Raw genomic sequence first — 115343 nt, 5'->3', positions numbered from 1 at the left:
CAGCAAGAAGATCGATCGTTCATCCGCTGCCAAACCAATCAAATCCCCCAAGTAATCGAGAAAGTGGTAGCCAATGCCAGGACGAAAGGCTTCACGGCCAAGGATATACAGGTGCTGGCTCCCATGTATAGAGGGCCTGCTGGGATTGATGCACTGAATAAAATGCTTCAGGAAGTGTTCAATAGCAATGCGAGTGAAAAGCGGCGGGAAATAAAATTCGGAGATGTGATATACAGAACGGGAGATAAGGTGCTTCAACTGGTGAACCAGCCAGAGGAGGGTGTCTTTAATGGCGATATGGGGGAAATCGTGTCCATATTGTTCGCAAAAGAAAATACCGATCATGTCGATAAAGTTATCATATCGTTCGAAGGCATCGAAGTGACTTACACGAAACAGGATTTGAACCAGATTACACATGCATATTGCTGCTCCATCCATAAGTCGCAGGGAAGCGAATTCCCGATCGTCATTCTACCTGTAGTGAAAAGTTATTACCGGATGCTCCGCCGTAATTTATTGTATACGGCGATTACCCGCAGTAAAAATTTCTTGATCCTATGTGGTGAAGAAGATGCCTTCCGTTTAGGGATCGAGCGTAATGATGAGATGCGCCGGAAAACGACTTTGCGTGAAAAGCTGCGGGAGATTTTGAGTGAAGAGGAAATGCCGGTGGAAAAGGGAGAGGTACATCAAGAGGCAAGTTATCTTGATATTCTTATGCATGCTGACCCGATGATCGGGATGGAGAATGTCACGCCATATGATTTTATGTAGGTTCTTTTTGATATATTTTGTTTAAAATTCATGGTTTTGGTGGAACTAATAAGGATATAACTTATAGTGAGCAGGGGGGATTTGATGAAAAAAGGTTGGATAATCGGGATAGTCGTTGCCGTTTTACTGGTCATTTATGGGGCATCTTCGTATAACGGACTTGTAAGTGCCAGTGAAGACGTCGATAATAAATGGTCACAGGTGGATAACCAATTAAAACGAAGAGCGGATTTGATTCCGAATCTTGTTGAAACGGTGAAGGGTTATGCCGCTCATGAAACGGAAGCCATTAAAGCGGTGAGTGATGCACGCTCGAAGCTGGCCGGTGCCAATTCGACCGAAGATGCGATTGAAGCCGATCAAGAATTGAGCGGGGCCTTGAGCCGTCTTTTGGTTGTTGTCGAGAACTATCCGGATTTAAAGGCCAATGAGAACTTTAAGGGTCTCATGGATAGTTTGGAAGGAACGGAAAATCGGCTGACGGTAGCACGAAAAGACTATAATGATGAAGTTACCAACTATAATAAGATGATTAAACGCTTTCCGAAGAATATGATGGCAGGAGCGTTCGGGTTCGATGCCAAACCATATTTTGAAGTGACCGATCAAGAAAAAGAAACGCCAAAGGTTGATTTCGGGAGCGATAAATAATGAAAAAACTCGCTGTGTTTGCGCTATTCTTCATTCTCACGTTCAGTTTAGCAAACGTGGCCACAGCACAACCTAACATTCCTGAACCAGTTGGGGATATATATGTTCAGGACTTCGCCGGAGTCCTGGATGATCAGGAAAAATCCGAACTCATCGAACTTGGGAAACGACTGGATGATGCCACAAAAGCGCAAATTTCCGTTTTGACGGTTGATTCGATGGAAGGATCCGAGATCGAGGAGTACTCGGTCGAAGCGTTAAGATCATTCAAACTTGGTGATGCCGAGCTGAATAATGGAGTCCTCATTGTGCTAGCCATGGAAGAACAGAAAATCCGTATTGAAGTGGGGTACGGTTTGGAAGGGGCCATTACCGATATAAAATCTGGACAGATTTTGGACAATGTGGCTATCCCTGCGCTGAAAGAGGGCAAATATGATGTTGCCCTGACGGAAACCTATAAGGCCGTATATAACGATGTCACGAAAGAATACAACCTGGGTGACGAGTTTTATCAAGATCTCTCCGTCCAGTCTGAGTCAGAAACCTTTCAGCCATCAGGTTTACAGATTTTCCTCATTATCATCGTTGTCATCATCGTATTCATCCTCGATGCCAAGTTCTTTAAAGGGTTTTTCCTTCAAACGCTAATCAATATCCTTTTGATATTCATCAGTCGCGGAGGTGGCGGCGGCCGTGGAGGCGGCGGCGGTCCACGGGGCGGCGGCGGAGGAAGTTCCGGTGGCGGAGGTGCCAGCAGGGGCTGGTGAAAGCAGGTGGATCTGACCGGGAAACCGGTCTTTTTTTATGCATGGCACCTGTATTGGACCAACAATGGAAAACCTTTCAGCACATCTATTTTCATTAGTAAAGAGATAATAAAAATGTTCGGAAAGGCGGGATGACCTTGCGGACGTTTTCTTTATTGAAAGGAATGCCGGTTTTTACAATCAAAGGAGAAAGAATCGGCACGGTCCACGATTTATCAATTTCTGAAATGGGACAGGTAACAGGCTTGGTCGTTCATCAGCAAGCATTGTTCAAAAGAGCTTTTCATTTGAAACTTGACGATATTTCTTCATTCGGTCCAGATGGGATCGTCATCAGCCAACAAGATTCGACCTTAAGGAAAGTGCCTGCGGATTCCATTTGCCTATCGAAGGACGAATTATTGGGACGCATGCTGTTTTCAGAAATGGGCGAAGAACTTGGTTTACTGCAGGATGTATATTTCAAGGAAAAAATGGGCACGATTATAGCGTATGAAACAACGGATGGGTTTTTCTCGGAGTCGACAGTGATAGAATCAAAACAGCCGCCTGCATTAGGGAAGGATACCATCATTGTTTCAGTTTATGAACAGTGAGGTGTCCATTTTGGAAATTAAATGTCCGAATTGCCGCAGTAAAGATGTTGGGAAGATTGGCGTAAATCAATATTATTGTTGGAATTGCTTTATTGAAATGACTCTGTCCGAAGGGCTCATCAATACACACCAGGTCGAGGAAGATGGAAGTTTAAGCTCATTGGACGATTTGTTTGAGGAGAATGACCGCCGCTTCAGTATGTAATTAACGGAAGAGGTGTTTGCAATGGCTAGACGTTCACGCAATACTCTAATGAATATGGGTTCGGACTTGATGAACTCGAAGATGATCAAACGGAACATGAAGAAAATACGCAAAAGATTAAAGTCATTATTATAGCAGGAATGGGTGTCCTGATAATGAGGGCACTCTTTTTTATGTATGAAAACCTTCCGCCTTTCGAAGAATAAATGAGCGGGAGGTGTTTATTGTGAGTATTCGTCTAAAGTGGTTTTATCGCCTGGGTTTTTTATTGCTCTTATTTTTCGTCATCTATATTTTTATGAAACTTAAGCCCATGTGGGGACCTGCTGTTACTGTATGTGTGACGGTACTGCTGCCTTTTTTGATCGGTGCGTTCATCAGTTACTTGCTGCACCCTGTAGTGGAATATTTAAATGAGAAAGGGATGCGTCGCTGGCTTTCGATAACGATCATCTATTTATTGTTTTTCGGGGGGATCGGTTTTGCTGTTTATAAAGGTATTCCAGTGATCGTCAGCCAGGTTCGCGAGCTGTCGGAAAGCGTGCCGGAACTGGTTGAACAGTACCGGGGCAGGATTGATAAGCTCAATCATCAAACGGCGGCCTGGCCGTTCGGGATTCATGAAAGGTTCGAAGAGGGTGTCACCCTTTTCGAAGGCTGGCTGAAGCGTATTCCTGAAAAGGCGATGGAGTATGCAATGAAGATGATTGATTTCATCGTCCTGATTGCGTTGATTCCATTCATTGCTTTTTATATTTTGAAAGATTTCACCGTTTTAAAAAAAATGGCATGGTATATGACCCCGAAAAAATGGCGCAAGCAGGGACGGGCATTCGTTCGTGATGTCGATGCGTCGCTTGGCGGCTATATCCGCGGACAAATCATCGTCTGTGTCGTGATCGGTTTGATTTCCTCGCTGCTCTTCTGGATAGTCGGAATGAAATATCCGCTTCTTTTGGGGGCGATAATCGGGATAACGAATGTCATTCCGTATTTCGGGCCGATTATTGGGGCCATTCCTGCTGTGGTCATCGCCGCGACAATGTCAGTTAAAATGGTGTTGATCATCGCGGTCATCGTGCTTGTACTTCAATTTCTTGAGGGAAATATCCTGTCACCGCTAATAGTCGGTAAAAGCCTCCATATGCATCCGCTGTTCATCATGCTTGCATTATTGACCGGAGGCGAAATAGGCGGTATCGCGGGCATGGTCCTTTCGATTCCCATCTTGGCTGTGTTGAAAGTTTTTGTACTTCATGCCCGCGTTCACTTTAGAAAGAAGCCGCCCCTTATTGACAAATAAAAGTCTTGTGAATATAATCCATAACATAAGATAATTCGTTGAAGGATGAAGTATGCTGAAGTCCATCTAAAGAGAGGGGTCCCCCAGGCTGAAAGGGACTGCCAGGTGAAGAGCAGCAGAAAGCTAGTCCTGAGAGCAGCTAATACCTGCCGTCATGCCGCGTTAAGGCTTTTATGAAGGTGATGGGCCTGGGATGAATTCCTGCGTCCATAATCAGGGTGGTACCGCGAGTCAACTCTCGTCCCTGTTTTTGGGATGGGGGTTTTTTGTGTGCTCAAAATTACATAATTTTTTAAAAGGAGGATATATATATGAAGTATTTAACTGGTGCTCAAATCCGCCAAATGTATTTAGATTTTTTTAGTGAAAAAGGCCATAACATCGAACCAAGTGCGTCACTGGTCCCTCATGAAGATCCATCATTGCTATGGATCAATTCCGGGGTGGCGACGTTAAAGAAATATTTTGATGGACGGGTGATTCCTGAAAATCCAAGGATTACGAATGCTCAAAAGGCGATCCGTACAAACGATATTGAAAACGTGGGGAAAACGGCACGTCATCATACGTTTTTCGAAATGCTCGGTAATTTCTCCATTGGTGAATATTTCAAAGAAGAAGCCATCACATGGGCATGGGAATTTTTGACCGATGAAAAATGGATTGGGTTCGACAAAGATAAATTGGCTGTGACGATCCATCCTGAAGATGATGAAGCGTTCGAACTTTGGAATAAGAAAATCGGTGTTCCTGCTGAAAGGATCATTCGCCTGGAAGAAAATTTCTGGGATATCGGCGAAGGTCCAAGCGGCCCGAATACGGAGATTTTCTATGACCGCGGACCAGCGTATGGCGATGATCCGAATGATCCGGAACTATATCCAGGCGGGGAAAATGAACGTCATCTGGAAGTATGGAATCTTGTGTTTTCTCAATTCAACCATAATCCGGACGGTTCTTACACACCGCTTCCAAAGAAAAATATCGATACAGGGATGGGCCTTGAACGTATGGCTTCCGTCGTTCAAGATGTGGCGACGAACTATGATACGGATTTATTCATGCCAATCATCCGCGCAGTCGAAGAGATATCCGATGTGAAATATGGTGTTGATTCAGAAAAAGATGTTGCATTCAAGGTCATTGCCGACCATATTCGTACGGTAGCCTTTGCAGTAGGTGACGGGGCTCTTCCATCAAACGAAGGCCGCGGTTATGTATTGCGCCGTTTACTCCGCAGAGCGGTTCGATATGCTAAGCAAATCAACATCAATCGACCATTCATGTTCGAGCTTGTGACGGTCGTCGGTGAAATCATGAAAGACTTCTATCCTGAAGTCCTTAAGAATAAGGAGTTCATTGCAAAAGTAATCAAAAATGAAGAGGAACGTTTCCATGAAACGCTAAATGATGGACTGTCCATCCTTTCTGAAGTCATTAAAAAGGAAAAGGAAAAAGGCAATACGACCATTCCAGGCAGCGATGCATTCCGTTTATATGACACATATGGTTTCCCGATTGAGTTAACGGAAGAATATGCAGAGGAAGAAGGCATGACGGTCGATCAAGCTGGATTTGAAAAAGAGATGGATGCACAGCGTGAACGTGCCCGTTCAGCGCGTCAAGATGTTGATTCCATGCAAATCCAAGGCGGGGTATTGGGCGATATTAAAGTTGAAAGTGAATTTGTCGGATATGATCAAGTTGCTGTCGAAGCCAAAGTTGCAGCCATCATACAAAATGGCGAGCTTGTAACGGAGGCACAAGAAGGTAAGGAAGTTCAAGTGATACTGGACAGGACTCCTTTCTACGCGGAAAGCGGCGGACAAATAGCCGATATAGGAACGATGGCCAGTGAATCGGTGAAGGTAGATGTCCTTGATGTCCAAAAAGCTCCTAATGGCCAGAATCTGCACCGTGTAACAGTTACTGCAGGCACGTTAACAGCAGATTCCAATATCGTTGCTTCGGTAAATCAAGAAAATCGCATCCACATCACGAAAAACCATACAGCGACGCATCTTCTGCATCAGGCGTTGAAAGATGTGCTTGGTACACATGTCAACCAGGCTGGTTCACTCGTACAGGCTGAGCGCCTTCGCTTCGATTTCTCTCATTTTGGCCAGATAACGGCGGAAGAGATTGAAAGAATCGAAACGATTGTAAATGAAAAGATTTGGCAAAGCTTACAAGTGAATACGGATTATAAGAACATCGAAGAAGCGAAGGCTATGGGCGCAATGGCCTTGTTCGGCGAAAAATACGGCAAGATTGTACGTGTCGTTCAAATAGGCGATTACAGTCTTGAGCTTTGCGGCGGTGTCCACGTCCCGAATACAGCGGTGATCGGCTTGTTCAAAATCGTTTCCGAAAGCGGCATCGGTGCAGGGACTCGCCGTATAGAAGCGGTAACGGGTGCCGGGGCGTACAAATTGATGACTGATCAAATCGGTGTCTTGAAAGACGCGGCTGCTAAATTGAAAACGAACCTGAAAGACGTACCTTCAAGAATTGAAACGGTACTGGCTGAAGTGAAGGATCTTCATCGCGAGAATGAAAGCCTTACTGCAAAATTAAGTAATATTGAAGCAAGCAGCCTTGTTTCTAACGTAAAAGACGTAAATGGGGTTCAAGTATTGGTGGCAAAGGTTCAAGCTACCGACATGAATAATCTGCGTGCCATGGCGGATGATTTGAAACAAAAGCTCGATTCTGTCATTATCGTATTAGGTTCGGCTCAAGGCGATAAAGTCAATTTGATTGCCGGGGTGACCAAGGATTACATCGACCGCGGTTTCCATGCTGGTAAATTGGTCAAAGAAGTTGCTTCCCGTTGCGGCGGTGGCGGTGGCGGACGTCCAGATATGGCCCAAGCAGGCGGAAAAGACCCTGAAAAATTGGATGCAGCACTTAATTTTGTTGAAGAATGGGTCTTATCGATTTCATAATCAATGGAAAGTGTTGTACAATGTAGGTAATAGTGGATTCTGGACGCTGAGGAGAGGTGCATGTTAATGAGTTCCTTTGATAAAACGATGAAATTTAATTTTCCCGAAGAACCATTCGAAAGAGATGTACAAGAAGTATTGTCTCAAGTTTATGTTGCACTTCAGGAAAAAGGTTATAACCCGATAAACCAGATTGTCGGTTATCTATTATCTGGTGACCCGGCCTACATCCCGCGCCATATGGATGCTCGAAACATTATTCGTAAGCTTGAACGCGATGAAATCATCGAAGAATTGGTTAAGTCGTATCTTAAGAACCATCGAGAGGAATACTAATGCGCACAATGGGACTTGATTTAGGTTCAAAAACCATCGGCGTTGCCCTGAGCGACGCGATGGGTTGGACTGCACAAGGATTGGAAACGATCAAAATTAACGAAGCTGGAAATGACTTCGGCTTTAAACGCCTCAATGAAATTATAAAAGAGCATGATGTTTCTAAAATTGTCCTCGGTTTACCTAAAAACATGAATGGGACTGTTGGACCGCGAGGCGAGATCAGCCAAGATTTCGCCAAACGATTAGAAAATAAATTCAAGCTGCCGGTGTTTCTCTGGGATGAACGGTTGACAACTATGGCGGCTGAACGTGTCCTTCTTGAGGCGGACGTGAGCCGAAGCAAACGCAAGAAAGTCATTGATAAAATGGCAGCTGTCATGATTCTGCAAGGATTCTTGGACAGACAAACAAATTCAATATGAGGTGAATACAAATGGAACACGGCGAAAACAACATTACAGTAGTAGATGAAAACGGAAACGAGCAGCTTTGCGAAATCCTTTTCACATTCGACTCAGATAAATTCAACAAATCTTATGTACTTTACTATCCAATGTCTGCAGAAGATGAAGAGGAAGAAATTGAAATCCACGCTTCATCATTCGTACCGAGCGAAGATAATAAAGATGGCGAACTTACACCGATCGAAACAGAAGAAGAGTGGGATCTTGTCGAAGAAATGTTAAATACATTCCTTGACCAAGAAGAAGCGGAAGAAGAATAAGATCAGAAAAAAAACGGCCCCTATTAGGTCGGTTTTTTTTTTGAAAAGAGGCTCAATCTGAAATTTTAAAACAAAGTTGATTGGAGCGGGTGAGCGAGACTCCTGCGGGGAAAGTGGGTGCCTGGAAAGGAAATCAACGTTCAAATTATACAAACCCATAAAAAAACTGTAGACATAATGGCCGGTTTTTCATTTATGTACCAGTAACCCCTTATCTTTTCTTTACGAATAAAAGCATAAAAGTAGCGAACGGGCCCAAAAATAATGATAGCAAGAACCAATTCAGTGCCGTTCTATTTTTACCTTGAGCAAGTCCGGCGTTTATGAGTGCCAATGTCCCCCAACCTACAAAATAAGAATGATCCAACTCCTCCACACCTTTCTTCATCTTAAATTAATAATACCATTCCTACATGAATATTCCTGTCATTGCCTGAAATGCCTAACACATGAAGGAAACAAATTTTTAAGTTGAGTAAATAATTAACTAGGGGAGACCCCGCAGGCGTAAGCCGAGGAGGCTCCCGGACCGCCCGCGGAAAGCGAGTGCCTGGAGTGGAAATCAACATACCCTCAAAAAAAATGTAGACAAAGATATCACTATTTTCCTATTAAATAATACCTGTATATTGACAAAACCAGTGCATTTTTGCCATAAATAGAGTATTGATGAATGTAGTTTTGCAAAAAACATGTAATTATTTGTTGATTTTAGTATAATGTTCGAAGCAAAGATTAATTAGAGAAAGCATCATCTAGAAACCATTCTGTAGTTGGTGTGAGTTTGCAGGGGGAATGAACATGGATGAAAAAGATAAAAATTTATCTAAAAAGGAACATATCCGAATGAAATTGTTAGAACAGCAAGGAGAAGCCAAGCTGGTTGGTAAAATCATCATGATTACGATAGCTTCGCTTATTTTACTAATTGGAATAGTTGGTCTTGTGGGCTTTTTATATATCAACTCAGCCATGAAACCAGTCGATCCGGATGATGACACCATCAAGAAAGTGAAAATCCCAATCGGTTCTTCCGTTAACGGAATTTCCACATTGCTTGAAGAGCAGGGAATAATCAAGGACGCACGCGTATTCAAATATTATATTAAATTCCGCAATGAATCCGGTTTTCAGGCAGGGGAGTATAAATTATCACCTTCCATGCCGATTGAAGATATCGTCACAAGCATCAAAACCGGAAAACTCATGAAGGAAGCTGCAATGAAGATAACGATTCCTGAAGGAAAGCAGCTTACTCAAATTGCCGATATCATCGCAGTGAAAACGGGGGAAGATCCGAAAAAGGTCTTTAAGAAATTGAATGATAAGAAGTTCGTTAACTCCATGCAAGAGAAGTTTCCGCAGCTCTTGACCTCGGAAATTGAAAATGAAAAGGTTTTATATCCGCTTGAAGGGTACCTTTTCCCAGCTACGTATGACTTTTACGAGGAAAAGCCGACCCTGGAATCGATCGTCATCGAGATGCTGAAGAAAACCGAAGAGACATTGCAGGCTTACGAGAGCCAAATGAACAAGAACGATTATTCCGTACACGAGATGCTGACCTTCGCTTCGCTTGTCGAAGAAGAAGCGACGGCACAGGTCGATCGCGGAAAAATAGCGTCCGTCTTTTACAATCGTATTGAAGAAGATATGCCGCTTCAAACGGATCCGACCGTTTTGTATGCGAAGGGTTCACATAAGAGCAGGGTGTATTACAAAGATCTTGAGGTGAAATCCCCTTATAATACGTATAAGAACAAGGGGCTGCCGCCAGGGCCGATTGCAAATGCCGGAACGACATCGATCGATGCGGTACTGAAACCTGAGAAAACGGATTACCTGTACTTTTTGGCAACACCTGAAGGGGAAGTCCTTTACTCCAAGACCTTGGATGACCACAATAACAAAAAGGCAGAGCATATTTCCAATAAATAAATAAAAAAATGCAATGAGACTGAGGGGGGAGAGATATTACTTTCCCCTTGTTTTTATGATAGAATAGTACAAGTGAATTTTTGATCCGATTCTTATCGGTGACGTAACTCGGCGAATGCCGGGTTTTATTTTGAAAGATAAGGAAATGTAGATCGTCAAGCATACTTGTTTCAGCTCCTTGTGAAGAAATTGTTCAATCAATTTTTTCATGTTACTGACCAAGCGCTTTTGTTTTCCTTATAAATGGAGGAAACGTTTTGAACGGAAAAATAGAACAATATCTTCATTCCTTAATTCCGGAGCGTACGGGTTTGCTTAAGGAGTTGGAAGATTTTGCGATGGAAAATAATGTGCCGATCATGGAGCCTGAAGGAATTGAGGTGCTGCTTCAGATTTTAAGGCTTCATCAGCCAAAGGTGATATTGGAAGTAGGTTCGGCAATTGGCTATTCGGCCATAAGGATGGCTGAGACCCTTCCGGAAGCTCGAATCGTCACACTTGAGCGGAATGAAGCCCGTATTGAGCAGGCAAGGGCTAACTTCAAGAAAGCGGGGCTGTCGGAAAGGATCACCCTCATTGAAGGGGATGCCCTTGAAGCGGGACCGAAAGTGATGGAACATGGCCCGTTTGATATCATCTTCGTTGATGCAGCTAAAGGGCAGTACAAGCGATTCTTTGAACTGTTTGAACCATTCCTTGCTGGTGCTGGCATTATCATTACTGACAATGTTTTATTCAAAGGCTTGGTTGCCGAAAACATTGAAGAAATGGAAATGACGAGAAGAAAGCGAGCTCTTATCAAAAAAATCAGGGACTTTAACATCTGGTTACATGACCATCCCAATTTCGATACCGTAATTTTGCCGATTGGTGATGGTGTGGCCATTAGTAAACATAGAGGTGACAAAAATGAAAAAGCCTGAATTACTCGTGACTCCGACAAGTGTCGATCATATAACAGAACTCATCGAGGCTGGCGCTGACGCCTTCGTGATTGGCGAACAACGTTATGCGCTAAGGCTGGCAGGGGAGTTCAATCGTGAAGATGTAGAGAAGGCAATTGAGCTTGCACATGCTGCGGGCAAGAAAGTGTACGTATCCATGAACGCCATTTTTCATAATGAAAAAGTGGACGAGCTTGAAGGGTATGTTACATTCCTTAAGCAGGCTGGTGCCGACCGGATCATTTTCGGTGATCCCGCAGTCTTGATGGCTGTCCGTGCCGTCGCACCTGATATGCCCCTGCACTGGAATACAGAGATGACGGTAACGAACTGGTACACATGTAATTACTGGGGAAAACGCGGTGCTGTCCGTGCCGTTGCTGCCCGTGAGATAAGTCTGGACGAGATAGTGGAAATGAAGGAAAATGCCGAAGTGGAGATTGAAGTGCAAGTGCATGGCATGACATGCATGTTCCAATCAAAGCGTACGCTCCTAGGTAATTACTTTGAATACCAAGGCAAGGCGTTGGAAGTGGAAAATCGGAAGGAACATAGAAATATGTTCTTGCATGATAAAGAACGTGAAAATAAATACCCGATTTATGAAGATGAAAATGGTACACATATCATGAGTCCGAATGATATGTGCATGATTGATGAACTTCAGGAATTGATTGAAGCGGAAATTGATTCACTGAAAATCGAAGGGTTATTACAAACACCGGAATATGTCATTGAAATGACAAAGTTATATCGGGAAGCGATTGACGTATGTGCTGAAGACCCTGACCGCTATGATGATATCAAATCGGAACTTTTTGAAAAAGTCAAAGCGGTTCAGCCGGATAACCGTGAGTTGGATACCGGGTTCTTCTTTAAAGAATCGGTTTATTAAAGAAAAGGGTAAGAGAAAGAGGAGGAATAGCCTTGAATGCTATTGCTGATAAAATTTCCAAGATCGTTGATGGAAAGAGAGTCATTGTAAAAAAACCGGAATTGCTGGCTCCGGCCGGCAACCTGGAAAAATTAAAAATTGCCGTCCATTACGGCGCGGATGCCGTGTTCATTGGCGGTCAGGAATATGGTCTTCGTTCGAATGCCGGCAACTTCACGTTTGAGGAAATGAAGGAAGGCGTCGAATTCGCTAGTAAGTATGGTGCCAAAGTATATGTAACCACGAATATCTTCGCACATAATGAAAATATCGATGGACTGGATGAATACCTGGAAGGTCTTCAGGAGGCTGGGGTTCATGGTATCATCGTCGCCGATCCATTAATCATCGAAACTTGTAAAAGGGTCGCTCCGAACGTCGAGATCCATTTAAGCACACAGCAATCGCTATCGAACTGGAAGGCTGTTCAGTATTGGAAAGAGGAAGGCTTGGAGCGTGTTGTTTTGGCACGTGAGACGAGTGCTGATGAAATCCGTGAAATGAAGGAGAAGGTCGATATCGAAATCGAGGCTTTCGTTCATGGGGCCATGTGCATTGCCTATTCTGGGCGCTGCACCCTTTCGAACCATATGACGGCGCGTGATTCGAACCGCGGCGGCTGCTGCCAGTCTTGCCGTTGGGATTATGATTTATATGAGTTGGGTCAAGACGGGGAAAAGGCTTTATTCGATAAAGAAGATGCTCCATTCGCAATGAGTCCAAAGGACTTGAAGCTGATTGAATCACTGCCGGGCATGATTGAAATTGGAATAGACAGCTTGAAAGTCGAAGGAAGAATGAAGTCCATTCACTATATCGCAACGGTTGTCAGCGTCTATCGTAAAGTGATTGATGCGTATTGTGCCGATCCGGACAATTTCAAGATTAAACAAGAATGGCTGGAAGAGCTTGATAAGTGTGCGAACCGTGAGACGGCATCATCGTTCATGGAAGGGGAAATTCCTGGGTATAAACAGCAAATGTTCGGGAATCATACCGTAAAGACTCGCTTCGACTTCGCAGGATTGGTGCTTGATTACGACGAAGAAACTAAAATCGTTACCATGCAGCAACGCAACTTCTTCAAGCCTGGGGATGAAGTGGAGTTTTTTGGACCGGAAATCGAAAACTTCACTCAAAAAATCGGTACGATCTGGGATGAGTCAGGTAAGGAGCTGGAGGCAGCCCGCCATCCGCTTCAAATTGTCCGCATTCAAGTAGATAATAGAGTTTATGTGAACAATATGATGCGGAAGGAGAATTGACATGACAAGAAAGAAACCAGTGGTCATCGGAGTTACCGGAGGGTCGGGATCAGGTAAAACAAGTGTTACCCGTTCCATTTTTGAATTCTTTCAAGGACATTCCATCTTGATGATCGAACAAGATTATTACTATAAAGATCAAAGTCATTTGCCTTTTGAAGAGCGCTTGAAAACGAACTATGATCATCCGCTTGCATTTGATAATGATTTGCTAATCGATCACATTAACGCATTGCTGCGCTATGAAACGATAGAAAAACCCGTTTATGATTATTCGATCCATACGCGTTCGGAAGAAGTCATCACAGTTGAGCCCCAGGATGTCATCATCCTTGAAGGGATTCTTGTACTGGAGGATGAGCGCCTCAGAGACCTGATGGATATGAAGCTATATGTTGATACGGATGCAGACCTGCGGATCCTTCGCCGGATGACCCGTGATATTAAAGAACGCGGCCGTTCCATAGATTCCGTCATCGAACAATACATCAGTGTCGTCCGTCCGATGCATAATCAGTTCATAGAACCGACGAAGCGTTATGCCGACATCATCATTCCAGAAGGCGGTCAGAACCATGTGGCGATTGACCTTATGGTGACAAAAATTCAAACAATCCTTGAACAAAAGTCTTTTTTGTAATAACATAGCATAAATAATGATAGGTGCCATTTTCCTCCGTTTATTAAAATAATCCCATTTATTTATTGGGAAAGACTGGACAAATGTTGGAAAACGCAATACTCTATTCTTGATACAGAACGAACCGGCTGCTCACCGCAGTCGGTTTATATACTAAGGAACGGATTGTTTCTTAGTATCGAAGCGCGACTTTTTAGTCGCGCAATTATATATTTTGACTCGATTTAGGGTTAAGCACTATATAGTACATAAACTTGTCACAGCGAATGCTTGCTGTAAAGAATTTGAAGGAGTGAAGGGTTTTGGCAATTGAAAAAGAATATCCAATGACTAATGAAGGTAAGTTAAAGCTTGAACAGGAACTGGAACAATTAAAAACGGTTAAACGTAAAGAAGTGGTGGAAAGAATCAAAATCGCCCGCAGTTTTGGGGACCTTTCCGAGAACTCAGAGTACGATTCCGCAAAAGAAGAGCAGGCTTTCGTTGAAGGACGTATTACAACAATCGAAAACATGATCCGTAATGCAAAAATCATTGAAGGCAATGATTCGGATACAGATACAGTTTCACTTGGAAAATCGGTAACATTCGTGGAACTTCCAAATGGTGACGAAGAAACATATTCCATCGTAGGAAGCGTTGAAGCTGACCCATTCGAAGGGAAAATCTCCAATGATTCCCCGATCGCGAAAAGCCTGATAGGGAAAAGGGTCGGCGACAAGGTATCAATCATGACTCCTGGCGGCGAAATGAGTGTCAAGATTGTTTCCATCGACTAAATAAAATGCAAAAGAGGGTGTCCTTGGGGGCATCCTCTTTTTTAGCGGAAAAGTGCCGCGTTAAATTTGTTCATAATTGTTTAAAAATTCGCACCTCGTCAACAATGGTTACCGAGGTGTATTTTATGAAAAAGAAACGAATGAGGTTGCTGGCTCTTTTTTTGACCACTTTTATGCTGATGCTCATAGGCAGGCTTGCCTACATCCAACTTGTATCGACAGAATCTTTTTCAAAACATGATGTGAACCTGTTAGAAGCAAGCGTGAATCAGCGTTCACAGATATTAAAGATTGATGATGGACGCGGAAAGTTTTATGACAGAAATGGAGAACCGCTTGCACATGAAGAAATCCCGACGCTCGTCCTATTTCCATTTTTAAAGAAAATGACATGGCCCATAGATGAAGTGGCCTCGATAATAGGGAAATCGGAAGCGGAGTTAAAACGTGCGATAGAAGAAGCGGATGAACCTTTCGTATTTGGCGGTGATGAACCGATAGAGTTGACGTCCAGCCAATCGAAGGCAATCAATGAATTGAAGATTCCCGGGGTCTTTGCCGTGAATGAGAAATTATATCATGATCAAACGCCTGCAGCGCAATTGATCGGGACGACTAACATATCAGATGCGGAAAAGAAAAAACGTTATCCGGACATGAATTTATCTCCTGAAACGAAAATAGGCAATACAGGACTGCAAAGGACCTTCGATGAGTTCTTGCTTTCCACTGGGGAATCGAAGCTCGTTTTTCACGTGGACGCCAGCGGAGGACCAATGTTCGGTGTCGATGTTAAATATGTGGAACCTGCAAATCCGCTTTACCCGGTGAAGGTCATGACGACGATCGATAAAGAAATTCAGGAGAAAGCGGAGAAGCTCGTCGATGAACGCGGAATAAAAAAAGGCGGCCTCGTACTGATCGATATCGAAAAAAGTGAAATCGTTGCCATGGTATCACGTCCGGCGCTTAATATAAAAGATCCGAATGGCGAAGGGGCCGTCAATATGATGCTGACTCAAAAAACGCCGGGATCCGTCTTTAAAACGGTCACGGCAGCAGCGGCCATCGATTATGAAGCCGCTAGTCCCACCCGGACATTTAATTGTAATTTGACGATAGACGGCAAAACGGATAAACAAAGGGAACTGGGCGTACTTAATTTTGAAAATAGCTTTGCCCAAAGCTGCAATAGGACGTTTGCCGAATTGTCACAGGAAATAGCAGAGAAGGATCCGGACTTTTTGGACAAATATGCAAAAATGTTAGGGCTGGTTGGTGAAACGGGCTGGCAAGGGGACGTATATCACACTGAAGTCACTCAGTTGCATCATGAACAAACAGGGAAGGTCTGGCATGATGACGATTTAAAAAAAGATCCCAAAATGATTGCCAAAACGGCAATTGGCCAGCAGGATGTCCAAACGACACCGCTCGCGATCGCGAATATGATGGCAACGATTGCCCGCGGCGGCAAGAAGGAACAGGTCAAAGCCGTTTCAAAGGTCGAATTTAACAATAGTACGACCGTTGTCGATTTTCCCAATCAAAGTATTGGCGGCGCGACACTTTCTCCATATACAACGATGAAGATGCAGCATCTTCTTAGGAAGGTCGTGACGGAAGAGAAAGGGACGGGCGCTTCCTTGAGAGATTTGCCTGTGGAGGTCGCCGGCAAGTCTGGAACAGCTCAGACCAATATCGAAAAAGGGGAGCTCAATAAATGGTTTGCAGGCTACTTCCCATATAAAGATCCCCAATATGCTCTTGTTACCGTAAGTTTTGAAACGAAGGAAAACAGTTCCAGCATGACGCCTCTTTTTTCAGATATTGTAAAAGTCCTGTACTCCAAGGACCAGGACAAGAGCGAGAATTGACGAAAAGTGTAGGAAACCCTTCCCTTCTATCTCTGGCTAAATCATGTTAAAATGAGGCAGTAAGAAATGGTAAGGGAGGAATGGACCTTGGGCTCACGTTTCAATCAGAGAGATCAAAAAAGAAAAGTAAATAAAATATATAATATTGCAATCACCATCGTTTCCATTTTAATCGTCATTGTCGCAGTCTCGATTTTCTTAAGTGATGATGGCACCGAATCAAAAAAAGCCACGACTGAACCAAAGCAAGTCGCCGAGACAGAAAAGGGGAAAGTAGTGGACAAACCTTCTGGCAAAGAGGAAGAAACGGATTCAGAGAAGGAAGACGCAGTAGGTGATAATGAAGCAACAGAAGAAGATGCCGAAAAAGAAGATAGTAAAGCAACAGAGGAAGATGCAGAAGAGAAGGCTGAAGATGATGCAGATCCAGAAAAAGCAGGAGATGCCGAACTTGTGGAAGTGGAAGGCAGCGGCGATGGCAATGTTGCGGCTACATATACAAGTGAGGGCTGGAAACCAGTAGGAACGGAGCAATCCGGGGAGCACACTACTAGCTTTGAAAAGGGCTCGGTCGATTGGAATGAAATGAGTAAGGCGATAGCAAGTGGAGCTGGAATCGATGAAGGCAACATGAAGCTATGGTGGCTGCAAAACGGCGGTTCGCCCACCACAGCAATCGGTACCGTTTCTGAAGGGGATAATCCTAAAACCTTCCGGGTTTATATTGAATGGGTGGACGGATCAGGTTGGAAACCTGTAAAAGTCGAAGAGCTGAAGACAAACGATAAAAGGTAATGGTCATAAATGTATAAACGAAAAACCCCCGAAAGGAATTCCGCTTTTCGGGGGTTTTTCATGGTAATCATTTTTTTGCTTTAAAGTGGACGACTGCACTATAAAAACGTCTGCCCTCTTCACTTACATGCATTTGGTGTGACACGGATTCCACCTGAAGCATGATCGCTTTATTGATTTCAATTTGTGATTGAATTTTTTCTTCAAGATTCTTAATGCTTTCTGCCTCGAAAAATTCTATTTTATCTTCGAATAAGTTTAAGTCGAGTTGAAAACTCATGACTGTTCCCCTCCAACATTCAGATACTGTTAGTTTAACACCATTTTGGCAGAATCTGAACCTAATGAATTTGCCTAAAAACAAGAACTGTTTCTCTGTTCATTTCATACTATACTTATAGGTTTTATTATCTTATTACAAAAGGTGATTAAAAATGGGCAGAGAATTTATAGATTTATTTGAAGAATGGTCGAAATCGTATGATGATACCGTTGGTGGACACGATATTGAGTATCAAGAGGTTTTTAAACATTATGATGGCATATTGGACAGCGTCACCGATCGGGCTTTTGGTCATGTGCTGGAGTTTGGAGTAGGTACCGGGAATTTGACGGAAAGGCTTTTGAAGAAAGGCCTAAAGGTATCGGGAATAGAACCTTCACCTGCGATGAGGGAAATAGCGGTAAGCAAGCTGAGCGGAGCAACGGAAATTGTAGATGGCGATTTTATTGATTTTCCGAAGCCGGAACAGGTTGATTCGATCGTGAGTACGTACGCGTTTCATCATTTAACCGATGAAGAAAAAGAAAAAGCGATAGTCAACTATGGAAAGTTACTGAATACTGGTGGTAAAATAGTGTTTGCGGATACGATGTATCAATCAAAGGAAGCGCATGAACGAGCGATTCAAGATGCAAAGCAGGCAGGCTTTCATAATTTGGCGAACGATTTGCAAACGGAATATTATACTACGATTCCTTTTTTGGAAAAAGTGCTTGAAGATAATGGATATAAAGTGAACTTCGAGCGTTGCAATCAATTTGTCTGGATTATGGAGGCGGAAAAATTATAGGAAGAGGTTTTTACTAATGAAGGTAGCCATAATCGGAGCAATGGAAGAAGAAGTTACGATTTTACGTGATAAATTGGAAGGTTTGGAGCAGGTGACCATTGCCGGTTCCGAGTTCAATACAGGCACACTGAATGGTGTCGAGGTCATTTTGCTTAAATCGGGTATCGGTAAAGTGAATGCGGCAATGTCCACTGCAATCCTGTTGGAAAAATTCAAACCGGATGCGGTCATCAATACTGGCTCTGCCGGCGGGTATCATCCAGAACTGAATGTAGGGGATGTGGTCATATCCACGGAAGTACGGCACCATGATGTCGATGTGACGATTTTTGGATATGAATACGGTCAAGTACCTCAGCTGCCTGCAGCTTTTACACCTGATGAAAAGCTTTTTGCAATCGCAGAAGAAGCAGCAAAGGAAATCGAGGATATACAAGTTGCTAAAGGGTTGATCGTGACGGGGGATTCTTTCATGAATGATCCTGACAGGGTTGAATTCGTCAGAGGGAAATTCTCTGGTTTATACGCGGTGGAAATGGAAGCAGCAGCCATTGCACAGGTAGCCTTCCAATTCAAAACACCTTTTGTCATCATTCGTTCCCTTTCGGATATCGCAGGTAAGGAGTCCAATATTTCCTTTGATAAATTCCTGGAAACTGCGGCTCTTCATTCAGCGTCACTGATTTTGAAAATGGTTGAAAAAATGAAATGAATGGTAAGTGATCAGCGGAAGCCTTTCTGCTGATCATTCTTTATTGCATAATCCTCATTAAATTGGTAGGATAACTATGAAAGGATGTCCGAATATGAAAGTCTTTAAAAACATTCATGAGTTGATAGGGGAAACGCCGATGATGGAAATCACCCATTTCCCGCTTCCGGATGAAGTCCGTATCTTTGCCAAACTGGAATACTTCAATCCGGGAGGCAGTGTGAAGGATCGGCTTGGCCAAGAACTGTTAGCCAAAGCGTTGCAGACAGGGAAGGTGAAAAAGGGCGGGACGATCATCGAACCGACTGCCGGAAATACCGGGATCGGCTTGGCGTTGGCTGCGATAAACAGTGGAGTGGACGTGATATTTTGCGTTCCGGAGAAATTCAGTACCGAGAAACAGGAATTGATGCGTGCCCTTGGAGCGAATGTGATCCAGACCCCGACAGAGGAAGGAATGACAGGAGCAATTGCCAAGGCTAAGGAGCTGCTGGCTGAAATTCCGGGATCATATTGTCCCCAGCAGTTCGCCAACCCATCCAATCCTGATGCATATTATAAAACGCTGGGACCTGAGATATGGGAACAGATGGAAGGCGATGTGGATGTGTTTGTTGCCGGTGCCGGGACGGGCGGGACATTCATGGGAACATCGCGATATTTAAAAGAAAAGAACGCTGCTGTCAAAACGGTCATTGTCGAACCAGAAGGATCGATTTTAAATGGCGGAAAAGCAGGACCTCATAAAACAGAGGGGATCGGGATGGAATTTTTACCTGCTTATATGGATGAAACGTATTTTGACCAAATCCATACGATAAGCGATCGTGACGCTTTCCATATGGTAAAGGAATTGGCGATTAAAGAAGGCCTTCTTGTCGGCAGTTCTTCCGGTGCGGCATTTGCAGCGGCCATGAAAGAAGCGGCCAAGGCTTCCCGGGGGGCGAATATCGTCGTCATATTTCCGGATTCAAGTGAACGATACTTAAGCAAAAAAATTTATCAGGGAGGAATGTAAAATGAGAAAGAAAACACAATTGATCCATGGCGGCATTTTTGGTGATGAACAAACAGGGGCGGTTTCGGTGCCGATTTATCAAGTGAGCACCTATAAACAGGATGGTCCGGGGAATCATCGGGGATATGAATATTCACGCACAGGCAACCCAACCCGCCATGCCCTCGAAGAATTGATCAAGGATCTCGAGGAAGGAAAAAGAGGTTTCGCATTCGGATCAGGAATGGCAGCGATGACTGCGGTAATGATGCTGTTCAGCCATGGTGATCATGTATTGATGACCGATGACGTTTATGGTGGGTCTTTCCGGGTCATCACAAAAGTGCTTAACCGCTTCGGGGTGGAAGCAACGTTCATCAATACGAGTGACATTCACTCGATCGAAAAAGAGATAAAGGACAATACGAAGGCACTGTTCATTGAAACTCCGACCAATCCATTATTGAAAATCACCGATTTGGAAGAGGTATCAAAAATAGCTAAAGAAAACGGCATCCTCACCATTGTGGATAATACCTTCAGTACGCCATACTGGCAAAATCCGCTTTCACTTGGAGCCGATATCGTGCTTCATAGCGCAACGAAGTACCTGGGGGGACACAGCGATGTTGTAGCGGGTCTTGTCGTGGTGAATGATGAAAAGCTTGGCGATGACCTTCATTTCATCCAAAACTCTACAGGAGGCGTGCTAGGGCCCCAGGATTCATGGCTGCTGATGCGAGGCATTAAAACGCTGGGAATCAGGATGGAAGAACATGAAAAAAATACATCTCAAATCGTTCGTTTCCTATCCGGGCATGAAGGCGTTTCGAAAATTTATTACCCAGGTCTTGAAAACCACCCAAATCACGATATTGCCAAAAAACAATCGCGTGGATTCGGCGGTATGGTTTCATTTGATGTCGGCAGTGCGGAAAAGGCCGAGTCCGTTTTGAATAAAGTGAGATTCTTTACACTTGCGGAAAGTCTGGGGGCAGTGGAGAGCTTAATTTCAATTCCGGCCTTGATGACACATGCTTCCATTCCGGCTGAGCGTCGTGCAGAACTTGGGATAACTGATGGGTTGATTCGTATTTCAGTAGGTCTGGAAGATGTTGAAGACTTATTGGAAGACCTGGAACAAGCGCTACAAGGATAATCGTGGATGGACCGTCTCATAAGCTGACTGCCATTATTTACACCCTGTCATTTGGAATAAATATGGTAGAATGAGATATCGGTATCTTATTAGCTTGAAAGAAGGTGGAATGGCATGAAAAACCGCAAAAAACAAACGGCGTCAATGCTGCGTTCGAAAATGGTCGATTTTAAACAGTTTGCGATCACTTTGTTATGTGTGGGTTCGTTCTTCTATATAGGAACCATCCTTCCCTCTGGCGACAAAGCGATGTTAGACACATATGTCTATATGGGAGCGACAATAATGTTCCTGGGCATATCCATAGTATTTTTCTCATTATCCAAAAAATACAAGAAGATCTTGGCCGAAATGGATGACCAGGATACTTTACAACAATAGAAGCAAACCTGATTCTTTAAAAGAATCAGGTTTTTTTATTTTTCTAGTGTTTTGCCCATCATGGGGCAGATTCATCACACTTCTTGCCTCCTTCAGGTAATAAAAGCTCTTGAAAGTGGGTAAAAAGATCGAAATTTTCAAATAAATAGGCAAAAGCCGTTTACAAATATCGAATTTGTGGATATACTTACCAAGTAATAAAAAATATTCCAAAGGAGGTCGAAGAAAATGACATTGTATCTACATGGAGTCGTCGCAATCAGCCGGTCCGTTTCAATTGACAATCACATAACATTCGACCTGTGCCAAGCGGAATATTTCTAAAGCAATTTGGCTTTATTAATCATTCAGACATAGCGGCCGCAGGGAGAAGTGTTTTATCCTGCGGTCTTTTTATATTCTCAAAAAAACCCGCAGGAGGACGTAACTTTCTGCGGCCTTTTTATGCCTTTTTGTTGGGCCGCTCCCTTAAAGGAGGTGATATTATGACACTGAATATGCTTTTTTTCACAATCACGATTAAAATGAAAAAAATGACTGCCGAGGAATGTTTGCAACAGGAGAGAATCCACAAGATTCGAGAAGAACATCTAGATAAAGCGATGAAGCATCGTCCTTTTTTCTAAAAACATATGAGGTAGGTATCCCGTTCATAAAAAAATTTTAAGAAAGGTGGAGGTTAAAATGTTGAATTTGTTTTACGTAAAAGGGGAGAAGCGTTGCTATTGGCTGGAGAAGGATACCGGCTAACGGATTTGCCGGTGCATTGCCAGCATTGTCATGGTTTGTACGTATATGGACAGCGGAAAATGCGATTGGAAACATGATAAATTGAAGGTTTGTTGACATGATGGTTTTGACGCTGATCAACTAGGAACTGCAACGTTAGAAAAGAATATGTAAAATGGGAAAACTCGGCACTCGGGCCGAGTTTTTTTCTTTTGCCTGAATCAGCAGCACGGACCTGATCCCCCATAACCAAATCCACATCCCGGCAACCACCAAAACCCGAAAATGAGCAATAATATCAGGAGGACAATAAACAGGCCATAACCAAAGCCGTAACCGGACCCTGCATAACAAGGCGCAGGAGCCGGATAACCATAGCTGCATCCGTATGGTCCATAGTTATATCCCATCGTAAAAACCCCCTTTCCCTAAAAAATTCCCTATCATTATATGAACATTTGCCTTCGTTCGTTTGTGAATTCATCCAGGCTGGTTTGAACATTTGACACTTTCTTGATTTCTTTTAGTGGGACAGACACGAACAAGCCCACTGTTGCATAGGTATGAATAGGGAAACCAAAGAAACGGGGGATGAAGCCAATGCCCGGAATACTTACAGTTGTCGGTTATATTATTAAAGAATTTTACTTATTTGTTTCCTATGTGAAAAACAACGCTTTTCCCCAGCCCTTGTCATCTCAGGATGAAAAGAGATATCTGAAGCTTATGAGTGAAGGGGACGGTGATGCCCGCAACATCCTGATCGAACATAATCTCAGGCTTGTTGCCCATATCGTCAAGAAATTCGAGAATACGGGCGAAGATACAGAGGATTTGATTTCGATCGGGACAATTGGTTTGATAAAGGCCATTGAGAGTTATTCGGATGGTAAGGGTACGAAGCTTGCCACATATGCGGCGCGATGCATTGAGAATGAGATTTTGATGCATTTACGAGCGACAAAGAAAACGAAGAAAGATATTTCCCTGCATGATCCGATCGGTCAGGATAAGGAAGGTAATGAAATCAGTTTAATCGATGTGCTGAAATCGGAATCGGAAGATGTCATCGATACGATTCAGCTCAATATGGAAATTGAAAAGGTGAAAAAGTATATTGATATTTTGGATGAACGCGAAAAGGAAGTCATTGTAGGCAGGTTTGGACTGGATTTGAAAAAGGAGAAAACCCAGAGGGAAATCGCTAAAGAGCTTGGCATTTCCCGCAGTTATGTATCAAGGATCGAAAAACGTGCTTTGATGAAGATGTTCCATGAATTTTACAGGGCAGAAAAAGAGAAGGAAAAGAAAGCTAAAGGATAGGAATGGTAATCAAAGAGAGTGCGGGGAAATTTCCCCGCACTCTTTTTTTAATATTTATTTCTGATCAAATCTGCAAATGCATGATAAATCTCGATTCCTTGAAAAAGGAACAGACGTGAAGCGGTTAAAGAAAAAACCCCTATCATAATTAGTCGAAACCACATATGAATCACTCCTCCATTTTATTTTTATAAAATGTCAGAGCGTGAGGCTACGTAATTCGCCTGAAAAAAAACCGGACTGAGATATCGTCGCCGAAGATTAGAGTGAAAATAAAGAAAGCCCATGATGGAAAATTCGAAAATGAGAATAACGATAAGTGAATGCCAGGAACTAAAGGAAGGCACGAAAGGCTGTTTCTTGTCGGCCTTATCCCAATGGTGAACATCGGTATGTTCTTCAATGGTTAGCTGCTGTGCATGATGGTGGAACTGTATGGGCAGTGTCCAAAGGAGCAGGATGATGGCAGACATGTGAATAAAGAATTTCATATGAATCATCCACCCCTTTCCCGAGAATATATTCATCATAACATGCTTTTAATCTGGGATATAGAAAAATGTTCCGACAAAATACTGAAAATTCCTTTTAATTAGAAAAATACTGAATTAACCTCTATAATGGGATTAGTGATAAAAAGGGGGCAATGCAGGATGGGATATTCTTTAACATGGGATTTGGATATCTTTTTTAAAGGAGGAAGCTCTTCTAAGGAGTTCCTGGTTTTTTTAGATGAAATCAACGAGGAGGTAAAAGAATTAGACCGACTTGTAAGCAATATCAATCCGGTAGGAAATGATGAAATCAGTTTAATCCAGGCATTTGATCTTTTTAAAAATACAAATATGAAATCTTCGCAGGCAGGTGCTTTCATTGGATGCCTGGAAGCTCAAAATGCGCAGGATAAAAAGGCTGGACAGCTGCGGGTTAAACAAATGAAGATAGTCGCTTCACTAAAAATGGTGTTAAGCAAGCTGGATGAAAAGTTGATACAGCTTGATGATGCATTTTTTAAAAAAATCCTCGAAAAAGAACCATTGAATGAAATAAAATTCGTATTGAATGAACGTCGGGAAAAGGCAAAGGAAAAGCTTTCCGTGAAAGAAGAATCATTAATCACCCAATTGGCCATGGACGGTTTCGAAGGTTGGAGCCAAATGTATGATACGATCGTCGGTTCAATGACCATCCCTTATAAGGGTGAAAAGCTTTCAGTGGGCCAAGCGGCGAATAAATTTTCTGATCCTGATGAAAGGGCCCGGAAAGAATTATTCACTGCGTGGGAACAGGCTTGGGAGGAAAAAAGTGACCTTTTTGCCCGGACTTTGAACCACTTGGCTGGCTTCCGTCTCAGTGTGAATGAAAAAAGGGGCTGGGATGATATTTTGAAAGAGCCTCTTGAAATAGGGAGGATGAAAAAAGAAACCCTCGAAAGCATGTGGAATGTAATTGCCGATCATAAGGAACCGCTTGTGAGGTTTTTAAAAAGGAAAGCGGAATTACTGGATATGGATAAATTAAGTTGGGCGGATCTGGATGCACCGCTCGCTGTTACAGCAGAGTCCAAAGTAATGGATTATCAAGAAGGTGCAGATTTCATCATACAGAAATTCTCTAAGTTCGGCTCTCAATTGGCGAACTTCACCCAAAAGGCTTTTGAAGACAGCTGGATTGAAGCTGAGGACAGGCCAGGTAAGAGACCAGGCGGTTTTTGCACCGGCTTTCCATTAAATAAGCAGTCAAGGATTTTCATGACGTATTCGGGCACCCCATCCAATGTATCGACATTGGCTCATGAATTGGGACATGCATTCCATTCTTATGCGATGAGGGATATCCATCCATTGAATCGGTCATATGCAATGAATGTGGCTGAAACCGCCTCCACTTTTGCTGAAATGGTCGTAGCGAATGCAGCCGTGAAGGAAGCGGCCAGTGAGGAAGAAAAGCTGGTGCTTTTAGAAGATAAAATTCAGCGTTCCGTGGCATTATTGATGAATATCCATGCCCGCTACTTATTCGAAACAAGGTTTTATGAAGATAGGAAGCAAGGATATGTCAGTGCCGAACGGTTGAGTGAACTGATGGTCGATGCACAAAAAGAAGCTTATGGCGATGCTTTGAGTGATTATAATCCAACGTTCTGGGCTTCAAAGCTCCATTTTTATATTACAGGAGTGCCATTTTATAATTTTCCGTACACATTCGGATACTTATTCTCATTAGGCATATACGCGAATGCCCTGAAAGAACCTGCAGGATTCGAAGAAAAATATATCGCCCTATTAAAGGATACCGGTTCCATGAAGGTCGAGGATTTGGCGGAGAAACATTTAGGAGTCGATTTAAAGACCCGGGATTTTTGGGAAGAAGCAGTCAATGCCTGTATGGAGGATGTAGAAGAATTCATGCGTTTGACCGACCCATTAGTCCGAAAAGCATAAGATGGGTTCAGGCTGGAATATGAACGAAAAAAGCGGATGTCCGGTTTAGGACATCCGCTTTCTTATTAAACTTTCTTCAGTTTAAATGGACTGACCATAAGTAATGATAATATAATCATGAGGGATAAGAAAAAGACCGGATGGAAATACGGGATGGCTAGATAACTTAAAGTAGCGATGCAGCCCGCAACCGTAATTGGCACTCCTGTAAAATATCCATTGCTTTCACTTATATTGAAGCGGGCGAGACGAAATGCGCCACAGCCAATATAGAAAACCGTGAAGAGTGTGCCAGGTGCTCCGAATTCTATCAATATTCCTTGGTATAATAATAGAGCCGGTGCAACGCCAAAGGATATGATGTCACACATGGAGTCAAGTTGCTTACCCAATTCCGATTCAATGTTGAATTTCCGTGCAACCATACCGTCAAAGCGATCTGCAAGGGCAGCCAGGAAGATTAAAAGCAGGCTTAAATTTAATTGGCCGTGCATCACGGCAATTATCGCAAATCCACCAAGGGATAAATTAATTAAAGTAAGTATATTTGCTGTTTGTGCTTTCACTTTTTTAATGGTTTGATCTAGGGCGTGTAATAAAAACATCTTTTCACTCCTTTCAAATGAAACAAATTAAAACAAAATATAGTAAACATAAGTATTTATTATATAATAATATTTTATTTAACACAATTTATGCAAGGAATTTTAGAATAATTTTACAATTTGGAGTGGTTTTATTTGTTTCAGTCTTTGTATCGCGTTCTTATTGAACTGACGAATGGTCAGTATTCATCAGGTTTATTAAAACACTTTAGCCAATCTCGTTGGAGCAGGCCCTTAATTTTATTTTATGTAAAAACATTCAACCTTAATCAAGAGGAATTTGGTAAGGAGTTAAAAGCATATACCAATTTGCACGAGCTATTTACAAGGCAGTTAAAGGCGGACGCGAGGCCAATTACGGCAGTTCCGTCTGCGGTAGCTTGTCCCGTGGACGGTGTTCTTGAGGATTCAGGGGAGATACGCGCTGATAAAAAGATCGTCGTTAAGGGAAAGGTATATTCAATGGAGGAAATGCTCGGGGATGAGCTTTTTTTGGAAAAGTACTTAGGCGGCAAATATCTCGTGTTATACTTAAGCCCGAGTCATTACCATAGGATCCATGCGCCAATCAAGGGTTCCGTAGTCAAACGTTGGACCCTTGGAAGGAAATCATATCCCGTTAATAAATGGGGGATGAAATATGGAAAAGAGCCTTTATCAAAAAATTATCGGACAATAACTGAACTTCAAAATGAAGCGGGAAATCTGGCAATGGTGAAAGTCGGGGCCATGTTCATAAATTCGATCGTCATTACTGATGAATCGGATGAATTGGAAAAAGGGCAGGAATTTTCTTATTTCAGCTTTGGGTCCACAGTCGTGCTTCTTTTTGAAAAAGGAAGTTTTGAACTTGAAGGGAACATATCCATTCCCGCAGATGTCCGTGTAGGTGAAACAATCGGATTCATGAGAGCCGTCTAACTTCAAATGAAAATAAGAGGCTGACATTTGATGTCAGCCTATGTATTTCATATTAAAATATGGATCGGATTTTATGTGTTAGGGATCTTCGATGAATTTCCGTTTCTATGAGGCGGATGAAATCGGTACTCAACTTTAAATTCTGTGCTTTAAAATAGGATTCAAGCAACAGGTCATCAGATAGTTTTTGCATCAGAACGCCACTTATGGGCTGCTCACCTCCAGTAGGGATTGCGAGGAATAATTTAGTGTTTACTTGCATATATTGATAAGTCTTCCTTGATGTACCCCTACTGTATCAGAAATAAACGTGGAGAACAATCGTTCTGTTATCCACAGATAAAAGTGGATAACCTGTGGTTAAGTTGTTTACAAGGTGAACGGAATGGTGCACATCAGTATGGAAAATGTTAGTAAAGTTATCCACAGGTTGAATAAATGAAATTTTTGTCGAAATCTTTTATGAATAATTGGTTCTTTGGTTCTGGTCTTCCTGTAAATTTCCCATTATTTAAGAAAAAATGCCTTTCCATATCAGAAAACATACATTATGATGTTTCTTTACCGTCAGCCATTCTTTCCTAATTTTTTTTGAAAGTGGGCTGAAAATTCGATATGATGGAAACGGTAAATTTTAATGAAAATATAGAGGTGCCAATATGCTTAAATTATTTTTGCCGAGTGAACATGTTAAAAGCATTTTTAATATAGATCCTCAAGAATTGAAAAAAAGAGGGATTAAGGGCGTCATTACCGATTTGGATAATACTCTCGTTGAATGGGACAGGCCAACTGCCACCCCCGATTTAATCAAATGGTTCGACAATATGCGGGAACATGGGATTTTAGTGACGATTGTGTCCAATAATAATGAAAATCGGGTTCGGGCTTTTTCCGATCCGCTTCACATTCCGTTCATCTTCCAGGCCAGAAAACCGATGGCAAGGGCTTTCCATAAAGCCCGTAAGACAATGGGGCTGAAATTAGAAGAAACGGTGGTAATCGGCGATCAGTTATTGACGGATGTATTGGGAGGGAACAGAGGCGGATTTCATACGATCTTAGTGGTCCCTGTCGCACAAACCGACGAATTCAGAACAAGGATCAATCGTTATTTTGAAAGAAAGATCATGGCGTTTTTTAAACGAAAAGGAATGATAGAATGGGAGGATCACAATTGAACAATCATCAAGAATTAGTGTGCATCGGCTGCGGTGTGAAGGTCCAGACTGAAGATCCGAAGGAGTTGGGCTTTGCCCCTAAATCGGCTCTGGAAAAAGAGAGCATCGTTTGTCAGCGCTGCTTTAAATTGAAACATTATAACGAAGTTCAGGATGTATCCTTAACAGACGATGACTTCTTGAAAATCTTGAATAAAGTAGGCGAAACCGACTCTTTAATCGTCAAAATCGTCGATATTTTTGATTTCAATGGAAGCTGGCTGCCTGGCCTTCATCGATTTGTAGGAAGAAATGATGTTCTTCTGATCGGAAATAAGGTCGATTTATTGCCTAAATCCGTAAAACCGAACAAGTTGATCAATTGGATGAGGCAATCGTCCAAGGAATTGGGTCTTAACCCGGTCGATGTCCTGCTTGTCAGTGCGGAAAAGGGAAAGCACATACTTGAAGCGGCGGATGCGATCGAGCGGTATCGCAGAGGAAAAGATGTCTATGTGGTGGGCTGTACGAATGTAGGAAAATCGACTTTCATCAACCGTCTTATAAAAGAAGTGAGCGGTGAAAGTGATATCATCACGACTTCCCACTTCCCTGGGACTACTTTGGATATGATCGAAATTCCTTTGGATGATGAACAGGCATTGATCGATACACCAGGAATCATTAATCATCATCAAATGGCTCACTATGTGGACAAACGGGACTTCAAGGTGATTATGCCGAAAAAGGAAATCAAGCCGAGAGTGTACCAACTGAATGAAGGGCAGACGCTATTTTTCGGAGGGCTCGCCAGGTTGGACTATGTTTCAGGCGGAAGGCGTTCATTGACTTGCTACCTTTCGAATGAATTGAATATTCACCGTACGAAACTGGAAAAAGCCGATGAATTGTATAAAAACCATGCCGGGGAATTGCTGACGCCTCCACGGCCAGAACAAATCGAGGAGTTTCCGAAGCTGATTCCACATGAATTCTCCTTGAAAGATGGTAAAATGGATATTGTGTTTTCTGGTCTTGGCTGGGTGACGGTCAATGAGCCAGGAGCGAAAATCGTCGCACATGTTCCAAAGGGCGTCAATGTGATCGTTCGCAAATCATTAATCTAAATATAGGGGTCGTCTAGACTATGAAAAAGATATATGGGGTAATGGGAGATCCAATTGCACATTCGATGTCACCGGACATTCATAATGATGCATTTGAAAAAGAAAATATAGAAGCGGTTTATCACCATTTTCATGTGACGAAAGAAGGTTTGAACGATGCCGTGAAAGGCATGAAAGCCCTTGGTATAGAAGGGTTTAACATCACGATTCCTCATAAGACTTCAATCATCCCTTTCCTGGATGAAGTGGATGAACTGGCCCTTGCAATCGGGGCTGTAAATACGGTTGTTAACAAAAATGGTCGGTTTATAGGGTATAATACAGACGGAAAAGGATTTTTCAAATCTTTATGCGATGAAATATCAGGTGACATCAAGGCTAAAAAAACGTTAGTGATCGGAGCGGGCGGTGCTGCGCGTGCGATTTATTTTACCCTCGTGAAAGAAGGGGTAAAGCAAGTTGATATTGCAAACCGGACAAAGGAAAGAGCGGCCCAGCTTGTTTCTGATTGCCCATATGATAAAGTATCGAAGGCACTCTCGATTATCGAAGCGGAAGAAAGCTTATCACAATATGATTTAATCATCCAAACGACTTCTTCTGGAATGAGTCCTGAATTGGATCATTCACCGTTAAAGGTCGACCAGCTTAAAACCGGTGCAATTGTCAGTGACATCATCTATAACCCTCTGCAAACCAAGCTGCTGCGTGAAGCTGGGGAAAAAGGGGCCGAAACGCAAAATGGTCTGGGGATGTTCATCAACCAGGCCGCGCTCGCATTTGAGATATGGACAGGCATTATGCCGGATACAGCAAGAATGACAGATATTGTCTTGAACAAACTAGGAGGTAACACATGTTAACAGGAAAACAGAAAAGATTTTTACGATCAAAGGCCCATCACCTCAATCCAATTTTTCAAGTTGGTAAAGGCGGAGTCAATGATAATCTCATCAAGCAAATTGGTGAGGCGCTTGAAGTACGTGAATTAATCAAGGTCAGCATCCTTCAAAACTGTGAAGAGGACCGCAATGATGTGGGGCTTACTTTATCAAAAGGTGCACGGGCGGAATTGGTTCAGATTATCGGCAACACAATTGTGCTGTATAAAGAATCAAAAGAAAACAAACAACTTAAATTACCTTAAGGAACCTATCTATGAAAAAAATTGGAATTCTTGGCGGTACATTCAATCCTCCGCATATCGGGCATTTAATTATAGCCAATGAAGTGCTGGATGCCCTTGAGCTAGATGAAATCAGGTTCATGCCAAATCACGTTCCCCCACATAAGGAAAAATCGGAGGAAGTAACCGATATGGACAGGCTGGCCATGTTGGAAAACGCGATAGCCGGAAACCCATCTTTTTATATTGAGGGTATTGAAATAGAAAGAAAAGGCACATCTTATACGTATGACACGATAAAATTGCTGAAAGAACTTGAGCCAACCAATGAGTTCTATTTCATAATTGGCGCAGATATGATTGAATACTTACCGAATTGGCACCGTATCGACGAGCTGGTGCATATGGTCAATTTCGTCGGGGTGAAGCGCCCTGGATACAATGAAAAGACCTTATACCCAATCACGATGGTGAAAGTCCCCCAGATGTTCATTTCGTCTTCCATGATACGAAGGAAGTTAAGAACGGGGAAAACCGTGAAATATTTAATAGCAGATCCAGTGGTGAAGTATATTAAAGGGAATGGTTTATATGAATCGTGAGAAAGCATTGGCGCTGGTCAAAGAACAAATCACCGAGCGCAGGTACATTCATACCTTGGGTGTGGTCGAGTCAGCGATTGAACTTGCTGAACGGTATGGTGCCGACGTCAAAAAAGCGGAACTGGCAGCCATTTTCCATGATTATGCAAAATTTCGTCCAAAAGAAGAAATGGAGCAAATTATAATCGCTGAAAAAATGGACCCGGCATTACTTGAATACAATATGGAGCTGTGGCACGCTCCTGTCGGGGCTTATTTGGTGAAAAAGGAAGCTGGCATTCAGGATGCCGAAATCTTGGATGCGATTGCCTATCACACGTCTGGCAGGGTTGGCATGAGCCTTTTGGATAAAGTCGTATACCTTGCTGACTATATCGAGCCGGGACGTTCTTTTCCCGGTGTCGACGAAGTCAGGCAGACAGCAAAGCAAAATTTGGACCATGCTGTCATCCAGGCTTTAAGGAATACAGTTGTTTTTTTAATGAAAAGAAATCAGGCAATTTACCCTGACACATTTAAGACATATAATGATTTGATCATGAATTTGAAGGAGAAGATGTAATGACTGAACGTGAACTTCTTGTAATTGCAGCAAAAGCGGCGGATGATAAAAGAGCGGAGGATATCGTGGCATTGAACATGCAAGGTATTTCCCTTGTAGCGGATTACTTTTTGATCTGTCACGGTAATTCCGAAAAACAAGTACAAGCAATAGCTCGTGAAATGAAGAGTAAAGCTGATGAATCAGGAATCGAGGTAAAGCGTCTTGAAGGTTTTGACGAGGCGAAATGGGTGCTTGTGGATCTTGGCGATGTAGTGGCACACATTTTCCATAAAGATGAAAGAAACTACTATAACCTCGAACGTTTATGGGGAGATGCACCTTTTGAAGATCTAGAGAGTGAACTGACTTCATGACTTACGAACGCTTTGCCTATGTATACGATGAATTGATGAAGGACGCACCTTATGAAAAATGGCTGATGATCCTTACGGCGAAGCTGGAACAGTATGGAGTTGGTGGAAGGAAAGTCCTGGATTTAGCGTGTGGAACCGGGGAAATGACCGTTGAATTGGCGCAGCACGGATTCGAAGTCACCGGCGTGGATTTATCTGATGAAATGCTTCTTGTCGCTAATGAAAAAGCGGTTAAGCTTGGATTATCGATTCCGCTTTTCCAGCAGAATATGGCAGAACTTGAAGGACTTGGCCAATTTGATTGTGTCACGATTTTTTGTGATTCGCTGAACTACCTTCGCGGTGAAGAGGATATAGTCAAGACGTTCAGCCGGGTTCATGAGCATTTGAAGGATGGCGGATTATTTCTATTTGATATCCATTCCATTTATAAAATGGAACAAATCTTTGGTGATAATACGTTTGCTGTTAATGGTGAAGAAGTATCCTATATATGGGATTGCTTTCCGGGTGAAGAACCTTACAGTGTGGAACATGATTTAAGTTTTTTCGTAAGGGACGATGAAAGCGGTCTTTATGACCGTTTTGATGAGTTGCATTATCAACGGACCTATCCTGTTGAACAATATAAAAACTGGTTGGAACAAGCAGGTTTCAAGGTTTCTGAAATTCTGGCGGATCTTGAAGAAGCACCGCTTGTAAAAGAAACCGAAAGAATCTTGTTTGTAGCCAGTAAATGATAAAGAGGTCAAGATCCCCCGTTCGTACATCAGTCTGTACGAGTGGAGGTCTGACCTCTTCTTTTTTTTGCTTTTAGCAGGAATCGAGATCTTGATTACGAATATTAATAAGGATGGCCGAACTGTTTTTCAACTTCGTGAAGATCCTCTGCAAACTTTTCATGTGTCGCTTGAAAAAGATGATGGAACATTTCCCCGGTTTCAGCTTCTAAAACCTTGATCCCCTCACCTGTTATTCCACCCTTTACACAAACCTTTTCCTGTAGGGTCGGCAATGTATAAACCCCTTTGCCGAGCAATTCCCCTAAGCCAACCAGCATATTCTCAGTCAAAGTCGTAGCCGTTTCTTTATCTATCTTCGTCGTTTGGCAAGCTGCGTCAATAAAAGCTTGAGCTAAATAGCTGAAAAAGGCAGGACCGCAGCTGACGATATCGGAAGCTACCCGGGTGATATCATTTTCAATGATGACCGGTGCCGATATAGCGGAGGCCAAATCAAATAAAGCTGACACTTTCTCCTTACTGCAGCTCTTGCTGAAACTCAGTAACGATACCCCTGAACCCACACGGTTCGTTATGCTCGGGATAAAACGGGCACAGGGGGCATTCACTGCCGATTCGAGCTGGGAGACTGACACCGGGCTTGTGATGGAAATAACCAGCTGATCCCTTTTTATATGGTGTTTGATGCCTTGTAATAGGCTGTTAATCTGCAATGGTTTTACACAGAGAAAAATAAAGTCCGCTTGTTCGACGATTTCGGCTGCGCTTTCCGCGACCTTGATACCCGAGTGTTTCTCCTTCAGCACCAATGCTTTGGAAAGCGTACGATTTGTAATGATTAGATCTGCCGGATTCAATATCTTTGCCTCCAGCCATGCCTCGATTAAAATGGTACCCATATTGCCGGTTCCGATAACACCGATTTTCTTCAATTCCGATCAACTCCTCTCACTTAAAGCGATTGATTCTCCTAAAAACACTATGTATTTTTAATCTGTCCTATGACAAAGTATCTTACGAAATCCAATAAGGAGGTAAAGAAATGGAAGGAATTTCAAAAAAGAAGATGGCGATGATGAGCGTTGCCGTGGCATTTCTGGCAGCAGGCATTTACTTTTTTTTGCAACAAGGGGAAAGTCCGGCTGATACGGAAGATATATTTCCCGTAACTACAAAAGAAGCTGAAATGGAACAAAGTGTAAATGAGTCGGCTGCGGAAGCTGAGATTATTAAAGTAGACGTTAAAGGAGCGGTCAAGTCCCCGGGCATATTTACTGCACAGGCAGGTGACCGGGTGATTGATTTGATTTCAGCTGCGGGCAGTTTTACGGACAAGGCTGATACGGATAAAGTGAATTTTGCCCAAATCGTCGAAGATCAAATGGTCATTTATGTTCCGGAAATAGGTGAAGAAGACAAAGGGAACTTGGAGAATATACAAGTCGGGTCGTCTGGTGATGCCGTCACTAAGGGGATGTCAGGAGGACAGGTGAACTTGAATACAGCGACACTGGAAGATTTGGAAACCTTGACGGGAATTGGACCATCCAAAGCGAATGCGATCCTGGAATACAGGGAGACGGTAGGGAAATTCAAGGAGGTCGATGAATTGAAGAAGGTTACGGGAATCGGCGATAAAACGTTTGAAAGGTTACGGGATTCCATTTCGGTGAAATGAATGATTGAATATGCTACACAAATGGACAGGAAGAGGGTAAAATTGAAGAAAATCATTTAGTGGTAAGGGGATACAACATGAACAGAATTAGTTGGGATCAATATTTCATGGCACAAAGCCATTTATTGGCTTTAAGAAGCACATGTACACGCCTCACGGTAGGGGCGACCATCGTCAGGGACAACCGAATCATTGCGGGGGGATATAATGGGTCCATTGCAGGAGGGACGCATTGTATTGATGACGGCTGTTATGTAATTGATAATCATTGTGTCAGAACGATACATGCAGAAATGAATGCACTTTTACAATGTGCGAAATTTGGGGTGCCTACTGATGGAGCGGAAATATATGTGACGCATTTTCCGTGTCTTCAGTGCTGTAAATCACTCATCCAAGCTGGCATAAAGGCTGTTTATTATGCCGAGGATTACAAAAACCATCCATATGCCCTCGAATTATTTAAACAGGCTGGTGTCAAGACCGAGAAGGTTGAAGCAAAAGGGGCCATCGATGTTAATGGAAAACAAAAAAAGGACTTTGTATTCTTATTGCTAGCTCAACTTGAACGAACAGGCCTGGGAAAAGAAGATTTATTGGAGCTGGAAAAACAGGCCAATCAGATATTTGAAAATTAAATAGGACGGAGGGCAGGCATGGCCAGACAACTTATCTTACTGGCCGTTTCAGCCACCTTTGGTGTTACGGCCCATTCTCTTTTAAATGTAAGGCTGCTGATCATTATCCTTATTTTTTTCTGTTTCCTTTATTTTTCGGTGGGGTTAAGTGTGAAGGCCCTTGCTTTTCATTTGGTGATCATGGGGATATTTTTAGGGGCCGCCTCCTTCTCCGATCACCGAAACAAAACTGCCTATGATGGAACGGAAAGCCAATTTATCATCACGTTTACCGACCAACCGAATATAGATGGAAATTCATTAAAAGGTTTCATTGGCAGTGAGAAAGGCGAACGGTTAGTACTTCGTTATAAAATCACCACCGAATTGGAACAGGAAAATCTGAGTAAGTTTCTGCGAATCGGTTTATCATGTCCGGCTGAAGGGACATTGCAAATTCCGGAGGAAAACAGGAATGAAAACAGTTTCGATTACCAGCGTTATCTTTTCCGCCAAGGCATCCATTGGATATTCAAAGCGGATTCCATTTCATTTCAAGAATGCAAAGAGGGCGGAAGCTCGATTCTAGTTTCGATTCGTAATTTGCGCTTAAAGGGGATTTCATATATTAGAGAACACTTTCCTGAGGAATCGAGCGGTTTTGTCACAGCTCTCATATTCGGTGACCAGACATATATAGATGAAGGCGACCTTACTAATTATCAGCGGTTGGGTTTGGTTCATTTACTGGCGATTTCCGGTCTTCATGTCAGTTTTTTAACGGGGATGTTATTTTACATCGGCATCAGGGTTGGGAATACACAGGAAAGAATGATGGTGGCCATCTTACTCTTCCTTCCGGTTTACATGTTACTTTCAGGTGCCAGTCCATCAGTGGTGAGATCCTGTTTAATGGCTATGCTTTTCTTTCTGCTTCTGCTATTCAAGAAGCGGGTTTCGGCGGGAGCCGCAATCGGCTCGACTTATATGGCACTATTGTTTTTTCGGCCTAATATGCTCTATGATATAGGTTTTCAGCTTTCATTCGCGGTCACATTCTCCATTATCATGTCTTCAAGCATCTTCTTTCAATATCCGAAGAAAACGCTGCAGCTGTTCATCCTCAGTACCATCTGCCAATTGGCAGCCCTTCCGATTTTGCTTTTTCACTTTTTTGAAGTATCTTTCCTTGGCGTGTTTCTGAACGTATTGTATGTTCCGCTTTATTCCATCATATTGCTGCCATTTTCACTGATTTCCCTCCTCATTCATTTATTACTGCCTTCCTTAGGTCAACCTCTCATATCATTATTGAATTTCACCTTCGTAGTCTGCAATAAAGCCGCGGATGCAGCATCGGATTTGCCGCTGGCCTCCATTCCGTTTGGAAAGCCACCTTTCCTCATGATGTCATTACTTGTTATTTCCCTTTTAGGGTTGGGCATGACTTGGGAAGCATCCTTTGAAAAAAGTAAAATCTGGTGTGGAATATTAATTGTCCTTTTACTTTTGCAATATAACTTACAAAGGTTCTCGCCTTTTGGTGAAGTGCAAATCATCGACGTTGGACAAGGTGACTCCATTTTAATTATCCTGCCTTTCAATCGCGGTAATTATTTGATTGATACGGGTGGACAAATTACATTTCCAATCGATCCATGGGCAATAAAGCGAAAGAAGTTCAACACGGCAGATGATATCATTATTCCATTATTGAAAAGTAAAGGAATCCACCAATTGGACAAACTGATTTTAACCCATCCGGATGCAGATCATATGGGAAGTGCAAAAGAATTAATAGAACATTTTAAAGTTGCGGAGATCATCATTGGAGGCTGGAGTGAAGAGCAATACAGGGATATGGATTTTGTATCCGTGGCAAGAGATAAAAAAATGAAAATGACTGTCCTGAAAAGGGGGGACCATTGGGTTGCGGGCGGAGCGCCTTTTGCTGTGCTAAGTCCATTTGAGAAAGAAGAAAATAAGAATGATTCATCCATAGTTCTATTCACGGAGCTTGGGGGATTGTCATGGTTATTCACCGGCGATATGGGAGAAGAAGGGGAAAGGGAACTATTGAGAACATTTCCGCAGTTGCAGGCAGATATCTTGAAGGTCGGTCACCATGGCAGTAAAACTTCTTCTTCCGTGCCCTTCCTTGAACAGCTGCAGCCGAAAGCGGCGCTTATTTCAGTTGGAAAAGATAACCGCTACGGTCACCCCCATTTAGACGTAATTGGGAATCTCGAGGGAAATGGCATAAAAGTGTTCAGGACGGACGAGGATGGTTCTATTATTTACAAGTATTACAAAAGCAGTGGAACCTTTCGGAAGACTCTCCCATAGTATATAGAAAATCAAAAAGAAAGAGACTGCAGCGGCAGCCTCCATCAGGAAAAATAAGTGCATGTAGTGAATGAAATCAGGATCCGACAGCTTTAATGACGACAGCTATGGTGAACATGGCGGCGAAAAACACAAAAGAACCGATGAATCCTATAGCGGAATCAGCGACGTCATCTGTTTTTGATTGAACATTCTTTTCGAATTCGTTCATTATTTACCCCTCCTATTTCTGCTAATAGTATAAAACATTACCAAAAAAAAATCTACAGGCTTCATTCCTTCATTTCCTTTACTGACAAGAGTTGTCACAAATAGTTTGGGATTTTGAGGTCAAAATAGAAGTACAAACAAAGTAAGCGAAAAAGAAAAATGCTCATTTGTTCTCCCATGAATACTCTACCCGCTTTCAAGGAAGATTACCCGGGCCTCTCTTGAAAGTGTTCATATAGATCCGGAATTAGCCCTTTTAAGGGCTAGTTCCCTTTATAGCTTGTCAAATGGTCCATCCACCTATACCATTAGAGAAGAATACATAGTAAAGAGGCGGATTCTATTGGTATTAGACGTTTGGAAAAGTATAAAAAAAGGGCAATTCGCGCCAGTATACTTGTTATATGGGACGGAAGCCTATCTAATTAATGAAACAAAGCAGCTATTGATCGAGAATGTCCTTCACGAAGATGAGATGGATTTTAACTTTTCTCAATTTGATTTAGAAGAGACGCCTGTTGAAACTGCGCTTGAAGATGTCGAAACCCTTCCGTTTATCGGGGAAAGGCGCCTTGTTTTCATGCAAAACCCATTTTTTTTGACAGCTGAAAAAACGAAGTCAAGAGTTGAACATAATGTGAAAAGACTGGAAGCGTATTTGGCTGACCCGGTTCCATATTCTATTGTCGTATTGACCGCACCTTATGAGAAGCTGGATGAACGGAAAAAAATCACCAAGGAACTGAAACGTAAGGCGGTTCTCGTTGAAGCGAAGAAGCTTGGTGATCATGAGTTAAAGGGGTGGGTGAAGGAGAGGGTCGAAGCTTCTTCAGTCCGAATAGATGAGCAGGCTACAGAGCTTTTACTTGAACTTGCAGGAACGAATCTGATGATGCTGACGAATGAACTGGATAAAATGGTGCTTTATACGGAAGCTGATAAACACATTACAGTCGAGGTAGTGGAAAAGCTGGTCGCTAAATCCCTTGAACAGAATATCTTCACACTTGTTGATCATGTTTTACAGCGGAAGATGGAGAGTGCCATGACGATACTGCACGATCTTCTCAGGCAGAATGAAGAGCCGATCAAGATCTTGAGTGTCATGGCAGGACAGGTCAGGCTCATGTATCAAGTGAAGGAGCTTTCCCGTCAGGGCTATAGCCAGCAAAAAATTGCAGGTCAACTGAAGGTGCACCCTTACAGGGTAAAGCTGGCACTTGAAAAGACGGGGAAATTCCAGGAACGCGAGTTGTTGAGCATCATGAACGACTTAGCGGAAGCTGATTATAAAATGAAGACCGGCCAAGCAGATAAGGCAATCACGCTTGAGCTGCTGCTATTAAAAATTAGATGATAAAAAAGGTGGCAGATATCCTGTCACCTTTTTTATGCAAAAAACGGCACAAAAAAAACGATCCGATTGGATCGTTTAATTTTTTGTCATTATGCGTTAAGAGCGTTAAGTCTTTTCGCTAAACGAGATTTTTTACGGGCTGCCGCATTTTTATGGATTAATCCTTTAGATGCAGCTTTGTCTAATTTCACAGCAGCTGTTAAAAGAGCTTCTTTAGCAGCTTCAACGTTTTCACCAGCTAATGCAACTTCAGCGTTTTTCACTGTAGTACGCATAGTTGATCTAACAGTAATGTTATGAACGCGTTTTTTGTCGTTGATTTTTACACGTTTAATAGCAGATTTAATGTTTGGCATTCCGTTCACCTCCTACAAAGAAATCGAGATTATATGAACTCGACTTTTCAAATCCATATCAAATAGCACAAGTGATATTCTATCAGACTGCTCATAAATATGCAATACTTCAGATTGAGAATCGAAAAGGAATTATAATTTCGGGAAAAACTTCATCTCGTCATCACTCATTGTACCAAAAAAATGAATAATAAAAAAGCAAAAACGACAGAATGTTTAAGAGAGACTATTGAAAATACTAGATTAGATACAATTCAAACATCAGGAGGCCGTTATGGAAAATAATTTGGACCTTAGTGGATACGGAATTCGTACAGATTTGGCGATTGAAGCAAAGGAGATAGCCCTTGAACATAAAGGTGTAGTAGAGGAAGTGGATGTATCCCGTATTGAAGGGGTCATTATTAAGGAAAAAGAAGTGGATGATCTGAAGGTATCCTTAGTCGAGGTCACGGCTGAGGGAGAAAAAGAAATCGGTAAGAAACAGGGCAGTTATTTGACCATCGAGGTCCAGGGAATCCGCCAGCAGGATACGGAAACTCAGCAACGGGTGGAAAAGGTGTTTGCCAACGAACTGGCTTACTTCTTGAAAAGAAATAAAATCACCAAGGAAAGCAGTTGTTTAGTTGTCGGCCTTGGTAATTGGAATGTTACCCCCGATGCTCTGGGACCTGCAGTCGTTGAGAACCTTGTAGTCACAAGACATTTGTTCGAATTGCAGCCTGAATCCGTCAAGGAAGGCTATCGGCCGGTCAGTGCGATTTCCCCCGGTGTTATGGGGATTACGGGAATCGAGACGAGTGACATCATAAAAGGAGTCATCGAAAAAAGTAACCCTGATTTCCTGATCGTCGTTGATGCATTGGCTGCCCGTTCGATCGATCGTGTGAATGCAACGATTCAAATTACGGATACAGGGATCCATCCAGGGTCTGGTGTAGGAAATAAACGTAAAGAATTAAGTCAGGCTACACTGGGAGTTCCAGTTATAGCAATTGGAATACCTACCGTCGTGGATGCCGTATCGATTGCCAGCGATACGATTGATTATATTTTGAAGCATTTTGGCAAGGAAATGAATGAAGGGGACAGACCATCACGTTCACTGGCACCTGCTGGATTCAGTTTTGGAAAGCGGACAAAGCTGACCGAAGAGGATATGCCAGGTGAAAAGGAACGCCAAACCTTCTTGGGAATGATAGGTGTCCTCCCTGATGAAGAGAAGAGGAAATTGATCTATGAGGTGCTTTCGCCACTTGGTCATAATTTAATGGTTACACCAAAAGAAGTAGATGTTTTCATCGAGGATATGGCCAATTTGATAGCCAATGGTTTAAATGCAGCCTTGCATCATTCAATAAATCAAGATAATGCCGGCTATTATACCCGTTAAATCACTTTCAGTGCCCAAAAATGGTGTTCTACCCTTTCTAGCAAAGTCATAGGTATTAATAGACAAGCTATAGAGAGGGTGGAAGGATGAAAAGAAGAAATTCCCCAGGAATCATAACAGCCATTCACGGATCAACGATAATAAAAACTTTTCTAGGTATTCTCGCCTTGCTTCTTTTTGTTTTTTCAGTCAGTGGGGTCATGACTTCCCTAAGACCGGAGTATCGGATATCTTCTAACTCCGTACATACTGTAGCCAATCAATTCTCGGGAAAAATGCTGTTTTCGATGCTGGCCAATGAAAATCATTATCTTTTTAATGCCCTGCCGGAAGGTAAGCAGGAATCGATCATCACGAATCAATTGATAAAAGTCTCGACCAACATTTCATTGGAGGACCCGCGAAGTTTACTGGGAAGGGAGCTTCCTGGCTTTTCGATTTTTGATAATGAGATCCTCGTTGCTGGGGAAGGAACGAATTATACGAATATGCCGTATGAATCCTCACCACCAGTCGATGTCCTGAATGAAGAAAGGGATGCATCCCTGCAAAACCTGGATGAGATTGAAGAACCGGATAAAGGAGTGGCCAATCAGCCGAATCAAACGACCAATGGCCGGAAAGTGGTCGAGATTTACCATAGCCATAACCGGGAATCGTATCTTCCTTATTTAAAGGGCGTGACCGAACCGGACCTAGCCTACCATTCTAAAATCAATATTACGAAACTCGGGGAACGGATGGTTGAAGATTTGGCTGATAAGGGGATCGGTTCATCGCTCGATAAAACGGATATCATGGGAAATCTCAATAATAAAGGATTGAATTATGCCAAATCCTATCAAGAGTCTCGGAAATCCGTACAGACTGCGTTGGCTACCAACAAAGATCTAGAATATATCATTGATATCCATCGTGATTCTAAACGAAAAAAAGATACGACCATTAACATTAGCGGTAAAGATTATGCCAAGATTGCCTTCGTGGTCGGGGGCAATAACCCGAACTTCGAAAAAAATGCAGCGCTTGCCAATAAGCTTCATAAAGCTTTGGAGAAAAAATACCCTGGCATTTCACGAGGGGTTATGAAACAAGGCGGAGCGGGGCAGAATGGAGTATACAATCAGGATTTGTCAAGCAATGCCATGCTCATAGAAATTGGCGGTGTTGATAATACTTTCGAGGAAATGTACTTGACCGTTGATGCCTTTACCGATGTTTTCAGTGAATTTTACTGGGATGCCAAAGCGGTTGATAAAACGACTGGGGAATCGGAAGCGAAGTAATTTGAAAGGAGTTCTCTTATCATGGTTCGATTTTGGTTGAAATGTACAGGGATTGTGCTCGTATTATTTTTAGGTGTTCTGATCGGGATGCAGCAAGCGAATGACGGGATGAAAAAAATGAAGGGGTATGAAGATCCCTCTTTGAATAGTGCATTCATCATTAACCAATCGGACCAAGGGGAGATGGAAGCGGATATCCTTGGCGAAAAAGTGACGAGTCATGATTTGGAGACGAAAAAAGAAAAGCTTGAAGAAATGAAAGCTTTCAACTTTTTCTCATCGATCGGCAAAACGCTTGGAGAGACTATATCAGGTGCCTTTCAAGCACTTATTGATATGATTTAGGTAGGAAATAAGTTGAGTGTGCCCTGCCAAAAGGCTGCATCCGAATCCTGGATGCAGCCTTTTTTTATGCTTTGTCCTGCAATGATGCTTCTTTTGTAACTATTCTGTTGAATCTTGCATTTTCTATTGATATAATAAAAAATAGTGTATTGTGTCGACTAGTGGGAGTGAACGTCATGAATAGAGAAGAAAAATTAAAAAGACAATCAAAAATTCGTAACTTTTCCATCATCGCTCATATCGATCATGGTAAATCAACATTGGCGGATCGTATCATTGAAAAAACGAACGCCATGACTCAGCGTGAAATGAAGAGTCAGCTGTTGGATTCCATGGATTTAGAGCGTGAGCGTGGAATTACGATTAAATTGAATGCGATTCAATTGAAATATAACGCGAAAGATGGAGAAGAATACATCTTCCATCTCATTGATACACCGGGACATGTCGATTTTACGTATGAAGTGTCACGAAGCCTTGCAGCTTGTGAAGGCGCTGTCCTTGTTGTCGATGCGGCACAAGGAATTGAAGCCCAAACGCTTGCAAATGTGTATTTAGCTTTGGACAACAACCTGGAAATCATTCCGGTCATCAATAAAATTGATTTGCCGAGTGCAGATCCGGAACGGGTGCGCGGAGAAATCGAGGAAGTGATCGGATTGGATGCTTCCGATGCAGTTTTGGCTTCGGCTAAAGCCGGAATCGGAATCGAGGAGATTTTGGAACAGGTCGTTGAATTGGTTCCAGCTCCGAAAGGTGATCCGGATGCTCCTTTCAAGGCGCTTATTTTCGATTCACTGTTTGATGCGTATCGCGGTGTAGTTGCCTATATCCGTGTTGTTGAGGGTTCGGTTAAAGTGGGCGACAAAATCAAAATGATGTCCACTGGAAAGGAATTCGATGTCACCGAATTGGGTGTCTTCAATCCTAAGACCCAGCTTCTGGATGAACTGAACGTCGGTGATGTAGGTTTTCTTACGGCATCCATTAAAAACGTTGGTGATACGACTGTCGGTGATACGATTACAAGTGCCGTGAATAGTGCGACAGAACCATTGCCGGGTTACAGAAAGATGAATCCGATGGTATATTGCGGTTTATACCCGATTGACGCATCGAAATTCAATGATTTACGGGATGCATTGGAGAAACTGGAATTGAACGATTCAGCGCTGCAGTTCGAAGCGGAATCATCGCAAGCATTGGGCTTCGGTTTCCGTTGCGGATTCCTTGGACTCCTTCATATGGAAATCATCCAGGAACGGATTGAACGTGAATTCAAAATCGATCTGATCACCACTGCACCGAGTGTTATTTATGATGTGGTGCAAACGGACGGAACGGTCCTGCAAGTGGATAACCCGTCCAATATGCCCGATGCTCAAAAGATCGAACGTGTCGAGGAGCCATACGTCAAAGCGACAATGATGGCACCGACGGAGTTTGTCGGGGCAATCATGGAAATCTGTCAAAATAAACGCGGTAACTTCATTGATATGGAATATATCGATGAGACTCGTGTGAGCATTCATTATGAAATTCCATTATCGGAAATCGTGTATGATTTCTTCGATCAATTGAAATCCAATACAAGAGGCTATGCTTCATTCGATTATGAGCTGATCGGCTACAAACCGTCCAAGCTTGTGAAGATGGATATCTTACTGAATTCTGAAACTGTCGATGCTTTAAGTTTCATCGTTCATAAGGACTTTGCTTATGAACGCGGTAAAGTCATTGTTGAAAAATTGAAGAAATTGATTCCAAGGCAACAATTCGAAGTGCCGATCCAAGCGGCGATCGGGCAAAAAATCATCGCCCGTTCTTCGATTAGTGCAATGCGCAAAAACGTATTGGCTAAATGTTACGGCGGCGATATTTCCCGTAAACGTAAGTTGCTCGAAAAACAGAAAGAAGGTAAAAAGCGGATGAAACAAGTAGGTTCCGTTGAAGTTCCGCAAGAAGCTTTCATGGCTGTTTTGAAAATGGATGATACGACACCAAAAAAATAAATAAAATAAACGATAGTTAGAAAAAAGAGGGTAGAGGGGATCTAGCCTCTTTTTCTATCGACTCATTCGATTAAAAGGTTGTGAACACAATGATCAAAAGCGCCTACCTCCATATACCATTTTGTGAACATATTTGTCACTATTGTGATTTCAATAAAGTATTTTTGCAGGGACAGCCGGTCGACGAATATTTACAGATGATGAAAAGGGAAATGGTGATGCAGCTTTCCAAATACCCGACTGCAGGTTTGGATACGGTTTTCGTCGGTGGAGGGACACCGACCTCACTGGATGAAAAGCAGCTTGCATTCTTATGTGAAGCAATCAATGAAACCCTGCCCTTTGATCCTAAGAAGGCTGAATATACATTCGAAGCCAATCCTGGGGATCTTTCAAGGGAAAAACTCGAGATCCTTTATGATTCAGGGGTCAATAGACTTAGCTTTGGGGTGCAAAGCTTCAATGATGAATTATTAAAGCGGATTGGCCGGACTCACCGGGCATCTGAAGTCTATGAAACGATTCATTTGGCTCAAGAGGTTGGCTTTACGAATATAAGCATCGACTTGATTTATGGATTGCCGGGCCAAACGATGGAAGATTTCAAGGATACGCTGGATAAAGCGATTGCCCTTCAATTGCCGCACTATTCCAGCTACTCACTGATCGTTGAGCCGAAGACGGTTTTTTATAATCAGATGCGAAGGGGTAAATTAAACCTGCCGCCGCAGGAGCTCGAGGCTTCGATGTATGAGAGGCTGATGGGAGAGATGGAGAAGCATGGTCTGCATCAATATGAAATCAGTAATTTTGCCCGAGCTGGGTTTGAAAGCAAGCACAACCTGACATATTGGGATAATGTGGAGTATTATGGGATTGGTGCCGGTGCACATGGCTATACTGGAGGTAAAAGGGTGGCCAATCATGGGCCTGTGAAGAAATATATCACTCCGTTGCTGGCGAACGAGCTGCCTGTGTTGGAAGAACACCCAGTTCCGCTTCATGAACGGATGGAAGAGGAGATGTTTTTGGGTCTCCGGAAAACGGAAGGAGTTTCATTGGAAATCTTCAAGAATAAATTTTTTGTAGAAATGACGGAGATTTTCAGGAAACCGCTCGAAGAAGGATCGGCAAAGGGTTTGCTTAAGGTGGAAGGCGGGTTCGTGCGCTTGACTGAGCGGGGCAAACTTCTAGGAAATGAAGTGTTCCAAACATTTTTAGGCGTGATTGATCCCGACTGAAGGAAATCAGTGTTATTTTAACGATGAATTAGCGGTTTTCATTGTTGACATCATAAGCTGCATTTGATAATTTATTAGTATATTAGCACTCGATGAGACAGAGTGCTAACAGAGGTGATCATACATGCTAACTGATCGTCAATTATTGATTCTACAAGTGATAATCGAGGATTTCATCCATTCTGCCCAGCCAGTCGGGTCACGAAGCTTGTCGAAGAAAGATGAAATTACGTTCAGCTCTGCCACAATTCGCAACGAAATGTCTGATCTTGAAGAAATGGGATTTTTAGAAAAAACCCATACTTCTTCCGGTAGGATCCCCTCTGAAAAAGGGTATAGATATTATGTGGATCATTTACTTTCTCCTCAAGCTCCGAAAAAGAATGAAATGAAGATATTAAAATCCGTTTTTGTAGAACGAATTTATGAATTGGAAAAGATCGTTCAGAAGTCAGCGAAAATACTTTCGGAACTGACGAATTATACGGCAATTGTACTCGGGCCAAAAGTGAATGAGCATAAGCTGAAAAAAATCCAGATCATTCCTTTAAGTCCTGAAACGGCAATAGCCATCATTATTACGGATACAGGTCATGTGGAAAATCGAATGATTTCCTTACCGCCTTCTTTTGATATAAATGAAATTGAAAAGATGGTAAACATATTGAATTCCCGTTTGGTCGATGTTCCGCTAGTTGATCTAAAGGATAAGATCTATAAGGAAGTGGCAGTTCTATTGAGCCGCCACATTCATAACTATGGATCGATGGTCTCGATCCTTGCGGAGACCCTGACGGACACAAAGCCCGAAAAAATATTTTTCGGCGGGAAAACGAATATGTTGAGGCAGCCGGAGTTCCATGATATTGCTAAAGTAAGTACGCTTTTATCGATGATTGAGCAGGAACAGGGATTTTATGAACTAATTACTCAAAATCCATCGGGCATCCACGTCAAGATCGGTCGTGAAAATCAAAACACAGTGCTCGATGACTGCAGTTTGATTACGGCAACCTACTCAATCGGGCAGGAGCAAGTTGGCACATTGGCCATATTGGGTCCAACGAGAATGGAATATTCGAGAGTGATTAGTTTGCTTTCGTTTTTCTCGAAAGATTTAACGGCCCTGATGACAAAACTGTATCAAAAATAGTAGCAAAGGTAATATTGTTAAGGTGGCGGAGGAGTATATTCCGCGGCCTGGCATATTACTTTAGCATAAATTGTATTACCCTTTTAGGGAGGTGAGATTGTGACAGAAAATAAAAACGAAGAACAAACATTGGAAAATGAAACAATCGAGGAAAGCGCTGCAGAAGCAGTTTTCGCTGAAGAAGAAATTCCAGCGGAAGAAAACGATGGTCCGGTTGAAAAAGATGAACTTCAATTGGCTCAAGAAAAGATTGCCGAACTTGAGGCGAAAATCGAGGAAATGGATAACCGTTATCTTCGTCTGCAGGCCGATTTTGATAATTCAAGACGCCGTGCCAAGCTTGATATGGAGGCGGCTCAAAAATATAGAGTTCAAAGTATTGCTAGTGATTTAGTGGAGGCTCTTGATAATTTTGAAAGAGCTACAAAAATCGAAGCGGAAAATGAACAAACGAAATCATTGCTATCTGGCATGGAAATGGTCTACAAAGCGATTACTGATGCATTGGCTAAAGAAGGCATCGAACCGATCAGTTCGGTTGGCGAAGAGTTCGATCCGCGTTTGCATCAAGCGGTCATGCAAGTTCAAGATGAAAACTTCGGTTCGAATATCGTCGTCGAGGAATTCCAAAAAGGATACCTTCTTAAAGACCGTGTGATTCGACCTGCAATGGTAAAAGTGAACGAATAAGATTTTTACATATAAATAATTGGGAGGTAGTGAAACTATGAGCAAGATTATTGGTATTGACTTAGGTACAACAAACTCTTGTGTATCTGTACTTGAAGGCGGGGAACCAAAAGTAATCCCGAATCCCGAAGGAAACCGTACGACACCATCCGTAGTGGCATTCAAAAATGGAGAAAGGCAAGTAGGGGAAGTGGCAAAACGCCAAGCTATCACAAACCCTAACACGATCATTTCCATTAAACGCCATATGGGTACCAACCATAAAGAAGTAATTGAAGGAAAAGAATACTCACCTCAAGAAGTTTCTGCAATCATCCTTCAATACTTGAAATCATACGCTGAAGAGTATCTTGGCGAAAAAGTTACTAAAGCGGTTATCACTGTACCTGCTTACTTCAATGATGCTGAACGTCAAGCAACTAAGGATGCTGGTCAAATTGCCGGCCTTGAAGTAGAACGTATCATCAACGAACCGACAGCTGCAGCACTTGCATACGGTTTGGATAAAACGGAAGAAGATCAAACGATCCTTGTATTCGACCTTGGCGGCGGTACATTTGACGTGTCGATCATGGAACTTGGAGACGGCGTTTTCGAAGTTAAGTCAACAGCTGGCGACAACCGTCTAGGTGGCGATGATTTCGACCAAGTAATCATCGATTACCTAGTTGAAGCATTCAAGAAAGAAAACGGAATCGACCTTTCAAAAGATAAAATGGCAGTTCAACGTTTGAAAGATGCAGCTGAAAAAGCGAAAAAAGATCTTTCCGGCGTAACGTCAACTCAAATTTCTTTACCGTTCATCACTGCTGGAGAAGCTGGCCCGCTTCACTTGGATGTAACGATGACTAGAGCTAAATTCGATGAGCTTTCTACAGGTCTTGTGGAACGTACGATGGGACCGACTCGTCAAGCATTGAAAGATGCTGGTCTTTCGGCATCTGAAATCGACAAAGTAATCCTTGTCGGTGGATCTACACGTATTCCTGCGGTTGTTGAAGCGATCAAAAAGGAAATCGGTCAAGAACCAAGCAAAGGTGTAAACCCTGATGAAGTCGTGGCTATGGGTGCTGCAATTCAAGGTGGCGTATTAACAGGGGATGTTAAAGACGTTGTCCTTCTTGATGTAACTCCACTTTCACTTGGAATTGAAACGATGGGCGGAGTATTCACGAAACTGATTGACCGTAATACTACAATCCCGACAAGTAAATCACAAGTATTCTCGACAGCGGCTGATAATCAAACGGCAGTTGATATCCATGTCCTTCAAGGTGAGCGTCCAATGTCAGCGGATAATAAAACTCTTGGTCGTTTCCAGTTGAGTGACATTCCACCGGCACCGCGTGGAGTTCCGCAAGTTGAAGTGACATTCGATATCGATAAAAACGGTATCGTGAACGTTCGTGCGAAAGATCTTGGTACGAACAAAGAACAAGCGATTACCATCAAATCCTCTTCAGGCCTTTCTGATGAAGAAATCGAACGCATGGTACGTGAAGCGGAAGAAAATGCCGATAGCGATAAACAACGTAAAGAAGAAGTTGAACTTCGTAACGAAGCAGATCAATTAGTTTTCCAAACGGAAAAAACGCTTAAGGATCTAGAAGGTAAAGTGGACGAAGCGGAAGTAACAAAAGCGAATGAAGCGAAGGATGAACTGAAAGCTGCAATCGAGAAAAATGAGCTTGAAGAAATCCGCGTGAAAAAAGATGCACTTAACGAAATCGTTCAAGCTTTAACAATGAAGCTTTATGAAGAAGCGGCAAAAGCTCAGCAAGCTGGCGAAGCCGGTGCTGGCGATTCTGCTCAAGACGATAATGTGGTTGATGCTGAATATACTGAAGTTAACGAAGAAGAGAAAAAATAAAAAGTGGCCCAAACGGGACACTGATATATTGGGCAGTATTTCTGCCTGCCATTGTAAAAAAGTCAAAGTCAGGTTATCTTGACTTTGGCTTTTTTTACAGTGAATGGAATCATTGTCGTGAAGTGTTGCAATCACTGATGGGGAATCGTGGGATTTTAGGGAAAAATGTGTGCAAATTGGGCCAGGCAATGCCATTTGCAAAAATGTGTTAAAGCCGTTTGTACTTTTCTAGTTGATTATTATCTTCGTTCAGTGATAATATTACCTTTATGTGAATCGAATCGGGAGTGGATTTTAGATATGAGTAAACGCGATTATTATGAGGTGTTAGGCCTTTCGAAAAGTGCTTCGAAGGATGAAATCAAAAAAGCGTATCGTAAGCTCTCCAAACAATATCACCCTGATATTAATAAAGCGGACGATGCTGCGGATAAATTCAAGGAAATCAAGGAAGCTTACGAAGTATTGAGTGACGAACAGAAAAAAGCCCATTATGACCAATTCGGACATACAGATCCCAATCAGGGCTTTGGCGGTCAGGACTTTGGCGGTTTCGGCGGTTTTGAAGATATTTTCAGTAGCTTCTTTGGCGGCGGCGGACGCAGGAGAGATCCTAATGCACCGCGTCAAGGGGCGGATTTACAGTATACGATGACGCTTTCGTTTGAAGAAGCTGCATTCGGAAAGGATACTGAGATCGAAATTCCGCGTGAAGAGAATTGTGGCACTTGTAAAGGATCGGGTGCCAAACCAGGTACAAAGGTGGAAAACTGTTCACATTGTCATGGAACCGGTCAATTAAATGTTGAACAAAACACAGCTTTCGGAAGGATTGTGAACCGGAGAGCATGTCACCATTGTCAAGGAACAGGAAAAATCATTCCTAATAAATGTTCAACATGCGGCGGCGACGGAAAAGTCCAAAAACGTAAAAAGATCCAAGTCAAGGTGCCAGCAGGAATTGATGATGGACAGCAGTTGCGCGTAACCGGCCAAGGCGAGCCAGGAATCAATGGCGGCCCGGCAGGAGACCTCTATGTAGTCTTCCATGTACGCAGCCATGAATTCTTTGAACGGGATGGCGATGATATTTATTGTGAAATGCCGGTTACTTTTGCCCAGGCAGCATTAGGCGATGAAATAGAAGTTCCGACGCTGCATGGAAAAGTGAAGCTGAAGATTCCTGCAGGTACACAAACGAGCACCCGTTTCCGTTTAAAAGGCAAAGGGGTTCCGAATGTCAGAGGATATGGCCAAGGAGATCAGCATGTGGTCGTATTAGTGGTCACGCCTAAGAAATTAACGGAAAAACAAAAGGACTTGCTTCGTGAGTTCAGTGAAATCAGCGGACAAGGTGTAGATGAACAAGATGATGGCTTTTTCTCAAAAGTAAAGCGTGCTTTCAAAGATAGGTGAATAAAAGTAAAAGAACAAATTGGGAGTTGGTAGATTATGAAGTGGTCTGAATTTGCAATCCAAACAACGAATGAAGCGGTTGAACCTGTTTCGAATATTCTTCATGAGGCAGGTGCGAGCGGTGTTGTCATTGAGGATCCTCTAGAATTAGTCAAGGAACGTGAAAATGTTTTTGGCGAAATCTACCACTTGAACCCAGATGATTATCCGGATGAAGGTGTAGTCATTAAGGCTTATCTGCCAGTTAACAGCTTCCTTGGCGATACTATTGATGCTATTAAGGAATCAATCAATAATCTCCTTCTTTTTGATATAGACCTTGGGAAAAATGTTGTTTCAATTAGTGAAGTGAATGAAGAAGAGTGGGCGACGGCTTGGAAAAAATATTATAACCCCGTCAAGATATCCGAACGTTTTACCATCGTGCCAACGTGGGAAGACTACACTCCAGTAAGCAGTGACGAATTGATCATTGAACTTGATCCAGGCATGGCCTTCGGAACGGGAACACACCCGACGACGGTCATGTGCATCCAAGCGCTGGAACGTACTGTATCGCCTGGGGATTTAGTCGTTGATGTAGGAACTGGTTCTGGTGTTCTAAGCATTGCAGCTGCATTGTTGGATGCAAAACGAATCCAATCCCTTGATTTGGATGAAGTGGCAGTACAGTCAGCCAAACAAAACGTGGAAATAAATAACGTGCAGGATAAAGTGTCCGTGTCACAAGGCAATTTATTGGATGGTGTGAATGAACAAGCGGATATCGTCGTGGCTAATATTCTTGCCGAAGTGATCATGCGTTTTACGGATGATGTAGCGAAAGTCGTTAAACCTGGCGGACATTTCATCGCTTCCGGAATCATTCAAACTAAGAAACAAGATGTGAAGGAAGCGATTATAGCATCTGGTTTCACTGTTGAGGAAACGATCTTGATGGAAGATTGGGTGGCAATAATCGCGAAAAGAAATGCTTAATTGGAAAAGTTACTCTGATTATCGGGTTTTTTGATAGTCAGAGTACCTTTTTTTAGCTTGAATCTTTGCACGGCTTGCATTCTGGATTCCTGACTGTTAGCCTGTGAGTTTTTTAGACTAGACGAAGTAGGTGGCAGTGTGCAACGGTATTTTCTTAACGAAGTAGATATCAATGGAAACACGGTGACGATATCAGGTGATGATTTTCACCATATCGCCAGGGTGATGAGAATGGGACCAGGGGAACGGATCATCACGGTGAAAAGTAATGGCATGACAGCTATCGCGGAAATTTCAGAAATTACTGATGATGCTGTAATAGGTACTGTAGCCGAATGGAAGAATGAAGAAAAGGAACTTCCTGTAAGGGTTGTGATTGCGAGCGGTCTGCCTAAAGGGGATAAGTTGGAATATATCGTTCAAAAGGGTACTGAACTGGGTGCCGTTGAATTTATCCCTTTTATTGCTGCTCGTTCGGTGGTAAAATGGGACCACAAAAAGGTAGGTAAGAAATTGGAGAGGCTCCAGAAGATTTCAAAAGAGGCGGCTGAGCAATCTCACCGCACGGTTATCCCTGCCATCAAGGAACCGATGACGGCAGATCAACTAGCTGGGTATGCTTCCGGTTTCGATCATAAATTAATCGCTTTTGAAGAAGAGGCAAAACGGGGGGAAACTTCTGTACTCGCTTCTGTCTTGAAAGATATTACTGCTGGGCAATCCATCCTATTCGTTTTTGGGCCTGAAGGTGGTTTAGCAGATAAGGAAATTGATAAACTGACTGATGCCGGTTTTATGGCTTGCGGTCTTGGACCAAGAATATTAAGAACTGAAACAGCACCTTTATATGCACTTTCCGCTGTTTCTTATCATGTAGAACTTTTGAGGTGATGAAAAATGGCAACGGTCGCTTTCCATACATTAGGCTGTAAAGTGAATCATTATGAAACAGAGGCTATATGGCAATTATTCAAAACTGGGGGATATGATCGTGTTGAGTTTGAAAATACATCAGATGTATATGTCATCAACACATGCACGGTGACAAACACTGGCGATAAGAAAAGCCGTCAGGTCATCCGTCGTGCCATTCGTAAGAATCCGAATGCCGTCATCGCGGTAACGGGATGTTACGCACAGACATCGCCGGCAGAAATCATGGCCATACCAGGTGTGGATATTGTTGTAGGAACACAAGACAGGGTTAAGCTCCTTGATTACATCGAGCAATTCAAGGTAGAGCGTGAACCAATCAATGCCGTAGGAAATATCATGAAAAATCGTGTCTATGAAGAGTTGGATGTACCTGCTTTCACAGACCGGACACGCGCTTCACTTAAGATTCAGGAAGGTTGCAATAATTTCTGCACTTTCTGCATCATCCCTTGGGCACGTGGCTTGATGCGTTCCCGCGATCCAAAAGAAGTCGTTCACCAGGCTGAACAGCTTGTCGAGGCAGGCTATAAAGAGCTAGTCCTTACCGGAATTCATACTGGCGGCTACGGGGACGATTTGAAAGACTATAATTTGGCGATGCTGCTGCGGGACTTGGAAAAAGTCGATGGGCTGAAGCGTATCCGTATTTCATCCATTGAAGCCAGCCAAATTACAGATGAAATCATTGAAGTGCTGACGAATTCGAAAAAAGTGGTGCGTCATTTGCATATACCAATCCAATCGGGTTCCGATACAGTTCTAAAACGGATGAGACGTAAATATACGATGGATTTCTTCGGTGATCGAATCGAAAAGTTGAAAATTGCACTTCCGGGACTTGCTGTTACATCTGATGTCATCGTAGGTTTCCCAGGTGAAACCGAGGAAGAATTCATGGAGACATATAACTTTATAGAAAAATATAAATTCTCCGAACTTCATGTTTTCCCTTATTCAAAACGAACAGGGACTCCGGCTGCCCGTATGGGAGATCAAGTGGATGAAGATATCAAAAATGAACGCGTTCACCGTCTTATAACGTTGTCGGATCAGTTGGCAAAAGAGTATGCCTCCCGATTCGAGGGGGAAGTTCTGGAAGTCATTCCTGAAACGAAGTTGGAAAATGGCCTTTATGAGGGCTACACCGATAATTACATGAAAGTCGTCTTCCCGGCTTCGGAAGACATGGTCGGTGAAATCGTCAAAGTGAAAATTACAAAGTCTGGCTATCCATTTAGTGAAGGTCAGTTCGTGACGGTCGTGAAGGATTTTCCGTTGCAACAAGCATCCAATATCTAAGACAGCGGTTAATCGCTGTCTTTTTTTTGATGTGTTTTCTTGGCTCTTTCGGGTAAAGACTATATATATCGTCAAAATGAATAAACTATGGTATCATGAGAGGTACGTACAACTAGTAATAGATTGTTTTTGAGGAGGATTTATTAATGTCACAAAATGTAGCAGGTTTAATTGACCACACGTTATTAAAAGCAGATGCAACCAAAGAGCAAATAAAAGTATTATGCGAAGAAGCGAGAGAGTATAACTTTGCTTCAGTATGCGTAAACCCAACTTGGGTGAAATATGCAAGTGAACTTTTGGAAGGTTCAGAAGTGAAAGTTTGTACGGTTATCGGCTTCCCTCTAGGTGCAAATACACCGGAAACCAAGGCTTTTGAAACGAAAGATGCCATCGCCAATGGCGCTCACGAAGTCGATATGGTAATCAATATCGGCGCATTGAAGGACAAGGATGATGAATTGGTAGAGCGGGATATTCGTGCTGTGGTAGCTGCATCCACTGGTAAGGCTCTTTCAAAAGTGATCATTGAAACTTCTTTATTGACCGATGAAGAAAAAGTCCGTGCATGTGAATTGGCCGTAAAAGCCGGTTCGGATTATGTGAAAACATCAACTGGTTTTTCGACCGGCGGAGCGACAGTTGAAGATATTACGCTTATGAGAAAAACGGTTGGCCCGGATATCGGTGTCAAAGCTTCAGGCGGGGTCCGCAACACAAGCGATGCCCAGAAAGTGATTGAAGCTGGTGCTACAAGAATTGGAGCGAGTGCAGGTGTCTCCATCGTAAAGGGCTTAACGGCTGATTCCGATTATTGATATTGTAAGGACCTTATAATAAGTCCATGAAATAAAACAGGCGGAGAAAAATGAATTATTTTTTCTCCGCCTGTTTTTTATTGATTCCAATATAAATCGGATTGTAATTCAACTGGTAATAGCCCATGCCTTTGTTCATTGCGCCTATTTCATTCATGAAAAAAAGAGGACCCGTATCATTTTTGGAACCCATAAATTCAAAAATAAGTTTATTGTGGATTTAGGGGGTATCAAGCAGGGAGTAAACGTGCTTATGTTTAATCGGGTCTTATTTTCTTTATCATTAACACAATTTACGATGAGTGGTGAAATGCATGGTGGAATGTTTGGGTATTTAATACTTTAATAACCGTTTTATTTCTAATGTCAGTAAGAAGGTTTGATCGTTTTGATACTAGCTGCTGTTATATTGAGTGGTTTGAGCTTATTAAAGCATAAAACTAACTATAAAAAGATTTGCTGAAAAACCCCTCCCGTCAATCTTATCCTTTTATATCTGTTGCAGATCCATTCTTCTCCAGGAGCTGCCCAGAAAGATGGACAGCCCTTATTTTTTTAAGAGTGGCCGATGCACCAAAAGAATGAGGTTGGAGAATTGCCGTGCGAATGGCAAGACGGCCAAAGAGGTCAAGATATTGAAAATGACACTGGCATGCGCGAGCTGTGTGCCTTTGTTTTCGGTGAAAAAGGCAGCAGTCCTTTCCAGGATGTCCACAAAAGGCAGGAATGCGGCAACCCCGATGACGTTCAGCCAAATATGTGCATAAGCTGTGAAGGCAGCTTGTCTGCCAGAACCGATGCTGGCCATGTATCCGGTGATGCAGGTGCCTATATTCGATCCGAGCATGATGATGATTGCCGAGGAGACAGATAACTCCCCATTCATCAAAAAGCTCATGGCTATCCCGATGGTTGCCGAACTGGAGTGAATGAGTGCCGTCAATAATATCCCCGCAAATAGGGCATAACTCATATGGCCCTCTATGTAATGGATGAGCGTTTGTATGGATGGATAGGCTGCAATCGGTGTCGAAAGCGTTTTAAAACCGCTCATCGCCGCGAAGATGGATGATATTCCGATCAGGGACATCCCTATGCTTCTCGGTAATGCTTTTGGCATGAAGCAAAGGAAAGCGCCGCTTACGGCACCGGGAATGATCCAACGATCCAAAGAGAACGTCATGAACTCTGCTGTAAAGGTGGAGCCGATATTCGTTCCCAGAATAATCCCGATTGTTTGCGGGAATGTTAAGCTACCTGCGGAAACGAGGCCGACCGTCATGACCATGACCGCCGAACTGCTCTGCAGGATCCCGGTAAAGATGGTTCCGGCCAAGAAGCCTTTCCATGGCTTATCCGTAACCTTTGAGAGAAAAGTTTTTAATGCTGCACCGGACATATTGAACAGTCCAATTCGTAAAACTGACATACCCGCCAAAAATATCGCAATGAATAAAATGAATAAAAATAGCTCATGCATGACTGTCACCTCTTAGTAAGCTTATGGCCCATCAACGGGAGACATGCTATAAATTGGATTTTCATGCAAGTTGAATCATCGTTTAGTGAAAAATTATGATAATAACATGATTATATTCAAAATAAGTTTGATTATATTGGTTGACCTGCTAAAGATGATATATTATAATTGTTTAGTACATGTATAACATGTTGACAACTTGAGTTAGTGTGTTGTTTTCGGAGGGAGGGAAAGAGATGTCTAAAACCGTCGTTCGTAAAAACGAATCGCTTGAAGATGCTCTTCGTCGTTTCAAACGTACTGTATCTAAAGCAGGATCGCTTCAGGAAGCTAGGAAGCGTGAATTTTATGAAAAACCAAGCGTAAAACGTAAGAAAAAGTCTGAAGCTGCAAGAAAACGTAAATTCTAAGAGAGGGTGGAAAGATGAGTCTTCTCGAGCGTTTAAATAATGATATGAAACAAGCGATGAAGAACAAGGAAAAGGACAAACTATCTGTTATTCGGATGCTGAAAGCTTCTATTCAAAACGAAGCCATGAAGCAGAGACAAGATTTAACAGATGATGAAGAATTGACAGTGCTCTCTCGCGAATTAAAACAACGCAAAGACTCCCTCCAGGAGTTTGAAAACGCAGGTCGTTCAGATCTCGTGGATAAAGTCCGCACCGAACTAGTATACGTAGAGGCATATATGCCTCAGCAACTTTCAGAAGAAGACATTTCTAAAATCGTTAAACAAACGATTTTAGAAATCAATGCAACATCCAAAGCAGATATGGGGCGAGTTATGGGAGCTTTAATGCCTAAAGTTAAAGGTAAAGCGGATGGTTCTCTAGTAAACAAATTAGTACAACAACATCTATCTTAAACTCTAAACTTAAAACTCGAAACCTAACCGCAGGCAACTTGCCTGTGGTTTTTGTGTATTTCATGAATTTTATGCGTATATTATTGAAACGAAGCCAAGATAATAGGGGCACTTTTAATTTTATTTGCTTTTTTTGAAACCTTTTTCATATACATACGTAATAACTAAAGAACAGGGTAAAGGGTTGCTTCATTTGCTCCTTATTCGAATTTTAGTTGCGGGCTGAATTTATTGGTAGGTTCCTGGGTATAGGGGCGCTTACCGCGTTTAATACGGGAAAGGGGGCGTTCCGTTGAAAATTTGGCGTTATTTATCTGTACTCTTATTTGGATTGCTGTTCACCATGTCTTCTTTTGGGGGTTCGACGGTATCTGCAAACGAGAAGATCGTTTACCATGTACCAATTGAAGAGACGGTGGAAAAGGGACTCTCGGCCTTTTTGGAACGCGCACTGACCACTGCTGAAGCAGCTGATGCAGATCTTGTCGTTTTCGAGGTGAATACCCCTGGAGGTGCTGTGGATGCAGCAGGGGAAATTGCAAAGTTACTGTCCGATTCACCAATCAAGACAGTTGCCTACGTCAATAACAGGGCTTTATCTGCTGGGGCATACATTTCTCTAAGTGCAGATGAGATCTATATGGTTCCGAGTGCCACCATGGGATCTGCGGCTGTTATTGATTCAACGGGGAACGCTGCAGGTAAGAAAGCGCAATCTTATTGGTTGGCTGCCATGAAAACTGCCGCTGAACAAAATGGGCGTGATCCCATATACGCCCAGGCGATGGCGGATGTTGACATCGATCTACCCGAATATGGAGCTGAAAAAGGGAAGTTGCTGACATTTACAGCCGAACAGGCAAAAAAGGCTGGATATAGTGAAGGCACCGTCTCTGGGAAAGCGGAGCTGTATAGTATACTTGGAGTTGAAGATGCTGATATTCGGTCAATCGAAGAAAGCTTCCCTGAGAAACTTGCCCGCTTTTTGACCAATCCGATAGTCGTTCCCATTTTATTGACGATAGCGGGAATCGGGATTGTGATGGAATTGTTTTCACCTGGTTTTGGAATTCCGGGGGTCATTGGAATCACCAGTCTTGTCTTATTCTTCTATGGTCACCTTGTCGCTGGTATCACCGGATACGAATCGTTAGCGATGTTCATCATTGGGGTCATTCTCGTACTAATTGAATTTTTTATCCCAGGGGGGATTATCGGGCTGCTCGGGTTTACAGCGATAGTGGGGAGTCTGTTCCTCGCGACAGGTGATCCGGTCCATATGACGATCTCCTTGCTAATTGCGGTCACCGTATCCATTTTGGTATTCATCCTACTTGTAAAGGTGTTTGGAAAACAGATGAAATTTTTCAGGAAAATGATATTAACCGATGCAACAAAAACGGAACAAGGATATGTCAGCAATCCGAATCGTTTGGATTTATTAGGTGCAGAAGGGAAGGCCCTAACAGATTTGAGGCCTTCAGGTACAGCTTTGGTCAAAGAAGAAAGAGTGGATGTCGTGTCCGAAGGAAGTTTTATTTCCAAAGGTTCGACAATCATTATCGTTAAAGTTGAAGGATCAAGGGTAGTCGTCCGGGAAATTCCGGATTCAAATTAAAATCAAAAGATACAGGAAGGATGAATCATTTAGTGATAACTTCAGGAACGATATTTATTGTACTGGCAGTGATTGCTGCTATCATCGTATTGGCAGTGTTTTTCACATTCGTACCAGTAATGTTATGGATTTCTGCTTTAGCGGCAGGAGTCAAAATCAGCATATTTACATTAGTTGGGATGAGGCTTCGCCGTGTTATACCAAGCAGGGTCGTCAACCCTCTTATCAAGGCCCATAAGGCTGGAATCAATGTTTCAACGAATCAATTGGAGAGCCATTACCTTGCAGGCGGTAATGTCGATCGAGTGGTAAATGCATTAATTGCTGCAGAACGTGCCAATATCGTGCTGCCTTTCGAACGGGGTGCAGCTATTGACCTTGCTGGCCGTGATGTACTGGAAGCCGTTCAAATGAGCGTTAACCCGAAAGTTATCGAAACTCCATTCATCTCTGGTGTGGCGATGAATGGTATTGAAGTGAAAGCGAAGGCAAGGATCACGGTCCGAGCCAATATTGAACGCCTGGTCGGTGGTGCCGGTGAAGAGACGATCATTGCCCGTGTAGGTGAAGGGATCGTATCGACGATCGGTGCTTCGAAAATGCATACGGATGTACTGGAGAACCCCGATTTGATTTCAAGAACGGTTTTATCGAAAGGGTTGGATTCAGGAACGGCATTCGAAATCCTATCCATTGATATCGCTGAAGTGGATATCGGTAAAAATATCGGGGCCATATTACAGACGGACCAAGCCGAAGCCGATAAGAAAATAGCCCAGGCAAAGGCCGAAGAACGACGTGCAATGGCTGTTGCGCTTGAACAGGAAATGGTTGCCCGTGTTCAGGAAATGAGAGCGAAGGTTGTACAATCCGAAGCGGAAGTTCCATTGGCCATGGCCGATGCACTGAAAAGCGGAAACCTTGGAGTGATGGATTATATGAATATCCAAAATATCACGGCCGATACGGATATGCGCGATTCCATCAGTAAAATATCAGACAATCCAAAAGATAACAACAATAACCATAATAATAATTAGGTCAGGGAAGGAAGGTCTTTAAATGGGAGATTTTATTGATTTCTTTCTCGAGAACCCATTCCTTATCATTGTCTTGATCGGTATTTTATCATCCATGTTAGGAAAGAAAAAACAGCCTCAAGATCCTAACACGCCTCCGAAAAAGAAATGGCAGGAGGTAATGCAGGAGCTTCAAGGTGAAATGCAGCAAGGGAATCAGCAGCAAAGACCTGCACCTGCTCCCGTAAGGAAAGTCGAACAGCAGGCAGCTCAGGCTGCAGAAGTGATCGATGAAACGAAGAACGAAGCGAACAAAAGGATTGCGGAGCTTAGACGGCTGCAGCAGAAGTACGATCAAGAGCGTTTGCATCAAAAAGCGAAGGCGGATCAACTTACATCAACGATTTCTGATAATAACAGTCCGGTCTATCGCAAAGGACCGTCTTTTGGCAAAAAGCAGCTGATTGATGGCATCATCATGTCAGAAGTGCTGGGACCGCCAAGAGCGAAGAGAAGTCTTCATAGGTCCAGAAGGTGATTCGGAGCCCCGGGCTTTTTTTAGACCGTCATTAAATGAGCATGAAAAAATAGACTTTCATTCACTTATAATTTTGTGCTAGAACCCTCTTTCATTTCATACATATGAGATGTTTTAAAGGGGGTTCTTTTTATCTTTACACTAACTACAGAAAGAATGAATTTATTATGGCGTGTGGATGAACCGACTATGGGGTTATCCTGCCCAAGACACCAGTGAAAATGTTGAAATATACCCCCCGTATCTTCAACATAAATAAAAGACCCCTTGAGGAGTCTTTTATTATTGCATTGCTTCTAGTTCATTCTTCCTGTTAATCAGTGTTCGCTTCTTTATTCCAGTCATTGCTTCAACTTCTTTGTATGTGTGAGTCTTTAACAATTCTAATGCGTGTTGTACTTGTTGCTTGGAGTGTTTTCTAGGTCTACCTTCTCTGAAATCATCACGTTGTTTTGCCAATGCTTTACCTTCTTGAGTTCGTTCTACAATCATATCTCGTTCAAACTCTGCGAATGAACTTAATATATTGAAAATCAGTCTGCCTGTTGGGGTGTTTTCAACCAGTCCCATATTAAGAATGTGAACCTTTACACCTCTTGTAAATAGCGCCTTAACCGTTTGAATACCTTCAAGTGCCGACCTAGCAAATCTATCTAGTTTTGTGACGACTAATGTGTCGCCTTCTTGTAATACGTCAAGCACCTTGTTGAACTCAGGTCTATCTGTTTTAGTACCTGTGAACTTCTCCTTATATATAACCTCGCATCCTTCTGCTTGTAACATTTGGATTTGAACCTCTAAATCTTGTGCAATTGTTGAAACTCTTGCATATCCATATTTCATTATTAATTCCTCACTTTTCATCATTCATTTATTGCACTAAGTTATTGCACCTCTTGATGCTTATTATAGCAAGGTCATTAAAAAGGTGCAATAACTTTCAAGTATTTGCACTTTAATCAAAAACAATACGATAAAAGGGTAGTTATTCAGTTACGATTCTAAACAGTAATCTTTACTCCAAGAACACCCTGCTAAAAGAATGGCAGTGATTCATTATCTAGGACTAAAATTCATTCGATGATTGCTATCGAACAAAATAAGTGTTTTTCTATCACATTTAATGATTTATGAATGTTTAACATCCCTATTAATTGCATCGTATCGAACAATAAACGATTGAGTGTATGTGAGTAAGGGCGGTTTCCGATATACAAATCATCAAACAAACTATCCTGTAGCAGGCTTACACCACGTTCAGATATAAATGATAAGGGGGAAAGGTGCAAAACCTCACCCTATGCCATTATAAGCGTCTCCGAGCGTGTTATAATGAACCTTAGTGGTAATTTCTACCTCAAGGTTAAAAGTATACCATATGGTTTGGTAATCATTGGGAAGTCGGGTGAGGAAATGAAAAAATGCTGTGTTAACTGTTTTGAAGACGATGGTTTTTGGAGTTACATAAATGAAAATGGTTTTATAGGTAATTGCGATTTTTGCAAACAAATTGATGAAAAGTGTTTATACTTGGACAATGAAATTTTTGCAAAGATGTTTAGTCTATTTAAAAAGATGTATATAGAAAATCAAGGTATAACAAGTAAAACGTTGTATTCTACTATAGGGGAATGGAAGCTGTTTTCAAATTCCACTGCGGATGATACGTTACTGATTAAGTTATGCCAAATCCATGGCATGAAATACGAGGGGTATTACGTATTTAATTCTGACTACAACCATTTAACTAATGAGTGGTATAAGTACAAAAACTCAGTTAAACATCAGAATAGATTTATTAATTCACTTCCAGTTGAAATTGAAAAATTGTTGTCTAACCCCCCTTGGGAGTTTTATAAATTGGTACATAAAGAAAATACTCTTTTTCGAGCAAGAGTTGGTAGCGCAGATGGTAAAACTGCCCCTCACGCTGCAAATTTGTTTGATATGGGAATGCCACCAATTCACCGAGCGAGGGCAGGAAGAGCCAATCCAGATGGAATACCTTATCTTTATTTAGCAGGTAGTGAGGAAACTGCAATAGCTGAAGTAAGACCTTCGTGCGGAGCATTAATAACGATAGCAACATTCAACTTAAAAGAGAGTCTAAATACCATTAACTTTTCGGTTTTTAATGACAAAAGTTTATTTGATTATATGAAAAGTGAAAATGTTGATGAAGCAATAAGCCAACTTCAATTCTTTAATAATCTCAGTTCTGAAATGTCTCAACCAATTTCGCCAAGTGATTCTTATCTTGAATACATTGCAACACAATACGTTACTGAGTTTATTAAAAATGAGGGTTACGATGGTATTATATTTGATAGTTCATTAGGTACGTCGCAAAATGTGGTTCTTTTTACGCAAGAAAATGTAGAAGTAACTGCTACAGAACTCATAAAAATTGAACAAATACGATATGTATTTTCTGAAGCATATTAGGATTGAAGTTGAAGTTAAAAGTCAAGGTTAAGGAAACCGTATAACGAACGCAAGAAGGTAAGTCACGATCGTTGCTTACCTTCTTGTTAGACTCACAGTTTCTAGCGGTTAGAGGTAAAGAATTCATCAACCTCAAGTATAATCTCGGGACAATAACGAATAACAATTAAAGATGAACACCAATCTACAATACTCCTGCCAAGAAGGCAGGAGGTATCATAACCAGAATGACGATATCTAAGTGGTGCGAGGAATTGTTTCTTTGTCTCTTCGTCAGTTAAAATATTCTGTAGTGCTGTATATCCATGGCTTTCTAATGAATAGCCTGAATACAATAAAGGATGCGTGCCTTCAAATCTTGAGGCTAATTGAGTAAAACTACTTGCACCCCCATAGAGACTATACCACTTGGGAGGAAAATGTTTGTTTTTCTTTTCTAACTTTGCTTTTTCTTTATGCCATACTTTATTTACAGATTTCAACGGTTCTTTTGACAAAGAGGATTTGAAATTTGCTACTCTTTCTTTCAGTTCTTCTAAAGAGTATACATCTGAGAGTTCGTCGTATTTAGCTGCATTTTTTGCCCATGTTAATTGTTCGTGCATGTAAGCAACATAGTATGAGTTTGCACGATTTGGCAATAAGTTCTCTTTTTCAAAAATGAATTGTATACCAATAAATGTTTCGTACAATGTTCTAATTGCTGAGGTGGCTGCACTGTTTGATTCATGGTCTAGAAGAATAAATAAGCCATCTGCTTGCTCTAGTACCTTTCTATACATCGAAATAATGATTACATCATGGTGTTTTAAATTATCTTTACTAGCGCACAATTCTAGAATTTGTTGACCAGCTAATATCGCTTTACTCAATGTATTAAGGACTGGATATTCAGTCCAGTCTTCAATATTTGTTTTCAGAACTTCATCAAATAAACTCACTCAGAATCCTCCTTGTTGTAATGGCTTCCCCAATACCACAGCCTTATCTAAAGCAGTTAACAAGGGGAATTTTCGTCAATTAACTCAACCCCATCCACAACTTTAACTTTACCATAAAGCACCATGTATTAAGTTGTTTGTTGAACTAATCTGTCCTTTTGTTGATAATGAATTTGAATTTTTCAAGCCACGATCGTAGCTTACCTTCTTGTTAGAACTGTCATCTATTAGTTTGGTGTGAAATCAAGGGAGTTTATAAGGGGATTGATTTTACGAAAAACTGCTCAAACTTTATTACTTGTATTATAATTAACTATAGAGAGGCAAAAACTGGGAGTGGGTGTGTAAATGAGAAAGAACTTTGTCATTTCAAAACAAAGTGATATTGAGGGTTTTAGTTCTTTTAAATGCTCTTTATGCAGTGAAGAATTCAAACTGAAAACAAACGAAGTTCAAGAAGATGATGTTCTTGAGGTGTTTTGTCCCAATTGTGGGTTACCAAGTCCCATTTCCTCATACTACACTGATGATATATTAGAACATGCAGAGACACTTGTTATGAACGAAGCAATGGATATGTTGAATGACATGTTTAAAGGCTTAGAGAAAACTGCAAAGAAGAGCAAGAACATAACTTTTAAAAGAGGCAAGTCGTTACCAATTACACAACCAAGGGCATTGTATGAGAATGACGACTTGGAGCAAATTGAGTTCATATGCTGTAATAGAAATGCAAAACTCTCACTATTGTCTAAGACAATAAAGCCGTTTTGTCCATATTGTGGGGTGAATTAATTGGAAAAAATCATCGATGTAAAAGAATTCAAATTAATATCTAGGCAATTCAGAAGAACTGCAGGGGATTTACTCAATGCTCAAAATACAAATGAAGCAATGAGGTTAGCTATAAGGTTTATTTCGAACATAGACAGTGAGCCAATCCTGTCCGACTTTATAAGTAAAAACAATGTTCTAGAGTTTGATATGAAGGAAATAATAGAACAACGGAACTATCATGATAAATTTAACATTCCAATAAAAGTAAATGAAGAAATAGCTTTCATTTATCAGCTTTTAAAATACGCCACGGAGAATTTTGACAGATACGATACTATTTCACGTAGTTATGCAATGTACCGTGGTGCAAAGATTTCTGACAGTATTCGTGAGTTTAACAGGGAAGTTGTAAAGCTATTAGTAAATCATATAACAGACTATTTGGAAGAGAAGGCGATCGAATTGGGTATTGATGAAAAACCAAATGCAAAAGTATTAGTACATGGAAACGTTGGGCAACTCAACTTTACTGAAACAGGAAATATTCAAGCTAACCAAACGAACAATCAAAGTGGTAATGAAGAACTTCTAACGTTGGCTAAAGACCTCATTGCCATTTTGAAGGAAACAAAAATTGAAAATGCCACTGATAAAGAAGATGCTATTGATTTTGTGGAAGAAGCAACAAATTCTATTGAAGCTGGAAACCAACCAAAACCATCTGTTATCCGTAGAGCAAAGGAGTCTTTAAGCAAAATAAGACCTGCTGTAGAGGATGCTTCTTATTTAGCTTCCCAAATGGATAAGGTTATTCAAGCATTTGGGAACATACAATTCTAAATATGGAAAAGCCTATCTTGAAATAGTAGTAGATACAGAAAAAAGCTTGAGGATGTAAACTACCCTCAAGCTTTTGTATTGATTGTAATGATTAACTAAAGCACACGTTATTTTACAAACCTATTTCATTGACCTTGCAATTTCTAACATTTTTTCTTCCGATAATCTTGAACTATTCATTTCTATGTACGTTCCATCTTGAATCCAACGAAGTAAGCCACCAGTAATGATTTCCCCATTATTATCCACATTTCCACTATCTACCCACTTTAAAAAATAACCCTTATTTCCATTAATATCAACTTGCTGAGCAGGGGGTAATTCGGCTTCTGATAATGTTGAACCTCTACTCTGATGAATAGCAACCATTAGCTTTGTATCGTTGCTGTCCATATAATGTAGCATTATCCAAGGAGTAGTTTTGGTATCTAATGTCCAATAATCAGGAATCTTTTTGGGAGTCAAAACGGTAAAGTCAACCTTTTTCTTTATTTCTGAAATCGTTACGCTGTTGTGATTATACTTAATTTCTTTAGCCGTGGTTGTCATTGGGCTACTACCTAACAGGATTAGGGCAATGAATAAACGAATAAGAAATACCATTTTACTTCCTCATTTCTAATTGAAAATTTCTGTATTAGTTTCTCCGTTCAGTCCCCGTTTAAGTACAATGCTTTACAATCAATATAGCTTTTTGCGAAAACAAAATAAAAGACTGGTTTTATTAGCTTGCCGTATCATGTCTTGAAACCAACCCAAGTCCAATCATCTGCTCCATTAATCTAATTCATAGTGAATTCGAACATACGTTCTAAAAGAGCGGAAAAGAGAACAGCCGAATGGCTGCTTTAATTTTTGGCTTTGTTAATTTGGTAATTCATTTTACAGAATTTGCAATTTCCACCAATGTTTCTGATGTTACTTTATCAGAAATTCTCTTATCAACACTTAACATATATTGCCATCCATCTTTTTCGAAAATTAAAAGGTTAATCACACTAGAAGCCTTGGCACTATATATGGCAGTATTTCCATCATTTAATTTGAAAGTTTGGTCAATAAAACCTTTTTTAAATTTAATTCTATTTTCAACTGGTCTAACCCGAATCATATAGTGGTTTTCAGAGAGGCCTTTATTAAAGTATTCAACCTCAAAGCCATCATTGATTTTACCTTTAGGGTTATTAAACCTGCCGTAATTATGAGTGAACGGTACTGGAGGTAATTGAATAGGCAAAGAAATAGTATGATTAAAATGCTTATTACTATCTTGTAAAGCTTGATGTACTGAAGTGTAACCAATTTCAGAAAGCGACTTTTCAAACTCTTTACTGTCATTACTTGCGTAAGTTGTTCCAGTGAATGTGAAGTAAAAAGGAATACATAGGACAAATAATCTTAATAACCTAATAACAATCACGCCCTTTCTTATTATTAAATAAGATGCCCTGAAGCATTGAAGATATGAGTTATTAAGTAGTGTTTATCTTTAATACAGCACAGTACGAGTACACTATGCTTGTTGCCTGCCTCGTTAGTTCGTCAAGAATATCAACAACATCCTTTAACAGAGCCTAATTTTTAAAGATGATGGTTTTACTTGATTTCAAGTTAAATTTTTCCTTCAATTCCTTATTAGCCTTTTTGTACTCTAAGGTATACTTCTCCTTAATTTCAGATATGCTCCTATCAAATTCTCTGCTTAATATTGCCTTTTTGTTCTGCTTTTCTTTATTAAATCCATATTCCCAAGGTTGCAGTTGAGAGTAATCTATTTGTACATACCTTAATATTCTGTCTTTAGTTGTGTACCCGTGACGATCGATATCATTTAAGATAAACCTCTCAATCTGAGTTTGAACATATTGACTGTACTCTGATATATAGCGTTCATCATGGAATACTGAATCTGCAAACTCTTGTCCAAATACCCTTATTAAGAAGAACTTGCTGAATCCATTTGCACGAAAATTATTATCTATAAGGAGTTTGGCTCTTCGATTTGCTTCAGTCAACAATTCATCATTGTAAAGAGGGATAGTGTAAAAATTGATGGGTGACAGCTTTTTATAGTCTATACCCATTTTTTTGGCTAATGCTTTTGTTTGACTAATTGCTCTACGCTCTGTCATTCGATTATTAGTTTCATCGTATTTGATTTTGTTCAATAACCCTACCGTACAAAAGATTGAAATGTTTCGATTCCACGTATTGTAACTACTAAAGTATTTTGCTAAGTATCTTGATGATGCAAAAAAATAGTAGTTCCCTTCATTTCGTGCTACGGGACTAACTATTTTTTCTCTTGAATACTCAATTAATGTTGTTAAGAAGTGTACTCTACGTTTAATCATTCTATAGAGGAAGGGATACTTTTTCTCTAATTGTTCTTCGTTGTTTAGTTGTTCAAGATTCCATTCTATTTTTACATAATGTGGGGTTATTTCTTCGAAAGTTAAGTTATATTTGGCTTTAAATTCCTCGGTTCTTTCTTCATTGACCGCAGTGGATGTAAACTCATAGTTAACTCCATCTTTTTTATCTTGAATGGTTCTCATATCAATGGGTATGAATTGCTTATATACCTCTTTTTCGTTACTACTCAATTTATCACCCTTAATCCATTGTTTTTACTGTGAGGTTATCATACTTATAACTAAGTGGAACAATAAATCATATCAGTAATTTAGATGCACTCAGGAGCAAATCAATACATACTGTCAATCACTGTTAAGCTAAAGGATACCATTGTTCATACTTCATAGGATATCCTTTGGGTGTATAGACAAATCAACAAAATCACCTTGTTCAACTTCATAATATCCTTCTAATGGACTTGTAACTTCAATTCTTTCATTTACCCTTACGTAATTAACCTTCTTAATTATCAGCTTTAACAGCCTGTTACATTCTTCTAATTCCCCGCTTTGATAGGTTGTATGGAACTGCATTATCCGCTCCAATTTAGCTTCATATTGATTGCTTAAGGCTTCTATGTCTAATGATTGCAATTTCTCTTGTAGGTCATCAATGGTCTCAGATAAACGCTGCAATTCAGCTTCTGTACTTGCTTTCTTATCATGAAACTGTTCCCTTGTTAAATCTCCGTCTGCACGCATTTCAATATATCCCGCAAGTCGCTTTTTCAATTTACCCTGTGTTTTTTCAATTTCCTTTATAGCTTGTACTAGGTTATCTTTTGAGTCAACTTTAGGGATTTCAAGTGCCTTCTGCCATTCATCACGATAGAACCTTTCCAAAAATTCAAAATCAGTAATGAATTGTTCTAGCAATTTGTTTTCTACAATGCCCCTATTTCCGCATTTACAAGCTTTGAGATAGATTGTATTAGCTTGTTTGGAATCCTTCTTCATTCCCATCTTCGAACCGCATTCCATACAGTATACAAGGTCTTTTAATATAGATATCACATTGCCCCTAGAACGGTTTCGAACTTCTAAATCACCGCTTACTCGCCCTCTGACAGCTTGTTGTACTGTAATGAATTGTTCCTTGCTAATGATTGCTTCGTGAGCATTCTTTGAGATAATTGTTTCAGTGGTTTTCCCTTTCTTATCTTTAACATTGTATATAATTCTTCCTGTGTAGGTTTCATTTTTAAGTATGGTATTAATAGAAGTTAAAGTGAATGCTTTACCAGTTCTCGTTTTTTGTCCAGTTAGCTTTCTTACGATCGTGGGGATTCCATTACCGTTCTCAGCATAGTTGAATATCTGTCGAACAAGGTTAGCTTCTGATTCAACTATTACAAGCTTCTTGTCGTCCCCTCGTTTGTATCCAACGGGAGGGACACCTTGCACCCATTGACCTCGTCTTACACCTTCTATTTTACCGTTCCTCATTCTGCGAATGATGGTTTTTAACTCTTTACTTGATATCATTGATTCCATATCAAAGATAAAACGGTCTGATTCATCGTTCAGATTCAATATTCTGCTTGGAGTGATGATGGGTACATCATTCTCTTCTAATACCTTTGCAATCATTTGTGAATAGAGATTATCACGAGCAATCCTACTGAGTTCGACTACAACTAGTCCATCATACAAGCCTTGTGCAATATCTTTAAGTAATTGTAATAGGACTTTTCTCTCTTCAAATTTGCCTCCCGATTCAATCTCTTCATATAACGTGTACTTATATGATTTTGATTCGCATAATCTTGTAGTAATTGTTCTGTGATTGAGTAGAACATCTTCAGATTCATTATTATCCCTTGAGATTCGATTATAGATGGCTACCGTTTTAATTAGCATGTTATGAACTCCTATAGAATAGTATGGTATTAAGATTAAATTATATCATAGCTACAGTCTGTAAGTAATCTCATACATTGAGATGAAAGGGGGTTCTTTTTTATGGCACGCAATTGGGGAAAAAAAGTGAAACAGCTTATGACCAAAACAATGGACCTTCCGCAAGATGTCATGATGGACCTGCCGCGAATTACAATGATCGGACAATTACATATTTATATTGAAAACCATCGTGGCTTATTGGCTTTCACAGACAGCGAAGTACGGTTGATGCTGAAAAATGGGCAGTTGCTGATAAAGGGAAATGCCTTTGTCATAAAGACGATTTTGCCGGAAGAAATCATGCTCGAAGGCAAAATTGACAAGGTTTATTTTATCAATGAATGATCCCGGGAGGTCTCCATGAAAAACCAATGGACAAACTATTATACAGGCTATGTAAAGGTGAAGGCTTATGGAAAAGGTGCAGAACGGTTGATTAATATGCTGACGAGAAGGGGGCTTCATATCTGGGAAGTGAAGCGTGTCGGAAGTGAAGCCCTGATTTTCCATATGGAAATCAGGGATATCCCCAAACTCCGTCAGGTCATGCGTAAGAGTGATTGTAAAGTAAAATTCATGCAGGGAAAGGGTTTCCCTTTCCTGATGAAGAGAGTCATGAAAAACAGCGGGTTTTTAGCGGGGATGATCGCTTTCCTGCTTTGCATATTCGTGCTTTCCAATATGGTATGGGGCATTGAGGTTCAAGATGCCAAACCGGCAACCGAGCATGCCATCCGGAAAGAATTGGACAAGATGGGCGTGAAGATCGGTAAAGTGCAATTCTTTGTTGATGATGTGGATACGATTCAGCGTAAGCTGTCGGACCGGATTGGTGCATTGACATGGGTGGGGGTTGAGCTAAAGGGAACGACATATCATTTTCGGGTTGTGGAAAAACGGCAGCCTAAAGAGGTCGAGAAAACATCTCCACAGAATTTGGTAGCATCAAAAAAAGCGATCATCACTGATATGTTCGTTGAAAAAGGACAATCTATTGTTAATGTGAATGATTATGTAGGAAAAGGACAACTTCTTGTATCAGGGTTGATTGGAAAAGAGGATAAACAGGAAATTGTATCCGCAAAGGGAGTAATAAAAGGGAAAACGTGGTATAAAGCGAAAGTGGAGGTTCCGTTAAAAACCAAGTTTTCTGTTTTTAACGGGGATGAAACGAGCAAGCACTTTTTGAAAATGGGGGGCTTTTCCCTTCCGGTATGGGGTTTCAAGGATCCGGGATATGAAAAACAGGAAAAGGAAACGACAGTGAGGCCTTTTCACTTTCTTCAATGGGAATTGCCTATTTCTTATAAACAAGTGACCTTAAGGAGCAAGGAAGATATTGTACGAAGTTATACGGAGAAAGAAGCCGTTGAGGAAGGCAGGAAAATGGCTAAAGCGGAATTAAAAAAACATTTAGACGAGGAAGATGAAATCGTCGAGGAAAAAATTTTGCACGAAAGCATGGAGAATGGTAAAGTTAAATTATCTATACATTACCAAGTTATTGAAGATATAGCGATTGGACAGCCAATCATTCAAGGAGACTAACGAATGGCAGATGATGTGAAAGTAATTAAGCTCGAAATCGAATCACCCAATGAGGCGATCGCTTTATTGGGCAATGGAGATTCAAATGTAAAAGTGCTCGAAGAGGAACTTGGCATTTCCGTCATAACCCGGGGCGAAGCGGTGAGTGTTGCCGGGGATATCGAGCGGGTAACGATGGGGGAGGAAATCCTCAAGGCATTATTGACAGTGGTCAGAAAAGGAATTGCGATTAGTTCCAGAGATGTGCTTTATGCAATTGAATTGGCAAGAAAAGGCACATTGGAGTATTTCGGTGAATTATATGATGAGGAAATCGCTAAAACGGCTAAGGGGAAATCCATTAAAGTCAAAACAATCGGGCAGAGATACTATATCCAGGCAATAAAGAAACAGGATCTTGTATTTGGAATTGGGCCTGCCGGAACCGGGAAGACCTATCTTGCTGTAGTGATGGCCATCAATGCTTTGAAAAATGGACATGTTAAACGGATCATCCTGACACGGCCTGCCGTCGAAGCAGGGGAGAGCCTTGGTTTTCTGCCTGGTGATCTGAAGGAAAAGGTAGATCCTTATCTAAGGCCGTTGTATGACGCTCTCCATGACCTCCTAGGGATGGAACAGACGCAAAGGATGATAGAGCGCGGAACGATCGAAATAGCTCCCCTGGCTTATATGAGGGGGCGTACGCTTGAAGATGCCTTTGTCATTTTGGATGAAGCCCAGAATACGACGGAAGCCCAAATGAAGATGTTCTTGACCAGGCTTGGTTTCGGATCGAAAATGGTCATTACGGGAGATCGGACCCAGATTGACCTTCCAAAAGGTATGAAGTCAGGTCTTGTCCGGGTAGAAGAGATATTGAAGAATGTTAAAGGCCTTTCCTTTGTTTATTTTGAACAAAGTGATGTAGTAAGACATCCGCTTGTCGCCAAAATCATCACTGCTTACGAGCAGGCGAAGTCATAAGAAAAAATCCGCCATTTCAATCGGCGGATTTTTCGTGATGTGTCTAAATAACAAACTTTATGGTGAAAAAGTGGATAGGAAATGACAGAACCTTTACATTTATCAATACGAAGGTGAAAATTCATATGAAAACTGTTATGATTTTACATATCTAGAATAATAAACATCATTTTTTTAGGAGGACCTTCCTTGAATCGTATCCAGAAATTTTTCACTCAAATAAAAGGGCTGTTGGTCCATCGCTTTTTTCAAGTGCTTTTGTTCATCATTCTTGGTTTGTTTGCGTATGGTTTGATGTTCTCCAATGTTAAGCCGGAAAGGGTACAGGTAGAGCTTTTTAAGCCTGCTGAACAAACAATCCGTTCAACCAAGACTGTGGAAGATACCTATAAGACGGAACAGGAAAAAGAAGAGATTTCAAAACAGGTTGCGGATGTTTATTCTTTAAAAAAAGAATATGCCAAAAATAAAGTCGATCTGATTTCATCCATTTTCGATTCAGCAATTGAGGTGAATAAAGAAACGGACACCGATGAAGATCATAAAGAGGATGAGGATAAAAAAGAGACCGTAAAGACGGATGCTCAAAAAGTTTCCATACTAAAAGAAAAATTGACCGATGAAGTGAATAAAAATATCGAGGAATCCGTTTTCCTAGCATTAGTGCAGGCGGATGAAGATGAGTTGAAAATAGCGAAGGATTCAACCATTACGGCAGTGAATAATGTGATGAGCTCCCGAATCGCTGCAAGTGACGTCGAAAATGCCAAGAAAAAGGTAGTAGAGGAATTGGGTTATATGAGCATTAGCGGCGAAATGAAAAAAGCCTCTACTTCCCTTGCGCGTACGGCAATCATCCAGAATGTATTTTTCGATAAGGACAAAACCGAGGAACAGCGAAGGAAAGCGGTTGAAAGCGTGGAGCCAATCAGGATCCTTCAAGGTCAGATCATCGTTGAAGAAAATCAATTAGTGGACAGGGATGTATATAGGCAGCTTGAACTGGCAGGCTTCTTGAATACGGAGTCTACCATATACCCGTATATCGGCCTGCTGTTATTCATATTCCTGACTTTTGCCGCTTTTTATTACTATTTCTACTATTCCATTTCCAAAAAGGATAACAAGTACAATCAGTTATTGATCTTCAGTCTTGTCTTTATCCTTTCAATGGCTACCATGAAAACGGTCAGCATTCTGGCAGACCTGAAAAACTCGAACCTGGAATACATTTTCCCGGGTGCCATGGCGGCGATGCTCATCAAGATATTATTGAATGATAAGTTAGCGGTAGCAATGATCATATTGTTAGGTTCGTATGGTACGATTATATTTAATGGTGATACCCCTGGAAATCTGGATTTCTCGATGGGGCTGTATATCATTTTCGGGGGATTGACGGCAATCATCATTCTATCCAGGCCCAATTTCAAATCAAAGGTGCTGGTAGCGGGGCTGCTATTGTCTTTAATCAATATGGCATTCGTTTTTTCGCTCATCTTTATTATGGACAGCCATTATACTAGAATGGAGTACCTATATTATGCTGCTGCTGCCATGGGTTCTGGAGTGGGTTCAGCCGTTTTGACTATGGGACTGCTACCGTTTTTCGAGGCTGGTTTCGGGATTTTATCATCGATTAAGCTTATCGAGCTCGCGAATCCCAATCATCCGCTATTGCGGAGGATCTTGATTGAGGCTCCGGGGACATATCATCATAGTGTAATGGTCGCCAATTTGGCGGAATCCGCTTGTGAAGCCATCGGCTCGAATGGATTGCTGGCAAGGGTCGGCAGTTATTACCATGATATCGGTAAAACGAAACGGCCGCACTTCTTCATCGAAAATCAGATGAGTGAAGAGAACCCGCATGATCGGCTGCAGCCGGAAACGAGCAGGGATATCATCATTGCCCATGCCGTAGATGGCGGGGATATGCTGCGCAGTCACAAATTCCCGAAAGAGATTGTGGATATTGCAGAGCAGCATCATGGAACCACATTATTGAAATTTTTCTACCATAAGGCAAAAAAACAGGATGAGTCCACACTCGAAGCGGCCTACCGATATCCAGGGCCGAGGGCGATAATGAAGGAAGTAGCCGTCATCGGCATAGCGGATAGTGTGGAAGCTGCAGTGAGATCGATGAAGCACCCAACTCCGGAGAAGATTGAAGAGCTGGTAAGTTTCATCATTCAGGACAGGATTTCTGATGGTCAATTTGATGAATGTGACATCACTATGAGAGAATTGAGTATCGTGAAGCATTCCTTATGTGAATCGCTGAATGGTATCTTCCACTCCAGGATTGAATATCCGGAGCCGGATAAATTAGGACAGAAGGTGAAAGAATGATTTTAGCTATCGATTTAATGGATGAAACGAATGAAGTAACGGAGGAAGCTCAGCAGCTTGTTGAAAGCATTCTGCAATTTGCGGCAAGAAAAGAAAACATTGAAAAAGACACCGAGCTGTCTGTCACATTTGTAGACAATGATAGGATTCAGGAAATCAATAAAGAATATCGTCATAAAGATTCAGCTACAGATGTAATTTCCTTTGCGCTTGAAGAAATGGGCGAAGACGAAGTGGAAATTGTCGGAGCGGAAATGCCCCGCATGTTAGGGGATATCATCATTTCCATTGAACGCACGAAAGAGCAGGCTGAAGAATATGGTCATTCATTTGAACGGGAACTTGGATTTTTAGCGCTGCATGGTTTTCTTCATTTATTGGGATTCGACCACATGAATGAAGAAGATGAAAAAGTGATGTTCACAAAACAAAAGGAGATCTTGGAAGAATATGGACTTTCAAGAGAAGGGTAAAAAAAGGTATCCTTTATTAAAAAGTTTCTCTTTTGCCTGTCAGGGAATTTTGGAAGCTGTTCGGACTGAACGCAATATCAAGATTCATTTCGCGTTAACGGCAATCGTCGTATTCTTTGGTTGGCACTTCTCATTGAATGGGATGGAGTGGCTTTTCATTTTGGCGGCCATAGCCGGTACGATTACGTTGGAGCTCGTTAATTCTGCGATCGAAAGGGTAGTGGACCTGGTAACGGATCAAATCCATCCGCTTGCCAAGCAGGCAAAAGATATTGCAGCCGGAGCTGTATTCATATATGCTATATTTTCTATAATAGTTGGATTGATTATCTTTTTGCCTAAGTTTGGCCTGTAGGTTGCCGAAATGGTACTCAATTTGAAAGGAAGATGTGAATTGAATACAAAAGAATTGATTGAGGAAGCTAAAAAAGCAAGGGATAAAGCATATGTGCCTTACTCCAAATTTAAAGTGGGGGCAGCCCTTTTGACCGCTGATGGAAAGGTCTATCATGGTTGTAATATAGAAAATGCTGCATACAGCATGTGTAATTGCGCCGAAAGGACAGCTTTATTCAGCGCTTATGCCCATAACGATAAAAAATTCACCAAACTTGCAGTCGTGGCAGATACCGATGGTCCCGTTTCTCCATGCGGGGCATGCAGGCAGGTTATTTCAGAACTGTGCGAAAAGGACATGCCGGTCGTTTTGACCAACTTAAATGGGGATATTAAAGAACTAACAGTACAGGAATTGCTTCCAGGAGCTTTTTCACCGGAGGATTTAAATGGATAAACTATTTGACGATAAACAAGTAAAAGATTACAAATCAGGTTTCATTTCAATTATTGGACGACCTAATGTTGGAAAGAGTACATTTCTGAATCGGGTCATCGGTCAAAAAATCGCCATTATGAGCGATAAACCGCAAACTACAAGAAATAAGGTCCAGGGTGTACTTACGCAAAACGATTCACAAATGATTTTCATCGATACACCCGGCATTCATAAACCAAAGCATAAACTTGGTGACTTCATGATGAAAGTGGCAACGAATACATTGAAGGAAGTCGATTTGATTCTCTTCATGATCAATGCGACTGAAGGATACGGACGCGGTGACGAGTTTATCATCGAAAAACTTCAATCCGTAAAAACGCCTGTTTTCTTGGTGGTAAACAAAATCGATGCGATGCATCCAGATGATTTACTTCCGATCATTGAAAAATACCAACAGCTTTACCCATTTGCGGCAGTCGTTCCGATTTCTGCGCTTGAAGGAAATAATGTGGATACACTGCTTGAACAAATCAAAGAGCATCTGCCTGAAGGTCCCCAGTTTTATCCAGCTGACCAAGTGACCGACCACCCGGAACGTTTTATCATTTCCGAATTGGTCCGCGAGAAGGTACTGCACCTGACACGGGAAGAAATTCCTCATTCAGTGGCTGTTGTCATCGATTCAATTAAAAAAATGGACAACAGCGACACCATCAATGTGATGGCGACGATCGTTGTAGAACGGGATTCACAAAAAGGCATTGTAATCGGAAAGCAAGGGAAAATGCTTAAAGAAGTCGGTAGCCGTGCCAGGGTGGATATCGAAAACCTATTGGGCTCTAAAGTTTTCTTGGAACTGTGGGTGAAGGTACAGAAGGATTGGCGCAACAAAGCAAGCCAGCTTCGCGATTATGGTTTTAATGAGAGCGAGTATTAATTAACAAAATTTACGCATCATGAAAGTTTGGAAAACGGTCAAGCTAATCATATGGTCGGATATTAATATTGCTAGTTAAAAATGAAAGGTGGGCTTTTAAATGTTGGATTTTACCTGGGAATTATTCACTGAAACAGGTAATGTGGACACCTATTTGCTGTTTAAGGAGATAGAAGTCGAGAGACAGGAAGGACACTTGGGAATGAATGATGAGCTAGCAGAAATTGATTTTCCTGTTTCATAGGTTAGCCTTGGCGAGCATGGGTGGTGTCTTGGTATGCTCCAAAAATGTGAGGGCATTGTCATAAGGCGTACTGCATATGGAGAAAATAACAAAATCATTACTATATATACCCGTGAGCTAGGAAAAATTGGCGTCATGGCTAGAGGAGCCAGTAAGCCTAATAGCAGGCTTTCTGCCGTCACACAGCTTTTTTGCTCCGGGTATTTTCTTGTAACTACATCAACCGGACTCGGCAGTCTTCAGCAAGGCGAAATGGTCGATTCACTCCGTTTCATAAGGGAGGATCTTTTTGCCACTGCTTATGCTTCATATATTGTTGAATTGCTTGATAAAAGCGTCGATGATAAGAAACCGAATCCATATTTGTATGAATTGCTTTCGCAAACCTTGCATTACATAAACGAGGAATATGACGCAGAGGTTTTGAAATTCATTTTTGAAATGAAGATGCTGCCCGTCAATGGGATTAACCCAGTGCTGAATCAGTGTGCTGTATGTGGTGAAACGGAAGGGGAATTCTCCTTCTCGCTTCGGGAAGCGGGCTTTATCTGTCACCGCTGTCTGGGGAAAGACCCTTATCATTATAAAATTTCACCTGCAGCCGTCAAATTGCTCCGAATTTTTTATTATTTCGATTTATCAAGGCTCGGAAACATTTCAGTCAAGCCAGAAACGAAAAAAGAACTGCGGAAGATAATCGATGCATATTATGAGGAATATTCCGGTCTGCATTTGAAATCAAAAAAGTTCCTGAAACAGATTGATACGATGAAAGATATGTTTTAGGATCTGACCTATTGACATTCCATGCTAGTTTGTATAAAATTCTAATCATCAAAATAAGAAGATTGCGTTGATGGAAAAGAGTATCTGTCATTCTCCATAAAAAGCGAACCCGGGACGGTGGAAGCCGGGATATGGATTTACAGGGAAGGGCGTTCCGGAGCATGTTGCTTTGAAAAGAGGCCGTTTAATAAACGGCAATTAGGGTGGAACCGCGGGTATACTCTCGTCCCTATGCATTTCGCATAGGGACGGGAGTTTTTTGTTTGCCAAAATGTAATGAGTTCCGACCTTTAATCTTAAAAAAGCCGTTTTAAATAACCTGGAGGTGTACGATGAATATTCAAAATATGATTTTAACGTTACAAAAGCATTGGTCTGAACAAGGGTGCATATTGATGAATGCTTATGATGTCGAGAAAGGGGCAGGAACGATGAGCCCATACACGTTCCTGAGAGCCATTGGACCGGAGCCATGGAGCGTCGCTTACGTAGAGCCTTCCCGCCGTCCGGCTGACGGTCGTTATGGTGAGAACCCTAATCGACTTTATCAGCATCATCAGTTCCAAGTGATCATGAAGCCGTCACCTGACAATATCCAAGAGTTATATTTGGATTCATTACGCGCTTTAGGGATAAATCCGCTTGAGCATGATATTCGCTTTGTGGAGGACAACTGGGAAAATCCATCACTAGGGTGTGCCGGTCTCGGTTGGGAAGTGTGGCTTGATGGGATGGAAATCACGCAATTTACCTATTTCCAACAAGTGGGCGGTCTTGAGTGTAAACCGGTTTCCGTGGAAATTACATACGGGATCGAACGTCTCGCCTCTTACATTCAAGATAAGGAAAACGTATTTGACCTAGAATGGACAGATGGATTCACAGTTCGGGATATATTCGGTCAGCCGGAATACGAACATTCGAAATATACGTTCGAAACCTCCGACCTTGATATGCTGTTTCAGCTTTTCACGATGTATGAAAAGGAAGCGCATCGCCAAATGGAAGAAGGACTTGTACATCCTGCATATGATTATGTTTTGAAATGTTCACATACATTTAACCTTTTGGATGCCAAAGGTGCCATCTCGGTGACGGAAAGAACGGGTTATATAGCCCGGTGCCGTAACTTAGCGCGTAAGGTTGCCAAAACCTTCTATGAAGAGCGGGAAAAATTAGGCTTCCCGATCCTGAAAGTGAAAGGGGAGAATACAAATGAGCAAGCGTGATTTGTTATTGGAGATTGGATTGGAAGAGCTGCCTGCCCGTTTTGTGACAGCATCAATGAAACAGTTGTCAGATAAAGTGCAGCAATGGCTAACGGAAAAAGCGATTGAATTCGGAACGGTTGAAGCTTTTTCCACACCAAGACGTTTGGCCGTATTGGTGAAGGACGTGGAAGAATCCCAAAAGGATATCGAAGAAGAAGCAAAAGGTCCGGCCAAGAAAATCGCTTTGGATAGCGAAGGCAACTGGTCTAAAGCTGCATTGGGATTCGTCAGGGGTCAAGGCATGACTTCAGAGGACATTTATTTTAAAGAACTCAAGGGTGTGGAATATGTCCATGTGAATAAATTCATAAAAGGACAGCAGACCGTTCAGCTTTTAACGGAGCTTGCTGAAATCATCAGTGGCATGACGTTCCCGAAAAATATGCGCTGGGCCAATCAGGAGCTCCGCTTCGTCCGTCCGATTAAATGGCTGATTGCCTTATTCGGCAATGAAATAGTGCCATTCAGCATTGCTGATGTGGAAACCGGCCGTGAAACAAAAGGTCACCGTTTCTTGGGCGACAGCGCCATCATCGAGCAGCCGGAACGGTACGAAGATGCGCTGAAAGAACAATATGTAATGGCGGATCCAGAAAAGCGCCGGCAAGTTATATTGGATCAGATTAAAGAGCTGGAACAGGAGAAAGGCTGGATCATCCCTGTCGATGAAGATCTGCTAGAAGAAGTAAATAATTTGGTAGAGTATCCAACGGTGTTATTTGGACATTTTGAAGAAGAATTCCTTGAGCTTCCTGCAGAGGTACTTATCACATCAATGAAGGAACATCAACGTTATTTCCCTGTTAAAGATCAGGACGGGAACCTGCTTGCTTACTTTGTAACCGTGCGTAACGGCGATGACCGCCATTTGGATAAGGTTTCTAAAGGTAATGAAAAAGTATTGCGTGCCCGCTTATCGGATGCAGCATTTTTCTATAAAGAAGATCAGAAAAAAGAGATTTCGGATGCTTTGAAAAAGCTTGACAGCATCGTTTATCATGAAGAAATCGGTACATTATCCGAGAAAACTGCCCGGGTAACTGAAGTGACCGGTGCCCTTGCGGATGCTTTGAATTTAAAGGCGGAAAAAGAAATGGCGCTTCGTACAGCGGCAATTGCCAAGTTCGATTTGGTAAGTAACATGGTTTATGAATTCCCTGAATTGCAAGGGTATATGGGTGAAAAATATGCTCTCTTGAAAGGGGAGGCCAAAGAAGTGGCCGCGGCTATCAATGAACATTATATGCCAAGGCATGCGGATGATAATGTACCGCCTTCAGTCATCGGAGCGGTAGTGAGTTTAGCTGAAAAAATTGATACTTTGTCTTCATTCTTCGCTATTGGCGTCATTCCGACAGGTTCCCAGGATCCTTACGCATTAAGAAGGCAGGCGAGCGGTGTCGTCCAAATTCTAGCTGAGAAGAAATGGAATATTTCATTAGAGGAGCTTATTACTTTAGGTCTTAAAGGACTGGAATCAAAAGGCATCTTAAAACGTGATCTTGAAGAAGTTAAAGCGGATATGTTCACATTCTTTAAAGCCCGTGTCAAACACCTGCTTCAAGAACAGCAAATCCGTTACGATTTGATTGACGCAGTTTTGCTCAATGAGATCGGTTATATCCACTCCATCGTGGAACGGGCACATGTATTGGATGCTAAAAAAGACGAAGCAGGCTTTAAAGAAAGCATGGAAGCTTTAAGCCGGGTCATGAACATTGCCGTAAAATGTGACAATAAGGTGACAGTCGACCCTGGTGCCTTTGAAAATGATCAAGAAAATGCGTTATACGTCAAATATCAAAAAGTGGCAAAGCGTTATAATGAATCTGAAGATGAGAATGAGCGGTTTGAACAGCTTGTTTCGCTTCAATCGGAAATAGAGCCATATTTCGAGAATACAATGGTCATGGCAGAAGATGAAGCGATCCGCAACAACCGTTTATCCTTAATGAAGGAAATCAGTGATTTGGTTGCAGGTTTTGCTGCCATGAATAAAATCATCCTTACATGATCGAAGGGATGTATGGGTATCGGAAACACTTTGAATAAGGGTTTCCGATTTCTTAAAAAGATAAATGATCAATAAATAGGCCAAAAATGCCCTAATTAAATAATTTAGTATATAATTATTAAATGAATAACTTTTGTTACTTTACTCTGCGAAAGCAGTGGGGTGGTGATTATAATCCAATTGAATAAGCGTCAGGAACAAATTTTACAAATTGTAAAAGAAAACGGACCGATTACCGGAGAACATATTGCGGATAGATTGAACCTTACCAGGGCGACACTTCGTCCAGATTTAGCGATTTTAACGATGGCAGGTTTTCTTGATGCCAGGCCCAGAGTGGGGTATTTCTATACAGGCAGGTCGGGGACACAGCTTTTGACAGATAGCCTTAACCATCTTTATGTACGGGACTACCAATCGATACCTGTCGTCGTTGACGAGGGCATTTCCGTGTACGATGCAATCGTCATGATGTTTTTAGAGGATGTCGGAACGATGTTCGTCGTCGATAAGCATGCATTGCTTGTTGGTGTCTTATCAAGGAAAGACTTATTGCGTGCGAGTATTGGGAAACAAGAGCTTAACTCCATTCCAGTCAATATCATCATGACTAGGATGCCCAATATTACAATGTGTTCAAAAGAAGACCTTTTGATTGATGTTGCCAAAAAATTGATTGATAAACAAATCGACTCATTACCGGTCGTTAAAGACACAGAAAAAGGCTATGAAGTAATTGGAAGGATTACAAAAACCAATATTACGAAAGCATTCGTAGCTTTGGCTGATGAAGGCTATTAGGGGGCTTGCAAAAGGAATGACGGAGAATATGAACGGTTCTATTATATATGTTGTATCGGATTCAGTAGGGGAAACAGCGGAATTGGTCACAAAAGCCGCTGCAAGCCAGTTCTCGGGATCTGCTTTTTCCATAAAGAGAATTCCGTATATTGAAGATGAACAAAACGTGGATGAAGTGATATCACTGGCTAAGTTGGATGGGGCAATCATTGCTTATACTCTGGTGAAGCCAGCTATTAGAGCGTATATGAAAGCACAGGTCGAGAAAGAAAACCTGTCTGCTTATGACATTTTAGGGCCGCTCATGGACATCCTTCAGGAAAGGGCGCCGAAAGGGCCGCTTAATGAACCAGGTCTGGTAAGAAAGCTGGATGATGACTATTTCAAGCGTGTGGAAGCCATTGAATTTGCTGTAAAATATGATGATGGACGTGACCCTCGGGGAATTTTACGTGCAGATATCGTCTTAGTGGGTGTTTCACGCACTTCCAAAACGCCATTATCACAATATTTAGCACACAAACGCTATAAAGTGGCGAACGTACCTTTAGTGCCTGAAGTGGAACCTCCAGAAGAGCTGTTCCTGGTACCTCCTGAAAAATGCATTGGTTTAAAGATCAGCCCGGAAAAGCTGAACCATATTCGTAAAGAACGATTAAAGTCACTTGGGCTCAATGATCATGCCATTTACGCAAATGTGGAGCGCATAAAAGAAGAATTGACATACTTTGATACAATCATATCAAGGTTGAACTGTCCAATCATTGATGTAACCAATAAAGCTGTCGAAGAAACAGCCAATTTGATAATCAATATCCTTCAAAACAAAAACCGTTGATCCTTAAAATTAACGAAAATCAAAATGTGAGCTAGACACTCTATGTGTCAGCTCACATTTTAATGCCAAGGCCGAATGAGGGAATAATAAGAATAAATTCAAAATAATTACATAAAATTCCTCTTAGTTTCCAAGTGTAAATCGATTGATTTGCATGAAAACATATTCGGAATTTAAATGTTGGCATCTTCTAGTCAAATAGACTATAATAAAAAATTGTGAGAAAAAAGTAATCTTAAGGTTTAGACTTAATTAATAAGGAATAAACTAAAGGTTAATGAGATGTCAAGGTTTATATCATAAAAATAATTCGACATGTTCCGTATAATTCAGGAGGGGCTGGTCTTTTTCAAGGCAAAAGAGGTGCTTTCACTTAAATAAGCAGGTATTCTTTGAAGAATAATGTTTGCTCTTTTAGAGGGAACGCTCTGAATCAATGCTGGAAATTCACCATATCTTCATAAAGTTTAGGGGAGAAAAAGGATTATGCAGAAAGATGTAGAATTAGAAGGTATGAATAATAAACCTACGATACACGTCGATGCCGATGCATGCCCGGTGAAAGACGAAATCCTCCATTGTGCAAGTTTGCACGATGTTGAAGTCTGTTTTGTTGCATCATATAAAAATATGATGAATAACCCTGAAGGTAAATGGGTATATGTCGATGCAGACAAAGAAGCGGCAGATCTTTATATAGTAAACTCAGTAAAAAAGGGTGATATTGTCGTTACTGCAGATATTGGTTTGGCTGGGACCCTGCTTCCTAAAAACGTTTATGTCCTCTCGCCAAGGGGAAAGGAATACACTGACGAGAATATTTTCATGCTCTTGGATATGCGTTATCAGTCGGCGAAACTCCGCAGGCAGGGTAAGCATACGAAAGGGCCGAAAGCATTCACAAAGGAAGATCGTGCATGTTTTACAAATAAACTTATGAAAACATTGTCGAACATTGCAGGGAATTAAGAAACAGTATCGAATAAGAAACTATCACCAATATTGCAAGGTGGAAAAATGATAAATGGCCGTATAGAAGATGAGAAAATTAATCAAATTCGTGAAGCTGTTGACATTGTTGATTTAATTGGGGAGTATGTCCAGTTGAAGAAGCAGGGGCGCAATTACTTTGGCCTATGTCCTTTTCATGGTGAAAACTCGCCCTCGTTTTCCGTTTCAACGGAAAAACAAATCTTTCACTGTTTTGGTTGCGGGGCAGGCGGAAATATTTTTACCTTCTTAATGGATATAGAAGGATACAGCTTCGTGGAATCTGCAAAAGTTTTAGCTGAAAAAGGAAATGTTCCTTTGGATGTTGAAATCAATAAGGATTCCAAGCGTTCCAACATGCCGGCAGGCGCTCAGCAAATGGTTGAAGCCCATGACCTTCTGAGGAAGTTTTATCATCATCTCCTCGTTAATACGAAAGAGGGGCAGGATGCTCTCGAATACTTACTTAAACGGGGGTTTACTGAAGAGACGATAGAAAAGTTCCAAATTGGCTACTCTTTGGATTCATGGGACTTCGTGTCCAAGTTTCTTTTAAAACGCGGGTTTCCAGCGGAATACATGGAGCAGGCAGGGCTTATTATTTACAGGGAAAAAGACGAGTCATATTTTGACCGTTTCAGAAATAGAGTCATGTTTCCAATTATGGATCATCAAGGAAATACGATTGCGTTTTCAGGAAGAGCGATGGGGGACGATGAGCCCAAATATTTGAATAGTCCTGAAACGCCAATCTTTAATAAAAGTAAAACTTTATATAATTTCCATCATGCAAGACCACACATACGAAAGAAAGAACAAGCAGTCATTTTTGAAGGCTTTGCCGATTGCATTTCAGCAGTTGGCGCAGGTGTGGAGAATGCGGTCGCTACAATGGGTACTGCCCTGACGGACCAGCATATCCAGCTTTTAAAAAGAAATACTGACCAGATACTTATTTGCTACGATTCGGACTCTGCGGGATTAAACGCTGCCAATCGTGCAGTTAATATGCTACAGGACCACGAGTTTTCCGTGAAAGTCGCTCTCATGCCTGATAACATGGACCCCGATGACTACATAAAGGAATTCGGTGAAAAAAGCTTTGTTTCTGAAGTAATAGGGGCCAGTTTAACCTACATGGCATTCAAAATGCATTATTTGCGTCGAGGGAAAAATGTAAATAATGAAGGAGATCGAATTCAATATATCGAAGAAGTCCTTAAAGAAATTTCGCGATTGCCCAATGCAGTGGAGAGGGATCATTATCTCCGGCAGCTATCCTCTGAATTTTCCCTTTCATTGGATGCGCTGGAACAGCAGCAGCGTCAGGTGTTCTTTACGGAACGCAAGAAGGGTACACTGCCGCAGCCAGCAGCCCAAAAGAAAATGGCCCTGCAATATGAGCATAAGTTGAAGCCTGCTCACCATAATGCTGAAATGAAGTTGATTGCCCATATGCTAAAAAGCAGGGATACGGCTTTCAAAATTCAGCAGTTGCTTGGGCAAACGGTCTTTCATGTAGATGAACATCAGGCAATCATCACCTATTTATATGCGTTCTATGAAGATGGACACGAACCGGATACAAGCTTTTTCCTTACTTATTTACCGGATCCAAACTTGAGAAGGATCGTTTCGGAAATAGAAATGATGTCAGTGAATGAGGAAGTTACCGATAAAGAACTGACCGATTGTATAAATCAAGTGTTGAAATATGAAAAGTTGTTAAAGATAAAAGAAAAACAAGTTGAAGAAAAAGATGCAGTTAGACGAAGTGATTATGTCACTGCTGCACAAATTGCCATGGAAATCATTAAATTGCGTAAAATGTTGTAGTCGTTTAGGTGTAAGTCCTGGAAGGAGGGGAACTAATGGCTGAAAAACCAGCACGTTCCAAACAAGTTGATAATGAATTTAGCCTTGAACAGGTGAAAGAAAAATTACTAGAGCTAGGTAAAAAACGAGGCTCTTTGACTTTAGAAAAAATCGCTGAAATGATTGGCGGTTTTGAGTTGGATTCCGATCAAATGGATGAGTTCTATGAGGTGTTAGCAGAAAACGGCGTCGAAATACTCACTGATGGTGAGGAAGACGAAGATGAAGATGATCCAGATGAGAAGAAACTTGCAAAAGAAGAAGAGTTTGACTTAAATGATTTAAGTGTTCCTCCTGGCGTTAAAATTAATGACCCAGTACGCATGTATTTAAAGGAAATTGGTCGGGTCGACCTTTTATCGGCAGAAGAGGAAATCTCTCTGGCGACGAGAATTGAAGATGGAGATGAAGAAGCGAAACGCCGTTTGGCAGAAGCTAACCTTCGTCTTGTTGTCAGTATCGCCAAGCGCTATGTCGGACGCGGAATGCTTTTCCTTGATTTGATTCAGGAAGGTAATATGGGACTTATCAAAGCTGTGGAAAAATTTGATTACCGCAAGGGATTCAAATTCAGTACGTATGCAACATGGTGGATTCGCCAAGCGATAACCCGTGCCATTGCCGACCAAGCAAGAACGATCCGGATACCGGTGCATATGGTGGAAACCATCAATAAATTGATTCGTGTCCAAAGACAGCTTCTTCAGGATTTAGGTCGTGAACCTTCACCGGAAGAAATTGCGGAGGATATGGACTTAACTCCTGAAAAAGTTCGTGAAATCTTGAAAATAGCTCAGGAGCCTGTTTCATTGGAAACGCCAATAGGTGAAGAAGACGATTCACATTTAGGTGATTTCATTGAAGATCAGGATGCGACTTCCCCATCGGAACATGCAGCATATGAACTATTGAAAGAACAGCTTGAAGACGTCTTGGATACTCTTACTGACCGTGAAGAGAACGTCTTGAGACTCCGCTTTGGACTTGATGATGGCCGCACCCGTACTCTTGAAGAGGTAGGTAAAGTGTTTGGGGTCACCCGCGAGCGTATCCGTCAAATCGAAGCGAAGGCACTACGTAAACTGAGACACCCAAGCCGCAGCAAACGCTTGAAAGATTTCCTTGAATAGAATATATATGCCCTTAACAGAGCCCTCTTTGAATGCCCAGCGTTCGGGAGCGGCTCTTTTTTTTCATTTCGAGTAAAAATATCCTAATAAAACAAAAGTTATCGGTTTTTCCATATAACTGAAATTATAACAGAAACAAATTTTAAAAAGCTAAGCCGTTAAAAAGAAGATCATCATGAGGATGTGAGATTCATGGATGAGATGAGAAAGAAAATCATCATTCAAGAAATAAACTCCTGGAAGGAAAGTCGTATGCTTCCGGAGCAATATTGTAATTACCTGCTTGCGTTATACTGTCAAGGCGAACTTCCGCCATCAAAATCGATTGAAACCGGGAGCAAAAAAAACAGCATCTTTTCCGGGGTGTTGATTGGAACCCTTTTTGCATTTATTGTATTTTTGAATTATTTTACTGAAATAACCATAAGAATGCAAATGCTTATGACAACAATTTCAATACTTGTCTTTGGGCTGGCTGTCCGCCGCTTGAACGGCAGGAAAATCATTTTTCAGATGGCTTTGATGGGAATGGTATTATCATTGCTTTTAGTAACTGTCAGTTTGGCGGAATTCATGGCACCCGGCAAAGAGGGTATCCTTTATATTTTCTTATTCATTAATTGCGGTCTCTGGGTTTTATTGGGCAATAAATTGAAGCTGCTCCATTTTTCCATAGCGGGATGCCTGGGAGCACTGGTCACTCTTTACTTTTTATTAATATAATTCAAGTGCATTCCAGCGGTTTTAAATAATGATTTTTGGGTATTATGAAACATATGTAAGAAAAAGTAAAATTGTTTGGAAATATACATAAGTTTTTGACAATTTTAAGAAATTATATAATATCTTCTATTTTTGGGCTTTTACTTGAAACTCTTTTCAAGTAAAATAATATATAGTTGTTTGTATATAATATTAAATATGGTAAGTTTAGGTTCTACATAGGGGAGGAAATACTATGAATCGCAATCCAGTAATGCCTTTTATTATTATCATGGTTTTTGGTATTGGACTTATGTTTTTACTTTCGTTTAAAGGTTTGGGTGATGCCAAAGATCTTGCTAAGGAAAAAGAGGGCGGCGAAAAGACAGAAGAAACAGAAAGTGCCTCAGCATCACCAGAGGACATTTATAAGCAAAACTGTATCTCTTGTCACGGTGACGCCTATCAAGGCGGTGTCGGGCCTGCTCTAAAAGGAGTTGGCGATCGTCTGTCGGTGGACGAGGTTAAAGACGTGATCACTAATGGACGAGGTGCAATGCCACCAGGATTAGTCGAAGAACAGAACGTTGACGCCATGGCCGAATATATTCATGGACTGAAATAATTCATGAAACTGACTCAAGAAATCGTTGGAAAGCGAACTTTTTGAGTCAGTTTTTCATTTATTCAGAAAAGGAATATTCCAGATGGAAGGTTTATTTCGCTCAGTGATAGAAAGAGCCCTGTTTCTCCTTTCTGTAATTTTTCGATTGAACTTGGTATAATCGAATGGGAAACTAATTATAGTAAGACATTATTTGAATTAAGAGAGTTGATAAATGTGAATCATGAAAAACTATCGATGAGATTAGAACGTGTTGCCATACATATACCAAAAGGAAGCATCCTTGCAGATATAGGTTCAGACCATGCTTACTTGCCGTGCTATGCGGTGACCAACGGCTTGTGTGACAGCGCCATAGCAGGTGAGGTTGTAGAAGGGCCCTATCAGTCAGCACGCAAGCAAGTGGCAATGACGGGGCTTGGAGACAAGATAGAGGTACGTAAAGGAGACGGGCTTGAAGTATTGAATCCCGATGAAGCGACATGCATTACGATTGCAGGCATGGGAGGGACTTTAATATCAAGTATATTGGAAAGTGGAAAAGGGAAACTCGGCAAGGCAGAAAGGCTAATCCTTCAGCCTAATGTGGGTGCAGCGAATGTTCGCAGCTGGCTAATCGAAAACGGCTGGGAACTTTGTGGAGAGGAAATCCTAGAGGAAGATGGGAAGATCTACGAGATCTTAATTGCCAAAAAAGGAGACCCGCTCCGCCCATATGGGGTAAACAAGCAAGCGGGCCTCACTTTCGGTCCATTCCTAAGAGAGCAATTCAGTGATATATTCATAAATAAATGGCAGCTTGAGAAAAAACATTTGGAGAGAATCATCGAACAATTGGATGAAAGCGGAAGAAGCGGACTGGAAACGAAGCGCAATGAATTAAAATCCCAAATTTCAGTAATTGAGGAGGTGCTTAAAGGTTGAAGACAGTGAATGGTCACAAAATCATTGAAGTGTTTGAACAATTCTCCCCAAAGCATTATGCAATGGAGGGTGATCCGATCGGGCTGCATGTCGGGCAGCTCAATAAGCCGGTTACTAAAGTGCTGATTGCCCTTGATGTGCTGGAAGAGGTTGTAGACGAAGCGATAGAAAATGGCGTGGAATTGATCATCGCCCACCATCCGCTTATTTACCGACCATTGAAAAGGATCGATACAAACACAGCTGGAGGCCGCATCATCGAAAAGCTGATCAAACATGATATTGCTGTTTATGCTGCACATACCAATTTGGATGTTGCTAAGGGAGGAGTGAATGATTTACTTGCCGAAGCGCTTCAATTGCAGGACACAGAGGTATTGATTCCAACCTATGAGACAGCTCTTAAGAAATTGGTCGTATATGTTCCGAAGACCGATGAACAAAAGGTGAGGGAAGCCCTAGGTAAGGCAGGGGCCGGAGCGATCGGGAATTACAGCAATTGCTCGTTTTCGGGGGAAGGTACCGGACGCTTCTTGCCAGGTGAAGGCAGTGAACCGGTCATCGGCTCTAAAGGAAAGCTTGAAGAAGTAGCTGAAATGCGGATTGAAACGATATTCCCGGAAAATATCGAGAAGAAAGTGCTAGCTGCGATGATTAAAGCCCATCCATATGAAGAAGTTGCTCACGATATATACAAACTGGAGAATAAAGGGGAGTCACTTGGATTAGGAAAGATTGGTGTACTTGCTGAAGAAATGACACTTGAACAATTTTCCGAACATGTGAAGCGGACACTAGATGTTGAAAAGGTGCGTGTCGTTGGAGATTTGCAAAGTCCGATAAAAAAAGTCGCCGTTCTGGGCGGAGACGGCAATAAATACTTTACGACAGCTAAATTCAAGGGTGCCGATGTTTACGTTACAGGTGATATGTATTACCATACAGCCCATGACGCGATGATGATTGGATTGAATATCGTCGATCCCGGCCACAATGTTGAAAAGGTGATGAAAAAAGGTGTATCACGAATCCTTGAAAAAATGTGCCGCGAAAAGAACTACGATGTGGAATTCATACCATCCAGTCTGAATACAGACCCTTTCCGTTTCATTTGAATAGCACGAAAAAGGCAGCCTTAGTGGCTGCCTTTGTATTTGTGCAATCATTTCTTCACTTTAATCTTTGGTAAAATTTTATGCAATGGCGTTTTCTTTTCGGTATTCCAAGTCGCTTCATCATTTGCTTCATATTGTTCTAGAAATGCGATGACTTCCTTCGTGATCGGAGTTGGTGTAGAAGCCCCCGAAGTGACGGCAACCGTTTCTGCATCTTTTAGCCATTCAAGGTTCAGCTCGGAAATGTCAGCGATCCGATAAGCTCTCGTGCCGGCAATCTCTTGGGACACTTGTGCAAGACGGTTTGAATTATTACTCTTAGGGTCTCCGACGACGATTAAAACATCAGCTTCGCCAGCTTGCTCGGCAACCGCTTCTTGGCGAACCTGTGTCGCTAAACAAATTTCCTTATGGACTTCGGCATGTGGGAACTTTTCCTTGACCTTATCCATGATATCCAAAACATCCCATTGGCTCATCGTTGTTTGATTGGTGACAATGATCTTATCACTATTCAAAGTCAAGGCTTCCACATCTTCAGCCTTTTGAACCAAGTGAACGACATCGGGAGCAACTCCGACAGCACCCTCAGGTTCCGGATGGCCTTTTTTGCCAATATAAATGATTTGATAGCCTTCTGCTTGTTTTTCCCGAATTAAGTCATGTGTTGCGGTAACATCGGGACATGTTGCATCAAGCGTCACAAGACCTTTTTTCTCAGCGATCTTCCTAATCTCAGGTGAAACGCCGTGAGCAGTAAAGATGACGGTTCCGCTGTCCACCTGTTCGATGATATCGTTGCGGTTGCTGCCGTCCAACGTGATGATGCCTTCTTCTTCAAACGCATCCGTCACATGTTTGTTATGCACGATCATTCCTAAAATGTAAATGGGACGTGGCAAGGTTTTATCTAAAGCCGCATTTCGGGCGATGACCATGGCATCGACAACGCCATAACAATAGCCGCGCGGGGAAATTTTAATCACTTTCATCTATGTGTCCTCCTTCAAGGCAAGAAACTCTCACTTTTTATACCTTTCTATTATATAAGACCATAGATGATATTACAAAACATCCTATTTACATAAAATCAGTTATTGGTAAATTTTTTATAGCCTTTAAATATAAAGCTTGGGACCTGACGATCTTTTCCTTTTGGTTTCGGTACGAACTGGGGCGCCGGGGTTAGCTTCGATAGTTTTTTCTTTTTTCTTCGAATCCGTTTTTACCTCACTGTTTTCTTGTGCCCCAACCTTGGGCTCGCTTTCAACGGAAGCTCCCTGATCCTTGGTCTCATCCGCTGATGATATGCTTCGGAAAACTTTCCACATGGAAGGCAGGTTTTTAATCACTGGTCCGTATTGTTCTACCATAGGAGTGAATTGTTCCGCCGCTTGCAACACCTTTTGCGTGTTGGAAAGCATATTATTAAGGGAATCGGGGTTTTTTAATGTTTCTAAGATACCGCCTCCGCTGCTTCTTGAAGAACCTTGGTTAGTGGAACCAGCTGGCGCAAACAAATTGGGAGAAGCTGCTTTTTGTTTGGACTTACCGAGTATTTTTGACAATAACCCTTCTTTCTTTGCTGGCGGCATTTCCTGCCGCTGCTGTTGGCTGAAATGGCCGCGGAAACCTTGAGGCCCCTGTGGCACCTGCGGTCTGTTTTGAATCATCGGCCGCTGCATCTGCTGATAAGGATGGGGAATTTGCGGTGACTGTCTGAATGGAGCAGGGTGCTGCTGCCTCCTTCGACCGTATGGTGGCGGAAAACCGGGTCCGGGTTGACGATTTCTATTTGGGAACATAGGTTTCACCTCCTAAGAATATTATATGCTGGTGTAATCTTCTATATAAATTATGCAACTCGACAAAAAAGGTTTGAGGAAAGAGTGACTGGGCAGTTGTGAAGTAACCGGAAAGAAGGTAAGATGGTAACGGTAGTCTTTTAGCTCCATGTCTGCGGGGGATACGCTATGACCAGGACAGGGGCTTTTCGTTTGCAAGAGTCCATTTTAAGAGAACTAACCTCAGCGCATGCGCTATTGTTAAGGATATGGGTCACATTGAAAAAAGTAGATGGCCTGCCCATTATGGGACAATCCCTATTTTCTTCACGAGCAACCCAGGCGCTTGCGCTTTTTGTGTAATCCAGCTTCAGCGCCTAGCTCGATGTGAAAAAGAGGATTGCCCTCACAAGGCAAAAAGCGCCTTATGGGACAATCCCTATTTTCTTCACGAGCAACCCAGGCGCTTGCACTTTTTGTGTAAAATTTATTATAATAACAGGACATGTCTTATGACTGACAGGATAAAGGAGTTTTTTGATGAAACAAAATCAATTTGAACGATTTAATTTGAAAAGCTACATTCTAGATGCGGTTCGTACTTTAGGGTTCGATAAGCCGACGGAAATTCAAGAGCGTGTGCTTCCGTCGCTTTTAAAGGGAAGTAGCTTAATTGGACAGTCGCAGACAGGTACAGGAAAGACACATTCCTATTTGCTGCCGATCATGAACAGGCTTGATGCTGGTAAAAATGAGGTTCAAGCGATTATTTCCGCACCAACCCGTGAGTTAGCGAACCAAATCTACAAAGAAGCTTTGAAAATTGCTGACCATTTCCCTGAGGATGAGCAGATTCAAGTCCGTTGTTTCATCGGTGGTACTGATAAACAGCGAATGATAGATAAATTGAAGACACAGCCACAACTGGTAATCGGTACGCCGGGCCGGATAAAGGACTTGGTTGAAGCTCAGGCATTACAGGTGTATACGGCTAAAATGCTTGTAGTCGATGAAGCGGACCTTATGCTAGACATGGGATTCATTGAAGATGTCGATTTATTTGCATCACGTATGGCTGAAAAAATTCAAATGCTTGTCTTTTCGGCAACCATCCCAGAAAAATTGAAGCCGTTTTTGAATAAATATATGGAGAATCCAAAGTATGTTCAGGTGAATCCCAAGCAGGCGACCGCTTCGAAAATCGAACATGTTCTCGTCCCGCTTCGCCACCGGAACAAAGAGCAGTTACTTCATGACATCATCGTTCGTTATAATCCATATTTGGCGATTATTTTCACGAACACAAAGAAAATGGCGGACCATGTGGCAAATTCCTTGATTGAAAAAGGGTTGAATGTCGGCCGTATTCATGGGGATCTAACGCCTCGTGAGCGTAAAAAAATGATGAAGCAAATCAATGATTTGGAGTATCAATTCATCGTTGCGACAGATCTGGCTTCCCGTGGAATCGATATTGAAGGTGTAAGTCATATCATTAACTATGAATTGCCTTCAGATTTGGATTTTTATATCCATAGGACGGGAAGGACGGCTCGTGCAGGATATTCAGGCATTGCCACTACCATTTACGATACTTCCGATGAAGATTCATTGAACCGCCTTGAAAAAATGGGCATCGAGTTCCGTGATGCCGATATCCAAAACGGTGATTGGGTTGATATCGACGAGCGTAATAAACGGAAAAACCGTAAAAAACAAAAATCTGAAATCGATGTTAAAGCGAGCAGGCACGTCAAGAAGCCAACTAAAGTCAAGCCAGGATACAAGAAGAAAATTCAACGAGATGTGGAAAACTTTAAAAAACGCGAACGTCGCATACAGAGAAAGAAATAGGGGAGAAATCAGATGCTGAAGATTGGATCGCATGTTTCAATGAGCGGGAAAGGTATGCTTCTTGCTGCGAGTCAAGAAGCGGCTTCGTATGGCTCCAACACATTCATGATCTATACAGGAGCCCCTCAAAACACAAGACGTAAAAAAATCGAGGATTTAAATATCGAAGCCGGAAGACTGCATATGGAGGAAAATGGAATCAGTGATATCGTCGTCCATGCTCCGTATATCATTAATATAGGAAATACCACGAATCCAGCCACATACGAACTTGGAGTCAACTTCTTACGCAGCGAAATCGATCGGACCGAAGCGATTGGCGCAAGGCAGATCGTACTTCATCCAGGTGCGCATGTTGGTGCAGGCAGCGAAATGGGAATCAAGAGAATCATCGAAGGTTTGAATGAAGTGCTGACTGCCGACGATAAAGTTCAGATTGCCCTTGAAACGATGGCAGGCAAAGGTTCTGAATGTGGCAGGTCTTTCGAAGAGCTGGCGATGATCATTGATGGTGTGACCCATAATGAAAAATTATCGGTTTGCTTCGATACTTGCCATACTCACGATGCCGGGTATAATATCATCGAGGATTTTGATGGAGTCCTGAATGAATTTGATAAAGTGGTCGGTGTTGACCGCATCAAGGTACTTCACATAAACGATAGCAAAAACGAACGCGGCACGCGTAAGGACCGCCATGAAAACATTGGATTCGGTCATATTGGTTTTAAGGCTTTGAATGATATTGTCCACCATCCGCAATTAAGCACTGTTCCGAAAATCCTGGAAACACCATATGTAGGGGAAGACAAAAAAGACAAAAAGGCACCATATAAATTTGAAATTGATATGTTCAAGAATAAACAATTTGAAGAAGATTTATTGGAAAAGATCAGATTCTAACAATAATCATAAATAGTAAGGGACGATTCATCGATATGTAGATGAATCGTCCTTTCATTTTGCATTTGGATTAAGTATGCTCAAATAAAGATTGTCGGCAGCAGGCTTAAGATCTTTAAAAATTGGATGTAAGGTTGTTGAAGAGGGATTCTATTTCCCTGGCCGTGGTTGCTCCGGCAACTTTTGTAATTTGACCGAGTACGTTCTGTCTTTGACGTATATCAAAAATGTTAATATTTTTACCGGCTAGAAGTGCAGTAATATCCTGTGCTTGTTTTTGAGTGAGTGCAACCTTATGCTGTTTAGCAAGGGAAAGCAGTTCATCTGGGCGTATACTGTTGATTTTATGATTGACCATCATTTCAAATAATTTCAAACGATCTCCTCCTTTGTTAAAACATATGAAGGAAGAGGACGTATGTGAACATGAAACTTTGTTTGATAACGAAATTGGTTCAAATAACATTTTTTTTGTGATTCAGGGCATATCGGCACTTGTTCGGAGGACCGGATTCTTTACATCTGGACTTCTTTGATTTATACTAACGATTGTTAATCGTAATGATTCTTAAAAAATAGGTGATCTCTTTGGATAATGTAGTAAACCCCATAGTTAAATTTGAAGATATATCTTACAAATATACAAAAGATCTGGTGCTTGAACATGTTTCGCTTGAAATTCCCAGAGGGGCATTCCTAGCTATCGTCGGGCCGAATGGATCAGGTAAATCAACGCTTTTGAAGTTGCTGCTTGGTCTGTTCAAGCTCCAAAAGGGGAAAATTGAAATATTCGGGGAAGACATTCGACGCTTTAAAGATTGGCAAAAGGTCGGGTTCGTTTCCCAAAAGGCGAATTCCTTCAACTCAGGATTCCCTGCCACTGTATTTGAGGTGGTTCAGAGTGGTTTGACCAAAAAAATAGGCTTATTTAAGTTCGCTGGCAATGAGGATAAGCAAAAGGTGAAGAAGGCTCTGGAATCAGTGGACATGCTGGAATATCAGAACCGCAATATCGGGGAATTGTCCGGAGGCCAGCAGCAGAGGGTATTCATTGCCCGTTCACTGGTCAGCGAGCCGGAATTGATGATATTGGATGAGCCCACTGTTGGCGTTGATTCAAAAAACGTCCACCAATTTTATGAAATGCTTGAGATGTTGAATAAAAAATTAGGAATAACCCTGATTTTAGTAACCCATGATGTTGGTACTGTGACCGATAAAGTCACACATGTCGCCTGCTTGAATAAAAAGCTTCATTTTCACGGGGATGCCTGTGAATATAATGAGTTGGATGAAGGTGAACTCTCGTCCATTTATGGACATGGAGTCCAATTTTTAAATCATGATCATTAATATGTTTTGGAGGATAGCCCAATGATATCGGGGATATTGCAATTTGAATTTTTGCAGAACGCATTCTTGACCGGAATCATCATCGGAGCGATTGCGCCATTAGTGGGCGTTTTTGTCGTGGTAAGGCGGATGTCGATGATTTCCGATGCGCTCAGTCATGTAGCGCTTGCTGGTATCGCGTTTAGTTTATTGCTGCAGAAGAGCTTTCTATCTTTAGCAGGATTGAATCCACTTTATATTGGAATGGCGTTTTCTGTAGGTGGTTCATTATTCATTGAAAAATTAAGAGGGGTATACAAGCATTACCAAGAGCTTGCAATCCCGATCATTATGTCCGGCGGCATGGGTCTTAGTGTCATTTTCATATCCATTGCTGATGGTTTCAATACCGATTTATATGGTTATTTATTCGGCAGTGTCAGTGCCGTCAGCCGGGCTGATTTGTACGTCATTTTGGCAGTGGGGCTAGTCGTAGCATTGATGCTCACATTATTGTATAAAGAATTATTTCTGTTATCATTTGATGAAGAGCATGCCAAAGCGTCTGGAATCCCTTATAAAGCGATTCATTTTATTTTTATTGTCATGGTCGCATTGGTTATTGCCGCTTCCATGAAAATCATTGGCATATTACTTGTTTCTTCGCTCATGACGCTCCCGGTAGCAGCTAGTCTCCGCTTTGCGAAGGGCTTTAAGCAGATGATTGGTTTTTCGGTATTATTCGGTGAAGTTTCTGTCATAGGCGGACTATTCTTATCATACAACCTTGACCTCGCTCCCGGCGGGACCATTGTAATAATAGCAGTACTAATTCTCATCTTGTCAATTTTGTTTGATAAGTGGAAAAATAGATAGATGGGGTGATGTATTTTGAACGTAACTACTGCCATGCAACTTTTAAAAGATAAAGGTTTTAAGCATACAGGTAAGAGGGAAGAAATGCTTCAGCTTTTCTCTTCCAGCGATAAATATTTAACGGCCAAAGATGTATTGGAGAATATGAAACAGGATTATCCAGGTTTAAGCTTCGATACGATTTACAGAAATCTTTCATTATTTGTCGAACTGGGCATCTTTGAAGCGACCGAGTTGGAAGGGGAAAAGCATTTTCGTTTTACATGCGGTCATTCTTCCCACCATCACCACTTCATCTGTTTGAACTGTGGAAAAACGAAAGAAATCGAATTGTGCCCGATGCAGGAACTTCAGGAAAGCTTGAAGGACTACGATGTTTCGGGGCATAAATTTGAAATTTACGGACGCTGTCCCGCATGCAGCGTATCTTTGGAAGCATAAAAACCATTGACCTTCAGTCAATGGTTTTTTCTTGTCTCATTTTATAGTTGCCTGTTTCCCTGACATCCAATGATTCACCCAGGCAGAGGCTTCTTGCCAATTGTTGACCCGAATCACCCTTTCAGGCACGGGATCTTGGTTATAAGGGGTATTAAATAAAATTACGGGTATTTTACACTCTTCTGAAATCGCCACTGCATTATCGTGCTTGTCCTCTAAAAATAGATCGACTTCGAATTTTTTGGCTGCAGCAATCTTATCGTGTGAACCTACAAGCTCTATATGATCATATAGGACTTGATTACTCGTGAACCAATTCTTCGTTACATCCAATAAACGGGAGCTCCTGGCACTGATGAAATAAAGGTTGGCTTGTTCTGTCCATTTTTCCAATACATCTTTTGCACCCTCAGCCAATAATGATTCGGAATAGATGAGTGGCTCGGTCTCAATGAACCATTTAGTGAAATCCTCTTTTGGAACATTCACGAAAGGTAATAAGTCATATTCGGTAATGTCTTCATAAGCTAAATTCAGCTGAAATGCTTTATTTAAAAAGGGGACCATGGAATCAGGTCTTGTGACGGTCCCGTCTATATCGATGCCAAAACGTTTTTTCATGATGAATCTCTCCTCATTTTCAATACTTGTAATAGTGTAACATATCCCATCATAGCTTTGGTAAAAACCCGCATTTATTTCCAAGACATGAAACCATTTTCACGATGGGTTCCTGCAATTTTTACATACACTATAAATGCTTCACAAACGAAAGTGAGGGATGCACAAATGGAAAAAGATCAATACTCCAGTATTGACGATGAAATGCAATTGGCGAAAGAGGGCAGTGAACCAACCGTTGTGGATGATCAACATCATGAGCGGTATTATAATGAAGATACACCTGAAGATGACAGACGATATGAAAATCGTGGGACCATAACCAATATGGATAACCGATATCAGGAAGAGACGTCTGCCGAAATTTCAACACCGCCTCAGCGAATCAGAGCTTATAAAGATGACGAGCCTGCAGGGGATAATGGTTTGGGGGATGTGGCATCAAGAGGAAAAGCGATTGGTGTAATAGCATTGATCATCTCCATTTTATCGTTATTCATGATGCCTTTCATTTTAGGGATTGTGGGTATCATTGTAGGGATAGTGGCCAGAAACAGGGGATCGAACCTGGGTACTTGGGCCATCGTCATTGGTGCAATCTCCATCATCGTTGGCATATTCATCCTGCCGTTCTTTTAGCATTATTAAACCCTTTGATGTCATTTAAGCATCAAAGGGCTTTTCAAATGATTAAAAACAAAAAATCCCGATAATGAAAATTCGGGATTCTTTGTTTTATTTATTTAGTAAAGCTGCTGCAGCAGCTTCAGCTCTTTGTTTTTCATAGTACTCTTCAGCGATTTTGTCAATTTCCTTTTTCAGTTCCTCGACCATCGTCGCTTCAGGCACTTTACGTACGATTTGACCTTTTCTAAACAGTAAACCTTCACCGCGGGCCCCGGCTATGCCGATATCAGCCTCACGGGCTTCTCCAGGGCCGTTTACCGCACAACCAAGCACTGATACCTTGATTGGTGCTTTAACCGTCTGGATGTATTCTTCAACTTCATTGGCGATGGAAATCAAATCTATCTCGATTCGACCGCAAGTAGGGCAGGAAATTAAAGTGGCCATGTTGGAAGCAAGGCCGAATACTTTTAGAAGCTCCCTTGCCACCTTCACCTCTTCGACAGGATCGGCACTTAAGGAAACGCGGATCGTGCTTCCGATACCCTGACTTAGGATGACACCTAGTCCGGCAGCGCTTTTTACGGTTCCTGAGAACAGTGTACCTGATTCCGTGATCCCAAGATGTAAAGGATAATCGAATGCTTTTGAAGCTTTTTCATATGCCTCGATGGCTAAATTCACATCGGAAGCTTTCATGGAAACGATAATATCATGAAAATCCAGGTCTTCCAGGATCTTGATATGGTGTAAAGCACTCTCCACCATTCCATCAGCAGTCGGGAAGCCATATTTCTCGAGGATTTTCTTCTCTAGAGAACCAGCATTGACCCCGATCCGGATTGGTATTCCTTTAGCCTTCGCAGCTTTCACGACTGCTTCAACCTTTTCACGGCGTCCGATGTTACCAGGATTTATCCTGATTTTATCCGCCCCGCCTTCGATTGCCTTCAGCGCAAGTTTATAATCGAAATGAATATCGACTACAAGAGGGATGTTTATCCGTTTTTTTATCTCAGAAATTGCATCAGCTGCCCTTTCATCCGGACAGGCGACGCGTACGATTTGACATCCAGCTTCTTCAAGGCGAAGAATCTCTGCAACCGTTGCTTCAACATCATGTGTTTTTGTCGTTGTCATGCTTTGTACTATAACTTCATTATTGCCGCCAATCGTTAAGTTTCCGACTTTAATTGGCCGCGTCTTGGTGCGATGTATGATTTCACTCAAGTGGAATTCTCTCCTTTAGGAAAAAATCAGTTTTGATTTTTAATTTGCTTCTCTGAAATATTGTATCAATGTACATACCGCTTGACAAGGAAATAGGACGCATAATCTTTTTCAATATGAGGCATTTCCCATTTCAGGATATATCTGGTGCTCGGAAATCCCCTTTGTAATTGTTGTGAAGGCGCAGATCCCCATTTGAAAGTTATTTATAAATGGGAATTTTATAAGTTTTGCCAATCTGCATATTTTCGGGCTTCAATCCTTCATTCAAACTTTGAAAGTCAGAGATGATCGTTTCGATTGGCTGATTGGATTCGCCTTTTTCCGTTTCAACGATGGAAAGTAAGGTATCCCCGGGTTGCATGGTGATTTCTTTATAAGCGGCAGATGGTGCGGATGCAGGCTGGCTGGCCGGCACGGCCCGTTCGCCTGTTGGGGCCGGTGGATGGGAAGCCGGCAGGGTACCCGTAGTCAAATCAAAATAAATAATAAATAAAGTGAAACAGAATGAGATAAAAAGCAGTAGCCGTTTCAATTTTCCATCCTCCCAAGCTTGTCTTTAATTCATCTATACTTGGAGGGGGCAAAAAATATGCCTAAAAATGGGCGATTTTCAAATGGAATCTGGGAGTGGCCATTCAAATTTTCTATTTCAGTTGAGTAACATCCTTATTATTTGAATGAGTGCTAAGAAAGGAGCGAATTTCCTTTTGGGTCAGACCACTCTTTTTTGCCTCCAATATAAGTAACAACCACTGTACATCAATATGACTCTCCTTCACATCTATCACCTCTTAAATACTATTTCAATCATAAGTATAGGAATAACTTAGTGAGTATTTTGTCGAATTAAGTAGATATAAAAAATGATGACTGCAGTCATATGTGGGAAAGGCATGGATTACCCGATTTTATGCAAAAGCAAGAAGATCCGGACCCAGGTGGGGCCGGATCTTCTTTCTCAATTTCCGCTCTTATTGTCTGATGTTTCTTTAATGGATAAATATAACATCATTAATGTCACAAACCAGCTAATGATGGAAGCGAATGGTACCATTGCTTGAAAAGCATCCATGATGGTGAAGAATATGGTGGCAAGAGTTATGCTGTATGCACTAATTCTCCAAAGATGCCTGTAGGAAAGAGGACGGCTAAGAGCATTTTTGAAAAAAAGACCGAAAGCAGCAAGGATTGTCACTTTAATGAAGATTCCGCTAGCAGTAAACAGGTATAATATAAGTAGAAGCAGTGGAATGATGATCGGCAGCACAGATTCAACTGAATCAAGCCAATTGGATATTTCCTGATTATCTCCCTCCAGAACTGAATATGGAGAGGATTGTACATTGCCTCCGGATACGAACACCAGATCAGACTTCAAAAGCGCGACAGCCTCATCAGCTTTTGCAGCTACCTCTTCCGGGGTCAAGGTTCCCGTGCCATCTACAAAAATTTGATATCCGTTTTTATTCAGGCTAAATGGCTCATCTTTTTCAGTCGTCAACGTGCCATTTTTGATTTCAAATGCCGGTAAGTCTTCGGATACTGTTTCGTGCATGGCATCTATCCCGTCAACTATCATTGTACCGAAATAAAAAGCTGAAGGGAGAAATGCGATGAGACTTATAAAGAAAACGTATAATATCGTTTTCCCGATACCTTGGTTTTGAAAGGAAGCGATATCTTTAGGAGAAAATATGCTTACCCATAGTTGTTTGAATATGTTCAATGTTTTCAGCACCTATCTATATAAGATTCCTAACCAATTTTAACTATATGGGAAAAATAAAACAACCTGTATTCAGCTTCATTGGTTTCAAACAACAGTAATGAGGTAATTATGGAGAGAATAAATCAAATTATAAATGAAAAGGGAAAGGGGCGTTTTAGTTATGGACACACTATTTTGGATAATAATCACCCTCATGTTCATAATGGGATTTGTCGGTCTGATTTTTCCAATCATCCCAAGTGTTTTGTTCATCTTTGGCGGAATATTGTTATATGGACTTTTTTATTCTTTTGAACCATTTGGCTGGTTTTTCTGGACAGTCCAAATTTTATTCGTCATCCTTTTATTCGCAGCCGATTATATTGCCAACATGGTCGGGGTCAAAAAGTATGGCGGCACGAAAGCGGGAATTTGGGGCAGTACGATTGGGCTTCTAGTCGGGCCATTCGTGATTCCATTTGTCGGAATACTGATAGGTCCATTCATCGGGGCATTTCTGGCAGAGATCCTAGTTCATAAGCAAGACCCTGTTACTGCTTCCAAAATCGGCCTTGGTTCCGTTGTCGGCTTTATAAGCAGTGTAATCACAAAAGGCATCATTCAGCTTCTGATGATTGGATATTTTATATTCGTGGTATTCTCATAGGAAATATAATCGAAAAATGAAAAATTGAGGCATAAGGTTTGAAACGGTTACAAAAATTTGATACTCTATTGCTAGCGAGCTTTAGGTATCTTTCGAGAACTGAAGCCCTCAAAAAAAACAGCTTACATAGGGAGGAATTTTATTATGGCTTTTGAACTTCCACAATTACCGTATGCATATGATGCATTAGAACCACACATCGACAAAGAAACAATGAACATTCACCACACTAAACATCACAACACATATGTGACAAACCTGAACAATGCGCTTGAAGGCAAACAAGAACTTCTAAGCAAAAGCGTAGAAGAAATCGTCGCTAACCTTGACGCAGTACCTGAAGCTGTTCGTACAGCTGTACGCAACAATGGTGGCGGACACGCTAACCACACTTTATTCTGGGAAATCCTTTCACCTAACGGCGGCGGACAACCAACTGGTGAATTAGCGGATGCTATCACTTCAAAATTCGGAAGCTTTGACAGCTTTAAAGAAGAGTTCGCCAAAGCGGCTACTACTCGTTTTGGATCTGGCTGGGCTTGGCTTGCAGTCAACAATGGCGAGTTGGAAGTAACAAGTACACCTAACCAAGACAATCCATTATCAGAAGGCAAAACACCGATTCTTGGATTGGACGTTTGGGAGCATGCTTACTACTTAAACTACCAAAACCGCCGTCCTGAATACATCAATTCTTTCTGGAATGTTGTAAACTGGGATGAAGTTGCAAAACGTTACAGCGCTGCAAAATAATTAGTAATCAGGTAACAAAAGACGGGATTCCTTTTGTAAAAAGGAATCCCGTCTTTTTTTGGTTTCTTTTATCGGAACGGGAATATTAAAGAAAAGCAAATAAAGGCAACTCATATTGCTTGTTTCGCCCAAAAGAAATTCGCGAGTGAAAGCTGCGAATTTACGAGAACGCAAAAATTCACGAGTAAAATCTTCAAATTCACGAGTAAAAGCTCAAAACTCACGAGTAAAAGCCCGAAATTCACGAGTAACACTCCAATTCCTAAGTAAAATCTTCAAATTCACGAATAAAAGCATCGATTCACGAGTGAAAATCCCAATTCATGATTGAAATCTCGAAACACACGAGAAAAAAGTCCGAATTCACGAGTGAACGCCCCAAATCATGAATACCCCCTTCGTTTCCCAGTCGAATAGTTTTCTTTATACTGTTCTTGATTTAAATAGGAAGTGCTTTTAAGGAAAACAGTATAAGTGCAACTACTTCTCTGTCATCGCAAACCTGGCTCGCCAATCGAATAGTTTTCTTTATACTGTTCTTAATTTTATTTGAGAGAGCTTTTAAGGAAAACAGTATAAGTGCAACTGCTTCTCTGTCATCGCCATCCGTCTCGCCAGTCGAAGAGTTTTCTTTATACTGTTCAGGGAAAGGCATTTTAGGAAAACAGTATAAGAGCAACTACTTCTCTGCCATCGCCATCCTGTCTCGCCAGTCGAAGAGTTTTCTTTATACTGTTATTGATCAAGTTCAAAAGGAAAACAGTATAAGTGCAACTGCTTCTCTGTCATCGCCATCCTGTCTCGCCAGTCGAAGAGTTTTCTTTATACTGTTATTGATCAAGTTCAAAAGGAAAACAGTATAAGTGCAACTACTTCTCTGTCATCGCAAACCTGGCTCGCCAATCGAAGAGTTTTCTTTATACTGTTCAGGGAAAGGCATTTTAGGAAAACAGTATAAGTGCAACTACTTCTCTGTCATCGCCATCCTGTCTCGCCAGTCGAAGAGTTTTCTTTACACTGTTCTTAATTTTATTTGAGAGAGCTTTGAAGGAAAACAGTATAAGTGCAACTGCTTCTCTGTCATCGCAAACCTGGCTCGCCAATCGAAGAGTTTTCTTTATACTGTTCTTAATTTTATTTGAGAGAGCTTTTAGGAAAACAGTATAAGTGCAACTGCTTCTCTGTCATCGCCATCCTGTCTCGCCAGTCGAAGAGTTTTCTTTACCTTTTTTTACATAAATTCTTTTGTTTTTTCAAACACTAGAGTGGAATTTAAAGGAGAGTTAAAACAATGGGTATTTTAGAGAGATGGTTGGGTGAAGCGGGAGGGAAGAAGGATCTGCACCTCCTTTTGTTTATTGGCGGGCTGTACAGCCTAAGTATTGCTTTATCCAATACATTCGTTAATGTGTACTTGTGGAAACAATCCGGTCAAATTGTTGATATTGCCGTATATAATCTAACCGTGGTGCTTTTTCAACCGCTTACTTTTGTCTTTGCCGGCAGGCTCGCGAAAAAGGTTGACCGAATCATTGTTTTGCGTCTGGGTGTTATCTTTTTGGCCCTATTTTATTTATCGGTCCTATTGGTCGGCACACGGGCAACGGATTTCCTTTGGTTGCTTGGTGGACTGTTAGGAATCGGTTATGGGTTTTATTGGCTTGCCTATAATGTCTTGACTTTTGAGATAACTGAACCGGAAACAAGGGATTTCTTCAATGGTTTTTTAGGGATTTTATCATCCGTTGGGGGAATGGTCGGTCCGATTCTTTCAGGGTTCATCATTTCGAGGCTTGAAAAATTCACGGGATATTCCATTGTATTCGGATTGTCTTTGCTATTGTTTTCCGTTGCGGTATTTCTTAGCTTTTCGTTAAAAAGACGTCCTGCTCATGGCAGATACTGCTTCTTTAGAATATTGCAGGAACGGAAAAATAATCGGAATTGGCTTTTGATCACTCGTGCTCATTTTTTTCAAGGGATACGAGAGGGCACATTCATGTTCATCATTTCGATTACCGTTTTCATTCAGACGGATAGTGAACTTGCCTTAGGGAGCTATGGCCTGTTAAATTCGGCCATATCATTCGTTGCGTATTTTTTTGCTTCACGATATATAAAACAGCCGATGCGAAAAAAGGCGATTCTTATTGGAGGAATCCTGTTGTATGCAGGGGTCTTATTGATTGCATTCGATATCACATTCGGGAAGCTTCTCATTTATGGGGCAATTGTCGCTACCGCTTATCCTATTCTTTTGGTCCCTTATATATCACTGACTTATGATATTATAGGCCGGGCTTGGAAAGCAGCGGAAATGAGGATTGAATATATCGTGGTCCGGGAACTGTTTGTTCATATTGGAAGGATTGTCTCCATATCAGGATTCATACTTTCCGTCATGTTATTCGACCTAAAGCAATTACTGCCGATTTATCTGTTAATCGTCGGGGCAGGGCATACTGTGATATATTGGTTTGTACGGAAAATCGATATCATTGACCAAGATTGAAAAGAGGCCATAGAGGCCTCTTTTCCATATCAGGACTTACGGCATTAGGATTTATGAGCCGTAAGTCACTTTTTATGTAAAGTTAGTTAGATGTTTAATATTTCTAGAACACTAAGGTAGAAAAAAATATAAATGTTCTATAGAATAGTATAGGACTATTATGACTATGTAAAAAGGATGTGTGGCTTAGTGTGAATAAAAAGAAAAAGAAAAAGACGCATGTGCCTTTCAGATTGAATATTCTTTTCTTTTTAGTGTTTGTTTTGTTTTCCGCTTTAATTTTGCGCTTGGGTGTTGTACAGATTGTTTATGGTGATGATTACCGGCGTGAGATTGAAAGAACAGAGGAAGTGACCGTGAATAATTCGGTGCCCCGTGGGAAAATGTATGACCGGAATCTAAAACTGATGGTCGATAACCAACCACTGGATGCAATTACATATACACGAAAGCAAGGTACGAAACAAACAGAAATGGTGAAAACGGCTGAGAAACTCGCGAAGTTGATCGAAAAGGAAACAGACAAAGTGACTGAGCGCGATAAAAAGGATTTTTGGATTTTAAATAATCCAAAGTTGGCCGAGAAAAAAATTACCGATAAGGAAAGAAAAAAAGTGGAAGAGGGCGAAATGGAAGAAAGTGAGTTGTATAAGCTTCAGCTTGATCGGATTACTGAGGAAGAAACAAAGCTTTCGGAAAAAGATCTTGAAGTTCTCGCCATCTATAGGGAATTTGCAAGCGGATATGCCCTTACCCCGCAAATTGTGAAAAACAAGGAAGTAACAAAAGAAGAATTCGCCAAGGTGAGTGAAAACCTTGATTCGCTCCCAGGGGTCGATATATCTACAGATTGGGATCGTTTTTATACATATAATAAAACACTTAAATCTGTATTGGGTAAAGTCTCCTCATCTGAGGAAGGGTTGCCTAGTGAAAGCCTGAACTACTACCTCGCGCGTGATTACAGCCGGAATGACCGTGTAGGTAAGAGTTATATCGAGGCTCAATATGAAGATGTCCTCCAAGGGCAGAAAGCGAAAGTAAGGAATGTGACCGATAAATCAGGAAATGTCGTCGATTCCGAAGTGATTACTGAAGGTTCGCGGGGAAAAGATCTTATATTGACAATTGATATGGATTTACAGCTTGCAACAGAGGAAATCATTGAAAAGCAATTGATTGCCAAGAAAAAAATGGGTAACACCAAATTCTTGGACAGGGCCTTTGTCGTCATGATGGATCCCGATACAGGGGAAGTATTGACGATGGCTGGCAAGAAATATGAGAAGGACCCAAAAACGGGGAAATCTTCCATTGAGGACTTCGCATTAGGAAATATCACGACTTCCTATACGATGGGGTCTGCGGTTAAAGGCGCTACCGTTTTAACCGGTTATCAGCAAGGTGCGATCCAGCCGGGTACGTACTTTTATGATACAAAGCTTAGGATCAAGGGAACAAAAGCAAAAGGTTCATATAGTGACTTCGGGAACATTAATGATTTGACCGCATTGAAAGTATCTTCGAACGTTTATATGTTCAGAACGGCAATTAATATTGCGGGTGCGCATTATGTGCCGAATGAACCTTTGAACATTAGTTCAGGCGCGTTTTCGACCATGCGGAATTCATTTGCCCAGTTTGGCTTGGGTGTCCGCACGGGTATTGACCTTCCTAATGAAATGAGCGGATTCAAAGGTTCCGAAACATCTCCAGGTAAGCTGCTTGACCTTGCTATCGGACAGTATGATACGTACACGCCAATGCAGCTCGTGCAATATGTTTCAGCCATTGCGAATGGCGGTAACCGCATGAAACCGCATATGGTTAAGGAAATCCGCGACCCGGTTGATAATAATGAGGAATTGGGACCTGTTGCCGAAGACGTTTCACCTACTGTCCTTAATCGTCTTGATATGAAGGACGAATGGATTGAACGTGTTCAGAGCGGTTTTGAGAAAGTTGCCATGGAACAAGGCGGAACGGCTTATACCTATTTTGGGAAAAAATCTTATACAGTGGCAGCTAAAACCGGGACGGCGGAAGCATTCTATGACGGCCCGAACCGGATGGATTATAGCGAGCCACAAGAAACGATGAACATCACGCTTGTTGGCTATGCCCCAGCTAAAAATCCTGAGGTCGCTTTTGCGGTCGTTGTGCCGTGGGCATACCAAGGACATACGGGCCATAGCATGAGTAAAGAAATAAGTGAAGAAATCATGGATACTTATTTCGAACTTAAAAAAGAACGGGCTAAGAAGGAGAATACCGAAACCTCGACAGATTTGAAAGTGGAGAATGGTAAAGACGTTCAAAAGGACCAGGCTGAAGTTAGAAAAAGCCAGGAAAATGAATAAAAAAAGGTTAAAACACGTTTTTGGGTAAAACCGGAAACGTGTTTTTTGCATTTAAAGAACGGAATCAGTACAGTTTTTTCATCTTTACAATTATCACACAATTATTTACTGAATGTTTACAAATGCTTTAAACGGAATTTACAGTCTGAAAGTATGATGTGAGAGTAGGACAAAATATTCATATAAAATTCTTAGGGGGATTTACAAATGAGACGTTTCAAATTTATGGCTATGACCGCAGTAATGGGTGGAGTAATCGCAGTGGCAGCTGGATGTGGATCTAATGATACTTCAAACAGCGGTAAAGGAAATGAAGCGGCTTCAAATCAACTCAAGGGCGAAGTTATCACGGATGGTTCTTCAACGGTCTTTCCGATCATGGAGGCAGTTGCAGAAGAATATATGGCTACACAGCCTGATGTGAAGGTTTCAGTGGGATCGTCAGGAACAGGTGGGGGATTCAAGAAATTCATCGCTGGTGATACGGACCTAGCCAATGCATCCCGCCCGGTCAAAGAAGAAGAAAGTGCCTTACTTGATGAAAAGGGTGTTAAATATACAGAATTGAAACTGGCATTTGACGGTATTTCAATCGTCGCCAATAAAGATAATGATTTCATCGATTCACTAACGGTTGAAGAACTTCAAAAACTGTGGATTGATAATGGAAAGGTAAAGAAATGGTCTGATATACGTCCTGAATGGCCGAACGAAGAAATTAAATTCTACTCTCCGGGAACAGATTCAGGAACATATGATTATTTCAATGAAGTGATCCTTGAAGAAAAACCAATGGTGGAAAATGCTACGCTTTCAGAAGACGATAACGTTCTTGTACAAGGTGTAGAAGGTGATAAAAATGCAATTGGATTCTTCGGTTATGCCTACTACTCTGAAAATAAAGATAAGTTAAAGATCATTTCCATCGACAACGGCAAAGGTGCCGTAGAGCCAACGCATGAAACGATTAAAAGTGGGGAGTATGCACCATTGTCACGTCCACTTTACACATATGTAGCTAATAAGTCGGTAGCTGAAAAAGAACAAGTCGCAGATTATACTCAATTCATCATTGAAAATGCAGGAGAGCTTGCAGAAGAAGTGGGTTATATCAGCCTGCCGGAAGAAGAGTACCAGAAAGATCTTGATAAATTAAAAGAACTGGAAAAATAAACGATATTACAGGCTATTGAAATCCCGCCTTGACTCGATTAAGGCGGGGGTAACAGCTTGTAAATCCAAATATTGCGTGTCTGAAATGGAGGATGCAAGTTGGAACTTAGAAAAACAGAAACCTATTCTGTACAGCAAATGATTCTGGAAAAGAAAAGTAAGAAAAAAATCAATATGGAAAAAGTCATACCTAAGCTTTTGTTCATTACGGCGGCAATTTCCGTATTTACTACAATCGGGATCATCCTGACCCTTATATTTGAAACATTTATCTTTTTTGACAGAGTATCCATCGTCGAATTTTTTACGGAAGCTAAATGGCTGCCATTTGCATCTGCACCTTCCTATGGGATTATGCCCCTTATTGTTGGAACGTTGAAGATAACAGTCATAGCAGCGGTGGTTGCAGTTCCAATAGGACTTGCAACAGCCATTTTCTTGAGTGAATATGCATCAGAGAAAACACGGAGAATCATCAAGCCGATTTTAGAAGTTTTAGCTGGGATTCCTACTATCGTTTATGGCTTTTTTGCCTTAACTTTTGTAACACCGGTTTTGCGGGATTTATTTCCTTCCCTTGACATGTTCAATGCCTTGAGTCCTGGAATCGTTGTAGGTATCATGATCATGCCGATGATAGCTTCTTTGTCGGAAGATGCCTTAGTATCAGTACCGAAGTCGATTCGAGAAGGTGCGTATGCTTTAGGAGCAACGAAACTCGAAACGACAATTAAAGTGGTATTGCCAGCAGCCATTTCTGGAATTGTCGCATCCATCGTTCTTGCTTTATCCAGAGCGATCGGGGAAACCATGATTGTAAGTGTTGCCGGTGGCTCGACCCCAAATATGAGTATGGATGTCACTTCATCGATTCAAACGATGACCGCTTATATCGTTCAGGTCAGTTCGGGGGATGCAGGGTATGGGACAACGATTTACTACAGCATATATGCGGTTGGAATGACACTGTTCGTCTTTACGCTTGTCATGAATTTACTGGCGCAGTTCATCTCTCGCAAGTTCAGGGAGGAATATTAAGTCATGAAACTGATAAACAAAAGTCATGTTGCAAAAAAAATGCCTGCTAGGCTGGCTGTTAACACGATTTGTAAAGGATTATTCTTCTTGGCAACATTGGTTGGCCTCCTCGTATTGGCCATCTTATTTTATCGGATATTCACTCAAGGAATTGGTAGTCTGAATGTGGACTTCCTTCAGAATTTCGCTTCCAGGAAACCTGAAGAGGCTGGTATAAAGGCCGCGTTGATCGGTTCAATATGGTTGATGGTAGTGGTGGCCCCGGTTTCCCTGCTTCTCGGTGTTGGAACGGCCATTTATTTAGAGGAATATGCGAGGAAGAATTGGATCACCACTTTTATCAAAGTGAATATTTCCAATCTGGCAGGTGTCCCGTCAATAGTATTTGGACTTCTGGGCTTAACGGTTTTCGTTCGTGCTCTTGCCTTGGACCGGTCCATATTGGCAGCGGGCCTGACCATGAGCCTACTCGTTCTCCCGGTCATCATAGTAGCTGCCCAGGAGGCAATACGTGCCGTACCTCGTGATTTAAGGGAAGCTTCGTTTGGAATGGGTGCAACAAAGTGGCAAACCATTTTGAAAGTGGTCCTGCCTGCTGCGATACCTGGCATTTTAACTGGAGGGATACTTGCTTTGTCACGGGCAATCGGTGAAACGGCGCCATTGGTGGTGGTTGGCATACCAATGTTCATCGCCTTTTTACCTCAAACGGTCATGGATACATTTACAGTGCTGCCAATGCAAATCTATAATTGGACATCTCGTCCGCAGGAGGAATTCCAGCAGGTTGCTGCCGCGGGAATCATCATTTTACTCATCCTGTTAATATTCATGAATTCAATAGCGGTTATAATTCGAAATAAATTCCAGAAAAGATACTGATAGGAGGAAGGAAGCATGAATATGACCTTAACGAGAGAAAAAGAGTCACCGGCTATCGAGATCGATAATGTCGGATCAGCTGCCTTGACGGAAAAGGTGTATGAAACATCCAATCTCAATTTATGGTATGGTGAAAACCATGCTTTGAAAAATATTAATCTGGATATGCACCAAAATGAAGTGACGGCCATCATAGGGCCTTCAGGATGTGGGAAATCCACCTACATTAAAACATTGAACCGAATGATAGAACTAGTCCCGGATGTGAAAACGACAGGTCAGATTAAATATAGGAACAGGAATATCCTTGATCAGTCCTATAAGGTGGAAGATTTAAGGACACAGGTGGGGATGGTCTTCCAAAAGCCTAATCCTTTTCCTAAATCAATTTATGAAAATGTTGTATACGGACCAAAGATCCATGGAATTAAAAATAAAAAAATTCTTGATGAGATAGTTGAAAAGAGTTTAAAAGGGGCAGCCATTTGGGATGAAGTGAAAGACCGTCTGCATGAAAATGCATATGGACTTTCAGGTGGACAGCAACAGCGCCTTTGTATTGCCAGATGTTTGGCAATCGAACCAGATGTCATTCTAATGGATGAACCTACTTCTGCCCTTGATCCGATATCCACTTTGAAAATAGAAGAATTGGTCCAGGAACTGAAAAAGGACTTCAGCATCATCATCGTTACCCATAACATGCAGCAGGCAGCACGTATCTCTGATAGAACAGCCTTCTTCTTAAATGGGGAAGTCATCGAATATTCTGATACAAATACCATCTTCTCTAATCCGAATGATAAAAGAACAGAAGATTACATTACCGGACGCTTCGGTTAAGAGAAAAGGAGATGCGATAATGATCGTTCGTGAAAATTTCGAGCTTCAATTGAAAGAGCTACAAGGGAAAATCGTGAAGTTGGCTAATTTAGCTTCAGGTGCCATATCAAAATCATATGCCGCACTGGAAAGCAATAATGTAGATGAGGCTCTTGAAGTTATTGATGATGATACAATAGCTGATTTACTGGAAGAGGAAATAAACGACTTTGCGATTTTACTGATTGCTAAGCAACAGCCGGTTGCGATTGATTTAAGGCGTATCATTGCTGCCATAAAAATCGCCTCGGATATTGAAAGGATGGCGGACTTTGGTGTGAATATCGCCAAATCAGCGATCCGAATCGGTGACCAGCCATTTATTCTGCCTTTAACACCATTAAAGCAGATGCATGATATTACATTAAAGATGATTCAACTTTCAATAGAAGCATTTGAGAAGGAAGATGTTGTTCTTTCAAGGGAAATCATTGAAATGGATGATGAGGTCGATCGCTTTTATGGAGAAATGATTCGAAGTCTCCTTCGCCTTTCAGATGAAAAAAATCTTCAGCAGGTTACACAGCTTTCCCTAATTGCTCGATATTTAGAAAGGACAGCGGACCATACAACGAATATCGCCGAGAATATTTACTTCCTGGTAAGAGGGAGATATATCAGCAGGAATGAATGACCCCATTAATTGAAAAAAAGAGAGGCTTTTTCTCGGACATAGTCCATTTAAAAGTCTCTCTTATTCATTAATGTGTCAAAGTGTTGGCCAATTGTCTATATGTCATATTATTCGTAACAACAAACTCGCCGATTTGTATTTTTTTCGATAAATCACGGTCATTCATGTAAGCTTCAAATTCAGCAGCATCATCGATGATTTTTTCCTTGGAAAGGCAATCGGCAATTTCGGTTGTGGTCATATTCGTTTTCACTTTAATTGTATAGGTGACGATGGAGGGGGCCTTTTTTGAAGCTTCCTTCCCCATTAAATCTTTATCCGAATCCTTTGGTTGGACGGTTTTTTTAGCTTCCTCAGCAGTAGGAGTGGTGCCTTCGAATATTCCGGTGGCATAATAAAAGCCAGCAAAGATTGTTGTTGTAAAAATGATGCCAGCGGAAAGACCTTGCAGTCTTGCTTTGTTCATTTTCATTCACCCCGCAATCTTTGCTGCTCGATCACTGAAAGGGTTTGTTCCTTCGTTAACGAGGATTGTCTAGCGATCTGGTCCAAAGTAAGACCTTGACTATATAAAGATAGAACCTGGCTTTTTAGAATATCATGAATGGGTTCGATATCATTGGAAGTGACAGTTGATTTATCCTTTACAGGGGGAACAGGGTCGTCCTGGATAACGAATTCCTCTTCAAGAATCTTCACCTTCTTCTTTAATTGGTAGATATCCTGCATATATGTTAGTGTCATCTGTTCCAAATCTTCTTCTAATTTGGCAACTTTATCTTTACCGAAAAAAGAAATGATGAGAAGGATGAGCGCTAATGAAAAAAGAAGGATGATAAGTGTTTCCATGTTTTCACCTCAGAAGATAATTTTCGACAATATACTTATATTTTACACATATTTTAAAAAGAATGGAGATTTTCATATTTTTATATTTTCGGAAATGGGCAGTAAACTTCATTTATTGTCTGTTTTCTTTCAAATATTGTCGAAAAGCCTTACGACCGTCGTTGCAGAAAAAAAATTAGGCATTAAAATGGGAAAAAAACCTTTGAGAGATAACATACATAAAATTCGACAAAATGTGTTTATTGTCCATCAGCCAATTCAGTGCTAACATTAAGATAGAATAAATCGAAAAAACAAAATATTTTGAATAATTAAAAATCATTGTACCTAATAAGAAAATGGTGTGCAGAATCTAAAGTGGATAGTTTCACTGTCAGCGCCTACCGATAAGTAATATAAAGATAATGAATGGGAAGGGATGATTTATATGAATTCGCTATACGCATATATGCCGCAGGATAACCAGGATTTATTTCGTAAGGGATTAAAGGCTGGATTATGGATGGATGAGAGTTTTGATTGGTATCCTGAGGAAGATATGATGAGTCATCCTAATGGAGAGATCCGGACACTTTCACAAACGTATACCCAAGGGCAGGTGACCTTTTCGAAGTTCACGATCAGGAATACCTCATTCGAGACTAAGCGTCCAAAAGTGTTTTTTCACTATGAAAACGCTTTCGAAAGGCAGGCGGTGGCTTTTTACAGCCCGAATGAACGGGCGATTTTACATGTAGCCCCTCAATCGATTGCCTTATTGGGTGGATTGGTGAAAGGAAAAAGCATCTCTCAATATTGCATCCAAGGTAAGGGAAGCCTATATCAAGAAGGATGCTTCAAATCATTGAAAGAAGGTCTCCTGGCTTATTCACCGCTCGCCAAAGGGGAAGTTACCAGCGTGTTTACACTAGAGACGGAAATCTTACCGAAAGAATGTGTGGAAGCTGTGGCTTGGGTCATTCATGCTGAAACGAAAGAAGAAGCGAAAGTTATAAATAATCAGCTCCTCCTGACGATGCAAAACGTAAACAATTAAGAATTCAAAAAAGTTATGTTGGATTTCCCGAAAAACATACTAGCAATTCGCATTGAATAATGATATTATAGAAAAGTCCTATGTGAAAATGTCAATATGTTTGGAGGGAAATACACAATGCGCGTGAATATTACATTAGCTTGCACTGAATGTGGAGACCGTAACTATATTTCTAAAAAAAATAAACGTAACAATCCAGACCGTCTTGAGCTTAAAAAATACTGCTCAAGAGAAAAACGCAGCACGACTCACCGTGAAACAAAGTAAGCAACAGGATTTTTCCTGTTGTTTTTTTTATGCATTTTTTTAAGTCCTTCTTTTCTCTCTTTCCTTTAGTGAGTATTTTCAGAATGCACGAATGATTCGGCGATTATCGACACGTATTTTCGTAAATGAACAAATATTATGAGATAATAATAGAAGTAGACTAAAGGAGTCGGAAGAGATGAGAGAAA

Annotated in this window: 123 protein-coding genes and 1 other annotated feature (2 of these 124 only partly in view); of the genes, 99 read left to right on the top strand and 24 right to left on the bottom strand. The window is 41.5% G+C overall.

Features of this window, described 5'->3' with window-relative positions; genetic code table 11:
* The 18 genes from recD2 to ACIQYG_RS01100 form a co-directional block, all read left to right on the top strand.
* Nucleotides 1–777 carry the final stretch of an SF1B family DNA helicase RecD2 gene (gene recD2 / locus ACIQYG_RS01185; protein ID WP_402835127.1) on the top strand. The gene continues 1629 nt to the left of window position 1, outside the view, so only the last 777 of its 2406 coding nucleotides appear in the window; the start codon falls outside the window, past its left edge; it ends in the stop codon at nucleotides 775–777.
* A gap of 81 nt (nucleotides 778–858) precedes the next feature.
* Nucleotides 859–1428: a LemA family protein gene (locus tag ACIQYG_RS01180; RefSeq protein WP_402835126.1), complete on the top strand. Its 570-nt coding sequence runs from the start codon at nucleotides 859–861 to the stop codon at nucleotides 1426–1428.
* Nucleotides 1428–2198, top strand: a complete 771-nt coding sequence (locus ACIQYG_RS01175; RefSeq protein WP_402835125.1) for a TPM domain-containing protein — start codon at nucleotides 1428–1430, stop codon at nucleotides 2196–2198. The genes ACIQYG_RS01180 and ACIQYG_RS01175 overlap by 1 nt, the downstream gene beginning before the upstream one ends.
* A 137-nt stretch (nucleotides 2199–2335) precedes the next feature.
* Nucleotides 2336–2794 (top strand): PRC-barrel domain-containing protein, encoded by a 459-nt coding sequence (locus tag ACIQYG_RS01170; RefSeq protein ID WP_133352890.1) that lies wholly within the window; start codon nucleotides 2336–2338, stop codon nucleotides 2792–2794.
* Nucleotides 2784–2999 carry a hypothetical protein gene (locus tag ACIQYG_RS01165; protein ID WP_063233024.1) on the top strand — a complete coding sequence of 72 codons (216 nt, stop codon included), beginning with the start codon at nucleotides 2784–2786 and terminating at the stop codon, nucleotides 2997–2999. The genes ACIQYG_RS01170 and ACIQYG_RS01165 overlap by 11 nt, the downstream gene beginning before the upstream one ends.
* 226 nt (nucleotides 3000–3225) lie before the next feature.
* On the top strand, nucleotides 3226–4302 hold the full coding sequence (locus tag ACIQYG_RS01160) for an AI-2E family transporter (RefSeq protein ID WP_402835123.1): 1077 nt from the start codon (nucleotides 3226–3228) through the stop codon (nucleotides 4300–4302).
* A 311-nt stretch (nucleotides 4303–4613) separates the two neighbouring features.
* Nucleotides 4614–7250, top strand: a complete 2637-nt coding sequence (alaS, locus tag ACIQYG_RS01155) for an alanine--tRNA ligase (protein ID WP_402835122.1) — start codon at nucleotides 4614–4616, stop codon at nucleotides 7248–7250.
* A gap of 66 nt (nucleotides 7251–7316) precedes the next feature.
* Complete coding sequence (locus tag ACIQYG_RS01150; RefSeq protein ID WP_034311358.1) at nucleotides 7317–7586, top strand: IreB family regulatory phosphoprotein; 270 nt, start codon at nucleotides 7317–7319, stop codon at nucleotides 7584–7586.
* Entirely contained in the window at nucleotides 7586–8011 is a 426-nt protein-coding gene (gene ruvX / locus ACIQYG_RS01145) for a Holliday junction resolvase RuvX (RefSeq protein ID WP_034308633.1), read from the top strand. Before ACIQYG_RS01150 ends, ruvX begins: the two co-directional genes overlap by 1 nt.
* A gap of 11 nt (nucleotides 8012–8022) precedes the next feature.
* Complete coding sequence (locus ACIQYG_RS01140) at nucleotides 8023–8313, top strand: DUF1292 domain-containing protein (protein WP_034308630.1); 291 nt, start codon at nucleotides 8023–8025, stop codon at nucleotides 8311–8313.
* An 801-nt stretch (nucleotides 8314–9114) separates the two neighbouring features.
* Nucleotides 9115–10251 carry an endolytic transglycosylase MltG gene (mltG, locus tag ACIQYG_RS01135; protein ID WP_402835121.1) on the top strand — a complete coding sequence of 379 codons (1137 nt, stop codon included), beginning with the start codon at nucleotides 9115–9117 and terminating at the stop codon, nucleotides 10249–10251.
* Nucleotides 10252–10508: 257 nt separating this feature from the next.
* Complete coding sequence (locus tag ACIQYG_RS01130; protein WP_402835120.1) at nucleotides 10509–11174, top strand: O-methyltransferase; 666 nt, start codon at nucleotides 10509–10511, stop codon at nucleotides 11172–11174.
* A complete protein-coding gene (locus tag ACIQYG_RS01125) occupies nucleotides 11161–12090 on the top strand; it encodes a peptidase U32 family protein (protein WP_402835119.1) in 930 nt (309 codons plus the stop codon). The genes ACIQYG_RS01130 and ACIQYG_RS01125 overlap by 14 nt, the downstream gene beginning before the upstream one ends.
* A 32-nt stretch (nucleotides 12091–12122) precedes the next feature.
* Complete coding sequence (locus tag ACIQYG_RS01120) at nucleotides 12123–13394, top strand: peptidase U32 family protein (RefSeq protein ID WP_402835118.1); 1272 nt, start codon at nucleotides 12123–12125, stop codon at nucleotides 13392–13394.
* A gap of 1 nt (nucleotide 13395) precedes the next feature.
* Nucleotides 13396–14034 carry a uridine kinase gene (gene udk / locus ACIQYG_RS01115; protein ID WP_034308619.1) on the top strand — a complete coding sequence of 213 codons (639 nt, stop codon included), beginning with the start codon at nucleotides 13396–13398 and terminating at the stop codon, nucleotides 14032–14034.
* Nucleotides 14035–14336: 302 nt separating this feature from the next.
* Nucleotides 14337–14813 (top strand): transcription elongation factor GreA, encoded by a 477-nt coding sequence (greA, locus tag ACIQYG_RS01110; protein ID WP_402835117.1) that lies wholly within the window; start codon nucleotides 14337–14339, stop codon nucleotides 14811–14813.
* Nucleotides 14814–14938: 125 nt separating this feature from the next.
* A complete protein-coding gene (locus ACIQYG_RS01105) occupies nucleotides 14939–16690 on the top strand; it encodes a peptidoglycan D,D-transpeptidase FtsI family protein (protein ID WP_402835116.1) in 1752 nt (583 codons plus the stop codon).
* Between the two features lie 87 nt (nucleotides 16691–16777).
* Nucleotides 16778–17485 carry a YrrS family protein gene (locus tag ACIQYG_RS01100; protein ID WP_402835115.1) on the top strand — a complete coding sequence of 236 codons (708 nt, stop codon included), beginning with the start codon at nucleotides 16778–16780 and terminating at the stop codon, nucleotides 17483–17485.
* A 67-nt stretch (nucleotides 17486–17552) separates the two neighbouring features.
* Here ACIQYG_RS01100 and ACIQYG_RS01095 read toward each other — a convergent pair whose 3' ends face one another.
* Nucleotides 17553–17765 (bottom strand): DUF2536 family protein, encoded by a 213-nt coding sequence (locus tag ACIQYG_RS01095; protein WP_402835113.1) that lies wholly within the window; start codon nucleotides 17763–17765, stop codon nucleotides 17553–17555.
* A gap of 154 nt (nucleotides 17766–17919) precedes the next feature.
* On the opposite strand from ACIQYG_RS01095, the gene ACIQYG_RS01090 reads away from it, so the two are divergent.
* From ACIQYG_RS01090 to sigK, 7 genes are all read left to right on the top strand, one after another.
* Nucleotides 17920–18558 carry a class I SAM-dependent DNA methyltransferase gene (locus ACIQYG_RS01090; protein WP_402835112.1) on the top strand — a complete coding sequence of 213 codons (639 nt, stop codon included), beginning with the start codon at nucleotides 17920–17922 and terminating at the stop codon, nucleotides 18556–18558.
* 16 nt (nucleotides 18559–18574) lie between these two features.
* On the top strand, nucleotides 18575–19270 hold the full coding sequence (gene mtnN, locus ACIQYG_RS01085; RefSeq protein WP_402835111.1) for a 5'-methylthioadenosine/S-adenosylhomocysteine nucleosidase: 696 nt from the start codon (nucleotides 18575–18577) through the stop codon (nucleotides 19268–19270).
* Between the two features lie 94 nt (nucleotides 19271–19364).
* A complete protein-coding gene (locus ACIQYG_RS01080) occupies nucleotides 19365–20288 on the top strand; it encodes a PLP-dependent cysteine synthase family protein (protein ID WP_402835109.1) in 924 nt (307 codons plus the stop codon).
* Between the two features lies 1 nt (nucleotide 20289).
* Nucleotides 20290–21426, top strand: coding sequence for a bifunctional cystathionine gamma-lyase/homocysteine desulfhydrase (locus ACIQYG_RS01075; protein ID WP_402835108.1), 1137 nt, complete (start codon nucleotides 20290–20292; stop codon nucleotides 21424–21426).
* 114 nt (nucleotides 21427–21540) lie between these two features.
* Nucleotides 21541–21807 carry a YrhC family protein gene (locus ACIQYG_RS01070; protein ID WP_402835107.1) on the top strand — a complete coding sequence of 89 codons (267 nt, stop codon included), beginning with the start codon at nucleotides 21541–21543 and terminating at the stop codon, nucleotides 21805–21807.
* Nucleotides 21808–22292: 485 nt separating this feature from the next.
* On the top strand, nucleotides 22293–22433 hold the full coding sequence (locus tag ACIQYG_RS01065; protein ID WP_072273247.1) for a YrzI family small protein: 141 nt from the start codon (nucleotides 22293–22295) through the stop codon (nucleotides 22431–22433).
* A gap of 703 nt (nucleotides 22434–23136) precedes the next feature.
* Complete coding sequence (gene sigK, locus ACIQYG_RS01060) at nucleotides 23137–23859, top strand: RNA polymerase sporulation sigma factor SigK (protein ID WP_048682796.1); 723 nt, start codon at nucleotides 23137–23139, stop codon at nucleotides 23857–23859.
* 188 nt (nucleotides 23860–24047) lie between these two features.
* On the opposite strand, the gene ACIQYG_RS01055 is transcribed toward sigK, so the two are convergent.
* Nucleotides 24048–24350 (bottom strand): hypothetical protein, encoded by a 303-nt coding sequence (locus ACIQYG_RS01055; protein ID WP_402835105.1) that lies wholly within the window; start codon nucleotides 24348–24350, stop codon nucleotides 24048–24050.
* A gap of 162 nt (nucleotides 24351–24512) precedes the next feature.
* Here ACIQYG_RS01055 and ACIQYG_RS01050 point away from each other — a divergent pair, with 162 nt between their 5' ends.
* Nucleotides 24513–26303 (top strand): M3 family oligoendopeptidase, encoded by a 1791-nt coding sequence (locus tag ACIQYG_RS01050; protein WP_402835104.1) that lies wholly within the window; start codon nucleotides 24513–24515, stop codon nucleotides 26301–26303.
* Nucleotides 26304–26368: 65 nt separating this feature from the next.
* Here the strand turns inward: ACIQYG_RS01050 and pssA are convergent, their stop codons facing one another.
* Nucleotides 26369–26908, bottom strand: coding sequence for a CDP-diacylglycerol--serine O-phosphatidyltransferase (gene pssA / locus ACIQYG_RS01045; protein ID WP_034308587.1), 540 nt, complete (start codon nucleotides 26906–26908; stop codon nucleotides 26369–26371).
* Between the two features lie 135 nt (nucleotides 26909–27043).
* Here pssA and ACIQYG_RS01040 point away from each other — a divergent pair, with 135 nt between their 5' ends.
* On the top strand, nucleotides 27044–27829 hold the full coding sequence (locus ACIQYG_RS01040; RefSeq protein ID WP_402835103.1) for a phosphatidylserine decarboxylase: 786 nt from the start codon (nucleotides 27044–27046) through the stop codon (nucleotides 27827–27829).
* Nucleotides 27830–27881: 52 nt separating this feature from the next.
* Here the strand turns inward: ACIQYG_RS01040 and ACIQYG_RS01035 are convergent, their stop codons facing one another.
* Nucleotides 27882–28022, bottom strand: coding sequence for a sporulation histidine kinase inhibitor Sda (locus ACIQYG_RS01035; RefSeq protein WP_034311351.1), 141 nt, complete (start codon nucleotides 28020–28022; stop codon nucleotides 27882–27884).
* A 466-nt stretch (nucleotides 28023–28488) separates the two neighbouring features.
* Here ACIQYG_RS01035 and ACIQYG_RS01030 point away from each other — a divergent pair, with 466 nt between their 5' ends.
* Genes ACIQYG_RS01030 through ACIQYG_RS00995 form a run of 8 tightly spaced genes read left to right on the top strand, consistent with a single transcriptional unit; the run spans nucleotide 28489 to nucleotide 33502 of the window.
* Complete coding sequence (locus ACIQYG_RS01030; RefSeq protein ID WP_402835102.1) at nucleotides 28489–29010, top strand: YqeG family HAD IIIA-type phosphatase; 522 nt, start codon at nucleotides 28489–28491, stop codon at nucleotides 29008–29010.
* Nucleotides 29007–30116, top strand: coding sequence for a ribosome biogenesis GTPase YqeH (gene yqeH, locus ACIQYG_RS01025; protein ID WP_402835100.1), 1110 nt, complete (start codon nucleotides 29007–29009; stop codon nucleotides 30114–30116). Before ACIQYG_RS01030 ends, yqeH begins: the two co-directional genes overlap by 4 nt.
* Before the next feature lie 20 nt (nucleotides 30117–30136).
* Nucleotides 30137–30979 carry a shikimate dehydrogenase gene (gene aroE, locus ACIQYG_RS01020; RefSeq protein ID WP_063590586.1) on the top strand — a complete coding sequence of 281 codons (843 nt, stop codon included), beginning with the start codon at nucleotides 30137–30139 and terminating at the stop codon, nucleotides 30977–30979.
* Complete coding sequence (gene yhbY / locus ACIQYG_RS01015; protein ID WP_034308574.1) at nucleotides 30973–31263, top strand: ribosome assembly RNA-binding protein YhbY; 291 nt, start codon at nucleotides 30973–30975, stop codon at nucleotides 31261–31263. The genes aroE and yhbY overlap by 7 nt, the downstream gene beginning before the upstream one ends.
* A gap of 11 nt (nucleotides 31264–31274) precedes the next feature.
* A complete protein-coding gene (locus tag ACIQYG_RS01010) occupies nucleotides 31275–31844 on the top strand; it encodes a nicotinate-nucleotide adenylyltransferase (protein WP_241589856.1) in 570 nt (189 codons plus the stop codon).
* Nucleotides 31834–32406 (top strand): bis(5'-nucleosyl)-tetraphosphatase (symmetrical) YqeK, encoded by a 573-nt coding sequence (gene yqeK / locus ACIQYG_RS01005; RefSeq protein WP_098369750.1) that lies wholly within the window; start codon nucleotides 31834–31836, stop codon nucleotides 32404–32406. Before ACIQYG_RS01010 ends, yqeK begins: the two co-directional genes overlap by 11 nt.
* Nucleotides 32406–32762: a ribosome silencing factor gene (gene rsfS, locus ACIQYG_RS01000; protein WP_402835099.1), complete on the top strand. Its 357-nt coding sequence runs from the start codon at nucleotides 32406–32408 to the stop codon at nucleotides 32760–32762. The genes yqeK and rsfS overlap by 1 nt, the downstream gene beginning before the upstream one ends.
* On the top strand, nucleotides 32759–33502 hold the full coding sequence (locus ACIQYG_RS00995) for a class I SAM-dependent DNA methyltransferase (protein ID WP_402835098.1): 744 nt from the start codon (nucleotides 32759–32761) through the stop codon (nucleotides 33500–33502). The genes rsfS and ACIQYG_RS00995 overlap by 4 nt, the downstream gene beginning before the upstream one ends.
* A gap of 104 nt (nucleotides 33503–33606) precedes the next feature.
* On the opposite strand, the gene comER is transcribed toward ACIQYG_RS00995, so the two are convergent.
* Nucleotides 33607–34437 carry a late competence protein ComER gene (gene comER / locus ACIQYG_RS00990; protein ID WP_402835097.1) on the bottom strand — a complete coding sequence of 277 codons (831 nt, stop codon included), beginning with the start codon at nucleotides 34435–34437 and terminating at the stop codon, nucleotides 33607–33609.
* Between the two features lie 110 nt (nucleotides 34438–34547).
* On the opposite strand from comER, the gene ACIQYG_RS00985 reads away from it, so the two are divergent.
* The 3 genes from ACIQYG_RS00985 (at nucleotide 34548) to ACIQYG_RS00975 (ending at nucleotide 38146) form a co-directional block, all read left to right on the top strand.
* Nucleotides 34548–35183 carry a helix-hairpin-helix domain-containing protein gene (locus tag ACIQYG_RS00985; protein ID WP_402835096.1) on the top strand — a complete coding sequence of 212 codons (636 nt, stop codon included), beginning with the start codon at nucleotides 34548–34550 and terminating at the stop codon, nucleotides 35181–35183.
* Between the two features lie 77 nt (nucleotides 35184–35260).
* Nucleotides 35261–35821: a ComE operon protein 2 gene (locus ACIQYG_RS00980; protein ID WP_402835095.1), complete on the top strand. Its 561-nt coding sequence runs from the start codon at nucleotides 35261–35263 to the stop codon at nucleotides 35819–35821.
* An 18-nt stretch (nucleotides 35822–35839) separates the two neighbouring features.
* The gene (locus tag ACIQYG_RS00975; protein ID WP_402835094.1) at nucleotides 35840–38146 is read left to right on the top strand and encodes a DNA internalization-related competence protein ComEC/Rec2; all 2307 of its coding nucleotides are present in this window, start codon (nucleotides 35840–35842) and stop codon (nucleotides 38144–38146) included.
* A gap of 76 nt (nucleotides 38147–38222) precedes the next feature.
* Here ACIQYG_RS00975 and ACIQYG_RS00970 read toward each other — a convergent pair whose 3' ends face one another.
* A complete protein-coding gene (locus ACIQYG_RS00970; RefSeq protein ID WP_034308559.1) occupies nucleotides 38223–38357 on the bottom strand; it encodes a YqzM family protein in 135 nt (44 codons plus the stop codon).
* 342 nt (nucleotides 38358–38699) lie between these two features.
* Between ACIQYG_RS00970 and holA the strand changes: the two genes are divergently transcribed.
* Nucleotides 38700–39713, top strand: coding sequence for a DNA polymerase III subunit delta (gene holA / locus ACIQYG_RS00965; RefSeq protein ID WP_252278004.1), 1014 nt, complete (start codon nucleotides 38700–38702; stop codon nucleotides 39711–39713).
* A gap of 89 nt (nucleotides 39714–39802) precedes the next feature.
* Here holA and rpsT read toward each other — a convergent pair whose 3' ends face one another.
* Nucleotides 39803–40069 carry a 30S ribosomal protein S20 gene (gene rpsT, locus ACIQYG_RS00960; protein ID WP_034308554.1) on the bottom strand — a complete coding sequence of 89 codons (267 nt, stop codon included), beginning with the start codon at nucleotides 40067–40069 and terminating at the stop codon, nucleotides 39803–39805.
* 274 nt (nucleotides 40070–40343) lie between these two features.
* On the opposite strand from rpsT, the gene gpr reads away from it, so the two are divergent.
* From gpr to deoC, 13 genes are all read left to right on the top strand, one after another.
* Entirely contained in the window at nucleotides 40344–41462 is a 1119-nt protein-coding gene (gpr, locus tag ACIQYG_RS00955; protein ID WP_402835093.1) for a GPR endopeptidase, read from the top strand.
* Between the two features lie 86 nt (nucleotides 41463–41548).
* Complete coding sequence (spoIIP, locus tag ACIQYG_RS00950; protein WP_402835092.1) at nucleotides 41549–42748, top strand: stage II sporulation protein P; 1200 nt, start codon at nucleotides 41549–41551, stop codon at nucleotides 42746–42748.
* A 21-nt stretch (nucleotides 42749–42769) separates the two neighbouring features.
* Nucleotides 42770–43093 (top strand): YqxA family protein, encoded by a 324-nt coding sequence (locus tag ACIQYG_RS00945; RefSeq protein ID WP_053535740.1) that lies wholly within the window; start codon nucleotides 42770–42772, stop codon nucleotides 43091–43093.
* A gap of 176 nt (nucleotides 43094–43269) precedes the next feature.
* Entirely contained in the window at nucleotides 43270–45105 is a 1836-nt protein-coding gene (gene lepA / locus ACIQYG_RS00940; RefSeq protein ID WP_402835091.1) for a translation elongation factor 4, read from the top strand.
* An 89-nt stretch (nucleotides 45106–45194) separates the two neighbouring features.
* On the top strand, nucleotides 45195–46346 hold the full coding sequence (hemW, locus tag ACIQYG_RS00935; RefSeq protein ID WP_402835090.1) for a radical SAM family heme chaperone HemW: 1152 nt from the start codon (nucleotides 45195–45197) through the stop codon (nucleotides 46344–46346).
* Nucleotides 46347–46470: 124 nt separating this feature from the next.
* Entirely contained in the window at nucleotides 46471–47499 is a 1029-nt protein-coding gene (hrcA, locus tag ACIQYG_RS00930) for a heat-inducible transcriptional repressor HrcA (RefSeq protein WP_076365204.1), read from the top strand.
* A 99-nt stretch (nucleotides 47500–47598) separates the two neighbouring features.
* Entirely contained in the window at nucleotides 47599–48189 is a 591-nt protein-coding gene (gene grpE, locus ACIQYG_RS00925; protein WP_402835089.1) for a nucleotide exchange factor GrpE, read from the top strand.
* Between the two features lie 37 nt (nucleotides 48190–48226).
* A complete protein-coding gene (gene dnaK, locus ACIQYG_RS00920; protein ID WP_402835088.1) occupies nucleotides 48227–50059 on the top strand; it encodes a molecular chaperone DnaK in 1833 nt (610 codons plus the stop codon).
* 300 nt (nucleotides 50060–50359) lie between these two features.
* The gene (gene dnaJ / locus ACIQYG_RS00915) at nucleotides 50360–51475 is read left to right on the top strand and encodes a molecular chaperone DnaJ (RefSeq protein WP_402835087.1); all 1116 of its coding nucleotides are present in this window, start codon (nucleotides 50360–50362) and stop codon (nucleotides 51473–51475) included.
* Between the two features lie 36 nt (nucleotides 51476–51511).
* Complete coding sequence (gene prmA / locus ACIQYG_RS00910; RefSeq protein ID WP_402835086.1) at nucleotides 51512–52453, top strand: 50S ribosomal protein L11 methyltransferase; 942 nt, start codon at nucleotides 51512–51514, stop codon at nucleotides 52451–52453.
* A 138-nt stretch (nucleotides 52454–52591) separates the two neighbouring features.
* Nucleotides 52592–53344: a 16S rRNA (uracil(1498)-N(3))-methyltransferase gene (locus ACIQYG_RS00905; protein WP_402835085.1), complete on the top strand. Its 753-nt coding sequence runs from the start codon at nucleotides 52592–52594 to the stop codon at nucleotides 53342–53344.
* A gap of 6 nt (nucleotides 53345–53350) precedes the next feature.
* A complete protein-coding gene (gene mtaB, locus ACIQYG_RS00900; protein WP_402835084.1) occupies nucleotides 53351–54688 on the top strand; it encodes a tRNA (N(6)-L-threonylcarbamoyladenosine(37)-C(2))-methylthiotransferase MtaB in 1338 nt (445 codons plus the stop codon).
* Between the two features lie 146 nt (nucleotides 54689–54834).
* Nucleotides 54835–55506 carry a deoxyribose-phosphate aldolase gene (gene deoC, locus ACIQYG_RS00895; protein WP_402835083.1) on the top strand — a complete coding sequence of 224 codons (672 nt, stop codon included), beginning with the start codon at nucleotides 54835–54837 and terminating at the stop codon, nucleotides 55504–55506.
* Between the two features lie 547 nt (nucleotides 55507–56053).
* Here the strand turns inward: deoC and ACIQYG_RS00890 are convergent.
* Entirely contained in the window at nucleotides 56054–56986 is a 933-nt protein-coding gene (locus ACIQYG_RS00890; RefSeq protein ID WP_402835082.1) for a Na/Pi symporter, read from the bottom strand.
* A 236-nt stretch (nucleotides 56987–57222) separates the two neighbouring features.
* Here ACIQYG_RS00890 and rpsU point away from each other — a divergent pair, with 236 nt between their 5' ends.
* From rpsU to ACIQYG_RS00865, 5 genes are all read left to right on the top strand, one after another.
* On the top strand, nucleotides 57223–57396 hold the full coding sequence (gene rpsU, locus ACIQYG_RS00885) for a 30S ribosomal protein S21 (protein WP_028391853.1): 174 nt from the start codon (nucleotides 57223–57225) through the stop codon (nucleotides 57394–57396).
* A gap of 14 nt (nucleotides 57397–57410) precedes the next feature.
* On the top strand, nucleotides 57411–57854 hold the full coding sequence (locus ACIQYG_RS00880; RefSeq protein ID WP_402835081.1) for a GatB/YqeY domain-containing protein: 444 nt from the start codon (nucleotides 57411–57413) through the stop codon (nucleotides 57852–57854).
* 343 nt (nucleotides 57855–58197) lie between these two features.
* Entirely contained in the window at nucleotides 58198–59472 is a 1275-nt protein-coding gene (locus ACIQYG_RS00875; protein ID WP_402835482.1) for an NfeD family protein, read from the top strand.
* Between the two features lie 50 nt (nucleotides 59473–59522).
* The gene (floA, locus tag ACIQYG_RS00870; protein ID WP_402835481.1) at nucleotides 59523–60512 is read left to right on the top strand and encodes a flotillin-like protein FloA; all 990 of its coding nucleotides are present in this window, start codon (nucleotides 59523–59525) and stop codon (nucleotides 60510–60512) included.
* Nucleotides 60513–60534: 22 nt separating this feature from the next.
* Complete coding sequence (locus ACIQYG_RS00865) at nucleotides 60535–61029, top strand: hypothetical protein (RefSeq protein ID WP_402835080.1); 495 nt, start codon at nucleotides 60535–60537, stop codon at nucleotides 61027–61029.
* A 282-nt stretch (nucleotides 61030–61311) separates the two neighbouring features.
* Here the strand turns inward: ACIQYG_RS00865 and ACIQYG_RS00860 are convergent, their stop codons facing one another.
* The gene (locus ACIQYG_RS00860; RefSeq protein WP_402835079.1) at nucleotides 61312–61872 is read right to left on the bottom strand and encodes a recombinase family protein; all 561 of its coding nucleotides are present in this window, start codon (nucleotides 61870–61872) and stop codon (nucleotides 61312–61314) included.
* 489 nt (nucleotides 61873–62361) lie between these two features.
* Here ACIQYG_RS00860 and ACIQYG_RS00855 point away from each other — a divergent pair, with 489 nt between their 5' ends.
* Nucleotides 62362–63474 (top strand): RES family NAD+ phosphorylase, encoded by a 1113-nt coding sequence (locus tag ACIQYG_RS00855; RefSeq protein ID WP_402835078.1) that lies wholly within the window; start codon nucleotides 62362–62364, stop codon nucleotides 63472–63474.
* A 101-nt stretch (nucleotides 63475–63575) separates the two neighbouring features.
* On the opposite strand, the gene ACIQYG_RS00850 is transcribed toward ACIQYG_RS00855, so the two are convergent.
* Nucleotides 63576–64415: a DUF5677 domain-containing protein gene (locus ACIQYG_RS00850; RefSeq protein ID WP_402835077.1), complete on the bottom strand. Its 840-nt coding sequence runs from the start codon at nucleotides 64413–64415 to the stop codon at nucleotides 63576–63578.
* Nucleotides 64416–64763: 348 nt separating this feature from the next.
* On the opposite strand from ACIQYG_RS00850, the gene ACIQYG_RS00845 reads away from it, so the two are divergent.
* Both ACIQYG_RS00845 and ACIQYG_RS00840 read left to right on the top strand, forming a co-directional pair.
* Complete coding sequence (locus tag ACIQYG_RS00845; protein WP_402835076.1) at nucleotides 64764–65210, top strand: hypothetical protein; 447 nt, start codon at nucleotides 64764–64766, stop codon at nucleotides 65208–65210.
* Entirely contained in the window at nucleotides 65211–66032 is an 822-nt protein-coding gene (locus tag ACIQYG_RS00840; protein ID WP_402835075.1) for a hypothetical protein, read from the top strand.
* 120 nt (nucleotides 66033–66152) lie between these two features.
* On the opposite strand, the gene ACIQYG_RS00835 is transcribed toward ACIQYG_RS00840, so the two are convergent.
* The 4 genes from ACIQYG_RS00835 to ACIQYG_RS00820 form a co-directional block, all read right to left on the bottom strand.
* Nucleotides 66153–66581, bottom strand: a complete 429-nt coding sequence (locus ACIQYG_RS00835) for a DUF4367 domain-containing protein (protein ID WP_402835074.1) — start codon at nucleotides 66579–66581, stop codon at nucleotides 66153–66155.
* A 328-nt stretch (nucleotides 66582–66909) separates the two neighbouring features.
* The gene (locus ACIQYG_RS00830; RefSeq protein WP_402835073.1) at nucleotides 66910–67452 is read right to left on the bottom strand and encodes a hypothetical protein; all 543 of its coding nucleotides are present in this window, start codon (nucleotides 67450–67452) and stop codon (nucleotides 66910–66912) included.
* 154 nt (nucleotides 67453–67606) lie between these two features.
* Nucleotides 67607–68638, bottom strand: a complete 1032-nt coding sequence (locus ACIQYG_RS00825; RefSeq protein ID WP_402835072.1) for a hypothetical protein — start codon at nucleotides 68636–68638, stop codon at nucleotides 67607–67609.
* 153 nt (nucleotides 68639–68791) lie between these two features.
* A complete protein-coding gene (locus ACIQYG_RS00820) occupies nucleotides 68792–70309 on the bottom strand; it encodes a recombinase family protein (RefSeq protein ID WP_402835071.1) in 1518 nt (505 codons plus the stop codon).
* A 102-nt stretch (nucleotides 70310–70411) separates the two neighbouring features.
* Between ACIQYG_RS00820 and yqfC the strand changes: the two genes are divergently transcribed.
* From yqfC to ACIQYG_RS00715, 21 genes are all read left to right on the top strand, one after another.
* Nucleotides 70412–70696, top strand: coding sequence for a sporulation protein YqfC (gene yqfC, locus ACIQYG_RS00815; protein ID WP_034308511.1), 285 nt, complete (start codon nucleotides 70412–70414; stop codon nucleotides 70694–70696).
* 15 nt (nucleotides 70697–70711) lie between these two features.
* Nucleotides 70712–71899 carry a sporulation protein YqfD gene (gene yqfD, locus ACIQYG_RS00810; RefSeq protein WP_402835070.1) on the top strand — a complete coding sequence of 396 codons (1188 nt, stop codon included), beginning with the start codon at nucleotides 70712–70714 and terminating at the stop codon, nucleotides 71897–71899.
* 3 nt (nucleotides 71900–71902) lie between these two features.
* The gene (locus ACIQYG_RS00805; protein ID WP_034308506.1) at nucleotides 71903–72865 is read left to right on the top strand and encodes a PhoH family protein; all 963 of its coding nucleotides are present in this window, start codon (nucleotides 71903–71905) and stop codon (nucleotides 72863–72865) included.
* Nucleotides 72866–73054: 189 nt separating this feature from the next.
* Complete coding sequence (locus tag ACIQYG_RS00800; protein ID WP_402835069.1) at nucleotides 73055–75220, top strand: HD family phosphohydrolase; 2166 nt, start codon at nucleotides 73055–73057, stop codon at nucleotides 75218–75220.
* Nucleotides 75217–75693: an rRNA maturation RNase YbeY gene (ybeY, locus tag ACIQYG_RS00795; RefSeq protein WP_402835068.1), complete on the top strand. Its 477-nt coding sequence runs from the start codon at nucleotides 75217–75219 to the stop codon at nucleotides 75691–75693. Before ACIQYG_RS00800 ends, ybeY begins: the two co-directional genes overlap by 4 nt.
* Nucleotides 75671–76048 carry a diacylglycerol kinase family protein gene (locus ACIQYG_RS00790; protein WP_402835067.1) on the top strand — a complete coding sequence of 126 codons (378 nt, stop codon included), beginning with the start codon at nucleotides 75671–75673 and terminating at the stop codon, nucleotides 76046–76048. Before ybeY ends, ACIQYG_RS00790 begins: the two co-directional genes overlap by 23 nt.
* 39 nt (nucleotides 76049–76087) lie before the next feature.
* A complete protein-coding gene (locus ACIQYG_RS00785; RefSeq protein WP_144479374.1) occupies nucleotides 76088–76486 on the top strand; it encodes a cytidine deaminase in 399 nt (132 codons plus the stop codon).
* Nucleotides 76479–77408, top strand: a complete 930-nt coding sequence (gene era / locus ACIQYG_RS00780; RefSeq protein ID WP_076365244.1) for a GTPase Era — start codon at nucleotides 76479–76481, stop codon at nucleotides 77406–77408. Before ACIQYG_RS00785 ends, era begins: the two co-directional genes overlap by 8 nt.
* 100 nt (nucleotides 77409–77508) lie before the next feature.
* Nucleotides 77509–77652 (top strand): YqzL family protein, encoded by a 144-nt coding sequence (locus ACIQYG_RS00775; protein ID WP_402835066.1) that lies wholly within the window; start codon nucleotides 77509–77511, stop codon nucleotides 77650–77652.
* A gap of 33 nt (nucleotides 77653–77685) precedes the next feature.
* A complete protein-coding gene (recO, locus tag ACIQYG_RS00770) occupies nucleotides 77686–78438 on the top strand; it encodes a DNA repair protein RecO (RefSeq protein WP_402835065.1) in 753 nt (250 codons plus the stop codon).
* A gap of 58 nt (nucleotides 78439–78496) precedes the next feature.
* Nucleotides 78497–78672 (top strand) — a binding site (T-box leader).
* A 98-nt stretch (nucleotides 78673–78770) separates the two neighbouring features.
* Nucleotides 78771–79667, top strand: a complete 897-nt coding sequence (glyQ, locus tag ACIQYG_RS00765; protein ID WP_034308488.1) for a glycine--tRNA ligase subunit alpha — start codon at nucleotides 78771–78773, stop codon at nucleotides 79665–79667.
* Entirely contained in the window at nucleotides 79654–81723 is a 2070-nt protein-coding gene (glyS, locus tag ACIQYG_RS00760) for a glycine--tRNA ligase subunit beta (RefSeq protein ID WP_402835064.1), read from the top strand. The genes glyQ and glyS overlap by 14 nt, the downstream gene beginning before the upstream one ends.
* A gap of 162 nt (nucleotides 81724–81885) precedes the next feature.
* Nucleotides 81886–82524, top strand: a complete 639-nt coding sequence (ccpN, locus tag ACIQYG_RS00755; protein WP_034308483.1) for a transcriptional regulator CcpN — start codon at nucleotides 81886–81888, stop codon at nucleotides 82522–82524.
* Between the two features lie 16 nt (nucleotides 82525–82540).
* Nucleotides 82541–83362 carry a pyruvate, water dikinase regulatory protein gene (locus ACIQYG_RS00750; protein ID WP_370662553.1) on the top strand — a complete coding sequence of 274 codons (822 nt, stop codon included), beginning with the start codon at nucleotides 82541–82543 and terminating at the stop codon, nucleotides 83360–83362.
* A 513-nt stretch (nucleotides 83363–83875) separates the two neighbouring features.
* A complete protein-coding gene (locus ACIQYG_RS00745) occupies nucleotides 83876–84331 on the top strand; it encodes a YaiI/YqxD family protein (protein ID WP_402835480.1) in 456 nt (151 codons plus the stop codon).
* A gap of 51 nt (nucleotides 84332–84382) precedes the next feature.
* Nucleotides 84383–86188 carry a DNA primase gene (dnaG, locus tag ACIQYG_RS00740; RefSeq protein ID WP_402835479.1) on the top strand — a complete coding sequence of 602 codons (1806 nt, stop codon included), beginning with the start codon at nucleotides 84383–84385 and terminating at the stop codon, nucleotides 86186–86188.
* Between the two features lie 35 nt (nucleotides 86189–86223).
* Nucleotides 86224–87357, top strand: a complete 1134-nt coding sequence (gene rpoD, locus ACIQYG_RS00735) for an RNA polymerase sigma factor RpoD (protein ID WP_034308477.1) — start codon at nucleotides 86224–86226, stop codon at nucleotides 87355–87357.
* A 192-nt stretch (nucleotides 87358–87549) separates the two neighbouring features.
* Nucleotides 87550–88080 carry a hypothetical protein gene (locus ACIQYG_RS00730; RefSeq protein WP_402835063.1) on the top strand — a complete coding sequence of 177 codons (531 nt, stop codon included), beginning with the start codon at nucleotides 87550–87552 and terminating at the stop codon, nucleotides 88078–88080.
* A 235-nt stretch (nucleotides 88081–88315) separates the two neighbouring features.
* A complete protein-coding gene (cccA, locus tag ACIQYG_RS00725) occupies nucleotides 88316–88684 on the top strand; it encodes a cytochrome c550 (protein WP_402835062.1) in 369 nt (122 codons plus the stop codon).
* Between the two features lie 216 nt (nucleotides 88685–88900).
* Nucleotides 88901–89608, top strand: coding sequence for a tRNA (adenine(22)-N(1))-methyltransferase (locus ACIQYG_RS00720; RefSeq protein ID WP_402835061.1), 708 nt, complete (start codon nucleotides 88901–88903; stop codon nucleotides 89606–89608).
* A complete protein-coding gene (locus tag ACIQYG_RS00715) occupies nucleotides 89605–90723 on the top strand; it encodes a Nif3-like dinuclear metal center hexameric protein (protein WP_402835060.1) in 1119 nt (372 codons plus the stop codon). Before ACIQYG_RS00720 ends, ACIQYG_RS00715 begins: the two co-directional genes overlap by 4 nt.
* 47 nt (nucleotides 90724–90770) lie before the next feature.
* Here ACIQYG_RS00715 and ACIQYG_RS00710 read toward each other — a convergent pair whose 3' ends face one another.
* Both ACIQYG_RS00710 and vrrA read right to left on the bottom strand, forming a co-directional pair.
* Nucleotides 90771–91715: a 4-hydroxy-3-methylbut-2-enyl diphosphate reductase gene (locus ACIQYG_RS00710; RefSeq protein ID WP_402835059.1), complete on the bottom strand. Its 945-nt coding sequence runs from the start codon at nucleotides 91713–91715 to the stop codon at nucleotides 90771–90773.
* Between the two features lie 126 nt (nucleotides 91716–91841).
* Entirely contained in the window at nucleotides 91842–92528 is a 687-nt protein-coding gene (vrrA, locus tag ACIQYG_RS00705) for a VrrA/YqfQ family protein (RefSeq protein WP_402835058.1), read from the bottom strand.
* A gap of 519 nt (nucleotides 92529–93047) precedes the next feature.
* On the opposite strand from vrrA, the gene ACIQYG_RS00700 reads away from it, so the two are divergent.
* Nucleotides 93048–94361: a DEAD/DEAH box helicase gene (locus ACIQYG_RS00700; RefSeq protein WP_402835057.1), complete on the top strand. Its 1314-nt coding sequence runs from the start codon at nucleotides 93048–93050 to the stop codon at nucleotides 94359–94361.
* A gap of 12 nt (nucleotides 94362–94373) precedes the next feature.
* Entirely contained in the window at nucleotides 94374–95264 is an 891-nt protein-coding gene (locus ACIQYG_RS00695; RefSeq protein WP_402835056.1) for a deoxyribonuclease IV, read from the top strand.
* A 115-nt stretch (nucleotides 95265–95379) separates the two neighbouring features.
* Here the strand turns inward: ACIQYG_RS00695 and ACIQYG_RS00690 are convergent, their stop codons facing one another.
* Complete coding sequence (locus ACIQYG_RS00690; protein WP_402835055.1) at nucleotides 95380–95640, bottom strand: DUF2624 family protein; 261 nt, start codon at nucleotides 95638–95640, stop codon at nucleotides 95380–95382.
* Between the two features lie 212 nt (nucleotides 95641–95852).
* Here ACIQYG_RS00690 and ACIQYG_RS00685 point away from each other — a divergent pair, with 212 nt between their 5' ends.
* Genes ACIQYG_RS00685 through ACIQYG_RS00675 form a run of 3 tightly spaced genes read left to right on the top strand, consistent with a single transcriptional unit; the run spans nucleotide 95853 to nucleotide 97913 of the window.
* A complete protein-coding gene (locus ACIQYG_RS00685; RefSeq protein ID WP_402835054.1) occupies nucleotides 95853–96617 on the top strand; it encodes a metal ABC transporter ATP-binding protein in 765 nt (254 codons plus the stop codon).
* Nucleotides 96618–96638: 21 nt separating this feature from the next.
* Entirely contained in the window at nucleotides 96639–97472 is an 834-nt protein-coding gene (locus ACIQYG_RS00680; RefSeq protein WP_402835053.1) for a metal ABC transporter permease, read from the top strand.
* Nucleotides 97473–97487: 15 nt separating this feature from the next.
* Nucleotides 97488–97913 (top strand): Fur family transcriptional regulator, encoded by a 426-nt coding sequence (locus ACIQYG_RS00675; RefSeq protein WP_098865755.1) that lies wholly within the window; start codon nucleotides 97488–97490, stop codon nucleotides 97911–97913.
* 36 nt (nucleotides 97914–97949) lie between these two features.
* On the opposite strand, the gene ACIQYG_RS00670 is transcribed toward ACIQYG_RS00675, so the two are convergent.
* Nucleotides 97950–98534, bottom strand: coding sequence for a 5' nucleotidase, NT5C type (locus ACIQYG_RS00670; protein ID WP_402835052.1), 585 nt, complete (start codon nucleotides 98532–98534; stop codon nucleotides 97950–97952).
* A gap of 168 nt (nucleotides 98535–98702) precedes the next feature.
* Here ACIQYG_RS00670 and ACIQYG_RS00665 point away from each other — a divergent pair, with 168 nt between their 5' ends.
* Nucleotides 98703–99173, top strand: a complete 471-nt coding sequence (locus ACIQYG_RS00665) for a DUF4190 domain-containing protein (RefSeq protein WP_402835051.1) — start codon at nucleotides 98703–98705, stop codon at nucleotides 99171–99173.
* Nucleotides 99174–99269: 96 nt separating this feature from the next.
* Here ACIQYG_RS00665 and ispG read toward each other — a convergent pair whose 3' ends face one another.
* The 4 genes from ispG to ACIQYG_RS00645 form a co-directional block, all read right to left on the bottom strand.
* Nucleotides 99270–100382, bottom strand: coding sequence for a flavodoxin-dependent (E)-4-hydroxy-3-methylbut-2-enyl-diphosphate synthase (gene ispG, locus ACIQYG_RS00660; RefSeq protein WP_402835478.1), 1113 nt, complete (start codon nucleotides 100380–100382; stop codon nucleotides 99270–99272).
* Between the two features lie 211 nt (nucleotides 100383–100593).
* Entirely contained in the window at nucleotides 100594–100926 is a 333-nt protein-coding gene (locus ACIQYG_RS00655) for a hypothetical protein (RefSeq protein WP_402835050.1), read from the bottom strand.
* Between the two features lie 112 nt (nucleotides 100927–101038).
* The gene (locus ACIQYG_RS00650; protein WP_402835049.1) at nucleotides 101039–101173 is read right to left on the bottom strand and encodes an anti-repressor SinI family protein; all 135 of its coding nucleotides are present in this window, start codon (nucleotides 101171–101173) and stop codon (nucleotides 101039–101041) included.
* Nucleotides 101174–101352: 179 nt separating this feature from the next.
* Complete coding sequence (locus tag ACIQYG_RS00645; protein WP_402835048.1) at nucleotides 101353–102120, bottom strand: DUF1189 domain-containing protein; 768 nt, start codon at nucleotides 102118–102120, stop codon at nucleotides 101353–101355.
* Nucleotides 102121–102283: 163 nt separating this feature from the next.
* Here ACIQYG_RS00645 and ACIQYG_RS00640 point away from each other — a divergent pair, with 163 nt between their 5' ends.
* The 9 genes from ACIQYG_RS00640 to phoU all read left to right on the top strand — a co-directional run bounded on the left by ACIQYG_RS00640 (nucleotide 102284) and on the right by phoU (nucleotide 113003).
* Entirely contained in the window at nucleotides 102284–102769 is a 486-nt protein-coding gene (locus ACIQYG_RS00640; RefSeq protein WP_048677991.1) for a DUF456 domain-containing protein, read from the top strand.
* Nucleotides 102770–102913: 144 nt separating this feature from the next.
* Nucleotides 102914–103522, top strand: coding sequence for a superoxide dismutase SodA (gene sodA / locus ACIQYG_RS00635; protein ID WP_402835047.1), 609 nt, complete (start codon nucleotides 102914–102916; stop codon nucleotides 103520–103522).
* A gap of 1291 nt (nucleotides 103523–104813) precedes the next feature.
* Nucleotides 104814–106034 (top strand): MFS transporter, encoded by a 1221-nt coding sequence (locus ACIQYG_RS00630; RefSeq protein WP_095391808.1) that lies wholly within the window; start codon nucleotides 104814–104816, stop codon nucleotides 106032–106034.
* A 191-nt stretch (nucleotides 106035–106225) separates the two neighbouring features.
* Nucleotides 106226–108394 (top strand): peptidoglycan D,D-transpeptidase FtsI family protein, encoded by a 2169-nt coding sequence (locus tag ACIQYG_RS00625; RefSeq protein ID WP_402835046.1) that lies wholly within the window; start codon nucleotides 106226–106228, stop codon nucleotides 108392–108394.
* A 207-nt stretch (nucleotides 108395–108601) separates the two neighbouring features.
* Entirely contained in the window at nucleotides 108602–109567 is a 966-nt protein-coding gene (locus ACIQYG_RS00620; protein WP_402835045.1) for a PstS family phosphate ABC transporter substrate-binding protein, read from the top strand.
* A gap of 138 nt (nucleotides 109568–109705) precedes the next feature.
* Nucleotides 109706–110605: a phosphate ABC transporter permease subunit PstC gene (gene pstC, locus ACIQYG_RS00615; protein WP_402835477.1), complete on the top strand. Its 900-nt coding sequence runs from the start codon at nucleotides 109706–109708 to the stop codon at nucleotides 110603–110605.
* Between the two features lie 3 nt (nucleotides 110606–110608).
* Nucleotides 110609–111487, top strand: a complete 879-nt coding sequence (gene pstA / locus ACIQYG_RS00610) for a phosphate ABC transporter permease PstA (RefSeq protein ID WP_402835044.1) — start codon at nucleotides 110609–110611, stop codon at nucleotides 111485–111487.
* Nucleotides 111488–111508: 21 nt separating this feature from the next.
* Nucleotides 111509–112330 (top strand): phosphate ABC transporter ATP-binding protein PstB, encoded by an 822-nt coding sequence (gene pstB / locus ACIQYG_RS00605; protein WP_048682195.1) that lies wholly within the window; start codon nucleotides 111509–111511, stop codon nucleotides 112328–112330.
* A gap of 19 nt (nucleotides 112331–112349) precedes the next feature.
* Nucleotides 112350–113003, top strand: a complete 654-nt coding sequence (gene phoU, locus ACIQYG_RS00600; RefSeq protein ID WP_402835043.1) for a phosphate signaling complex protein PhoU — start codon at nucleotides 112350–112352, stop codon at nucleotides 113001–113003.
* A gap of 67 nt (nucleotides 113004–113070) precedes the next feature.
* On the opposite strand, the gene ACIQYG_RS00595 is transcribed toward phoU, so the two are convergent.
* Both ACIQYG_RS00595 and ACIQYG_RS00590 read right to left on the bottom strand, forming a co-directional pair.
* The gene (locus ACIQYG_RS00595) at nucleotides 113071–113469 is read right to left on the bottom strand and encodes a hypothetical protein (protein WP_402835042.1); all 399 of its coding nucleotides are present in this window, start codon (nucleotides 113467–113469) and stop codon (nucleotides 113071–113073) included.
* A 2-nt stretch (nucleotides 113470–113471) separates the two neighbouring features.
* On the bottom strand, nucleotides 113472–113852 hold the full coding sequence (locus tag ACIQYG_RS00590; protein WP_402835041.1) for a hypothetical protein: 381 nt from the start codon (nucleotides 113850–113852) through the stop codon (nucleotides 113472–113474).
* A gap of 427 nt (nucleotides 113853–114279) precedes the next feature.
* On the opposite strand from ACIQYG_RS00590, the gene ACIQYG_RS00585 reads away from it, so the two are divergent.
* The 3 genes from ACIQYG_RS00585 to ACIQYG_RS00575 form a co-directional block, all read left to right on the top strand.
* Nucleotides 114280–114888: a hypothetical protein gene (locus ACIQYG_RS00585; RefSeq protein WP_402835040.1), complete on the top strand. Its 609-nt coding sequence runs from the start codon at nucleotides 114280–114282 to the stop codon at nucleotides 114886–114888.
* A 117-nt stretch (nucleotides 114889–115005) separates the two neighbouring features.
* Nucleotides 115006–115155 (top strand): 50S ribosomal protein L33, encoded by a 150-nt coding sequence (rpmG, locus tag ACIQYG_RS00580; RefSeq protein ID WP_028391797.1) that lies wholly within the window; start codon nucleotides 115006–115008, stop codon nucleotides 115153–115155.
* 178 nt (nucleotides 115156–115333) lie between these two features.
* Nucleotides 115334–115343, top strand: the 5' portion of a protein-coding gene (locus tag ACIQYG_RS00575; RefSeq protein WP_402835039.1) for a 5-formyltetrahydrofolate cyclo-ligase. Its footprint extends 563 nt past the window's final position; the window shows 10 of its 573 coding nt (coding positions 1–10); its start codon is at nucleotides 115334–115336; the stop codon falls past the right edge of the window.

The sequence above is a fragment of the Peribacillus sp. NPDC096622 genome, assembly GCF_044762665.1.
In the GTDB taxonomy this organism is placed as follows: domain Bacteria; phylum Bacillota; class Bacilli; order Bacillales; family DSM-1321; genus Peribacillus; species Peribacillus frigoritolerans_B.
Note: the sequence above shows the minus strand (reverse complement) of the source record. Positions and strands in the feature narration are given on the sequence as shown.

What these genes read in the sequence shown, in the direction of transcription:
- ACIQYG_RS01175 (WP_402835125.1), top strand. Translation starts at nt 1,428, where the DNA reads ATGAAAAAACTCGCTGTGTTTGCGCTATTCTTCATTCTCACGTTCAGT.
- ACIQYG_RS01165 (WP_063233024.1), top strand. Translation starts at nt 2,784, where the DNA reads ATGAACAGTGAGGTGTCCATTTTGGAAATTAAATGTCCGAATTGCCGC.
- alaS (WP_402835122.1), top strand. Translation starts at nt 4,614, where the DNA reads ATGAAGTATTTAACTGGTGCTCAAATCCGCCAAATGTATTTAGATTTT.
- ACIQYG_RS01150 (WP_034311358.1), top strand. Translation starts at nt 7,317, where the DNA reads ATGAGTTCCTTTGATAAAACGATGAAATTTAATTTTCCCGAAGAACCA.
- ruvX (WP_034308633.1), top strand. Translation starts at nt 7,586, where the DNA reads ATGCGCACAATGGGACTTGATTTAGGTTCAAAAACCATCGGCGTTGCC.
- ACIQYG_RS01140 (WP_034308630.1), top strand. Translation starts at nt 8,023, where the DNA reads ATGGAACACGGCGAAAACAACATTACAGTAGTAGATGAAAACGGAAAC.
- mltG (WP_402835121.1), top strand. Translation starts at nt 9,115, where the DNA reads ATGGATGAAAAAGATAAAAATTTATCTAAAAAGGAACATATCCGAATG.
- ACIQYG_RS01125 (WP_402835119.1), top strand. Translation starts at nt 11,161, where the DNA reads ATGAAAAAGCCTGAATTACTCGTGACTCCGACAAGTGTCGATCATATA.
- udk (WP_034308619.1), top strand. Translation starts at nt 13,396, where the DNA reads ATGACAAGAAAGAAACCAGTGGTCATCGGAGTTACCGGAGGGTCGGGA.
- ACIQYG_RS01105 (WP_402835116.1), top strand. Translation starts at nt 14,939, where the DNA reads ATGAAAAAGAAACGAATGAGGTTGCTGGCTCTTTTTTTGACCACTTTT.
- ACIQYG_RS01095 (WP_402835113.1), bottom strand. Translation starts at nt 17,765, where the DNA reads ATGAGTTTTCAACTCGACTTAAACTTATTCGAAGATAAAATAGAATTT.
- ACIQYG_RS01090 (WP_402835112.1), top strand. Translation starts at nt 17,920, where the DNA reads ATGGGCAGAGAATTTATAGATTTATTTGAAGAATGGTCGAAATCGTAT.
- mtnN (WP_402835111.1), top strand. Translation starts at nt 18,575, where the DNA reads ATGAAGGTAGCCATAATCGGAGCAATGGAAGAAGAAGTTACGATTTTA.
- ACIQYG_RS01080 (WP_402835109.1), top strand. Translation starts at nt 19,365, where the DNA reads ATGAAAGTCTTTAAAAACATTCATGAGTTGATAGGGGAAACGCCGATG.
- ACIQYG_RS01075 (WP_402835108.1), top strand. Translation starts at nt 20,290, where the DNA reads ATGAGAAAGAAAACACAATTGATCCATGGCGGCATTTTTGGTGATGAA.
- ACIQYG_RS01070 (WP_402835107.1), top strand. Translation starts at nt 21,541, where the DNA reads ATGAAAAACCGCAAAAAACAAACGGCGTCAATGCTGCGTTCGAAAATG.
- ACIQYG_RS01065 (WP_072273247.1), top strand. Translation starts at nt 22,293, where the DNA reads ATGACACTGAATATGCTTTTTTTCACAATCACGATTAAAATGAAAAAA.
- sigK (WP_048682796.1), top strand. Translation starts at nt 23,137, where the DNA reads ATGCCCGGAATACTTACAGTTGTCGGTTATATTATTAAAGAATTTTAC.
- ACIQYG_RS01055 (WP_402835105.1), bottom strand. Translation starts at nt 24,350, where the DNA reads ATGAAATTCTTTATTCACATGTCTGCCATCATCCTGCTCCTTTGGACA.
- ACIQYG_RS01050 (WP_402835104.1), top strand. Translation starts at nt 24,513, where the DNA reads ATGGGATATTCTTTAACATGGGATTTGGATATCTTTTTTAAAGGAGGA.
- pssA (WP_034308587.1), bottom strand. Translation starts at nt 26,908, where the DNA reads ATGTTTTTATTACACGCCCTAGATCAAACCATTAAAAAAGTGAAAGCA.
- ACIQYG_RS01035 (WP_034311351.1), bottom strand. Translation starts at nt 28,022, where the DNA reads ATGCAAAAACTATCTGATGACCTGTTGCTTGAATCCTATTTTAAAGCA.
- ACIQYG_RS01030 (WP_402835102.1), top strand. Translation starts at nt 28,489, where the DNA reads ATGCTTAAATTATTTTTGCCGAGTGAACATGTTAAAAGCATTTTTAAT.
- aroE (WP_063590586.1), top strand. Translation starts at nt 30,137, where the DNA reads ATGAAAAAGATATATGGGGTAATGGGAGATCCAATTGCACATTCGATG.
- yhbY (WP_034308574.1), top strand. Translation starts at nt 30,973, where the DNA reads ATGTTAACAGGAAAACAGAAAAGATTTTTACGATCAAAGGCCCATCAC.
- ACIQYG_RS01010 (WP_241589856.1), top strand. Translation starts at nt 31,275, where the DNA reads ATGAAAAAAATTGGAATTCTTGGCGGTACATTCAATCCTCCGCATATC.
- yqeK (WP_098369750.1), top strand. Translation starts at nt 31,834, where the DNA reads ATGAATCGTGAGAAAGCATTGGCGCTGGTCAAAGAACAAATCACCGAG.
- rsfS (WP_402835099.1), top strand. Translation starts at nt 32,406, where the DNA reads ATGACTGAACGTGAACTTCTTGTAATTGCAGCAAAAGCGGCGGATGAT.
- ACIQYG_RS00995 (WP_402835098.1), top strand. Translation starts at nt 32,759, where the DNA reads ATGACTTACGAACGCTTTGCCTATGTATACGATGAATTGATGAAGGAC.
- ACIQYG_RS00985 (WP_402835096.1), top strand. Translation starts at nt 34,548, where the DNA reads ATGGAAGGAATTTCAAAAAAGAAGATGGCGATGATGAGCGTTGCCGTG.
- ACIQYG_RS00980 (WP_402835095.1), top strand. Translation starts at nt 35,261, where the DNA reads ATGAACAGAATTAGTTGGGATCAATATTTCATGGCACAAAGCCATTTA.
- ACIQYG_RS00975 (WP_402835094.1), top strand. Translation starts at nt 35,840, where the DNA reads ATGGCCAGACAACTTATCTTACTGGCCGTTTCAGCCACCTTTGGTGTT.
- ACIQYG_RS00970 (WP_034308559.1), bottom strand. Translation starts at nt 38,357, where the DNA reads ATGAACGAATTCGAAAAGAATGTTCAATCAAAAACAGATGACGTCGCT.
- rpsT (WP_034308554.1), bottom strand. Translation starts at nt 40,069, where the DNA reads ATGCCAAACATTAAATCTGCTATTAAACGTGTAAAAATCAACGACAAA.
- gpr (WP_402835093.1), top strand. Translation starts at nt 40,344, where the DNA reads ATGGAAAATAATTTGGACCTTAGTGGATACGGAATTCGTACAGATTTG.
- spoIIP (WP_402835092.1), top strand. Translation starts at nt 41,549, where the DNA reads ATGAAAAGAAGAAATTCCCCAGGAATCATAACAGCCATTCACGGATCA.
- ACIQYG_RS00945 (WP_053535740.1), top strand. Translation starts at nt 42,770, where the DNA reads ATGGTTCGATTTTGGTTGAAATGTACAGGGATTGTGCTCGTATTATTT.
- lepA (WP_402835091.1), top strand. Translation starts at nt 43,270, where the DNA reads ATGAATAGAGAAGAAAAATTAAAAAGACAATCAAAAATTCGTAACTTT.
- hemW (WP_402835090.1), top strand. Translation starts at nt 45,195, where the DNA reads ATGATCAAAAGCGCCTACCTCCATATACCATTTTGTGAACATATTTGT.
- hrcA (WP_076365204.1), top strand. Translation starts at nt 46,471, where the DNA reads ATGCTAACTGATCGTCAATTATTGATTCTACAAGTGATAATCGAGGAT.
- dnaK (WP_402835088.1), top strand. Translation starts at nt 48,227, where the DNA reads ATGAGCAAGATTATTGGTATTGACTTAGGTACAACAAACTCTTGTGTA.
- dnaJ (WP_402835087.1), top strand. Translation starts at nt 50,360, where the DNA reads ATGAGTAAACGCGATTATTATGAGGTGTTAGGCCTTTCGAAAAGTGCT.
- prmA (WP_402835086.1), top strand. Translation starts at nt 51,512, where the DNA reads ATGAAGTGGTCTGAATTTGCAATCCAAACAACGAATGAAGCGGTTGAA.
- mtaB (WP_402835084.1), top strand. Translation starts at nt 53,351, where the DNA reads ATGGCAACGGTCGCTTTCCATACATTAGGCTGTAAAGTGAATCATTAT.
- deoC (WP_402835083.1), top strand. Translation starts at nt 54,835, where the DNA reads ATGTCACAAAATGTAGCAGGTTTAATTGACCACACGTTATTAAAAGCA.
- ACIQYG_RS00890 (WP_402835082.1), bottom strand. Translation starts at nt 56,986, where the DNA reads ATGCATGAGCTATTTTTATTCATTTTATTCATTGCGATATTTTTGGCG.
- rpsU (WP_028391853.1), top strand. Translation starts at nt 57,223, where the DNA reads ATGTCTAAAACCGTCGTTCGTAAAAACGAATCGCTTGAAGATGCTCTT.
- ACIQYG_RS00880 (WP_402835081.1), top strand. Translation starts at nt 57,411, where the DNA reads ATGAGTCTTCTCGAGCGTTTAAATAATGATATGAAACAAGCGATGAAG.
- ACIQYG_RS00875 (WP_402835482.1), top strand. Translation starts at nt 58,198, where the DNA reads ATGTCTTCTTTTGGGGGTTCGACGGTATCTGCAAACGAGAAGATCGTT.
- ACIQYG_RS00865 (WP_402835080.1), top strand. Translation starts at nt 60,535, where the DNA reads ATGGGAGATTTTATTGATTTCTTTCTCGAGAACCCATTCCTTATCATT.
- ACIQYG_RS00860 (WP_402835079.1), bottom strand. Translation starts at nt 61,872, where the DNA reads ATGAAATATGGATATGCAAGAGTTTCAACAATTGCACAAGATTTAGAG.
- ACIQYG_RS00855 (WP_402835078.1), top strand. Translation starts at nt 62,362, where the DNA reads ATGAACCTTAGTGGTAATTTCTACCTCAAGGTTAAAAGTATACCATAT.
- ACIQYG_RS00845 (WP_402835076.1), top strand. Translation starts at nt 64,764, where the DNA reads ATGAGAAAGAACTTTGTCATTTCAAAACAAAGTGATATTGAGGGTTTT.
- ACIQYG_RS00835 (WP_402835074.1), bottom strand. Translation starts at nt 66,581, where the DNA reads ATGACAACCACGGCTAAAGAAATTAAGTATAATCACAACAGCGTAACG.
- ACIQYG_RS00820 (WP_402835071.1), bottom strand. Translation starts at nt 70,309, where the DNA reads ATGCTAATTAAAACGGTAGCCATCTATAATCGAATCTCAAGGGATAAT.
- yqfC (WP_034308511.1), top strand. Translation starts at nt 70,412, where the DNA reads ATGGCACGCAATTGGGGAAAAAAAGTGAAACAGCTTATGACCAAAACA.
- yqfD (WP_402835070.1), top strand. Translation starts at nt 70,712, where the DNA reads ATGAAAAACCAATGGACAAACTATTATACAGGCTATGTAAAGGTGAAG.
- ACIQYG_RS00805 (WP_034308506.1), top strand. Translation starts at nt 71,903, where the DNA reads ATGGCAGATGATGTGAAAGTAATTAAGCTCGAAATCGAATCACCCAAT.
- ybeY (WP_402835068.1), top strand. Translation starts at nt 75,217, where the DNA reads ATGATTTTAGCTATCGATTTAATGGATGAAACGAATGAAGTAACGGAG.
- ACIQYG_RS00790 (WP_402835067.1), top strand. Translation starts at nt 75,671, where the DNA reads ATGGACTTTCAAGAGAAGGGTAAAAAAAGGTATCCTTTATTAAAAAGT.
- era (WP_076365244.1), top strand. Translation starts at nt 76,479, where the DNA reads ATGGATAAACTATTTGACGATAAACAAGTAAAAGATTACAAATCAGGT.
- ACIQYG_RS00775 (WP_402835066.1), top strand. Translation starts at nt 77,509, where the DNA reads ATGTTGGATTTTACCTGGGAATTATTCACTGAAACAGGTAATGTGGAC.
- recO (WP_402835065.1), top strand. Translation starts at nt 77,686, where the DNA reads ATGCTCCAAAAATGTGAGGGCATTGTCATAAGGCGTACTGCATATGGA.
- glyQ (WP_034308488.1), top strand. Translation starts at nt 78,771, where the DNA reads ATGAATATTCAAAATATGATTTTAACGTTACAAAAGCATTGGTCTGAA.
- glyS (WP_402835064.1), top strand. Translation starts at nt 79,654, where the DNA reads ATGAGCAAGCGTGATTTGTTATTGGAGATTGGATTGGAAGAGCTGCCT.
- ACIQYG_RS00750 (WP_370662553.1), top strand. Translation starts at nt 82,541, where the DNA reads ATGACGGAGAATATGAACGGTTCTATTATATATGTTGTATCGGATTCA.
- ACIQYG_RS00745 (WP_402835480.1), top strand. Translation starts at nt 83,876, where the DNA reads ATGAATAATAAACCTACGATACACGTCGATGCCGATGCATGCCCGGTG.
- rpoD (WP_034308477.1), top strand. Translation starts at nt 86,224, where the DNA reads ATGGCTGAAAAACCAGCACGTTCCAAACAAGTTGATAATGAATTTAGC.
- ACIQYG_RS00730 (WP_402835063.1), top strand. Translation starts at nt 87,550, where the DNA reads ATGGATGAGATGAGAAAGAAAATCATCATTCAAGAAATAAACTCCTGG.
- cccA (WP_402835062.1), top strand. Translation starts at nt 88,316, where the DNA reads ATGAATCGCAATCCAGTAATGCCTTTTATTATTATCATGGTTTTTGGT.
- ACIQYG_RS00710 (WP_402835059.1), bottom strand. Translation starts at nt 91,715, where the DNA reads ATGAAAGTGATTAAAATTTCCCCGCGCGGCTATTGTTATGGCGTTGTC.
- vrrA (WP_402835058.1), bottom strand. Translation starts at nt 92,528, where the DNA reads ATGTTCCCAAATAGAAATCGTCAACCCGGACCCGGTTTTCCGCCACCA.
- ACIQYG_RS00700 (WP_402835057.1), top strand. Translation starts at nt 93,048, where the DNA reads ATGAAACAAAATCAATTTGAACGATTTAATTTGAAAAGCTACATTCTA.
- ACIQYG_RS00695 (WP_402835056.1), top strand. Translation starts at nt 94,374, where the DNA reads ATGCTGAAGATTGGATCGCATGTTTCAATGAGCGGGAAAGGTATGCTT.
- ACIQYG_RS00680 (WP_402835053.1), top strand. Translation starts at nt 96,639, where the DNA reads ATGATATCGGGGATATTGCAATTTGAATTTTTGCAGAACGCATTCTTG.
- ACIQYG_RS00670 (WP_402835052.1), bottom strand. Translation starts at nt 98,534, where the DNA reads ATGAAAAAACGTTTTGGCATCGATATAGACGGGACCGTCACAAGACCT.
- ACIQYG_RS00665 (WP_402835051.1), top strand. Translation starts at nt 98,703, where the DNA reads ATGGAAAAAGATCAATACTCCAGTATTGACGATGAAATGCAATTGGCG.
- ACIQYG_RS00640 (WP_048677991.1), top strand. Translation starts at nt 102,284, where the DNA reads ATGGACACACTATTTTGGATAATAATCACCCTCATGTTCATAATGGGA.
- sodA (WP_402835047.1), top strand. Translation starts at nt 102,914, where the DNA reads ATGGCTTTTGAACTTCCACAATTACCGTATGCATATGATGCATTAGAA.
- ACIQYG_RS00630 (WP_095391808.1), top strand. Translation starts at nt 104,814, where the DNA reads ATGGGTATTTTAGAGAGATGGTTGGGTGAAGCGGGAGGGAAGAAGGAT.
- ACIQYG_RS00620 (WP_402835045.1), top strand. Translation starts at nt 108,602, where the DNA reads ATGAGACGTTTCAAATTTATGGCTATGACCGCAGTAATGGGTGGAGTA.
- pstC (WP_402835477.1), top strand. Translation starts at nt 109,706, where the DNA reads ATGATTCTGGAAAAGAAAAGTAAGAAAAAAATCAATATGGAAAAAGTC.
- pstA (WP_402835044.1), top strand. Translation starts at nt 110,609, where the DNA reads ATGAAACTGATAAACAAAAGTCATGTTGCAAAAAAAATGCCTGCTAGG.
- pstB (WP_048682195.1), top strand. Translation starts at nt 111,509, where the DNA reads ATGACCTTAACGAGAGAAAAAGAGTCACCGGCTATCGAGATCGATAAT.
- phoU (WP_402835043.1), top strand. Translation starts at nt 112,350, where the DNA reads ATGATCGTTCGTGAAAATTTCGAGCTTCAATTGAAAGAGCTACAAGGG.
- ACIQYG_RS00595 (WP_402835042.1), bottom strand. Translation starts at nt 113,469, where the DNA reads ATGAACAAAGCAAGACTGCAAGGTCTTTCCGCTGGCATCATTTTTACA.
- ACIQYG_RS00590 (WP_402835041.1), bottom strand. Translation starts at nt 113,852, where the DNA reads ATGGAAACACTTATCATCCTTCTTTTTTCATTAGCGCTCATCCTTCTC.
- ACIQYG_RS00585 (WP_402835040.1), top strand. Translation starts at nt 114,280, where the DNA reads ATGAATTCGCTATACGCATATATGCCGCAGGATAACCAGGATTTATTT.
- rpmG (WP_028391797.1), top strand. Translation starts at nt 115,006, where the DNA reads ATGCGCGTGAATATTACATTAGCTTGCACTGAATGTGGAGACCGTAAC.